At 39.7% G+C, this 115,343-nt stretch carries 95 protein-coding genes and 2 tRNA genes (2 of these 97 cut by a window edge); 68 read left to right on the top strand and 29 right to left on the bottom strand.

The features are described from left to right. Positions 1-540, bottom strand: the start of a protein-coding gene (locus tag B3139_RS20115; protein WP_293885271.1) for a toxin-antitoxin system YwqK family antitoxin. The gene continues 591 nt to the left of window position 1, outside the view; the window shows 540 of its 1,131 coding nt (coding positions 1-540); its start codon is at positions 538-540; its stop codon lies beyond the left edge, outside the window. A gap of 4 nt (positions 541-544) precedes the next feature. Then, positions 545-3,346: a DNA polymerase I gene (gene polA, locus B3139_RS20110; protein WP_293885270.1), complete on the bottom strand. Its 2,802-nt coding sequence runs from the start codon at positions 3,344-3,346 to the stop codon at positions 545-547. Between the two features lie 107 nt (positions 3,347-3,453). On the opposite strand from polA, the gene rsgA reads away from it, so the two are divergent. Then, complete coding sequence (gene rsgA / locus B3139_RS20105) at positions 3,454-4,374, top strand: ribosome small subunit-dependent GTPase A (RefSeq protein WP_293885269.1); 921 nt, start codon at positions 3,454-3,456, stop codon at positions 4,372-4,374. A gap of 140 nt (positions 4,375-4,514) precedes the next feature. Here rsgA and B3139_RS20100 read toward each other — a convergent pair whose 3' ends face one another. Both B3139_RS20100 and B3139_RS20095 read right to left on the bottom strand, forming a co-directional pair. Further along, positions 4,515-6,944, bottom strand: a complete 2,430-nt coding sequence (locus B3139_RS20100; RefSeq protein WP_293885268.1) for a hypothetical protein — start codon at positions 6,942-6,944, stop codon at positions 4,515-4,517. Next, positions 6,910-7,947, bottom strand: coding sequence for a hypothetical protein (locus tag B3139_RS20095; RefSeq protein ID WP_293885267.1), 1,038 nt, complete (start codon positions 7,945-7,947; stop codon positions 6,910-6,912). Before B3139_RS20095 ends, B3139_RS20100 begins: the two co-directional genes overlap by 35 nt. Positions 7,948-8,042: 95 nt before the next feature. Here B3139_RS20095 and B3139_RS20090 point away from each other — a divergent pair, with 95 nt between their 5' ends. The 5 genes from B3139_RS20090 (at position 8,043) to B3139_RS20070 (ending at position 15,786) form a co-directional block, all read left to right on the top strand. Continuing rightward, positions 8,043-9,938: a hypothetical protein gene (locus B3139_RS20090; RefSeq protein WP_293885266.1), complete on the top strand. Its 1,896-nt coding sequence runs from the start codon at positions 8,043-8,045 to the stop codon at positions 9,936-9,938. Between the two features lie 118 nt (positions 9,939-10,056). Beyond that, entirely contained in the window at positions 10,057-11,847 is a 1,791-nt protein-coding gene (locus B3139_RS20085; RefSeq protein WP_293885264.1) for a TrkH family potassium uptake protein, read from the top strand. Between the two features lie 126 nt (positions 11,848-11,973). Next, a complete protein-coding gene (locus B3139_RS20080; protein ID WP_293885263.1) occupies positions 11,974-12,660 on the top strand; it encodes a potassium channel family protein in 687 nt (228 codons plus the stop codon). A gap of 2 nt (positions 12,661-12,662) precedes the next feature. Beyond that, complete coding sequence (locus B3139_RS20075) at positions 12,663-12,983, top strand: YbjQ family protein (RefSeq protein ID WP_209582059.1); 321 nt, start codon at positions 12,663-12,665, stop codon at positions 12,981-12,983. 322 nt (positions 12,984-13,305) lie between these two features. Next, positions 13,306-15,786, top strand: a complete 2,481-nt coding sequence (locus B3139_RS20070) for a YfhO family protein (RefSeq protein ID WP_293885261.1) — start codon at positions 13,306-13,308, stop codon at positions 15,784-15,786. A gap of 30 nt (positions 15,787-15,816) precedes the next feature. Here the strand turns inward: B3139_RS20070 and B3139_RS20065 are convergent, their stop codons facing one another. Continuing rightward, positions 15,817-16,413, bottom strand: coding sequence for a ribonuclease HII (locus tag B3139_RS20065; RefSeq protein ID WP_209582056.1), 597 nt, complete (start codon positions 16,411-16,413; stop codon positions 15,817-15,819). Positions 16,414-16,674: 261 nt separating this feature from the next. On the opposite strand from B3139_RS20065, the gene B3139_RS20060 reads away from it, so the two are divergent. The 3 genes from B3139_RS20060 (at position 16,675) to fabD (ending at position 22,045) form a co-directional block, all read left to right on the top strand. Next, positions 16,675-19,515 (top strand): outer membrane beta-barrel protein, encoded by a 2,841-nt coding sequence (locus tag B3139_RS20060; protein WP_293885259.1) that lies wholly within the window; start codon positions 16,675-16,677, stop codon positions 19,513-19,515. 191 nt (positions 19,516-19,706) lie between these two features. Further along, the gene (locus B3139_RS20055) at positions 19,707-20,936 is read left to right on the top strand and encodes a M16 family metallopeptidase (RefSeq protein ID WP_293885257.1); all 1,230 of its coding nucleotides are present in this window, start codon (positions 19,707-19,709) and stop codon (positions 20,934-20,936) included. 218 nt (positions 20,937-21,154) lie between these two features. After that, positions 21,155-22,045: an ACP S-malonyltransferase gene (gene fabD / locus B3139_RS20050; protein ID WP_293885256.1), complete on the top strand. Its 891-nt coding sequence runs from the start codon at positions 21,155-21,157 to the stop codon at positions 22,043-22,045. Between the two features lie 283 nt (positions 22,046-22,328). Here fabD and B3139_RS20045 read toward each other — a convergent pair whose 3' ends face one another. After that, positions 22,329-23,060, bottom strand: a complete 732-nt coding sequence (locus B3139_RS20045; protein WP_209578279.1) for an RDD family protein — start codon at positions 23,058-23,060, stop codon at positions 22,329-22,331. 116 nt (positions 23,061-23,176) lie between these two features. On the opposite strand from B3139_RS20045, the gene B3139_RS20040 reads away from it, so the two are divergent. From B3139_RS20040 to B3139_RS20015, 6 genes are read left to right on the top strand one after another with little or no spacing between them, the layout of a single operon-like run. Next, a complete protein-coding gene (locus B3139_RS20040; RefSeq protein WP_209578280.1) occupies positions 23,177-24,139 on the top strand; it encodes a stage II sporulation protein M in 963 nt (320 codons plus the stop codon). Next, positions 24,130-25,041, top strand: coding sequence for an ABC transporter permease (locus tag B3139_RS20035; RefSeq protein WP_293885254.1), 912 nt, complete (start codon positions 24,130-24,132; stop codon positions 25,039-25,041). The genes B3139_RS20040 and B3139_RS20035 overlap by 10 nt, the downstream gene beginning before the upstream one ends. A gap of 34 nt (positions 25,042-25,075) precedes the next feature. Then, positions 25,076-25,912 carry a DUF4129 domain-containing protein gene (locus B3139_RS20030; protein WP_293885253.1) on the top strand — a complete coding sequence of 279 codons (837 nt, stop codon included), beginning with the start codon at positions 25,076-25,078 and terminating at the stop codon, positions 25,910-25,912. Next, positions 25,909-27,102, top strand: coding sequence for a DUF4350 domain-containing protein (locus B3139_RS20025; RefSeq protein WP_293885252.1), 1,194 nt, complete (start codon positions 25,909-25,911; stop codon positions 27,100-27,102). Before B3139_RS20030 ends, B3139_RS20025 begins: the two co-directional genes overlap by 4 nt. After that, positions 27,099-28,088 carry an AAA family ATPase gene (locus B3139_RS20020; RefSeq protein WP_293885250.1) on the top strand — a complete coding sequence of 330 codons (990 nt, stop codon included), beginning with the start codon at positions 27,099-27,101 and terminating at the stop codon, positions 28,086-28,088. Before B3139_RS20025 ends, B3139_RS20020 begins: the two co-directional genes overlap by 4 nt. Beyond that, complete coding sequence (locus B3139_RS20015) at positions 28,088-29,416, top strand: DUF58 domain-containing protein (RefSeq protein WP_293885248.1); 1,329 nt, start codon at positions 28,088-28,090, stop codon at positions 29,414-29,416. The genes B3139_RS20020 and B3139_RS20015 overlap by 1 nt, the downstream gene beginning before the upstream one ends. On the opposite strand, the gene B3139_RS20010 is transcribed toward B3139_RS20015, so the two are convergent. Both B3139_RS20010 and metK read right to left on the bottom strand, forming a co-directional pair. Continuing rightward, the gene (locus B3139_RS20010) at positions 29,409-29,813 is read right to left on the bottom strand and encodes a Dabb family protein (protein WP_293885246.1); all 405 of its coding nucleotides are present in this window, start codon (positions 29,811-29,813) and stop codon (positions 29,409-29,411) included. The genes B3139_RS20015 and B3139_RS20010 overlap by 8 nt on opposite strands. A gap of 159 nt (positions 29,814-29,972) precedes the next feature. Continuing rightward, a complete protein-coding gene (gene metK, locus B3139_RS20005) occupies positions 29,973-31,226 on the bottom strand; it encodes a methionine adenosyltransferase (protein WP_209578287.1) in 1,254 nt (417 codons plus the stop codon). A 304-nt stretch (positions 31,227-31,530) separates the two neighbouring features. On the opposite strand from metK, the gene B3139_RS20000 reads away from it, so the two are divergent. From B3139_RS20000 to B3139_RS19875, 26 genes are all read left to right on the top strand, one after another. Further along, complete coding sequence (locus B3139_RS20000) at positions 31,531-32,409, top strand: diacylglycerol/lipid kinase family protein (protein WP_293885244.1); 879 nt, start codon at positions 31,531-31,533, stop codon at positions 32,407-32,409. Positions 32,410-32,413: 4 nt separating this feature from the next. After that, positions 32,414-32,764, top strand: coding sequence for a translation initiation factor (locus B3139_RS19995; RefSeq protein ID WP_293885243.1), 351 nt, complete (start codon positions 32,414-32,416; stop codon positions 32,762-32,764). A gap of 431 nt (positions 32,765-33,195) precedes the next feature. Continuing rightward, on the top strand, positions 33,196-34,020 hold the full coding sequence (locus tag B3139_RS19990) for a MotA/TolQ/ExbB proton channel family protein (RefSeq protein ID WP_209578290.1): 825 nt from the start codon (positions 33,196-33,198) through the stop codon (positions 34,018-34,020). 110 nt (positions 34,021-34,130) lie between these two features. Next, entirely contained in the window at positions 34,131-34,793 is a 663-nt protein-coding gene (locus B3139_RS19985) for an ExbD/TolR family protein (protein WP_209578291.1), read from the top strand. Between the two features lie 24 nt (positions 34,794-34,817). After that, positions 34,818-35,375, top strand: coding sequence for an ExbD/TolR family protein (locus B3139_RS19980; RefSeq protein WP_209578292.1), 558 nt, complete (start codon positions 34,818-34,820; stop codon positions 35,373-35,375). 31 nt (positions 35,376-35,406) lie between these two features. Further along, on the top strand, positions 35,407-36,294 hold the full coding sequence (locus tag B3139_RS19975) for an energy transducer TonB (RefSeq protein ID WP_209578293.1): 888 nt from the start codon (positions 35,407-35,409) through the stop codon (positions 36,292-36,294). Positions 36,295-36,622: 328 nt separating this feature from the next. Further along, on the top strand, positions 36,623-37,549 hold the full coding sequence (locus tag B3139_RS19970; protein WP_293885241.1) for a PstS family phosphate ABC transporter substrate-binding protein: 927 nt from the start codon (positions 36,623-36,625) through the stop codon (positions 37,547-37,549). A gap of 25 nt (positions 37,550-37,574) precedes the next feature. Then, complete coding sequence (locus tag B3139_RS19965) at positions 37,575-39,374, top strand: tetratricopeptide repeat protein (protein WP_293885239.1); 1,800 nt, start codon at positions 37,575-37,577, stop codon at positions 39,372-39,374. 119 nt (positions 39,375-39,493) lie between these two features. Beyond that, on the top strand, positions 39,494-39,868 hold the full coding sequence (locus B3139_RS19960; RefSeq protein WP_209578296.1) for an NADH-quinone oxidoreductase subunit A: 375 nt from the start codon (positions 39,494-39,496) through the stop codon (positions 39,866-39,868). A gap of 58 nt (positions 39,869-39,926) precedes the next feature. Beyond that, positions 39,927-40,478 (top strand): NADH-quinone oxidoreductase subunit B, encoded by a 552-nt coding sequence (locus B3139_RS19955; protein WP_293885237.1) that lies wholly within the window; start codon positions 39,927-39,929, stop codon positions 40,476-40,478. Between the two features lie 3 nt (positions 40,479-40,481). Continuing rightward, positions 40,482-40,976, top strand: a complete 495-nt coding sequence (locus B3139_RS19950; protein ID WP_293885235.1) for an NADH-quinone oxidoreductase subunit C — start codon at positions 40,482-40,484, stop codon at positions 40,974-40,976. Between the two features lie 10 nt (positions 40,977-40,986). Next, positions 40,987-42,222 (top strand): NADH-quinone oxidoreductase subunit D, encoded by a 1,236-nt coding sequence (locus tag B3139_RS19945; protein WP_293885233.1) that lies wholly within the window; start codon positions 40,987-40,989, stop codon positions 42,220-42,222. After that, the gene (nuoE, locus tag B3139_RS19940; RefSeq protein WP_293885232.1) at positions 42,215-42,736 is read left to right on the top strand and encodes a complex I 24 kDa subunit family protein; all 522 of its coding nucleotides are present in this window, start codon (positions 42,215-42,217) and stop codon (positions 42,734-42,736) included. The genes B3139_RS19945 and nuoE overlap by 8 nt, the downstream gene beginning before the upstream one ends. A gap of 1 nt (position 42,737) precedes the next feature. After that, the gene (gene nuoF / locus B3139_RS19935) at positions 42,738-44,093 is read left to right on the top strand and encodes an NADH-quinone oxidoreductase subunit NuoF (RefSeq protein ID WP_293885230.1); all 1,356 of its coding nucleotides are present in this window, start codon (positions 42,738-42,740) and stop codon (positions 44,091-44,093) included. Positions 44,094-44,123: 30 nt separating this feature from the next. Beyond that, positions 44,124-45,143 (top strand): 2Fe-2S iron-sulfur cluster-binding protein, encoded by a 1,020-nt coding sequence (locus tag B3139_RS19930; RefSeq protein WP_293885229.1) that lies wholly within the window; start codon positions 44,124-44,126, stop codon positions 45,141-45,143. Between the two features lie 8 nt (positions 45,144-45,151). Beyond that, a complete protein-coding gene (gene nuoH, locus B3139_RS19925; protein ID WP_293885227.1) occupies positions 45,152-46,192 on the top strand; it encodes an NADH-quinone oxidoreductase subunit NuoH in 1,041 nt (346 codons plus the stop codon). Between the two features lie 13 nt (positions 46,193-46,205). Next, positions 46,206-46,715, top strand: a complete 510-nt coding sequence (locus tag B3139_RS19920) for a NuoI/complex I 23 kDa subunit family protein (RefSeq protein ID WP_209578302.1) — start codon at positions 46,206-46,208, stop codon at positions 46,713-46,715. A gap of 11 nt (positions 46,716-46,726) precedes the next feature. Then, entirely contained in the window at positions 46,727-47,224 is a 498-nt protein-coding gene (locus B3139_RS19915) for an NADH-quinone oxidoreductase subunit J (RefSeq protein WP_209578303.1), read from the top strand. After that, complete coding sequence (gene nuoK, locus B3139_RS19910; protein WP_293885225.1) at positions 47,224-47,553, top strand: NADH-quinone oxidoreductase subunit NuoK; 330 nt, start codon at positions 47,224-47,226, stop codon at positions 47,551-47,553. The genes B3139_RS19915 and nuoK overlap by 1 nt, the downstream gene beginning before the upstream one ends. Before the next feature lie 19 nt (positions 47,554-47,572). After that, complete coding sequence (gene nuoL / locus B3139_RS19905; RefSeq protein ID WP_293885224.1) at positions 47,573-49,495, top strand: NADH-quinone oxidoreductase subunit L; 1,923 nt, start codon at positions 47,573-47,575, stop codon at positions 49,493-49,495. A gap of 14 nt (positions 49,496-49,509) precedes the next feature. Next, on the top strand, positions 49,510-50,952 hold the full coding sequence (locus B3139_RS19900; protein ID WP_293885222.1) for a complex I subunit 4 family protein: 1,443 nt from the start codon (positions 49,510-49,512) through the stop codon (positions 50,950-50,952). A 17-nt stretch (positions 50,953-50,969) separates the two neighbouring features. Continuing rightward, on the top strand, positions 50,970-52,346 hold the full coding sequence (locus B3139_RS19895; RefSeq protein WP_293885221.1) for an NADH-quinone oxidoreductase subunit N: 1,377 nt from the start codon (positions 50,970-50,972) through the stop codon (positions 52,344-52,346). Positions 52,347-52,552: 206 nt separating this feature from the next. Beyond that, positions 52,553-55,093 carry a DUF5686 family protein gene (locus B3139_RS19890; RefSeq protein ID WP_293885220.1) on the top strand — a complete coding sequence of 847 codons (2,541 nt, stop codon included), beginning with the start codon at positions 52,553-52,555 and terminating at the stop codon, positions 55,091-55,093. Positions 55,094-55,097: 4 nt separating this feature from the next. Continuing rightward, positions 55,098-55,877: an enoyl-CoA hydratase/isomerase family protein gene (locus tag B3139_RS19885; protein ID WP_293885218.1), complete on the top strand. Its 780-nt coding sequence runs from the start codon at positions 55,098-55,100 to the stop codon at positions 55,875-55,877. Between the two features lie 150 nt (positions 55,878-56,027). Beyond that, the gene (locus tag B3139_RS19880; protein ID WP_293885217.1) at positions 56,028-57,224 is read left to right on the top strand and encodes an ankyrin repeat domain-containing protein; all 1,197 of its coding nucleotides are present in this window, start codon (positions 56,028-56,030) and stop codon (positions 57,222-57,224) included. Positions 57,225-57,243: 19 nt separating this feature from the next. Continuing rightward, the gene (locus B3139_RS19875; RefSeq protein ID WP_209578316.1) at positions 57,244-58,590 is read left to right on the top strand and encodes an ankyrin repeat domain-containing protein; all 1,347 of its coding nucleotides are present in this window, start codon (positions 57,244-57,246) and stop codon (positions 58,588-58,590) included. A gap of 319 nt (positions 58,591-58,909) precedes the next feature. Here B3139_RS19875 and B3139_RS19870 read toward each other — a convergent pair. Both B3139_RS19870 and B3139_RS19865 read right to left on the bottom strand, forming a co-directional pair. Next, a tRNA-Glu gene (locus B3139_RS19870) sits at positions 58,910-58,981 on the bottom strand. A gap of 101 nt (positions 58,982-59,082) precedes the next feature. Further along, positions 59,083-59,733, bottom strand: coding sequence for a 4'-phosphopantetheinyl transferase family protein (locus tag B3139_RS19865; RefSeq protein WP_293885215.1), 651 nt, complete (start codon positions 59,731-59,733; stop codon positions 59,083-59,085). Between the two features lie 118 nt (positions 59,734-59,851). Between B3139_RS19865 and dcd the strand changes: the two genes are divergently transcribed. Then, positions 59,852-60,388 (top strand): dCTP deaminase, encoded by a 537-nt coding sequence (gene dcd / locus B3139_RS19860; RefSeq protein ID WP_209578319.1) that lies wholly within the window; start codon positions 59,852-59,854, stop codon positions 60,386-60,388. After that, the gene (locus B3139_RS19855) at positions 60,388-61,497 is read left to right on the top strand and encodes an MBL fold metallo-hydrolase (protein ID WP_293885214.1); all 1,110 of its coding nucleotides are present in this window, start codon (positions 60,388-60,390) and stop codon (positions 61,495-61,497) included. Before dcd ends, B3139_RS19855 begins: the two co-directional genes overlap by 1 nt. A gap of 4 nt (positions 61,498-61,501) precedes the next feature. Here the strand turns inward: B3139_RS19855 and B3139_RS19850 are convergent, their stop codons facing one another. Next, positions 61,502-62,737, bottom strand: a complete 1,236-nt coding sequence (locus tag B3139_RS19850) for a glycosyltransferase (protein ID WP_293885213.1) — start codon at positions 62,735-62,737, stop codon at positions 61,502-61,504. Between the two features lie 123 nt (positions 62,738-62,860). Here B3139_RS19850 and B3139_RS19845 point away from each other — a divergent pair, with 123 nt between their 5' ends. The 6 genes from B3139_RS19845 to B3139_RS19820 all read left to right on the top strand — a co-directional run bounded on the left by B3139_RS19845 (position 62,861) and on the right by B3139_RS19820 (position 69,925). After that, complete coding sequence (locus tag B3139_RS19845) at positions 62,861-65,455, top strand: phosphatidylglycerol lysyltransferase domain-containing protein (RefSeq protein WP_293885212.1); 2,595 nt, start codon at positions 62,861-62,863, stop codon at positions 65,453-65,455. Positions 65,456-65,476: 21 nt separating this feature from the next. Further along, on the top strand, positions 65,477-66,145 hold the full coding sequence (locus B3139_RS19840) for an AcvB/VirJ family lysyl-phosphatidylglycerol hydrolase (protein ID WP_293885210.1): 669 nt from the start codon (positions 65,477-65,479) through the stop codon (positions 66,143-66,145). Positions 66,146-66,318: 173 nt separating this feature from the next. Then, positions 66,319-67,359, top strand: coding sequence for an Atu2307/SP_0267 family LLM class monooxygenase (locus B3139_RS19835; protein WP_293885209.1), 1,041 nt, complete (start codon positions 66,319-66,321; stop codon positions 67,357-67,359). A 69-nt stretch (positions 67,360-67,428) separates the two neighbouring features. Then, positions 67,429-68,010, top strand: coding sequence for a tRNA-(ms[2]io[6]A)-hydroxylase (locus B3139_RS19830; RefSeq protein WP_209578331.1), 582 nt, complete (start codon positions 67,429-67,431; stop codon positions 68,008-68,010). A gap of 74 nt (positions 68,011-68,084) precedes the next feature. Next, positions 68,085-69,185 carry a 23S rRNA (adenine(2503)-C(2))-methyltransferase RlmN gene (gene rlmN, locus B3139_RS19825; RefSeq protein ID WP_409050319.1) on the top strand — a complete coding sequence of 367 codons (1,101 nt, stop codon included), beginning with the start codon at positions 68,085-68,087 and terminating at the stop codon, positions 69,183-69,185. Positions 69,186-69,226: 41 nt separating this feature from the next. After that, a complete protein-coding gene (locus tag B3139_RS19820; RefSeq protein ID WP_293885207.1) occupies positions 69,227-69,925 on the top strand; it encodes a ComF family protein in 699 nt (232 codons plus the stop codon). A 156-nt stretch (positions 69,926-70,081) separates the two neighbouring features. Here B3139_RS19820 and B3139_RS19815 read toward each other — a convergent pair whose 3' ends face one another. Further along, entirely contained in the window at positions 70,082-70,465 is a 384-nt protein-coding gene (locus B3139_RS19815; RefSeq protein ID WP_209578335.1) for a VanZ family protein, read from the bottom strand. Positions 70,466-70,619: 154 nt separating this feature from the next. Between B3139_RS19815 and B3139_RS19810 the strand changes: the two genes are divergently transcribed. The 3 genes from B3139_RS19810 (at position 70,620) to B3139_RS19800 (ending at position 75,201) form a co-directional block, all read left to right on the top strand. Continuing rightward, positions 70,620-70,991: a PadR family transcriptional regulator gene (locus B3139_RS19810; protein ID WP_046673104.1), complete on the top strand. Its 372-nt coding sequence runs from the start codon at positions 70,620-70,622 to the stop codon at positions 70,989-70,991. Further along, on the top strand, positions 70,984-72,654 hold the full coding sequence (locus tag B3139_RS19805) for a PspC domain-containing protein (RefSeq protein WP_293885204.1): 1,671 nt from the start codon (positions 70,984-70,986) through the stop codon (positions 72,652-72,654). The genes B3139_RS19810 and B3139_RS19805 overlap by 8 nt, the downstream gene beginning before the upstream one ends. A 138-nt stretch (positions 72,655-72,792) precedes the next feature. After that, positions 72,793-75,201, top strand: coding sequence for an outer membrane beta-barrel family protein (locus B3139_RS19800; RefSeq protein WP_293885202.1), 2,409 nt, complete (start codon positions 72,793-72,795; stop codon positions 75,199-75,201). An 84-nt stretch (positions 75,202-75,285) separates the two neighbouring features. On the opposite strand, the gene B3139_RS19795 is transcribed toward B3139_RS19800, so the two are convergent. After that, entirely contained in the window at positions 75,286-76,296 is a 1,011-nt protein-coding gene (locus tag B3139_RS19795) for a LacI family DNA-binding transcriptional regulator (protein WP_293885200.1), read from the bottom strand. A 218-nt stretch (positions 76,297-76,514) separates the two neighbouring features. Between B3139_RS19795 and B3139_RS19790 the strand changes: the two genes are divergently transcribed. From B3139_RS19790 to B3139_RS19775, 4 genes are all read left to right on the top strand, one after another. Further along, positions 76,515-79,709, top strand: a complete 3,195-nt coding sequence (locus tag B3139_RS19790) for a SusC/RagA family TonB-linked outer membrane protein (RefSeq protein ID WP_293885198.1) — start codon at positions 76,515-76,517, stop codon at positions 79,707-79,709. A 4-nt stretch (positions 79,710-79,713) separates the two neighbouring features. Next, the gene (locus tag B3139_RS19785) at positions 79,714-81,495 is read left to right on the top strand and encodes a RagB/SusD family nutrient uptake outer membrane protein (protein WP_293885196.1); all 1,782 of its coding nucleotides are present in this window, start codon (positions 79,714-79,716) and stop codon (positions 81,493-81,495) included. Positions 81,496-81,511: 16 nt separating this feature from the next. Continuing rightward, positions 81,512-83,071, top strand: coding sequence for a DUF4957 domain-containing protein (locus tag B3139_RS19780; RefSeq protein ID WP_293885195.1), 1,560 nt, complete (start codon positions 81,512-81,514; stop codon positions 83,069-83,071). Between the two features lie 70 nt (positions 83,072-83,141). Further along, positions 83,142-83,909 (top strand): rhamnogalacturonan acetylesterase, encoded by a 768-nt coding sequence (locus tag B3139_RS19775; RefSeq protein ID WP_293885193.1) that lies wholly within the window; start codon positions 83,142-83,144, stop codon positions 83,907-83,909. Positions 83,910-84,053: 144 nt separating this feature from the next. On the opposite strand, the gene B3139_RS19770 is transcribed toward B3139_RS19775, so the two are convergent. The 11 genes from B3139_RS19770 to B3139_RS19720 form a co-directional block, all read right to left on the bottom strand. Continuing rightward, positions 84,054-85,673, bottom strand: coding sequence for an NADP-dependent glyceraldehyde-3-phosphate dehydrogenase (locus B3139_RS19770; RefSeq protein WP_293885191.1), 1,620 nt, complete (start codon positions 85,671-85,673; stop codon positions 84,054-84,056). A gap of 71 nt (positions 85,674-85,744) precedes the next feature. Further along, a complete protein-coding gene (locus B3139_RS19765) occupies positions 85,745-87,187 on the bottom strand; it encodes an MFS transporter (protein WP_409530096.1) in 1,443 nt (480 codons plus the stop codon). A gap of 97 nt (positions 87,188-87,284) precedes the next feature. After that, positions 87,285-87,932, bottom strand: a complete 648-nt coding sequence (locus B3139_RS19760; protein ID WP_293885190.1) for a bifunctional 4-hydroxy-2-oxoglutarate aldolase/2-dehydro-3-deoxy-phosphogluconate aldolase — start codon at positions 87,930-87,932, stop codon at positions 87,285-87,287. Then, positions 87,929-88,954, bottom strand: a complete 1,026-nt coding sequence (locus B3139_RS19755) for a sugar kinase (protein WP_293885188.1) — start codon at positions 88,952-88,954, stop codon at positions 87,929-87,931. The genes B3139_RS19760 and B3139_RS19755 overlap by 4 nt, the downstream gene beginning before the upstream one ends. 5 nt (positions 88,955-88,959) lie before the next feature. Then, on the bottom strand, positions 88,960-90,360 hold the full coding sequence (gene uxaC, locus B3139_RS19750) for a glucuronate isomerase (RefSeq protein WP_293885187.1): 1,401 nt from the start codon (positions 90,358-90,360) through the stop codon (positions 88,960-88,962). Positions 90,361-90,373: 13 nt separating this feature from the next. Then, positions 90,374-92,020, bottom strand: coding sequence for a UxaA family hydrolase (locus tag B3139_RS19745; RefSeq protein ID WP_293885186.1), 1,647 nt, complete (start codon positions 92,018-92,020; stop codon positions 90,374-90,376). Between the two features lie 94 nt (positions 92,021-92,114). After that, positions 92,115-93,632 (bottom strand): tagaturonate reductase, encoded by a 1,518-nt coding sequence (locus tag B3139_RS19740; RefSeq protein ID WP_293885185.1) that lies wholly within the window; start codon positions 93,630-93,632, stop codon positions 92,115-92,117. 16 nt (positions 93,633-93,648) lie between these two features. After that, entirely contained in the window at positions 93,649-94,686 is a 1,038-nt protein-coding gene (gene pelA / locus B3139_RS19735) for a pectate lyase (RefSeq protein ID WP_293885184.1), read from the bottom strand. A gap of 5 nt (positions 94,687-94,691) precedes the next feature. Further along, the gene (locus B3139_RS19730; protein ID WP_293885183.1) at positions 94,692-96,608 is read right to left on the bottom strand and encodes a glycoside hydrolase family 88 protein; all 1,917 of its coding nucleotides are present in this window, start codon (positions 96,606-96,608) and stop codon (positions 94,692-94,694) included. Positions 96,609-96,615: 7 nt separating this feature from the next. Further along, a complete protein-coding gene (locus B3139_RS19725; protein WP_209578360.1) occupies positions 96,616-98,286 on the bottom strand; it encodes a glycoside hydrolase family 28 protein in 1,671 nt (556 codons plus the stop codon). 88 nt (positions 98,287-98,374) lie between these two features. Continuing rightward, positions 98,375-99,355, bottom strand: coding sequence for a pectinesterase family protein (locus tag B3139_RS19720; RefSeq protein ID WP_209578361.1), 981 nt, complete (start codon positions 99,353-99,355; stop codon positions 98,375-98,377). Between the two features lie 193 nt (positions 99,356-99,548). Between B3139_RS19720 and B3139_RS19715 the strand changes: the two genes are divergently transcribed. The 3 genes from B3139_RS19715 to B3139_RS19705 all read left to right on the top strand — a co-directional run bounded on the left by B3139_RS19715 (position 99,549) and on the right by B3139_RS19705 (position 103,725). Further along, positions 99,549-100,850 (top strand): UDP-N-acetylmuramoyl-tripeptide--D-alanyl-D-alanine ligase, encoded by a 1,302-nt coding sequence (locus B3139_RS19715; protein ID WP_293885182.1) that lies wholly within the window; start codon positions 99,549-99,551, stop codon positions 100,848-100,850. Between the two features lie 331 nt (positions 100,851-101,181). Beyond that, positions 101,182-101,937: a tRNA pseudouridine(38-40) synthase TruA gene (gene truA, locus B3139_RS19710; protein WP_209578365.1), complete on the top strand. Its 756-nt coding sequence runs from the start codon at positions 101,182-101,184 to the stop codon at positions 101,935-101,937. Between the two features lie 24 nt (positions 101,938-101,961). After that, entirely contained in the window at positions 101,962-103,725 is a 1,764-nt protein-coding gene (locus B3139_RS19705; RefSeq protein WP_293885181.1) for an ABC transporter ATP-binding protein, read from the top strand. Here B3139_RS19705 and B3139_RS19700 read toward each other — a convergent pair whose 3' ends face one another. Beyond that, entirely contained in the window at positions 103,726-104,247 is a 522-nt protein-coding gene (locus B3139_RS19700) for a hypothetical protein (RefSeq protein ID WP_293885180.1), read from the bottom strand. Between the two features lie 190 nt (positions 104,248-104,437). Here B3139_RS19700 and B3139_RS19695 point away from each other — a divergent pair, with 190 nt between their 5' ends. Beyond that, on the top strand, positions 104,438-104,920 hold the full coding sequence (locus tag B3139_RS19695) for a DUF4293 domain-containing protein (RefSeq protein ID WP_293885179.1): 483 nt from the start codon (positions 104,438-104,440) through the stop codon (positions 104,918-104,920). A gap of 66 nt (positions 104,921-104,986) precedes the next feature. Continuing rightward, on the top strand, positions 104,987-105,451 hold the full coding sequence (locus B3139_RS19690) for a hypothetical protein (RefSeq protein WP_293885178.1): 465 nt from the start codon (positions 104,987-104,989) through the stop codon (positions 105,449-105,451). 68 nt (positions 105,452-105,519) lie between these two features. Here B3139_RS19690 and B3139_RS19685 read toward each other — a convergent pair whose 3' ends face one another. Next, on the bottom strand, positions 105,520-106,059 hold the full coding sequence (locus B3139_RS19685; protein WP_209578373.1) for a DUF2892 domain-containing protein: 540 nt from the start codon (positions 106,057-106,059) through the stop codon (positions 105,520-105,522). A gap of 209 nt (positions 106,060-106,268) precedes the next feature. Here B3139_RS19685 and ung point away from each other — a divergent pair, with 209 nt between their 5' ends. Then, entirely contained in the window at positions 106,269-106,943 is a 675-nt protein-coding gene (ung, locus tag B3139_RS19680; RefSeq protein ID WP_209578374.1) for a uracil-DNA glycosylase, read from the top strand. A 130-nt stretch (positions 106,944-107,073) separates the two neighbouring features. On the opposite strand, the gene B3139_RS19675 is transcribed toward ung, so the two are convergent. Then, a complete protein-coding gene (locus tag B3139_RS19675; protein WP_046673117.1) occupies positions 107,074-107,544 on the bottom strand; it encodes an Lrp/AsnC family transcriptional regulator in 471 nt (156 codons plus the stop codon). A 331-nt stretch (positions 107,545-107,875) separates the two neighbouring features. Here B3139_RS19675 and sufB point away from each other — a divergent pair, with 331 nt between their 5' ends. From sufB to sufD, 3 genes are all read left to right on the top strand, one after another. Next, positions 107,876-109,327 (top strand): Fe-S cluster assembly protein SufB, encoded by a 1,452-nt coding sequence (gene sufB / locus B3139_RS19670; RefSeq protein WP_293885177.1) that lies wholly within the window; start codon positions 107,876-107,878, stop codon positions 109,325-109,327. A gap of 63 nt (positions 109,328-109,390) precedes the next feature. Then, a complete protein-coding gene (gene sufC, locus B3139_RS19665; protein WP_293885176.1) occupies positions 109,391-110,149 on the top strand; it encodes a Fe-S cluster assembly ATPase SufC in 759 nt (252 codons plus the stop codon). A gap of 59 nt (positions 110,150-110,208) precedes the next feature. Beyond that, positions 110,209-111,516: a Fe-S cluster assembly protein SufD gene (sufD, locus tag B3139_RS19660; RefSeq protein ID WP_293885175.1), complete on the top strand. Its 1,308-nt coding sequence runs from the start codon at positions 110,209-110,211 to the stop codon at positions 111,514-111,516. 580 nt (positions 111,517-112,096) lie between these two features. On the opposite strand, the gene B3139_RS19655 is transcribed toward sufD, so the two are convergent. Both B3139_RS19655 and B3139_RS19650 read right to left on the bottom strand, forming a co-directional pair. Beyond that, positions 112,097-112,169: transfer RNA gene (locus B3139_RS19655), tRNA-Gly, on the bottom strand. A gap of 59 nt (positions 112,170-112,228) precedes the next feature. Then, positions 112,229-113,773 (bottom strand): NAD(P)/FAD-dependent oxidoreductase, encoded by a 1,545-nt coding sequence (locus B3139_RS19650; RefSeq protein ID WP_293885174.1) that lies wholly within the window; start codon positions 113,771-113,773, stop codon positions 112,229-112,231. 166 nt (positions 113,774-113,939) lie between these two features. Between B3139_RS19650 and B3139_RS19645 the strand changes: the two genes are divergently transcribed. The 3 genes from B3139_RS19645 to B3139_RS19635 all read left to right on the top strand — a co-directional run. Further along, complete coding sequence (locus B3139_RS19645; RefSeq protein ID WP_293885289.1) at positions 113,940-114,518, top strand: LemA family protein; 579 nt, start codon at positions 113,940-113,942, stop codon at positions 114,516-114,518. Between the two features lie 152 nt (positions 114,519-114,670). Continuing rightward, complete coding sequence (locus tag B3139_RS19640; RefSeq protein ID WP_209578383.1) at positions 114,671-115,099, top strand: TPM domain-containing protein; 429 nt, start codon at positions 114,671-114,673, stop codon at positions 115,097-115,099. Positions 115,100-115,239: 140 nt separating this feature from the next. Then, positions 115,240-115,343: the 5' portion of a TPM domain-containing protein gene (locus B3139_RS19635; protein WP_293885173.1), read on the top strand. It continues 700 nt past the right edge of the window; the window shows 104 of its 804 coding nt (coding positions 1-104); it begins with the start codon at positions 115,240-115,242; the stop codon falls past the right edge of the window.

Genomic DNA, 115,343 nt, shown 5'->3' with positions numbered 1-115,343 from the left:
AAAATCAAATCCAAATTCGGTAAAGCCTTCAAAGGGAATGGAAAATTCATAATTACCTTCACCATCCATTACCTCTTGCTTTCCCCTATTGTCCCAGTAATCTTTAATAAAGTAGCCTTTCTCGCTATAAGTGACGGTCAATAACGGCTTTCCGTCAGGATAGTAATATTTCCAGTCACCAGTAGGGAAATTATTTCGGAAAGTTACCTCCCATTTTAATACGCCGTTTGGATGATAAGCTTGAAACAAACCTTCTTTTTTACCGTCTGTGTAAGTTCCGATGAGTATTCTATTGCCATTGGGCGCAAAATCGCGAAATTCACCTTCGAATGACTGTTTGGTGAAGTCGAATTTACTAACACGCTCAATAGATTTAAACTCGCACTCTTTCGAAACCAGATAGTAGTATTTGTCGAAATAAAAACGAATCAGCCCTTGATCTAATTTTTCGTAGAATACAGGCTTCTCATCCTGTGCGTGAAGGTTTGTAAAAATGCACACAGAAATGAATAACAATAGATGGATGAGTTTTTTAATCATAATATTAATGCGCTTCAAGCCAATTTTTGCCCTCTCCAATTTCTACAACCAATGGTACATTTGTTTTGATTGCATTGGTCATTTTATCCTGTATGATTTCCTTAAAAAGCTGTATTTCGCTTTTAGGTATGTCAAAAACCAATTCATCATGTACCTGCATAATCATTTTACCCGATAAGCCTTGCTGCTCAATTTCATTTTGAATGGCAATCATGGCAAGTTTAATTAAATCTGCGGCCGAACCCTGGATAGGTGCATTAATAGCATTTCTTTCTGCAAATCCACGAACCGTCATATTTGCCGAATTGATATCTCTAAGATAACGCCTTCGCTTTAAAATTGTTTCAACATAACCATTCTCTTTTGCAAACTCGATCGCATCACTCATATATCTTTTTATCCCTGTATATTGGTTAAAATACTCGTTGATAATATCAGACGCTTCTTTGCGTGATATGCCAAGATTTTGGGAAAGACCAAATGCCGATTGACCATATATAATACCGAAGTTAACGGCTTTAGCATTGCGGCGTTGTTCGGAAGTAACGGCATCAAAATCAGTATGGTATACTTTTGCGGCCGTTGCCCGGTGGATATCATGTCCTTGACTAAATGCCTCCATCATATTTTGATCTTTACTTAACTCGGCGATTAGGCGCAGTTCAATTTGCGAATAATCGGCTGATAGAATCACATGCTCTTCAGATCGTGGAATAAACGCTTTTCTTACCTCTCTACCTCTTTCGGTACGTATCGGGATATTTTGTAAATTCGGATTCGTCGAGCTCAGACGGCCAGTTGCAGCAACAGCTTGATTGTAAGATGTGTGAATTAATCCTGTTTCGGGGTTTATTAACTCTGGCAGCGCATCAACGTAAGTTGATTTTAGTTTTTGCATTTGCCTGAAGTTTAAAATATCTTGAACGATGTCTGATTTATGAGCTAATGCTAATAATACATCTTCTCCCGTTTTGTACTGGCCCGTTTTTGTTTTTTTCGCTTTGGGATCCAACTGGAGTTTGTCGAATAAAACTTCACCCAGTTGTTTTGGAGAAGCAATGTTGAAATTTACACCTGCTTTCTCAAAAATAGATCCCTCTAGATTTTTGATATCCTGCTCCAAAGTTTTTGAAAATTCTTCAAGTGCCGGAACGTCAATTTTTACACCATTTCGTTCAATTTCAGCGAGTATATATACTAATGGGAATTCAACATCCTGAGCGAGTTCTATGGTGTTGGTCTCGATAAGGAGAGGTTGAAATATATTTTTTAACTGTAATGTGATATCTGCGTCCTCGGCTGCATATTCCTTTATTTTTTCAATCTCCACATCGCGCATATTTCCTTGTTTCTTGCCTTTTTCCCCTATAAGTTCAGTGATGGATACTGGACTGTAATTAAGATAATTTTCTGCGAGGAGGTCCATACCATGACGGGTATCTGGATCAATCAGATAATGTGCAACCATCGTGTCAAAAAGAGGCCCTTTTACTTTTACACCGTATCGTGCCAAAAGTAAAATATCATATTTAATATTTTGTCCCACTTTTTCGATGTTCGGATTTTCAAATACTGTTTTAAAAATATCGACTACAGCTTGTGCTCCTTCACGGTCTGCTGGAGTGGGGATATAGTAAGCTCTGGCATTTTCAAAGGAGAATGATAAGCCTACGATGTCCGCGAGATTAGCGTCCAATCCTGTCGTTTCCGTATCGAAACAAAAACTATTCAAAGAAGACAGCTTTTCGGCAAGCTCTTTTTGTTTTTCTTGTGTATCGGCCAAAATATAATCATGCGCCGTATTATGGATGTTATTTATTTCAGTATTATCAACGATTGCTTGAGTAGTGACATCTGTTGTTGTCACGGTAGTTACTGTTGTAGAAAATAAATCCATTTGGCCAGTTGTGGAGGCGCTTCTGTCAAGAACGGAGAAATCTTCGCCGAAAACCCGTTTTCCAAGTGTCCTGAATTCTAGTTCCGCAAATAGTGGTTCAAGAATTTCTTTGTTTGGATCTTCCAGCTCAAGTGATTTTTCGTCCAGGTCAATTGGTACATCCAATAAAATGGTAGCTAATTTTTTGGAGATAAGTCCTTGTTCAGCAAAGTTTTCTACGTTTTCACGCATTTTTCCTTTGAGTTGATCCGCGTTAGCAATAATGCCTTCGACAGATCCGTATTCCTGCACAAGTTTTTTTGCTGTTTTCTCACCGATGCCCGGTATACCCGGTATATTGTCTACAGCGTCACCCCAAAGGCCGAGGATATCGATGACTTGACAGACATCAGAAACTTCCCATTTTTCCAAAATCTCTTTGACACCTTGTACCTCTGCTCCGTTACCCATACGGGCAGGTTTGTAGATAAAGATATTGTCCGATACGAGCTGGCCAAAATCTTTATCCGGTGTCATGCAATAGACCTTAAAATCTTGTTTTTCAGCTTTTTTTGCTAAGGTCCCGATAATATCATCTGCTTCATACCCATCCATTGTAATAATCGGGATATTGAAGCCTTCGATTAAACGGTTTATATAGGGAATAGAGGACGCAAGGTCCTCAGGCATAGACTCACGGTGCGCTTTATAAGCTTCAAATTCAATATGTCGGGCGGTAGGAGCTGCGGTGTCAAACACTACTGCTATATGAGAAGGTTGCTGATTTTTCAATACGTCCAAAAGCGTATTGGTAAATCCCATGATTGCTCCTGTATTTAACCCATTTGAGGTAATTCGGGGAGTTTTGCTCAATGCAAAATAAGCTCTATATATAAGAGCCATTCCATCTAAAAGAAATAGTTTTTTCACAAAATTGAATTTTAGTGTCTATTGCAAAGGTAAGAAATTCATTAACGGGTAAGTTTAATAAATTTTTCCGATTTTTGCAGCATGACACATTTAATGCAGCAGGAGTTATGAGAGGATTGGTAACTAAATCGACAGGTAGTTGGTATCAGGTTTTGGGCGAAGATAATCGAAGATACGATTGTCGGATCAAAGGGAAGTTTCGCACCAAAGGGATAAAAACAACGAATCCTGTTGCTGTTGGAGACTGGGTTCATTTTGAGGTGGAGCCGGATCAGGAAAGTGCCGTCATTCATGAATTAGAACCTCGCCGGAATTACATTATTCGTAAGTCTGTCAATCTCTCCAAGCAAACCCAGATTATAGGAGCAAATTTGGATCAGGCATTTCTGGTGGTGACTTTGGCCTCTCCACCGACTTCCTTGGGATTTATTGATCGTTTTTTAGTGACTACAGAAGCATATGGTATTCCGGCAGTAATAATATTCAATAAATTGGATCTATTCAGTGATGAAGGATTGGAGGTTTTGGCAGACTATAAGGCAATTTATACAGGTATCGGATATCCCTGCTTTGAAGTCTCTGCGTTAACGGGGACAAATATAGACGTGGTCAAGGAACTGCTTAAGGATAAAATAACGTTAGTGTCAGGACATTCAGGAGTTGGTAAATCAACATTAATCAATGCAATTGTTCCAGCATATGGATTAAAGACCGGTGAAATCTCCGACTGGTCCGACAAAGGAAAGCATACGACCACTTTTGCTGAAATGTTCGATCTGCCTTTCGGGGGGAAGCTGATTGACACGCCCGGCATTCGTGAATTGGGCATTGTTGACATAGAGAAACAAGAGCTATCCCATTTTTTTCCAGAGATGCGTGCCTTGATGAACCAGTGTCGATTTAATAATTGCAGACATATCAACGAACCTGGCTGTGTTATCATGGAAGCTGTGGAAAAAGAGCGGATCGAAAGTTCGCGCTACGATAGTTACCTCAGTATGTACCATAATGAAGATAGCAGAGCGTAATTAACATAAAGGGCTTCTCTTTCTTATTCATAAAAAATGCCCCAAAAAGTGGCTAACTTTTTGGGAACACTGCATCGATGGGGAGCCATTTATATTCATGTGATTAAATTCCAATACAAACGCCTAGCGGATGGATTGGGTTAATTTAAAAAGTCACGAAGATAGGTGCACTCCCTCGAAGCGATTGTAAAGAATGGTGTGTCTTTGTATTGTGCTCCCAATTCCTTGAAATATTTATTTTGCATCGAAAAACGATAGAATGGATTCTTTAAAGGCGAGTCGTAGTATTGCCAACGGGACTCATTGGTATACACAAAATCCTTCTGCTCACATTTGGCGAGCATAAAAGTGCATTTAGCTTTGAAATCCCTATCTGTACTGAGCGAACGGGCCTTGTTGTACCATTCTTTTGCTGATTTTGTTTGCAGGTAATTCCGTTGCCAGTGAAGTGTGGAAGCTGCATGATTATCTATAGACGACCAGTCATAAGACACCATCGACCATGCATTTCCATAGGTGCTCGTTTGATAGATTCCTGTTGCCATCTGGAAATAATACGCTGCTTTTTTCTGATTGTCTTTTTCCGTTTTTAGGGCATTTTCCAATCGTGCCATGCGTTCGGCATACTTTAGTTTCGTGGTGGATTCGCTCCCATATTTTTTAGGATAGTCATTTATGGTAACAATAAATGGATTGGGTTTGATGTCTTCTTGCTCTTCGCTATACCAATTCTTAATTTCCATTTTCTTATGATCTTTAGGTAGCCCTGCTAGGGTTTTAGCAGCTTTCTGAAAGTCGAGTTCCCGCAAATACGTCGTTCCTAATAATTCTGTGAGATAGTCACGATTGAAATGCTTGATATCTTTCAGCAAAAATTTGGATAAGGTCTGTTGCTGGCCGTTATCCGTGAGCAAGTTTCTGATTTTTAGTAACGTTTTGGGCGTTAGGCTATTTTCCCAGAAATGCATGGTTGACCATTGCATATTTTCCTCCAGTGAATCCTTCGCAAAACCATAGTTGTAAAAGATGTCAGCTTTCACCGCTGCCAAGCTTGCCATAGCCGTATCCTGGGTATTTAGATAATGTTTTACCACTAGGTTTTGTAAGATATTGCGGCATATCAAGCTATAGTTGCTGTGTTCAAAAGCATTATAACTCCAGCTTGGTTTTCTAGTGTCATTTTTACCGTCAAGTTTGGCCTTCTCTTCCAACCAGGTTAATGTTTGGGTCAACTTGATCTCATCCAGTTGCTTGCTATTTTGCCAGTCCGTCAGTTGGGTCAGTAAACGAGTAATTTGAAGCTGGTCAACCAATTTGGGGTTGAGGTCGGATTCGTTAATTTCTGAAAGATATTCCTTTGCCAAGGTGTTTTCCTTATTTATCCAGCTTAAGTATGCAGCGGTAATAAGTCCTAATTGCGGTTGCACATATTTTTTATCACGATAGAGCTGCAAGGCAAATGTGCGAACAGAATCCAGGTATTTTTTGGCGTCCCCTTTGTCCTCATTTCTTGAATAATAGGTATAGCTATCTCTATTGAGATAAAAAGACTCGTTCATTTCAGCTTCTATTTTGTTGACTTCGCGACCTAGTAAAACTGCATTTATGGTATTTGCTGGGTCAAGCTGATAACATTCGCTTAAATATTTCAGGGCACGACCGCTATTGCCGAAGCCTATAATGGCGTTAATATTGAATTTGTCTGCATCATTTTTGGCGTATTGAAAAATCTCGGCATCACTCGCAGGGATATAATGGAAATTGGAGTAAGCCAATATACGTCGTTCGGGACTCATGGTAAAGAGTTTAGAAAAGAGGTATGCAGCTTTTGCTCCATCACCATTTTTTCGCACAGCACCGGCATAATTCGACAGTGCCCAATTGAGAATGGCATCGTTCCCTTTTACAGGCTGCAGATACTTCTCATAGGTGGTCATACTTTTGGTATATTCTTGCCCAAATAGGTATAAACGGGCTGCCTGATAAGCGTAGCGGATATAGAGGAAACTATTTTTTGGGTATTTGGCGATCTGCTGCTCGGCAAGTTCGGCAAATTGTATAATTTCTTTAAAATTTCGTGTATCAGGATCCCAATAACTATGTTGTATATTAGTAATAGGCTCCTGTTTTTTGGTAAATATAAAATAAGCCCGCTCTGCCTCATGTTTTCCATCAATCAACGTCTTTAAGAAGGTGTTTCCACGAACAGAATCTGGTAAGTTTGACCAAGTAGATTTCTGTTGGTTGCTCGCCAAATTGGCCGTTTCAGTATTACTCTTATACATCAGTTGTTCGACATCCCCAACTTTTACTGCCGGTCCAAGATGCTTAACCCAAGCCTCCGCATTAATCAGGCTTTCTTTGACTGGCTCTTCATCACTATAGAGAAATTGGTACGGTATAAATTGAAAAGCCGAAAATCCATTGTCCTCAAGATGCGGCAAGTAATAGGTCGTTTGATTATCATAAGGGTCTATTTCTGGACCGCAGGCGATATTAGTTGCTATCTCTCCGAAGAAGAAAGCAAGTGTTGTGCTAGAAAGCAGCAATAATTTTTTGTAATTCGGCATTGCTATGGTTTGCTAGTGTAGCTTGATCTAAGTGATAAAAAATAATCCGATGTTCTTTTCCTTTTAATTCTCCCTTCAAAAATTTTGCCGTTTGTAAGAGATCTTCCTGGTTTACGGACTCAAATCGGATTATATCATCTTTTTTGAGATTGGCTTTAGGAAGATCTTTTGTTAAAATATAAAGATTGGTATTGGGGTTATGGGTGAATAAAGAAGCGTCTTTTATCTCTTCTTCACTGATATGTTTTGAAATGCCGATATAATTATTATTTCTAAAGACTACAAACCATTGAAATATGGGTAAAGCAATGTCCATCTCAATAGGGTAATTGTGTAATGTTCCGCTGAGATAGGTTTTCAGATCTTTTTGGTTTATAATGGAATTCTGAGGGCCAAATTGTCTCAGATTTCCCATGTTATAACACATCAACATTACTTTCCGGACGGGGGGTACTCCACTCGTGACTATGTTTTTGACCTGATGTAGTCTTAATGTTGAGCTTACTAGAATGTCTTTCAATGCGGGTAGCTGCTGTAAGTAGGTGAGAAGATAAAAGAATTTATCACGCGAAGTTTTTGTCCAGTCGCAATCCAATTGGAGTTCCTTGAAATTCTCCTTTCCTGCCTGTTTTATCTTGGCTACAATAAATGGTACAATTTTATTAGCCAATCCCCTAATCTGAAGGCTATCCATTTCCGTAAAAATACGCTGGTTGACAAACACGACGGGGATTACCTGCTGCTCCTTTGGTACAGGTTGGGTAAAGGTAATTGGACTAATAGGAACGGCCTGTACACCCGAAGGGTCAAAGTCAATATCCATTATTCTCACATAAATAGATTGCGCTTTAATTTCCTCTAGCGCGCGATTTTCTACAGTATCTAACTGAAATACAGTCTTCCAAAAATAAAAACCTGTGTCATGCGATGTTTTAGAACAGGATATTAAAAAAAGTAATGTGGATGGTACAAGAAATAAAAATAGTTGTGTTTTACGCAGCATATTCGCTTTATTTAGTCGTATGTCAAACAAAATGCGATTAATTTTGTTTGTTATTCAATAAAATAAAGACGAAATTACGAAGAGATCATGACTTTATGAAGCCTATTTTAAAATGGATCCTTGGTGTTATAGCATTTATCCTGTTGGTTTTGGCTGGCGGTATTTGGTATTTTAGCCACAAGTGGAAGCCACTTTTGGACACAAAACTCAAACAATTGGTGTCACAGGCAACAGACAGTCTGTATTCGATACAATACGATGATATCCATGTTAATTTAGTACTTGGAAATGTAACAATAGATAATTTACATCTCGTCCCAGATAGCACAGTTTATAGAAAACTCGTATTGGCACAAAAAGCGCCCGACAATCGCTTTGAGATCGCGGTAAATAGATTAAAAATAAAAAGCTTCGGTATCCGGAGGGTTCTGATGGACAAGGAGCTTTTCTTACATGATATTACTGTGGAAACGCCAAAGATCCATGTGATCAATGAGGTGCATAGCTACAATGATACGGTCAGCAGCGGGCCCAAAAAGCCGCTTTATGAGAAGATAAAAGACAATCTTAAAAAAATTCAAGTGGAGGCGGTTAACCTAAATAATATTGATTTTAAATATACGCAGATCCAAAAGGGAGTTCGTCAGAATTTTGAGATCAAAAAGGTAATGGTCCGAATAGATGATGTATTAATAGATTCGACTTCCGAACAAGATAGCCAACGCTTTTATCACAGTAAAATGGTGGATATTCAAGTACCTGGTTTTACGTATAAAACTCCGGATGGTTTTTATAAGGTGAACTTTGATCAGTTGAAAATCAATAGTAAAAGCCGGAATGTGCTGTTAACAAAAGTTGCCTATCAGCCAACATTGAATAAAGCTGCCTATTACAGGAAGAAAGGTGAAGGAGGAAGTTATGTGGTATTAAAAATGGATACCTTGCTCCTGACAGGCTTCAATTTTGCAGCGCTTTCCCGTGATAAGAAAGTATACACAAAGCATGCGCTTGTTAAAAATGGGACACTTTCGATTTATAGTGACAAGCATTATAAAAGCGCGCCGACCAGCCATATTGGACATGCTCCGCACATGAAGTTGATGAAAATATCAACACGAATGGGAATTGATTCATTAATCCTCGAAAATATGGGTATTTCGTATTCCGAAATGAGCGATGAATACAGTCAGATTGGTACAATTACATTCGACCATACTTATGGTACAATATCTAATGTTACGAACGACTCGACCAAATTGAAAAAGCAGAAGCTGATGCGTGCAAATCTGCACAGCAATTTTATGAATGTAGGTAGGCTAAACACCAACTTTGTATTTGATATGACGTCCAAAGTGGGCGCTTACACCTACAAAGGAACGCTTGGAAAGATGGACCTACCTGTAATAAACAAGATGATTCGCCCATTGTTGAATGTTGAAGTCAAATCTGGAAATCTAAAGCAGATCAGTTTTGATATTTTTGCCAATGATTATCGGAGCAAAGGAACATTTAAAATGGATTATGACGACCTCAAGGTAAATATACTGACTGAGGTCGGCGACGACGGGCGGCGTGAAAAGAAAGGCCTGCTTTCTTTTATGATTAATCAGGTGCTGTTTAATCCCAGTAATCCTGATTTGTATGGAAAATATACGGTCGGGCATATTAATAAGCGGCGCGACCCAAATCATCCGTTTTTTAAAGCATTATGGCAGACTTTATTGGTTGGAATCAAACAATGTGTCGGTCTTGGCCCAGAACGTGAGGCCAAATTGATGAATACCGCTGGAAAGGTTGAAAAAGTAGTGAGTGGAGTGAGCAAGGCAAAAAAGATGATTTCAAGTATATTTAAAAAACATAAAACTCCTGAAGAACTCCTGCAGGAGGAGAAGGAAGATGAGGCCAAAGCGGCTGCAAAGATTGAAGAGAAACGAAAGCGTAATCGTGAAAAGGCTGAAAAAGAACTTGAAAAAGAAGGTACAGATAATTGATCGTCCGTTTCACGTGAAAAGCTTTCGTAAGCGCTGATTGAATGGAGAATTCAGTGGCTATGGCATGCATAGAAGATAGATTTGTATTTTTTGGCAGATTTGTCTAGTTTACGGTACCATGATAGATTCGATTTTAAGTTTTATCCGATTTGTTTTCAAGTACAAAAATGGTCTTGTGGACAAAATCATGTTTTATGCAAGCATGATTTGCGCTGCAATAGTCATTTTTAATGTGGGATATGTCACTGACAAAGTGCTGGGAGAGTTGTTGGGCACAATTATCCATCATCTTTTTTTTATCCTCTTTTTTATGATCGCTCTACGCGAATCGTCCTCCATTTATGCGCTTCGAAAAATTGCCGTGGAGCATTATTCGGGAATAGTTATCCTCGCTTATTTTATATTTATTCTCATCGCGCGTTTTTCGGGTTTTGGAGCGCTCGCAGTATTTTCCAGAGAACAATGGATTTATTTGGGAATCTATTTAATTTTCATTGCCGAGCTGTCCAAAAGTACCCTTTTCTTTGATAATTTTTATTTTAATCCAACCATACTGTTTGTCATAAGTTTTCTGGTGCTAATCTTAATTGGAACAGTATTGCTGATGCTGCCAAGGACTACAGTGGAAGCTCCGTTGTCTTTCGTTGACGCATTATTTATGGCGACGAGTGCTGTATGTATTACAGGTCTTTCCGTTGCCGACATTTCAACAAATTTTAGTATGTTCGGGCAGACAGTCGTTATTATTCTAATACAGGTGGGCGGATTGGGAATTATGACCTTCACAGGCTTTTTTGGCTATTTTTTTTCCGGGGGATTTTCCTATAAGAACCAGTTGATGTTTGGTGAAATCTTAGGCGAAAATAAGGTTGCCTCAGTGATTAAGACACTACTAACAATGATATTTATAACATTATTGTTCGAGTTTCTTGGCGCAATACTCATTTTTAGTACTTTAGAACGTGCAAATTTTCCAAATTTGGGAAGTATGGTTTTCTTCTCGATCTTTCATTCCATATCTTCTTTCTGTAATGCTGGTTTTTCAATCCTATCAGGAGGAATTACCAATGATACCTATAAATTTAACTACCCTTTTCAACTGGCTTTGTCCGCCTTGTTCATTCTTGGCGGCCTGGGCTTCGGAATTGTATTAAATTTTTACACCTATATCAAAGAGTCTATTCTGCTTTATTATCATCGCTGGGTGACAAAGAAAAGCTATAAACACAAAGCCTGGAATTTTAGTTTCAATTCTAAGTTGGTCTTAGCATGTAACGCAGTTATTATTGTAGCAGCGACTTTATTCTTTTATTTTTTGGAACATGGAAACACACTTTCTCTCGAAAAGGGGCTTGAAGGCGAATGGGCGACTTCTTTTTTTATGGCTAATGCAGCACGCTCAGCGGGATACAATAGTGTCGACCTGAGTTTTGTGACTGCCCCTACTGTTTTTATCATTATGGTTCTAATGTGGGTGGGAGCTTCTCCGGGATCGACAGGAGGTGGGGTGAAAGTAACAACAGTGGCCTTGTCACTGATCAATATTATATCGTTGGCTAAGGGAAAGGAATACATCGAGATTTTCAAAAGACGGATAGCCAATGAATCTGTTCATAAAGCATTTGCAATTATCTTGCTTTCCCTATTTGTTGTCGGATGTAGCTGCTTCTCTTTAATTTTTACGGATCCAGATAAGAGTATGAAAGCATTACTGTTTGAGGCACTATCGGCCTATACTACCTGTGGGTTAAGTTTAGGAATCACGGCATCATTAAGTATGGGCGGTAAATTAATTATCGCTATAACTATGCTCATTGGACGGGTGGGAATGCTAACCTTGTTGGTCGCTTTCATTAAAAATTCAAAGCGGAGAAATATTGTATTTCCGGAAGAAAAGATCTTGTTTTAGATAGACTGAGAAGCGTTTTGACGAACTTTTGATTAACTTATCAGAGTAATTAGCCTATAGGTCGAAAGAATGCTGTACTTCAAAATATAGCTTGGAAATAACAGTAAATTTATTTTAGTTTGGGATATGAAGTATATTGTTTTAGGATTGGGGCATTTTGGACGCTCTTTGGGGGTACACCTAACTGAACTTGGCCACGAGGTGATTGGGGCCGACCGAAAGCTCAGTATCGTTGAACAGTTAAAAGACAAGATAACACACACGGTTTGTCTAGATACAACCGATCGAGAGGCGGTTTCATCATTACCGCTTAAAGATGCGCATGCTGTTATTGTAGCTATCGGGGAAGATGAAGGAGCGTCACTCATGACTGTAGCGCTCTTAAAGCAATTGAAAATAAAACGGATCATTGGGCGTATTGTTTCAGATCTTCAAAAAACTGTTCTGGAGGCAATGGAAATCAACGAGTATATTATGCCCGAAGAAGAAGCTGCCGAACGACTAGCCATGCGATTGGATAATATCGATATCGTTGATTCGTTCAAGGTTTCGGATAAATATTCTATTGTAGAAACTAAAGTGCCGGCCCGTTATGTCGGCATGACATTGCGTGAAGCAAACTTGACCAACATATACAAAGTCATTGTACTGACTACGGTCAAGATCACAGACGTGAAAAAAGATGGCGTGACAAAAGAGCAAAAAGAGGCTTCGGGAATAGCAATATCCGAAACCATGATGGAAGAAGGTGATATTTTGGTTGTTTTTGGCGAACTATCCAATATTAATAAGTTAATTCAAAAAGGAGAATAAATATGTTATTGACAACAACAAGTACTATCGAAGGGCACCAAATTGAACGTTATTTGGGAATTGTTTCTTCCGAAGTAGTTTTAGGTGCAAATGCGATAAAAGACATGATGGCCGGATTTCGTGATTTTTTTGGCGGCAGATCCAATTCCTATGAACGCGCATTTCAAGAGACCCGAGAAGCGGCGCTACGTGAGCTTGAAGACCGTGCACGCGCATTGGGCGCGGATGCTGTTGTTGGAGTTCGACTGGATTTTCAAACGGTTGGAACAGGGGGCATGATGATGGTAGGAGCGACTGGAACAGCTGTTAAAATGCGATCTTAAATACACAACGCCCTGAATAATGTTAGGGCTTTTTAATGATATTGAAGGAAGTCATATTGCGCATTCAGCGTTAATAGAGGTATAACTCGCTCTTGTTAGCAATCTACGCGATAATTATAATTGTATATAAAGCCAAATTTATCTAAGTTTGGCTTTTAAGACTTTTAAACAACCTAAGAGGATAAATGAAATCATCTGGATTTATCAGAATCACGTGTAATGCGTTCATACATACAATGGAATATGAACGACGAATGGACAGTTATATCGTAAGTTGAATAAATTAGATAGCTTCATCAACTTTAAAGACAAATTTATACGGATGAAAAATTGGTTTAAGGCAAATTCGGCTCATTTGATTGTTATAGCGATATTCATTGTGCTGGTATTTTTTTATTTTACTCCTGTTTGGCAAGGTAAAACACTCGCTCAGTCGGATGTGGTACAAGCACAAGCGGCGCAGAAGGAATTATTTGATTTTAAAGCGAAGGATGGACAAGCGCCTTTATGGACAAATTCCATGTTCGGGGGGATGCCAACCTATCAAATTTGGCAAGAAAATGAAAATAATATTGGTACCTATTTCTTAAAAGCCGTCAAGTTCGCCTTTCCCAGCCCAATGGATACGGTTCTGTTCTATTTGTTGGGAGCTTATTTTCTCTTTAGCGTGTTACGCATCAAGCCCTGGCTGGCTGCGGTTGGCGCTGTAGCCATAGCCTTTACATCCTACAATTTTATCTATATCGAGGCCGGGCACATCACTCGTGCGAATGCAATTGCATTTATTCCGCCTGTTATCGCCGCGGTCATTATGTGTTATCGCGGAAGTAAGCTGTGGGGCCCTGTATTGTTAGCCTTGTTTCTTTCCCTTGAAATTCGTGTCAATCACTTGCAAACGACCTATTATCTGTTGATGCTTCTTATGGTATATGTGATTTTTACATTCATAGATGCGCTGAAACAAAATCAACTGAAGGCGTTTTTTATTGCCTCCGGGAGGCAGGTTTTTGCAGTTGTCATCGCTTTGATGGTCAATGCATCTATTTTATTGCCTACTTGGGAGTATAGTAAATTAAGTACCCGTGGGCATGCCAATATCACAAAGGTTGATAATGCCAATACCAAAGAGAAGGGGCTTGATAAAGAGTATGCTTATGAGTGGAGCCAAGGAATTGGTGAGACGATTACCTTTTTGATTCCTAATGCCTATGGCGGTTCGACTGGCGGGCAGTTGAACGAGAAGTCACATGTGGCTAAGTTTTTAATGGAAAAGGGAGGGGTGTCGGAAGTCCAGGCGGGGCAGTTTGCAGAAGGCATGCCAACCTATTGGGGTGATAAGCGCTTTACCTCAGGGCCATGGTATTTTGGCGCTGGGATCTTTTTCCTATTTGTTTTAGGTCTTGTTATTGTCAAAGACCGGTTCAAGTGGTGGATTCTGGCAACAACCATTCTAGCATTGCTACTTTCATTTGGAAGAAATTTTACACTTGTATCGGATCTTTTCTTTGATTATTTCCCGATGTATAATAAGTTTAGGGCGGTTGAATCCATCTTGGTTTTGGTTTCTATTACGGTACCTATGATGGCAATTATGGCTGTCAACGAGCTTTTGATACGTGCGAAGGAAATCCCCAACTTAGATAAAAAAGTTCTGTATACCTTTATTGGAGTTGGTGGGTTCTGTTTGTTGATTGCTATTATGCCCGATCTATTTTTAAACTTTAGAAACGCCGGACATAGCAATCTGATAGAGATGTTAGAGCACAATATAGGCGATAAAGCCTTTGCAACAGAATTAGCAAACCAGTTAGTGCTAGACCGCAAAGATATTGCGAGCAAAGATGCCTATCGTTCTTTTTTCATTATCCTATTAACATTCGGTTTTGTATGGATATTTCTAAAGAAAAAGTTAAGCGAGGGGATATTATTAGGGGCATTATTGGTGTTGTTCCTGTTTGATTTATGGAGTATTGATAAACGTTTCTTAAATGATAAATCGTTTATGGATAAAGGAACTACTGCACAACAGGTATTCCAGCAACGTGAGGTAGATCAATTGATATTAATGGATAAAGATTTAAGTTACCGCGTACTTGATCTGACGTCTGATCCATTTTCGGATGCGCGACCCTCTTATTTCCATAAATCGCTGGGAGGATATCATGCTGCAAAATTGATGCGCTTTCAGGAAATTTTGGAAAATCAATTTAATGGGGCGCTGAATGAAGATGTTCTAGACATGTTTAACGTACGTTATTTGATTACGACAGATCCTCAGAATCAGTCCCAACGTATCGTTAGAAGAAGCACAGCTGCAGGAAATGCATGGTTTGTCGATAAGGTAAATTTTGTAAAAGGGAATGCAGAGGAAATGCAGGCAATCAGTTCTTTTGATCCCCGTAAAGAGGCTTTCGTCAATCAACAATATCAGAATGAAATTAAAGCGAAGACTTCGAGTGCTTCAACAACTGGCCAGATTAAGCTAACGTCTTACCATCCGGATAAAATGCAATATGAATATACTGCAACAAATGATGCATTTGCTGTATTTTCGGAAGTATTTTATGATAAAGGGTGGAAAGCATATGTGGATGGGAAGGAAACGCCTATCATTCGTGCAGACTATATCCTGAGAGCCTTACAGTTGCCGGCAGGTAATCATAAAGTTGAATTCATCTTTGATCCAGAGTCGCACAAAATGGGGAATCTATTGACTTTGATCTCCTCCTTCATTCTTGTTGCAGGAATAGGAGCAGCGCTTTATCTCACGTTTAAACGAAATCAAAAGGAAACAGCGGTTTAAAGCTGTTCCTTTTTTAAGCATTTTAGAGCTTTAGAATAATTTGAGCTGCGGATCGGTTATTCTAAAGCTCTTTCTATGATGCGGTGTAGAGCCGTGTGCCAATACAGCTGTTCTGTGCTTAATTGTTGGATACCCTTTGTTGTTGAGCCAGTCGTAATCTGGATATGCTAAAGCGATGTTGTTCATATACTCATCGCGATAAGTTTTGGCCAGAATTGAAGCTGCGGCGATGGATAGGTACTTGCCATCGCCCTTGACAATACAAGTATGCGGAATTTGCTGATAAGGAATAAACCTATTGCCATCGACAATGATATACTCCGCTTTTGTCTTCAAGAGATCAAGAGCTTTGTGCATTGCTAAGTAGCTCGCATTGTGAATATTTATGCGATCGATCTCTTCCGCTGAGACACTGGCAACCGCATAAGCAAGGGCTTCACGTTCAATAATCGGCCGTAGTGCCATTCTTTTTTTCTCGCTTAGTTGTTTGGAATCATTAAGCAGCTCGTGATGATAGTCTGTCGGGAAAATCACCGCGGCAGCGAAAACAGGTCCTGCCAAACAACCCCGGCCCGCTTCATCACAGCCAGCCTCTATCCACTCTTCCTGATAATATGATAATAGCATGTTCAGTCTTTAAAATAGCCGAAAGTACAAATAAATTTAGAGTTATCTATTGTAACTTCTGTGTGAAGATCGCCCATTTACATTAATTAACACTAATAATACCTTTTTTTGTAAGAATTTGGAGCACCATACTATGAATTGTAATAATTTCAATCATACAATAAAGGGTGGTTTCTTATTTTGACCCTATTGTTTCTTAAACTTGAGCAATAGTTGTCGAGTCAAAAAGTTATCAATTATAGCAATATAAAAATAAGTACTATGAGAGGCTTTATGCTTTTTTTGTTTAGTATGCTGACGGGGTGGACTGTTTATGGCCAGACGAAAAGTGTACAAGGTATGTTGAAAGACGACAAGAATCGAATTGTCGCAGGTGCAACGGTGAAGTTGACATCGAAGTTAGATTCCATGACTACAGGATCCAATATGGCGGGGATTTTTATCTTTGATAAAGTTAAAGCCGATACATTTAAAATCACGGTTTCCAACCTTGGATTCGAACGTTTTGAGCAGGAATTTACAATTCCTAAAGGTGAATCAAAGCACATTATTCCAAGTTTAACTTTACAACAGAACTCGCAGATGCTGGAGGAAGTGGTGGTTGATGGAGTACCTACTGTTGTTGTCAAAAGTGATACCTTGGAATATAGCATGAAAGATCTGAAACTCCGTGATGGGGCAGTTGCTGAGGACGCTTTGAAAAAGTTGCAAGGCGTCGAAGTCGATAAGGACGGTAATGTTACAGCACAGGGTGAATCCGTCAAACGCGTTCGTATTAACGGGAAGGACTTTTTTGGTGGGGATGTAAAGACTGCGACGCAGAATTTGCCCGCTAATATTATTCAAAAAATGCAAGTCATCGACGATTATGGCGATATGGCGAATGTGACCGGAAATAAGAACGGTGATTCAGAAAAGGTATTGAATATTCAAATTGACCCCAAATATAATACAGGTCATATGACCACTCTTCGGGCAGGTGTGGGGACAGAAGATCGTTACCAAGCTACAGGTATGTGGATGGGTATGCGTGAGGGTGAACAAATTTCGGTGTTGGGAAACTTGAACAATACCAATGCGCCCTTATTCGATTTTAGTACAGTAGGTGGTGGTGCGCGTCGGGGTCAAGGTGGTGGCGGTCGCCGCGGTGGTGGTGGTATGTTTGGCGGTTCGGACGGTTTGACGAAAATTGGCTCCATAGGACTGAATTACCGTAAAGACTTTAGTGATAAACTGACTGTTTACGGTAGCTATAGTTTTAGCCATAGCAATAATACCACGCTATCTCAACGGTTTCAGGAAAATACATTGCCAAATATTATGCAGACGGACAGTGTAACATCCAATTCGAATACCATTGGCGATAGCCATCGTTTTGAAGCTAATGTAGAATGGAAGCCAACTACAAAAGATTATATCAAAATTTCACCCCAGTTCGGATATGACAATAGCGATGTAACAACAGGTACCAATTCGCTCACTTACCGTAGTGGAGCATTTAATAATTCGCAGATTCAAGATGTTTTTGCTAATTCCAGTGCACCCAGATTCGGTATTAGTGGATTGTACAACCATAAGTTCAACGATAAGGGGCGGAATGTCTTTGTAAATATGAACTTTAACAATGCAAAAACAACGAAAGATCAAAATGCAATTTTAGACAGGCTATTGGCTGATCCCAACAATGCAAGTGCTCCTTTGGATTCAATTTATGAAAAAACGATCCTGGAAGCAAATAATAAGAGTTGGAACGGGGGAGCGTCAGTAAATTATACGGAGCCTGTTTCTGAAAAAGGAAAAATAGAATTTACCTATGACTTTAACAAAAATAAGTATGACAATTCGAACAAACAACAAGGGTTTGATCGGGATGGAAACTTAATTGCTGAGGATCCCAAATTGAATTTTGATTATAACTATGATTACTCCTTTACAACACATAAAGTTGGGGCTAACTATTTGTATAGTGGCGATAAAATAACCTATTCCATTGGCGCTGCAGCTCAGCCTTCTCAGTTGAGAGGTGATGCCATCAGTTCAGGTTTAGTGGTGCCGATTCATCGTAATAATATGAACTGGATGCCTATTGCGCGTTTTGAGTATAAATTCTCTAGGCAATCTAATATTACCGTCAATTATTCCGGAACACCGAATGAACCTTCTGTTACGCAGATTTTACCATTTGATATGAGTACAAACAGGACCAGTATCGTAATCGGTAATGCAAATTTGAATCCGGAGTTCAGTCATCAACTGAACGTGAGATTTCGTAAGAATGACTTTCAAAAAGGGAACAATTTCTTCGCTTTTGTTAATGCTGGGCTGACCAACAATAAAATTGTGAGCTTGAGCAAAAGCTATTTTGATGATTTAATCGATTATCAAACAGGTCAGACAAACTCAACCTTAGTTTCCGAGACCCGTTATCTTAATGAAACAAGCGATAAACCATTTAATGTGAATTCTTTTTACCACTACGGGAAATCCTTAAAAGAAAAAACATATAATATTATGTTGATGGGGGGAATATCCTATAACAAAAATATCGGATATGTATCTACGGAGAAAGATGATGACATCGGTCAAAAGAATGTTGCACGCAATATCGTGTTGAATCAAGGCTTGATGTTTAGATATAACCCGTCGGAAAATCTGGAAATTAATCCAGGCGTTCGTTATCAATTTAATCATACGGAAAACTCAGTGACAAACCGTAATACGAATGTTTCTTCGTGGACGCCAACCTTAATTGGTTCGGTTAATATTACAAAAAATACGATTTTCGGAGCAGATCTATCCAAACAATTCAATAATGGGTATGGTGCTGGTATCAATGCAAATCCTTTTGTCATAAATACGTACTTGGAGCAGAAATTCTTAAGTCAGCAACGAGGGACTGTACGTCTACAGGCATTTGACTTGTTGAATCAGCAAACGAATGTCTCCCGGACCTTCAGTGAATCGATGATTACTGATAGCCGTACAAACCGTTTAGGAAGATATTTTATGATTTTGTTTACCTACAAATTCCAAAAATTCGCTATGGGCAATCCTGAAGGAGAGAACAGATTGCCAGGGGGAATGAGACCTCCGCGGATGTAACCTGATTTCTATTAGATGTAAAAACGGTCATAGTGATTTCGCTATGACCGTTTTGCATTTTAAAATGCCTAGTTTTGTGACGACTTCATGCCCCATACGATTTGCAGATTGAGCAAAGTGGCAAAATATCGTAAATATGGAGCGCACAGGAAAAGATAAACTAAAAAGAAGCAATAGCAAGCTTGTACTGCATGGAATACGAAATTATTAGACTTTCAAACGGAATACGCGTAGTATTTCAATATCAAAATTTACCGGTTACTCATGTCTGCATGGTCATCAATGCTGGATCGAGGGATGAGTGCGCAGGAAAATATGGTGTGGCTCATTTCATTGAACATCTTTTATTTAAACGTACTGAGAGACGTTCTACGCAACAGATAATAAATCATTTGGAATCCGTTGGCGGAGATCTGAACGCCTATACGACGAAGGAATATACTTGTGTACATGCTTCCATGCTACAGCCTTATTTAAATCGAGCATTAGATCTTTTTGAAGATATCTTTTTTCATTCTACTTTTCCCGACATAGAAATTGATAAGGAAAAGTCGGTCATTGTTGATGAAATGGCTTCCTACCTAGACAGCCCTGAAGAGTCTATTGTAGACGATTTTGAAGATCTCGTTTTTCAGGGATCGGGATTGGGGCATAATATTTTAGGATTGGAAGATCAGCTGCTCGCACTTCAAAAAACGGATATCGTTGATTTTATGCGGGCGAATTATGATACAAATGAAATGGTCATTGGTATCACGGGGAATTATACCCTAAAGGAAGTGGAGCGATTGCTGCACAAAGTGTTCGGCACGGTTCCCTCAAATACGATAGAACGTATACGAAATGATGTAAGACCGCTCATTCAGCAGCATGTTACGGTAGGCAAACCAATCAATCAAGTGCATTATATGCTCGGTTCATTGGCCTATAGTTATCGTGATGAGCGTAAAACGGGGCTGCTGCTTTTGAATAATATGCTTGGTGGAATGGGGATGGGATCCATTCTGAATCTTTCCATACGGGAGAAACATGGAATAGCTTATACCATCGAATCTAACTATACTATTTTTTCAGATACAGGGTTATTTAGTATTTACCTCGGCACAGATGAAGAAAAGGTTGAAAAAGCGAAGAGGCTCGTCTTTAAAGAGCTCGCTAAGCTGAGCGAGCAACCGCTGTCTGAAACTGCTGTAAAAAGAGCGAAGCAGAAATTTATTGGGCAGATTGCTTTGACCGAAGAAAACCGTATGAGTATGATTATCTCTGCTGCGAAAAACGTGATGGACTATGATCGTGTGATCTTATTGGACGAGATCATTGAAAAAATTCAGGACTTGACTAGCAAAGAACTATTAGGAATTGCACAAGATGTATTTGATCCGAAGAAGATGTTGTCGCTTAGTTTTGTTCCCGAGGACTAATTGTTATCGTGGGGGATACCTCCTTTTAGAGATAGATGGTATTGAAATAGATCGGGTGGCGATCGGAGAATCGTTTGCTGAAATGAATTTATATTGCATATAAAAAGCAATTTATCTAAGTTTGCGTTTACGGGAATTCGTTCTCATCAAACATGGATTGCCGAAGGCAGATTCAATACCTCTGGTAGCAGACAAATAAACGAATAAAAATATAAGGGATGAAAACAGCATATGTATTTCCTGGTCAAGGAGCCCAATTTGTTGGAATGGGACAAGACCTGTATAATTTGAATGATGAAACGAAAGCTTTGTTCGAACAGGCAAACGATATTTTAGGGTTTCGCATCACGGATATTATGTTTTCCGGTACAGATGAGGAATTGAAACAAACGAAAGTAACGCAACCAGCTATTTTTTTGCATTCGGTCATTTTGGCGAAAGCATTAGGAGATTCTTTTCAGCCGAACATGGTTGCCGGTCATTCTTTGGGCGAGTTTTCGGCTTTGGTGGCTGCAGGTGCATTGAGTTTTGAAAACGGGTTGAAATTGGTCGCACAACGTGCCAATGCGATGCAAAAAGCATGTGAGCTTCAGCCGTCAACGATGGCTGCTATATTAGGTCTGGAAGATGTTGTGGTGGAGGATATCTGCGCTCAGGTTGATGAAGTTGTTGTGGCTGCAAATTATAACTGCCCTGGACAATTGGTTATTTCGGGATCGATCGAAGGAGTGGACAAGGCTTGTGCTTTGTTGACCGAGGCTGGTGCTAAGCGGGCATTAAAACTAAATGTAGGTGGTGCATTCCACTCCCCATTGATGGAATCAGCTAAAGTTGAATTGCAAGCAGCTATTGAAGGGGTAGAAGTGTTGTCGCCTAGCTGTCCGATTTATCAAAATATTGATGCTAAACCACAGACAGATCCAGTGGTTATCAAGCAAAATTTGATCGCACAGCTAACGGGGGCTGTTCGATGGACACAAACGGTACAAAATATGTTGGCCGATGGTGCGACAGCATTTGTTGAAGTTGGTCCTGGTAATGTATTACAAGGATTGGTCAAAAAAGTCGATCGTCAGGTACAGACTTCTGCGGCTTCAGTAACGGGCTAAGAATAGCATCGGATAAAAAAAGGGTCGTATGATCCATTCGTGGTCGGAAGATTTTTCTTCCGACTTTTTTGTGCCAATAACAAAATAAAGTAAGAATTTTTCTTGTAACAGCGAAGTATCAAGTTGACACCTCTTTCGGCCTTTCTTCGGAGCTTGTTCGGTACTTGTTCGGTACTTGGTCGGAGTTTGTTCGGTCGCAACCGAACGAGCTCCGTTGTATATACGTATGATATACGTTGAAGGATCGGGTGAAGGGCGAAGTTGGTAAGCGGGAAGTTTTAGGTTATTTATCTTTAAACATCGTATAATGATCTTTCATCACCTGTAAGACAAAATCATTGGGAGTCATTACATCAGGGTGTTTAACGTCCATGACTTTTTCCAGACGTTGAACTAAAGCCGTTAAAATTCCCACATCTCTTCTGTCAAAAGCTGTCTGATAAATCTCTTTAATCGAGTTGGCATCTTTGTCACTCAGTTTAATTACTTGAGGAAATAGAATTGGGTGATTCTCTAATGTTTCCTCATAGATGGTGTCGCCCAATTTTAAGGCAGGTTTGAGACTAATAACTGACGTTTCTCCGGCAATATCTCCAATGCGTTGCCCATTTTTTGATAATACGATTGATGTAATGGCGACTCCACCCATTGTCATCCAAATATCTACGATAGATAAACTCCATCTGGACAAGTACTGATAAAAATTAGCCCGTGAACCGTCGAGCTTAACAACTTTTATTTTCATTATTTTCTTGCCAACCGTTTGCCCGCCAAAGGCCGTTTCGGTAATCAACGTATAAAAAAAAGCCGGTAAAGTCAGTGCCATCATGATCCCATAAAAAAGATAGGGATCATTACTGGTGATATTTAAAGTGTCCAAGAGGAAGAAACAAAAGAAATAATAGCAGACTATAATAAAATAGTCTATTGCAAAGGCTATCATTCTTGAGCCAAGACTGGCAAGATTATATTCGATTTTTACATTTTGTGCTGTATTTATCTCGAGCTTATTCATCTGTAAAATGATTTGAATTTAGTGGCAATATAGAATATATAAGTCAATTTTGCAGTTATTTGTGCTTTTCAATCACGGATATTTCCTATATTTGGTTGAGCCAGTTAAAAAAATTAATGAGAGAAGCATCATTTGTAGAACGAAATAAAGAAAAATGGACGTTAATTGAAAATAATTTGTCAATTAATACAGCGGTTGATCCGGATGAGCTGGCTTCAAATTATATTGAGCTGACAAATGATCTAGCTTATGCGCAAACTTTCTATCCTGAGAGTAAAGTAAAGGCTTACTTAAATGAATTGGCGGTGAATGCGCATCAGAAAATCTATAAAGATCAAAAAGCTTCCAACAATAAGTTTAAATCTTTTTTTAATGAAGAGATACCACAAGCAATTTGGTGTATTCGTAGACCGCTTTTGTACTCCTTCTTAATTTTTGTTTTGGCTTCAATTATCGGTTTTTTGTCGTCTGTGTACGATATTGATTTTGTTCGTCTTATTTTAGGCGACTTCTATGTGGATTCAACGATAGAAAGTATAAAAGCAGGCGATCCTGCTGCGGTATACGGAAAGGGAAGCAATTTTGGTTCAGCAATTTGGATTACGATAAATAATGTGCGTGTTGCTTTTATGGCTTTTGCTGCCGGACTATTTTTTAGTGTTGGGACGGGGTATGTCTTGTTTAGCAATGGTATTATGCTAGGTGCATTTCATCATATGTTTTTCCAATATGGCGTTATGGGGAAGGCTATGTCAGCGATCTGGATTCATGGTACCATCGAGATCTCGGTAATTATTGTGGCCGGAGGATGCGGGTTAGCACTCGGCAATAGCATCTTATTTCCAAAATCTTTTACCCGTTTAACTTCTTTTGTCCGTACGGCAAAGATTGCGATGAAAGTGTTGGTCAGCACAATTCCTTTTTTTATTATTGCCGGTACATTGGAAGGCTTTGTAACAAGATATTATAATGTTTCAATTTGGTTATGTGCATTAATTATCGTTTTATCTCTACTGGCAATCCTCTATTTTTATGTTATTAATCCATATCGACTAGCAAAACGATTTCAATGGAAATAAACTTTGAATTTCAAAAAGAACGGAAGGTAGGGGACTTTGTGCAAAGTTTTATAGATCTTTTTAAATTGATCTATAGGCATTTTGTATCTACTATTTTTGGTTTATCTGCTGTTCCGCTAGCCGGAATTGCCTTGGTTTATTATTTTCTGTCAACAAAAATCACATTCTCTGCTAATAGTGATTCTTTTGAGGACATCGATGCTCTGACTTGGGCTGGTTTACTTATTGTGGCGCTGATTGCTTTGGGACTTTACGTTTACGGTATTTCTATCGAATATTTTGTACTGCTTAAGGAGCGCAAGAGTACTGCATTTTCGGGTGTGGAAGTGCTTAAGAATTTTAGATCAAACCTTGGGAAATACTTTATGTTTTTGATTGCCATGATCTTGGCATTGATTGTCGTGTTTATTCCCTTGGCCATTGTTGCTGCGATTTGTGCATTTATCCCTTTTGTCGGAAGTTTTGCTATCGGAATATTGGCGTCCATGGTTGGTATTTGGTTATTTTGCTCATTTTTATTTTATCGCGAAGGCTATTCGGATCTCGGAAGTTGTTTTACAGATGCCTATGTAATGCTAAGCAAAAAATTGATTCAGTATGGTATTGCTACCTATATCGTAAATTTTATTTTCCAAATGGCTGTCATGATGATTTCTATTGTACCATTGGTTATCATGGGGATACTGTCATTCAACTTCCTCGGAATAGATGCTGCTTTTTTTGACTCATCCTGGGGAAAACTGCTGATGACATTGGGAGGTTTATTTATCACATTATTTACGTTGTTTCTTTATATGTCCGGAGTTTTGGCCAACGGTATTATTTATGAAACAGCGAAGGATCTCAAATTCGGAGAACGGATTTATGGAATGATCGAAGAGATAGGAGGAAAAAGTGAATAAACTCTTGTCTTTTTTCTGCATTGCTGGTTTGTCAATGATGTATGCTTGTGATCCGAAACCGGAGAACGTAGATGCCGACAACAATAGTGCCGATTCGCTCCATGTGCAAATAGATTCTACCTTAGTGACAACCGATTCTGTCGCTATTGACTCGATAGTTTTAAAAGCACCAAATGGCCAACAGGAAAAAGATGAAATTGATCTGTGGGATCCAACATTATTTGACTCAATTCCAAAATATACCGAAGAGCGTTCGTTTAGAATGGACCCTTATCAGGATATCATCAAAAGGTACGAGACGGACGATTTTGTTTATTCAGAAAATATTAAAGATCGGGTAAGTGCATTACAGCGCATTCTTGCCCGGCTCGCGGATTGGATTGGGAGCATCACCCCAGATAATCCTTATAAATTTCGAGAAGAATTCGGATATGTCTTTGCTTTTTTAGCTGTTATCGCACTAGCCTTTATCCTCTATAAAATACTTTACAACAAGAACCAATATTTTATCAAACATCGTGAGGAAGATAGCGAACTGGACGTTTTAGCGTATGTAGAGCGAAATCTAATGAATAGCAACTTGGAGCCTCATATACAGGAAGCTATTAAAAATAAAAATTATGCTCTGGGAATTAGGTATTTACAGCTACTCAATATTCAGAAGTTGGCTCATGCTGATCATATCAAGTGGAAGCAAAGTAAAACAAACGCTGAATTTGGGCAGGAAATAAGGGACGAGGAAATTCGTCGGGGATTTTTGGAGTGCACACGAATATTTGATTATGTCTGGTTTGGTCAGTTTGAATTAACGGAAGCTAACTTTACCCAATATCAGCAATTGTTTACCCAATATCAAAATCAAATTAAATGAAAGGATCGGTAAAATTTGGATTGATATTATTCGCAATTGTTTTGGTGCTCATTGCGCTTATCGACGCTACAAGTAAGAAACCAATTATCTGGGATCGGACATTTGATGCAAAAGACAAAAATCCCTTTGGAGCCTATGTGTTACGTCAAGAACTTGAACATATCATCGATCAAAAGAATACAACGATTGAGCGGCCATTGTACGAGTATCTAGACAGCGCAAAGAAAACGGACGCTAACTTGTTTTTTTATACCTCTTATTTTTCAATGGGTGAAGCTGCGGAAGATAAATTACTGGATTATGTGAATCGGGGAGGCAAGGCAATGATTGTCGCTGAGGAAATTGATCGTTATTTTTTGGATTCCTTGGGGGTGGAAACGGATAGTTTCTATGGTTACAAAAAAGGGGTAAATATAAAAAACCAAGTACGCGTTCGGCTAATGAATGATAATAATAAAATTCATTACGGTAAATCGGAGCTTGGTGAAGTGTTCAAAAAACTCCCTAAAAATGCAACTATTTTAGGTGCGATTACCTATAAAGAATTTGCACTACCTAACTTCGTGGCGATTCAATTTGGTAAAGGAACAATTTACCTGCATTTGACTCCGGATTTATTTGGAAACTATTACCTGCTGAATTCGGCGTCGCAATATGCTTATGTTGCCAAATCATTATCTTATTTAGATGATAAGCCGCTCGCTTGGTATGATTTTAAAGCAAACATGGACCAATATCGTACGCCTTTGCGTGTGTTGCTTCTGAATGATGGTCTTCGGCAAGCCTGGTATGTTTTGTTGGCGGGGCTGGTTCTTTTACTGGTGTTTAGAAGTAGGCGTGAACAGCGTGCAGTGGCGGTAGTGGCTCCAGAGCCGAACCTCTCAAAGGATTTTTGTGGAACGATTGCTACTTTATATTATGAAAATGGTGTACCCGGGAATATGGTTGCCAAAAAGATAGATTACTTTCTTCACGACCTTAGGAACCGTTTTCATTTAGATACCTTGGCGTTGCGTGAAAACGACTTCAGTGAAGAACTGGCTGAACGGTCTGGAGTCTCTCTGATGGAGACCCAAGCTTTGATCAAGTTGATTGTACGCATGCAGGATGCTAAACAACATGATTTGGTCGATCTTAAATTGATTAATGACACTATAGAAGAGTTTAAACATAAAGCAAAAATGATATGAGTGACTTCGATAAATATATACCTTTTGAAAACCGAATAGATGTATCGGTTTTGTTCGATAAAATGGCTCAGGTGAAAGCAGAGGTCAAAAAAGTAATCGTTGGACAGGATCAATTGATTGATATGCTTCTGATCTCCATTTTGGCTTCTGGGCATTCCCTGATTGAAGGATTGCCAGGGGTTGCAAAAACATTATCTGCAAAATTGATTGCCAAAACCATCGATAGCGAATTCAAACGTATTCAATTCACACCAGATCTAATGCCTTCGGATGTGACGGGATCATCGATATTGGATCTGAAAAGCAATGAATTCGAGTTTCGCAAAGGCCCTATTTTCGCAAACATCGTTTTGATCGATGAAATCAACCGTGCTCCGGCAAAGACGCAGGCTGCGCTTTTTGAAAGTATGGCCGAACAGCAGGCATCGGTTGATGGAACTACTTATCGATTACCCGCTCCTTTTGTTGTTTTTGCGACGCAAAATCCAATCGAACATGAAGGAACTTACCGTCTGCCAGAAGCTCAATTAGATCGCTTCCTGTTTAAAATTAATGTGAGCTATCCAGAGTTTGAGCAGGAAATGGAAATATTAAAAGAACATCATGCCCAAAAGGAAGTCAATAAAGAAGATCAGGTTCAGGCAGTGGTTTCCGCAACAGAAATTTTAGCATTTCAAAAATTGATCAAGTCTATTTTTGTTCATGAGGAGCTGATAACATATATTGCTCAAGTTGTTATAAAAACACGAACTAATCCAAGTTTGACACTCGGAGCCTCACCTAGAGCTTCTATTGCTTTACTGGAATCAGCGAAAGCTTCAGCAGCGGTTAGCGGTAGAGATTTTATTACTCCTGAGGATATTAGAAGGGTGGCATCGGCCGTATTAGGACATCGTGTTATGTTGACGCCAGAAAGAGAAATGGAAGGCTTTACAACAGCCTATGTCATCGACCAAATCATTAATTCTGTTGAAATTCCAAGATAATGAAGAAATTAAGTCAGCTCTTTCTAACAAATCAATTTTTCTACTCGCTATTAAGCGTAGCAACACTCTTTACATTGTCTTTTTTCGTTAAGGAGTTGTTTATTGTAGCTTGGATTGTTTTTTGGATATGGCTGGCAATTTTGGTCTTTGATTTTATTCTCTTATTTTCTGGAAAGGGGAAAATAGAAATCACAAGGGTATATCCTGAAAAGCTCTCCAACGGAGATGAGAACCCAATGAGACTGATTGTGCGTTCTTTTTATCCTTTCCGAACAAAGGTGGAAGTTTTGGAGGAGTTTCCTGTTCAGCTTCAAATTCGCGATAAGGATTTTATGACCCATCTACCCAGCTTTCAGGAATCGGAAATATCATTTTCGCTGCGACCGACCCAGCGGGGGATCTATAAGTTTGGACGTTGTTTGGCACTAGTGATGCGTCTTGGATTTTTCAAAAGAAGATTTGTCACTAATCAGGAAGAAGAAATACCCTGTTACCCATCTTATATACAGTTAAGAAAGTATCAGCTTTTGGCGACAAGTAATAGACTGAATGAACTCGGGATAAAACGTATTCGACGGATTGGATCGGCCATGGAATTTGATCATGTTCGCGATTATGTTCAAGGCGATGACTACCGTCACATGAATTGGAAAGCATCTGCGAAAGTGAAAAAGTTGATGGTCAACCAATATGAAGAAGAGAAGTCGCAGCCGATCTATTCTTTTATCGATCTAGGGAGGGCAATGCGTATGCCTTTCAACGGCCTGAGCTTATTAGATTATGCTATCAATGCTTCGTTGGTTCTTTCGAATGCAACGATATTAAAGCAGGACCGCGCGGGCTTATTAACCTTTTCAAAGGATATCAATGCATTTATACCCGCTGAGAAAAGGAATAATCAGATGCTTAAAATTTCAGAGTCACTCTATAAGGTATCGACTAAATTTGAAGAATCGGAATTTGGAAAACTGTATAGTTATGCCAATGCGCATATCAATAAGCGTTCACTAATTTTTCTTTACACCAATTTTGAGACCTTAGATTCCCTTAAACGGCAGATAAATTACCTGACTATGCTGAATAGAAGTCATATAATCGTCGTCGTCGTATTTAAAAATGTGGAGGTAGAGGATCTGGCTAAAAGTGTACCGAAAAAGACGATAGATATCTATAATCAAATCATTGCTGAGAAGTTTATCTATGAGAAGCAGCTTATTGTACAGGAGCTTATCCGTCATGGATTTCAGACTATTTATACTGCGCCGGAAAATTTAACCATCAATTCCATCAATAAATACCTTGAAATTAAGGCACGAGGACTTATTTGATGATCGAGGTGTCTTTGACCATAACTTTCGTCCAAAGGTGCTGATATTTTTCAATTGCTTTTAAATGGACTGGATGTGTCTCATAGCTTGTTATATCTTTAAGATCTTTAAATGTAACAATCAACGTGTAGTCAAAACTATTGTCTACTACAGGCCTCGGGTTTGTTTGAGCAGGTACGCCGTAGTGGAGTGTCTGAATTACGTCGATTTTCCGAAGCTCCTCAAAAAACTGGGTAAAATTCATTTTGTCTTTTTCACTGATATCTTTCTTAAGCCAGAAATTAACCACGTGGACGATGGTATTGGTCTGAATATCTTGGCTGGGGTGAACTGGATGAGCCCATGTTGGGGCAGTCATAAGCACCATAGGTGCCATAAGAAAATTGCGTCTTTTCATGATTGAAACGGTTTAGAACTATGAAGATACAAAACGTTCCTGATTTCACAAGTATCAATTATAAGGAAAGCGAAAATGGGCTCTTCTGCGCATGAAAATTAGACCTGTTCATTAAAAATACAAAGGGNNCCCTTTGTATTTTTAATGAACTTGGTGGTCTTATAGACCAAATTCTGCTTTCACCTTCTCGATATAATCCAGTTTTTCCCAAGTAAATAGTTCAACTTCAACCTGCTTTTTCTCGCCTGTCGAGCTTTCAAATTCTTTTATTACTTTTTTGGGTGTTCTTCCCATGTGTCCATAAGCTGCTGTTTCTGAGTAGATTGGATTTCTCAGTCCCAAACGCGTTTCAATCCCGTATGGAGTCATGTCAAATAAATGGGCAATTTTTTCAGCAATTTGACCATCGGTTAAATTTACTTTGCTCGTTCCATACGTATTTACATAGATACCCATCGGATCTTTTACACCGATCGCATAAGAAATTTGTACGAGAATCTCATCCGCGACCCCTGCGGCCACTAAGTTTTTGGCAATATGGCGTGTCGCATATGCTGCAGACCGGTCCACTTTAGATGGATCTTTTCCTGAGAAAGCACCGCCACCATGTGCACCTCTCCCCCCGTAGGTGTCCACAATTATTTTTCGGCCCGTAAGACCTGTGTCTCCATGGGGCCCGCCGATAACGAATTTTCCAGTAGGATTGATATGAAACTTAATTTCATCGTTAAATAACACTTGAAGTTCTGGCTTTAATTGTGCTTTGACACGAGGAATTAAGATCGTTTTGATGTCGTGTGTAATTTTGTCCAACATCGCTTGCTCTGTATCAAAGTCGTCATGTTGTGTCGAGATGACAATGGCATCAATTCTTTTCGGTTTGTGATCGTCGCTATATTCCAGTGTAACTTGAGATTTCGCATCAGGTCGTAAATACTTGATTTCGTTATTTTCGCGACGCAACTCCGCCAATTCATACAGTAAGCGATGAGATAGGTCCAATGCCAAAGGCATAAAATTTTCGGTTTCGTTATTCGCATAACCAAACATAATCCCCTGGTCACCTGCACCTTGCTCTTGCCGTGTTTTACGGTCTACACCTTGGTTAATGTCCGCAGATTGCTCGTGAATCGCGGATAATACGCCACAAGAATTTGCTTCAAACATATATTCAGATTTGGTATAGCCAATCTTTTGAATTACCGAACGTGCTATCTTCTGAACATCGAGGTATATGTTTGATTTAACTTCCCCGGCGAGGACCACTTGTCCTGTTGTTACCAACGTTTCAATAGCGACACGAGAATCCTCGTCCCATGCTAAAAAATTGTCTATTAATGCATCTGAAATTTGATCCGCAATTTTGTCTGGATGCCCTTCAGAAACAGATTCCGACGTAAATAAATAAGCCATTCTTTACCTGATTTTAAATATTGGATTTGCGCTAGAATGAATTAACAGCAAAGTGATAAGCGCCGTGATAGCGAAGGGTTTTAGCACTTTTTTACTGTGGTTGCAATCTCCTTGTCGTTGCTTTTGTGATGCAACAGCACGCAAATCAGTCCACATTCTATTTTTTATGCGACAAAGCTACAATACTTTAAGGATTATTTAAAATCAAATTTATATTTTAATTTAAAAAGTATAGTCACATACTTTAAGATGCACAAAGATTACATTATTTTAAGAAATTCGTAATTTCCGCTATCTTTGGGATATGTCAGAACGTAAACAAATATTGTTTGTTATTAATCCGATTTCAGGAGGAAAGCACAAAACATCTTTTAAAAAGCAGGTGTTAGATGTGCTTGATCTACAAAAATTTGATCCTACTTTTCAACAGACAGCTAGACCGAATCATGCCTATGAAATTGGGTTGAAAGCCATTGAAGAAGGATATGATGCGGTTATAGCCGTGGGAGGCGATGGAACAATCAATGAATTGGGATCAGCTTTGGTTGGGTCTGGAATTCCATTGGGGATTATTCCTGAGGGTTCGGGCAACGGTTTGGCGCTTTACTTGGGCGTACCTATGAATGAAGCTGCAGCTATCCGCCGGATTAATCGTTTTGAATCAATCGAGGTGGACTGTGGTGTTATCAATGAAAGAAGATTTTTTAATATTGCTGGTTTGGGATTCGATGCATCCGTGAGCGAAAATTTTGCTAATGAAAATATTCGTGGACCGTTGGGATACATGAAATCAGTGTTTAATGTGCTCAGTAAATATCAACCCGCACATTACAAATTAACCATCGATGGAAAAGTGTACGAAAGACAGGCTTTTATGATCAGTGTAGCGAATTCTCCTCAATATGGAAATAACGCCTATATTGCGCCGCAGGCTTCAGTGAATGATGGTATTTTAGATGTCTGTATTGTGCACAAATTCCCACTTTATATATTGCCAAAGATGATTTTTCATCTGTTTAACAAATCGGCAGATCAATCCAGTTATGTAGAGATCATTCCTGGGAAGAATATACGGATTGAGGTGGATAAGATTTCACCAGTACACGTCGATGGGGAACCAATCGAACTGGGAGATAAACTGGATATTTCCATTATGCCAAAAGCCTTAAAAATAATTTGCTAAGATCATGAGTAAAAATAAAAAACAGTCTTATGAAGGGGTTGTCTATTCCACAGATGATAGCTTCAATTATCAATTATCTGATTTTTTTCAGGAACAGGATACTTTACCAACGAATCAGCAAAACTTGAAAGTACAGCTTGATCGCAAAATGCGGAAAGGAAAAGTTGTTACGTTGATCACAGGGTTTGTAGGAAAAACCGAAGACCTGGAAATTTTAGGTAAATTGTTGAAACAGAAGTGCGGAGTGGGCGGAACCGTAAAGGATGGCGAGATCATCATCCAGGGGGAGTTTAAACAAAAGATCTACGAGTTGTTACTTAAAGAGGGATATCGCGTAAAATTAGTGGGTGGTTAAACAAGTATTGCGAGAATATTCAGATTAAATCTAATGAATTGTTTATTAGGCAAGTATGGTTTGTGTGTAACCTGTGTGTTTGTTTGATAATATGAGTAATCACTTACTTTTTGTAATTTAAAATCTTTGATTTTCTTGCATATCAAAAAAAAAATGGCTTTCATTGTAAAATAATTATTGCGAATAAGCGATTTAGCAATGAGAAACAATGATTATATAACGGGAGCTGCTGAGAAAAATAACACACATTAACGGTGTTTCAGTTTAAAAAAACAAATTTGATTTTTTTTACATATTTAAGAGGAATATTTTAAATTTGACATTAAATATTAAATTTGCTTTGCAAATTGATTTCAAAAGCGAATAGGAGTACATATAATTTAAACAACATTATATATTTAAACAACAGTAAAAAACTAAAAATTAGAAAAATGGCAAACGCACCTAAAACTGCTGCAAAACAAGAGAGCAACAACGGAGGATCTTTCTTTGCTCAAGCTGCAATCATCATCTGTTTCATCGTGGGTTTCTGTGTATGGAAATTTGTGATGGGTAATCCAACTAACTTCGTTGATAACAATCCAGAAAATGCTCCTAACCCAGGTAACTATTTAGGAATGGTTTACCATGCTGGGGCTATCGTACCTGTTTTGCTTGGTTTATTCTTAATGGTATGGGTTTTCTCGGTAGAACGTTTTATCGTTATCAACAAAGCTTCTGGTACTGGAAACGTTGGAAACTTTGTTCGTAAAATCCAAACGTTGATTAATGGTGGAAACATCGATTCAGCTATTGCTGAGTGTGACAAACAAAAAGGTTCAGTAGCAAACGTTGTGAAAGCTGGTTTATTGAAGTACAAATCAGTATCCGTAGATCCTGAAGTGAACACTGAAAAAGCGGCTATTGCAATCCAAAAAGAAATCGAAGAAACAACTGCATTGGAAATGCCTATGTTAGAGAAAAACTTAAACGTTATCGCTACATTAGTTTCTATCGGTACATTATGTGGTCTATTGGGTACGGTAACAGGTATGATCAAAGCCTTCTCGGCATTGGCAACAGGTGGTGCTCCAGATTCAGCTAAATTGGCGAACGGTATCTCTGAGGCCTTGATCAATACAGCAACTGGTATCGCGACATCAACATTCGCTATCGTATTGTATAACATCTTTACTGCAAAAATCGATAAATTAACTTACTCTATCGACGAAGCTGGTTTCTCAATCGTACAAACATACGCTGCAAACCACAAATAAGAACTATGATGAAAATATTTGATTTTTTTAAATTTAGTTTATGGAAATCAAATATTAAAATCATCATAGGATAGAAGATTGAGTTTTTAATTTAAAAAGAAGAATTTAAAATGGGTAAAGCAAAAGTAAAAAGAGCCAGTACGTCGATCGACATGACAGCGATGTGTGACGTATCGTTCTTGCTGCTTACGTTCTTCGTCTTAACGGCGACAGCGCGCCAACCGGAAGCATTGACGGTGGATACCCCAGCATCGACTACGAAAGATAAGTTACCTGATTCAAATGTAGGTATGATCACAATAGGCGATCAAGGTAAAGTTTTCTTCGGTACGACTGATCAACAAGTTCGTGTAAAAGCACTAGAAAGAATGTCAGCAAAGTATGGCGTTGGCTTTTCGCAAGAAGATTACGATCGTTTCAAATTGATGGAAAACTTTGGTGTACCAATGTCTAAATTGAAAGGGTTATTGGCCTTAGACGGAAGTAAGCGTACAGAAAAAGGCGTGCAAACTGGTATTCCTATTGATAGTACTGAAAACACTTCAAATGAGTTGTATTATTGGGTTCAAAATACTCGCCTCGCAGCTGAAGAAGTGAATAAGGAAAAAGAAGCATCGGATAAAAATTTCGTGCATCCTGGACCTTTGAAGATGGCTATCAAAGCAGATGCGAATGAAAAATATCCTTCGGTTAATTTAGTTATTGAAACATTGCGTAATCAAAAGCAAAACAAATTTAGTTTCATAACGGGCATGCGTGCTGAGGACAAATAATTGACGATTTAATAAGAACAAACGATGGCAGAATTAAATCAGGATAGTGGTAAAAAAGGAAAAGGCGGGAAAGTAAGATCCAAAAAAAATGGGGGTAAGGTAGACCTTACAGCCATGGTGGATCTGGCCTTCTTGTTGATCACCTTCTTCATGTTGACCACGTCCTTAAATAAACCGCAGGCAATGGATGTGGCTATGCCAGACAAAAATAAAATTAAAGAAGAACAAAAAGATGAACTGCTTACGGCAGATAATCGTTCCCTTACAATTTTATTGGGTTCTGACAACAAAGTCTCTTGGGTATATGGTCAAGTAGCTAATCCGATCGAAGGGCCTACTGTTGCTGGTTATGGCGCAGATGGGATCCGTAAGGTCTTGATGGAGAAAAAGGCTTATGTACCTCGCGTTTCAGGCGGTAAAGACATGATTGTAATCATACGTCCTAGTGAAAAATGTACACAACGAAATCTGGTTGATATTCTTGACGAGATGAAAATTGTAGACGTTAAACGCTATATGATCGGAAAGATTACACCAGAAGAAGTCGAAGTGTTAAAACGTGACAATATCTATAATGATTAGTTATTAGATTGACACATAAAACTAAAATAAAATGATAGGGTCAAAATTAGATATTTTTAAGAAAGAATGGCTTGACGTCGTTTTTCAGGGCAGAAACAGGGAGTATGGAGCCTACGAGCTTCGTAAACTTGCGCCCAAAGCGACTAACAGGGGGCTTCTTGTCGTTATCGGCATTGTGGCCATAGCCAGTTTCCTTAGCGTTTTCGGAAGTAAGCTGTTCCCGAAGAAGCCTGTAGAGGCACCTCCGGCAGTCACTGAAGTTACGTTGGAAGACCTTGAAGAAATCAAGCCACCAGAACCGCCAGAAGAGGAACCGCTTCCACAAGAACCGGAAGAGAAACCTCAACAAGTGGCCATGGATGTACCGAAAGAAGATTTGGTTCGTTTCCCTGAACCTAAAGTAGCTCCTGCAAACAAAGTTGTAGAAGAAGTTGCTTCTCAGGAAGAATTGAAGGATCCAAATAAAACTCCAGCGCGTATTACCTTGAAAGGTAGTCCGACAGGTACTTCGGTTGCCCGTGGTGAATTCGGTTCAAAGAAACAAGATGGTGCGATCACTGGAGCAAAAAAAGGAGATCCGAATGGTAATGGAGATGAAATTCTTCCATTTAATGCCATTGAGGTTCAACCAATGCCTGTAGGTGGTATGCAAGCATTTATGTCGTGGGTAGGTTCGAACTACGAGTATCCTGCCGCCGCAACAGAAAATGGTGTAAATGGTGTAGTTGAGGTATCGTTCGTCGTAGAAAAAGATGGTAGCTTGACAGACATCAATATCAAACGTGATTTGAAATATGGTACTGGTGATGCAGCTGTAAGGTTGCTTAAGAAAGCGAAGAAATGGAAACCAGGAATTCAAAATGGTCGTCCAGTTCGTGTAGCGTATACTTTACCAATTCGATTGAACCTGCAAAATTAGAATGACAAATTTTAATTCAAATAGTAGTTCAAATTATAGACAGAAATCGCCTCTGAAGCGGTTTCTGTCTATTTTAGGACTTTTTATGTTTGGCTTTTATTTTGTTTTGGGCCTTTTGATTATATTCTGGGACAATTTTCCGATTGAAATTAATCCAACTTACAAAACAATTTTTGGCGTCGTATTGATTCTGTATTCATTTATGCGGTTTGTGCGGCTTTGGCAAAATAATTTTAATTAAGCGCCTCTTTCTTTTAGTTTTAACCAACTCTCTCTTCAAAAGTTAAACTATTCTTTATTTAAACTGTCTTATTTTATGATGTATCGTATGAGAAAATATAAAATGATTCTTATGATGCTAGGCGTCTGTATGGGAGTATTTGTTTCGTGCAAAAATAAAACGAAGAGTACAAAGGAAGGAGAGGATATTCTAACGGGTAAACTTCCGGTTATTGTTGATCAGACTTTGTTGCCTATCATCCAAGAATCTGCGGATGTTTTTGAAAGTTCTTATCCAAATTCAAGTTTGGAGTTGATCGCTAGGCCCGAGATTAAAGCGGTAAATGCTTTGCTTTCTGATTCGGCTTACGTTGTTGTATTGACGAGAAAATTGACAAACGAGGAAGGTAGCTACTTTCAGAAGCGCGGTATTCAGCCGAAAATCTTTCAAATAGCTTCCGATGCAGTTGTACTAGTCAATAATCGCAATAGTAAGGATACTATTATGTCACAAAAAGACGTTAAGTCTTTGTTGGAAGGTAATTTAGCAGGGCAACGGTTGATCTTTGATAATGCCAATTCGAGTACACTACGGTATTTGAAAGATTATTTCAAATTAAACAAAATTGATCCGAAAGCTGTTTCAGCAATGAAGGATAGTGAGGAAGTGATGAAATACGTCAGTGATAATGCGAATACAGTGGGTGTTATTGGCTACAATTGGTATTTGAAAGCTGTAGAAAAAAATTCGAATTTATTGGATAAAATTCGTACATTGAGCATCGGAAGTAGGGATCAAGGGGGTGAAAAGATCAATTTCTATAGACCATCTCAATCGACTATAGCTGATGGCGTATACCCTTTTGTGAGGCCTGTCTACATTATGAATTATCAGCCAAATATGGGCTTAGGTTTGGGTTTTAGTGCTTTTTTGACAGGCGATCGCGGACAGCGAATCGTTTTGAAAGCGGGATTGGTTCCTGCCACAATGCCTGGGCGTGAGATCATTATTAGAGATGAAAGTTATATTAAATAGATAATAAATAGTACAAAAATAGATTATGACAAACAGCAAATTATTATTTAGTCTTTTATTGGCCGGATCTGTGGGCACAGTAAGTGCACAAAGTTTGAAAGATGCTAGAGCAGCCATCGAGGCTGAAAATTATGGTAAAGCTAAAACTATCCTTCAACAGTTAGTGACTAAGCAACCTAAGAATGGAGATAATTATTTCTATTTGGGTCAAATTTATTTGGTAAACGACAGAGCGGATTCTGCCGCTACGATTTTCAACCAAGGTTTGGCCGCTGATCCAAAGGCTACAATCAATAATGTAGGTTTGGGTTATGTTGACTTAATGAAAAAGGATAAGGCAAGTGCGGAATCTAAATTCGCTTTGGCAACGGCAAAATTAGGTAAAAAGGATTATGAGCCATTGTTGGAGATCGGTCGTGCATATATCAATGCACCTGAACCTGATTATGCAAAAGCGTTAGAGTATCTCACACAGGCGAAGGAAAAAAACAAAAAAGATGTTGCTATTCCTATCGCGTTAGGTGATGCGTATCGCGGCTTGAAAGAAGGATCTTTGGCTTATACTAGCTATGGTGAAGCGACGGATATCGATCCGAATTCGGTTCAAGCTAAAGTTGGACAAGCGGTAATTGTACGGGGTGCACAAGCTTTTGATGAAGCCATCACGCAATTAGAAGCTATCGCGGCGGAGACGCCAACTTATGCTCCTACTTATCGTGAGTTAGCTGAGACTTACAACCAATGGTCGAGGTTGCCAGGCACTTCTGATGAGAAATATGTTGAGTTAAATAAAAAGGGTGTTGAGCAATATAAGAAATATCTTGAAGTTGCTGGCGATAACTCGTTGGAAGCAAAAATCCGCTATGCCGATTTCCTTGTTTATGCACGTCAGTACGATGATTTGAAGGTAGTTTCGGAGGAATTAGCGCAAAATCCTTCTGTAGATCCAAAAATCTACCGTTACTTAGGTTATATCGCTTTCCAAAAAGCTAAAGATTATCCAAAAGCATTGGAGTATTTGAATCAGATGTTCAGCAAAATGGAGAAAGATCGTGTAATTCCATTGGATTATATGTATTTGGGTATGTCTGAAATCGCTGCTAATAGTCCAAAACATGTAGAGGGTGGTGCAGACAGCACAGCCACAGCCGCACCGGTGTTGACGCCTGAGAATGAGGCAAATATTCAAAAAGGTATTGCTGATATTAAAAAAGCAATTGATTTAGACAAAGAGCTTTTGGGCGAAACTGCAGAGCTGGCTTTTGCTAAATATCAAGAGCAAGAATTGCAGACGGCGGCCTCTCTTTTTGAACTAGTGGCGTCTTACACAGATAATAAAACGTATTTGTTTGATGCAAATTATTATGCTGGTGAAGCTTACTATCAAATCGGTGCTAAAGAAGATGCAGGTAGTAAAAACGAGGAGCAAGTTGTGGTTAATCAGGAGCTTAGAGATAAAGCCATAGCTGATTTACAAAAAGCACAGACGTTCTTATCAGTAATTGAAACAACTGACAATAAAGAAGCGCAAGATAAATATTTGATCAATGCACTTTATTACAAAGCTTTTGCTGCTTTAACAGCAGATAACCTGGAGCAACCTAAAGGTGATTTCGTAGCTTCATTCCAAAAATTGATTGAAACAATCAATCAACGTGGTGCACAAGAGAAAAATAAGAATTATTTAATAGACGCAAATACGTATATCGGTCTTTACTATTACGTGAAACAAGATCTTCCTAAAGCGAAGGAAAGTTTCCAAAAAGTATTAGCTATAGATCCAGCGAATGAAGCTGTTAAAGGTTACTTAGAAGGTTTAAAATAAGCTTAAGTAAAATCATTCTAAATTAGGCGTAGATAGTAATATCTACGCCTTTTTTGTTTTGTTTTTTACCATGGAATCTCTATATTTAAAGATAGTTACCAATATAAATTTTAGTTGAGATGGAGCAAGCCAATAGTATGCCGATAGACTACTTGCCGATATTTATACAGCTTTTAGTAGCTGTGGGATTTGGAGTAAGTACGATAATTATTACACATCTTATCGGACCAAAGGTCCGCACAGAAAACAAGCTTGGAGCTTTTGAGTCAGGGATTGAAGTTATCGGAAATGCGAGGCAGCCGTTCTCAATCAAATATTTCTTGGTGGCCATCCTATTTGTGATATTTGATGTGGAGGTCATTTTTATGTACCCTTGGGCTGTAAACTTTCGTGATATGGGATTGCAAGGCTTGATAGAGATGTTTATTTTCATGGGACTGCTTTTATTAGGCTTTATCTATGTGATTAAGAAAAAAGCATTAAACTGGGACTAGATGTCCTCATTATGGTTGGTTTTTGGCCAACGATACTAAACCTATAAATCGACTTTTCATGAGTGATATAAAATTAGCACAAGCTCCCCCGGGAGTAGAAGGCGCAGGTTTTTTTGCGACGAGTTTAGATAAAGCCATCGGCTTGGCGCGAGCCAACTCGTTATGGCCTTTGCCGTTCGCCACATCCTGTTGCGGTATCGAGTTTATGGCTACAATGGGTTCAACCTATGATTTGGCAAGGTTTGGCGCCGAAAGACCTAGCTTTTCACCGCGGCAGGCAGATATGCTATTGGTCATGGGTACTATTGCAAAGAAGATGGCGCCTGTGCTAAGGCAGGTGTATGTGCAGATGGCTGAGCCGCGTTGGGTAATCGCTGTAGGGGCCTGTGCCTCTAGCGGTGGAATCTTCGATACTTATTCTGTGCTGCAGGGGATCGATGAAATTATACCGGTCGATGTTTATGTGCCGGGTTGTCCCCCTCGCCCCGAAGCAATTTTGGATGGAGTATTGCGTTTGCAGGACATCGTGAAGAATGAATCCTTGAACCGGAGAAATACGCCAGAATATAAGGCATTGCTTGAAAAGTACGGAATTCATACAAATAAATAAACGATGGAAAACAGTTTTTTATTGGATAAGCTCGAAGAGAATTTTCCCGCAAAGATTCAAGAAATTCCGGATGCTCACGATCTATTGACCGTCATTGTTGAAAAAGAAGACCTGATCGAAGTGCTTCGTTTCCTGAAGTCGGGTAGTGAGCTGCAGTTTATCCATCTGACCGATATTACAGCAGTACATTATCCGCATTTGGAGAAGGAATTTGCTGTCGTTTATCATATCCATAGTCTAGTTCATAATATACGGATACGGGTGAAAGTGTTTTTACAAGGTCCGAATCCTGAGATTCCAACTGCGACTGTGGTTTGGAAAGGTGCGAATTGGATGGAGCGTGAAACTTATGACTTTTTTGGTGTCAATTTTATAGGACACCCCGATCTGAGAAGAATTTTGAATGTTGATGATATGGAGGTATTTCCTATGCGTAAGGAATATCCTTTGGAAGATCCAAATCGCGTAGATAAAAAAGATTTGTATTTCGGCCGTTAAAGTATACAATATGAGCGAATTTATTAGCAAGATAACACCCAATCAACCCGTTTTTGAAGATAACGACCCACAAGATGAGTTGATTACCTTAAATATTGGGCCAACCCATCCCGCCACGCATGGTGTATTTCAAAATGTTGTTCAGATCGATGGTGAGCGTATAGTGAGTGGTGTGTCTACAATCGGTTATATTCACCGGGCGTTTGAAAAAATTGCAGAACATCGGCCGTTTTATCAAATCACTCCATTGACAGACCGTCTGAATTATTGTTCCGCACCAATCAATAACATGGGCTGGCATATGACTGTTGAGAAGCTTCTTAAGATAGAGATTCCTAAGCGTGTGCAGTATATGCGTGTCATTGTTATGGAGCTTGCGCGCATTGCAGATCATATTATTTGTAACGGAATCTTAGGTGTGGACACAGGAGCGTTTTCGGGATTTCTATATGTTATGCAAGAGCGTGAATTTATCTATGAAATCTTTGAAGAGATATGTGGCGCTCGTTTGACAACTAATATCGGTCGTATTGGAGGATTTGAACGTGATTTCAATGCTATAGCCTTTGAGAAAATACGTGAATTTTTGAAACGCTATCCTCCTGTATTGCAAGAGTTTGAAGAAATGTTTGTTCGTAACCGTATTTTTATTGAACGGACTTCAGGAGTTGCTGCTGTAACGGCAGAAGAAGCTTTGGATTACAGTTGGTCAGGTCCTATTTTGCGGGCGACAGGAGTAGATTACGATGTGCGTGTACAGAATCCTTATTGCTCCTATGACGAATTTGATTTCGATGTGCCTGTTGGCACTACAGGCGATGTCTATGATCGATTTATGGTACGGAATGCCGAAATGTGGCAATCTCTTCGGATTATAGAGCAGGCATTGGACAAAATCGAGAAAGAGCCTAAAGGGGTATTCCATGCCGAAGTGCCTGATTTCTATTTGCCTCCAAAAGAGCAAGTGTATACCAATATGGAGGCCTTAATCTATCATTTCAAAATCGTCATGGGTGAGGTCGACACACCAAAAGCTGAAGTCTATCATGCCGTCGAAGGTGCAAACGGTGAACTTGGATTTTATTTGATTCATGATGGCGGACGCTCACCTTACCGTCTTCATTTCAGAAGGCCTTCTTTTGTCAACTATCAACTATTTGCGCCAATGAGCGCAGGAATGCTGATTTCAGATGCCATAATAAATATGAGTAGTCTTAACGTTATAGCGGGAGAACTAGATGCTTAGTGTAAAACAAAATAATGAACATGTAACGTTTTCTCCTGACTTGTTGGCCAAGTTTGGAGAAGTGGTCAGTCGTTACCCTGAGGGAAAGCAGAAATCAGGCCTATTACCCATTTTACATTTGGTCCAGGCGGAGTATGGTTGGGTCAGCGCAGATGCGATGGACAAGATTGCCATGTATCTTAATATATTACCGATCGAGGTATATGAAGTCGCTACATTCTACACAATGTTCCTATTGCAGCCTAAAGGGAAATACGTGCTGGAGATTTGTCGCACAGGGCCTTGTTGTTTAGTTGGTGCAGAACGTATTATGGCGCGATTAGAACAAAAGCTAGGCGTGAAAGAAGGGGAGGTCACAAGCGATGGACTTTTTTCCTGGCGCGGCGTCGAATGCTTGGCAGCCTGCGGTTTTGGACCAGTCTTACAGATTGGCCCTGAATATACATTCTACGAAAATCTGACGGAAGATAAAGTCGACGAATTGATTGATAATTTAAAAGCTAAAACAGAATAATATGGCGCGTAAACTTTTGTTGACTCATATCGATGTTCCTGGCATCAATACCTTTGAGGTCTATCGGCAAAAAGGTGGTTATGTTGCTGTTGAGAAAGTATTAAAGAACATGTCTCCTGAAGAGGTTGTTGAGGAGGTTAAAAAGTCGGGATTACGCGGTCGTGGAGGAGCTGGTTTTCCGACAGGGATGAAGTGGTCCTTTTTGGCCAAACCCGAAGGAGTGCCCCGCTATTTGGTATGTAATGCAGACGAATCTGAGCCAGGGACATTCAAGGATCGTTATTTAATGACGCATATTCCGCATGCACTCATTGAGGGAATGATTGTATCCAGCTTCGCTTTGGGGGCTCATACGTCGTATATCTATGTGCGTGGAGAAATGATGCCGCAGATCAGAATCCTAGAGCGTGCTATTGCTGAAGCGAAGGAGAAAGGCTTTTTAGGAAAAAATATCTTAGGATCCGGTTATGATCTGGAGATCTACGTTCAGCCGGGGGGAGGAGCCTATATCTGCGGCGAGGAAACTGCTTTGTTAGAATCCTTGGAAGGAAAGCGCGGTAACCCGCGTATTAAACCTCCTTTTCCCGCGATTGCGGGCTTATATAATTGTCCTACAGTGGTAAATAATGTGGAGTCAATCGCAGCGACAGTTCCGATTATAAATTTGGGCGGCGATGAGTATGCAAAGATTGGTGTAGAACGTAGTACAGGAACAAAATTAATATCTGCGAGCGGAAATATTGTAAAACCAGGTGTCTATGAAATTGAACTTGGTCTGCCTGTGGAAGAGTTTATTTACTCGGACGAATATTGTGGCGGTATAGCCAATGGGAAGCGAATGAAAGCTGTTGTGGCAGGGGGCTCTTCGGTCCCTATTTTACCGGCCAACTTAATTTTGAAAACTGCAGCTGGAAATAGTCGATTGATGACCTATGAGTCGTTGGCAGATGGCGGCTTCCAGACCGGTACAATGCTTGGATCTGGCGGTTTTATCGTATTTGATGAAGATCAGTGCGTGGTGCGTAATACCTGGAATTTTGCACGTTTCTATCATCATGAAAGCTGTGGACAATGTTCTCCCTGTCGTGAAGGAACGGGATGGATGGAAAAAGTGTTGCATAAGATCGAGAGCGGCCACGGCTCGATGTCGGACATTGATTTGCTATGGGATGTCCAGCGAAAAATTGAAGGAAATACAATCTGTCCACTCGGTGATGCTGCAGCATGGCCGGTGGCGGCTGCAATAAGGCACTTTAGGGATGAATTTGAATGGCACATTCTTCATCCGGAAGAGTCGCAGACACGAAATTATGGATTGGCACATTATGCTGATCCTTTACAACCAATAGTATCATAATAGAAGCTGTAACGCTAAATAAATCATATCATGGCAGAAGCGGAAGATGTAAAGTTTAAGGTCACCATCGATGGTATACCTGTAGAGGTTGCTCCTGGGACAAGCATATTAAATGCTGCGAGACAGATCGGCGGTGATATTGTCCCTCCGGCAATGTGTTACTACTCCAAATTGGAGGGAAGTGGCGGTAAATGCCGTACCTGCTTGGTAAAGGTATCCAAGGGATCGGAAAAAGATCCTCGACCTATGCCAAAATTGGTTGCTTCTTGCCGTACAACGGTGATGGACGGTATGGAAGTGCAAAATATAACGTCTCCTGAAGTAATAGAAGCAAGAAAAGGGGTTGTTGAAATCTTATTGATCAATCATCCTTTGGACTGTCCAATCTGTGATCAGGCAGGTGAATGTAAATTGCAAGATCTTAGTTACGAACACGGCAGTGCACATACGCGTTACGAATTCGACCGACGTACTTTTGAACGTATCGATCTGGGTGATAAGATCCAATTGCATATGAATCGCTGTATCTTATGCTACCGTTGTGTGTATGTTGCCAATCAGTTGACCGATCAGCGTGTACATGGTATCTTAGGACGAGGTGATCATTCAGAGATCTCTACTTATATCGAAAATGTGATCGATAATGATTTTTCTGGGAATGTCATTGATGTGTGTCCTGTGGGCGCTCTGACTGATAAAACCTTCAGATTTAAAAATAGAGTATGGTTTACCAAACCGGTTGATGCACATCGCGATTGCCCCACTTGTTCAGGCAAGGTAACTTTATGGTATAAAGGGGAAGAGGTTATTCGGGTGACCGCGCGAAAGGATGAATTTGGCGAAGTGGAAGAGTTTATCTGTAATACCTGCCGCTATGATCAGAAAAAAACAAGTGATTGGATATTGGAGGAACCAACAGAAGTAGATCCACATTCGGTTATCTCGGCTAATCACTACGAGTTATTTAATCCACCTAAAGTCGTTAAAGAAAATCCTGTACTGCAGGAAAAAAATCGCGAACAGTTAGCTAGAACAGAAAAATTGAAATAATCACGAATATGGAGTGGTCTTTTGTCATAGAAAAATTAATACTGGTGTTTATTATCTTCGTAGTTACTTTGGTAATTGCGATGTATTCTACGCTAGCAGAACGTAAAATTGCCGGTTTTATGCAGGATCGTTATGGTCCGGATCGGGCCGGTATTTTCGGGATCTTACAACCCTTATGCGACGGGGGGAAATTCTTCTTTAAGGAGGAAATTATTCCTGCAGGTGCGCATAAAGTACTTTTTATAGTAGGTCCGACTATAGCCATCATAACAGCCTGTATCAGTTCCGCCGTGATCCCTTGGGGACAGGAGTTACAGATTGGAGATCGGATAATTTCCTTGCAGGTTGCCGATGTTAATGTCGGTATTCTGTATATGTTTGGTGTCATAGCATTGGGCGTATATGGTATTATGTTGGGCGGCTGGGCGTCGAATAATAAGTTTTCTTTGATGGGCGCTATTCGGGCAGCATCACAGAGCATCAGTTATGAAATTGCCATGGGGCTTTCGATAATCGCTTTATTGATGGTGACACAAAGCCTTTCCCTGAAGGAAATCGTTGCGCAGCAGTCTGGCTTTGTCAATTGGAATATCTGGGCACAGCCGTTAGGTTTTATTATTTTTATGGTGTGTGCCTTTGCTGAGTGTAACCGAGTACCTTTTGATTTACCGGAATGTGAGACTGAGCTTGTTGGTGGTTATCATACGGAGTATTCTTCGATGAAATTGGGGCTCTATATGTTCTCCGAATATATCAATATGTTTGTCTCCTCGGCGCTTATGGCTTCACTCTATTTTGGGGGATACAATTTCCCTTTTATGAATGATCTGGGATGGTCTGCCAATTTGATTACGATCGTCGGTGTGATTGTGTTCTTTGTCAAGATATTTTTGTTTATCTTTTTCTTTATGTGGGTGCGCTGGACATTACCGCGCTTCCGCTACGATCAACTGATGAATCTGGGCTGGAAAATGCTGATCCCATTGGCGATTGCCAATATCGTACTTACAGGTTTATTTACATTGATTAAAGACACGTACTTCTCATAAGAAAGGACTTTTTATGCAACTAACCAATCGTAAAAAAGTAATTGAACAAAAACCGATGACATTCGCCGAAAGAATCTACTTTCCGGCTATTATAAAAGGTTTGCGAATTACATTAAGGCATTTTTTTAAGAAAATACCAACCATTAAATATCCTGAGGAAATAAGACCTTATTCGAAAAATTTTAGAGGACAGCACTCGCTCAAACGTGATGAAGAAGGGCGCGAACGTTGTACTGCTTGTGGGTTATGTGCCTTGTCCTGTCCTGCGGAGGCGATTACCATGACTGCTGCAGAGCGAAAAAAAGGTGAAGAACATCTTTATCGTGAAGAAAAATACGCGTCGGTATATGAAATCAATATGTTGCGCTGTATTTTCTGTGGCCTATGTGAAGAGGCTTGCCCGAAAGAAGCGATCTATTTGGACGGTCCCCATGTGACTGCAGATTATCTCCGTAAGGATTTTATCTATGGAAAAGACAAATTGGTTGAACCGACTTTTGATATTACCAAATTAAAGAGCTAAACCAGGAAATTATGACAGTATTTTATTTTGTAGCCTTCTTGTCTATTTTCTTTGCGCTGATGACCATTTTTACCAAAAATCCTGTGCACAGTGTATTGTATTTGGTGATTACGTTTTTCACATTTACAATACATTATATTCTTTTGAATGCGCAGTTTTTGGCTGTGGTGAATTTCATTGTGTATATGGGTGCCATTATGGTTTTGTTTTTATTCGTGCTGATGTTGCTCAACCTGAATAAGGATACCGAACCCATGAAATCCAATTTAGTCAAATTTATGGGCGTTATCGCAGGCTGTTGCTTACTGGTGACTTTTTTCGGCGTGTACCGTGTATTCGATATTTCGAATCCACTGACCGTCGTAAATCCTGAGATCGGATTGGTCAAGAATCTGGGGAAAGTGTTGTTTAACGAATTTTTGCTCCCTTTTGAGTTATCGTCGCTATTGTTATTGACGGCAATGATCGGAGCGATATTATTAGCTAAGAAAGAACCTAAACAAATCTAATGGAAACAGTTATTCAACAGTTGCAAGGGGTGCCAATAAATCATTACTTGATTTTTTGCTCGATTATTTTTGCTATTGGTGTTATTGGTGTTCTTATTCGCCGTAACGTCATCATTATCATGATGTCTATTGAATTGATGCTTAATGCAGTGAATCTTCTTTTAGCAGCATTTTCTGTGCAGCATGGCGATTCATCCGGGCAGGTTTTTGTCTTCTTTATCATGGCATTGGCAGCTGCAGAAGTTGCCGTCGGCCTTGCAATTATTATTATGGTATATCGGAATACGAAATCTGTGGATATCGATTCCTTAAATAAACTGCGTTGGTAGAACTTAAGAAATAAATACGATGAGTGAATTAGTTTGGTTGATTCCCCTTTTGCCCTTAATCGGGTTTATAATAAATGGATTGGGTAGGAATACTTTCTCCAAAGGTATGATAGGTGCTGTTGGTAGTGCTGTAGTGCTTATTTCTTTTGTGTGTAGCTGTATTCTTTTCTCCGAAGTATATCAAGCGAGACAGGCTGGACAAGCGGGCATCATTGAGCAGCATGTATTTGATTGGATTGCCGTAGGTAACCTTAAGATAGGATTATCTTTTTTGGTAGACCCGCTTAGTGCGATTATGCTTCTGATTGTTACAGGAATCGGTTTTCTTATCCATGTATACTCCATTGGTTATATGCATCATGATATTGGATTTGGCAAGTTCTTCGCCTATTTGAATCTCTTTATCTTTTTTATGTTGTTATTGGTGTTGGGCTCCAATTACTTGGTCATGTTCATAGGCTGGGAAGGTGTAGGATTATGCTCGTACCTATTGATCGGCTTTTGGTATAAAAATACTTCTTATACAAATGCAGCAAAAAAAGCATTTGTGATGAATAGAATAGGTGATTTAGGTTTTTTACTTGCCGTATTTTTAATACTAGGCACTTTCGGCTCGTTAGAATTTTCGACGGTATTTCCAGCGGCCAAGAACTTCGCTGTCGGTGATATTACTGTGGTTAGCATTACCATTTTGTTGTTTATTGCTGCAACTGGTAAATCTGCGCAAATCCCCTTGTTTACTTGGTTGCCCGATGCCATGGCTGGACCAACACCGGTATCTGCGCTGATCCATGCGGCTACCATGGTTACGGCGGGTATTTATATGATTGCCCGTTCCAATATATTATTTATCCTTTCACCGTTCACCTTACAACTTATTACTGTCATCGCTATTTGTACAGCCCTGCTGGCTGCTGCGATTGCACTAACGCAAAATGATATAAAGAAAGTATTAGCTTATTCCACCGTTTCGCAATTGGGCTATATGTTTCTTGGCCTTGGTGTAGGTGCATTTACAGGAGCATTTTTCCACGTATTGACACATGCCTTTTTTAAAGCATTGCTTTTCCTTGGGGCGGGATCTGTCATACATGGTATGAGTGAGGAACAAGATATGCGTAAAATGGGAGGACTAAAGAGCGCTATGCCAATTACTTATTTAACGATGTTGATGGGAACAATCGCGATTTCAGGGATTCCACCATTCTCTGGTTTCTTCTCCAAAGACGAAATATTGGCTGGAGCTTTCACGTCAAGTCCAGTCCTTTGGGGTTTAGGGTTTATCGGCGCATTAATGACAGCATTCTATATGTTTAGGATGTTATTTATGACATTTTTTGGAACTTTCCGTGGTACGGAAGAGCAAAGGCATCATCTGCATGAATCTCCAAAGAGTATGACCACACCACTCATTGTGCTGTCTGTACTTTCGGTGATAGGGGGTGTGATCAATTTACCAGCGGTTTTGGGGGGTAATCATTGGCTTGAGGATTTTCTGGCACCGGTGTTTTCAGAGGGAAAGGCTATAATGCCAGCAACACATCATTTGGAACATAGTACTGAGTACCTATTAATGGCCGTTTCGGTAGTTGGTGTATTGATTATGGTTGCTTTAGCCTTTAATAAATATGTTAAAAGACAAAAGTCACCTGAAGAGGGAGAAGGTACGAGAAGTTTCTTGGCTAATCTCTCCTACAATAAGTTTTACGTAGATGAACTTTATGATAGCATCATCGTACGCCCAATCAATTGGCTTTCGGCTTTCATGGGTAACGTAGTTGATCAACGTGGTATTGATGGCCTTGTCAATGGAGCCGGTAAAGTAACTTTTGACACAGGTAAGGTATTGCGTTTGCTCCAGAATGGTAATGTTGGTTTTTATTTATTGATGATGGTAATTGGAGTGATTGCCATTTTCATCTATGGATTGTTGAGTCTTTAATTTTGGTGTAATCGATGGATAACTTGTTTTTACTTATTTTATTGCCGTTAATAAGCGCGTTGATGCTAGCTTTTTTAAAGACCAATGCTGCAAAGTCTATAGCCTTGATTTTATCATTACTATCTTTGGCGTTGACTATTCCCTTCCTTTATGCTTTTGATGCGAATGGAGGGATGCAATTTGAACAAAATTGGCTATGGATTTCTTCGTTGCATATTCACTTCCATATTGGTGTTGATGGTATCAGTCTGCCGCTGGTTTTGTTGACCAATGGGCTCATGCCTTTGATTATTGCAACAACTTTTAAGAAGGATTATAAAGGAAGCTTCTATGCACTAATGGCTTTCATGCAAGCAGGATTGTTGCTGGTATTTATGGCCTTGGATGCCTTTAGCTTTTATGTGGGTTGGGAAATCGCCTTGATCCCGATCTACTTTATCTGTGCACTTTGGGGCGAAGGAGATCGTATTCGTGTCAACTTGAAATTCTTCATCTATACTTTTTTGGGTAGTCTTTTGATGCTGATCGCGATTCTTTATCTCTATCAACAAGTACCCAACCGTGATTTTGAGTGGACCTCGTTTATCGCATTAGATTTGGGGGAAAATACACAGCGGTGGTTATTTTGGGCATTCTTTGTCGCTTTCGCTATTAAAATTCCTATTTTCCCTTTTCATACTTGGCAACCTAACACATATACCAATGCACCCGCAGCAGGTACAATGTTACTGGCTGGTATCATGCTCAAAATGGGTGTTTACGGTTTAATGCGTTGGCTACTGCCTATTGCGCCGGCTGGTGTTGCACTGTATGGTCATTTCGTGATGATCTTATGTGTGATTGGGATTGTGTATGCTTCCATCATCGCGATTAAACAAGATGACGTGAAGCGATTGATTGCCTATTCATCCATAGCCCACGTGGGTCTAATTAGTGCTGGTGTCTTTACGTGGAATACGAACGGACTGAGTGGAGCAACCATTCAAATGTTAAATCATGGTATTTCGGTGATCGGGCTTTTTTATGTGTTAGATATAATACAGCAGCGTACACGCACACGTAGTCTTTCGGAATTGGGCGGAATTGCGAGCAGAGCACCCCGGTTGGCCATTTTATTTATGATTATTTGTATGGGAGCAGTAGGACTGCCGCTAACAAATGGATTCGTTGGTGAATTTTTGCTACTGAAAGGCGTTTTTCAGTATGGATTCTGGTTTGCTGTTTTTGCGGGTCTAACCTTAATTCTTGGGGCAGTCTATATCCTTAGACTTTATCAAAAGACCATGTTAGGGGAAGCTACCGAAAGAACGAAGCAATTTGAAGATGTGAAAAGTACCGAACTTGTCGTTTTAACGATAGTCTCCGCCTTAATTCTTTACATTGGTATATTCCCTAATTTCCTATTGAACCTTTCTGCAAGTTCGGTGGAAGTTTTAAGTACATTTTTAGGCAGATAATAGATTTATTTAATTGTATGGGTGCAATAATTACACTTTCGATATTAGCATTGGTGGTCCTTTATCTTGGCTTATTCAAGGTAAAATCTATGCTACTGCCTGTTTCTATTCTTGGATTTCTTGTCGCTATCGGTTTCCTATGGGATGACTGGAATTCGACCAGCGGTCCTCTTTATAGCGGGATGGTTCATTTTGATCATTATGCTATTGTTTTTTCAATCTTATGTATTGCCGTTACCTTGTGTATCTTCGTTGTTTCAAAAGGATATTTTGACCAAGAAGGACAAGTCGCGGAGTATTATTCACTATTAATATTTTCCCTCACAGGAGCTGTTCTTGTAAATAGTTATCATAATTTTTCGATGCTCTTTTTAGGCATTGAAATTATGTCAGTAGCTCTTTATATTTTGGTCGGAATACGTAAAAGAGATAAAGCATCAAATGAAGCTGCGCTAAAGTATTTTATCATGGGTGCTTTTTCTACCGGTTTTCTTTTGTTTGGAATTGCCCTCCTATACGGAGCAACAGGATCATTTGATCTAAGTGAAGTGAAAGAATATGTTGTTAATAATCCTCAGTCGATTTCACCTTTATTTTATGGCGGGATATTATTTCTAATCGTAGGGCTGACTTTCAAAGTTGGAGCTGTTCCATTTCATTTCTGGACACCCGATGTTTACGAAGGGGCTCCGATTTTAATTACAAGTTATATGAGTACGGTGGTTAAGGTAGCATCTTTTGCTGGATTGTTGCGTTTATTCAGTTATAGCCTATTGCCTTTACAAGATTTTTGGACACCCGTATTTTTAGTGATTGCCATTCTCACTTTATTTGTTGGAAATATTTCAGCGTTAATGCAGTCTTCTTTCAAACGAATGCTTGCCTATTCGAGTGTTTCTCATGTAGGTTATATGTTGTTTGCAATTATAGCCGTGGGTGCCACGTCAGCCAATAGCATCTTTGCGTATGGTCTTGCTTATTCGCTGGCAACGATTGTTGCTTTTACGGGATTAATCCTTGTCAAAAAGACGACCGGTTCCGAGCATTTTGAAGCGTTCAATGGATTGGGTAAACGTAATCCCATGCTCGCCTTTGCAATTACAGTTGCTATGCTATCTCTTGCCGGGATACCGTTGACTGCCGGATTTATTGGTAAATTTATGATGTTTTCTTCTGTTATGGAGAACTATCATATTGTATTGCTCGTGCTAGCCGTCGTTAACGCTGCAATTGCCGTATATTACTACTTAAAGGTTGTTGTTGCGATGTACTTTAGGGATAGTGAGGAATCTTGTGTCAATGTGCAGTGGAATTATTCACTTGTACTGTTCCTTGCAGTCGTGCTTACAATTATTATTGGAGTATATCCAGATTGTCTTTTAAAATTAATATAAATTTTTTGTTAAACATATATGTTTTAAATGCGCATAGCGACTTTTAGTAATCAACATGGCGATTACGTGGATTAAAAGTGAAGATTTCTGTTAGAATACTTGTTGTTTATTAAGCATAGCGATTCGCTGTGCTTTTTTTACTTTTATTGGTATAACTCTTGCATACAAATTGTATATTGTAAAAAAGAAATCCTATCAATTTGCAGATGGTGTTTAAAGTGTGTGTTAAATCTTTTTCTATTCATTTTTTCGGTGTATTATTATTCCTCTTTATAGGAGGGCGGGTAATTGCGCAGGAATTTATTCGTGGAAAGGTAGTGGATACGCAGACAGGAAAAGGTATTGCAAGGGTCTCGATTAACTGGCTTGGGGAAGATCGTGGAGGTAGTAGTGATACTGTTGGGAATTTCAAAATTCAGGATATTAAGAAGTATCGCCAGTTAATCTTTGGAGCAGTGGGTTATGAACGCAGGACAATTGATGTTCGCCGATTGCAAGATTCTATATTGACTGTGCGTTTAATTGCCTCTAATAATACATTACAGGAAGTCGTCGTCAATAGAAAAAATAAGAAACCAAAAGATCCTGCCGTTGCGCTGATTGAGAAGGTGATCGCAAACCGTCCCCAGAACCATTATACCCGTATTCCTGAAATTCGTTTCGACGAATATGAGAAAACACAGTTTGGTTTTGTCAACCCAGAAGATAAAGCCAAGAAATTTCCAAAACCATTTCGGTTTCTTTTTGAGAATGTTGACTCTACTGCTTTCCGGGGGCTCACAATTGCGCCATTCTATCTGGAAGAAAACTATGCAAACGTCTATTCTTCCCATAATCCAGACCGAAGTAAGAAAATTATCATTAGCCACAATCAAACAGAATTAAATCCTCGCTTTTTTAACAACGATAATTGGCAGACGCGTTTTCAGACAATACTCCGTGATGTTGATCTCTATGATAATACGATTCAGATCACAAACAAAGGTGTGTTGAGCCCAATTGCTACGGGTGCAACAGCATTTTATAACTATCAGATCAAAGATACCATTCAAATCGATGGTCAGGATTATATTGCGCTCCATTTTGAAGGCAAATCTGCGATTGATTTGCTTTTCTACGGTGATCTCCTAATATCGGATGATACGAGATATGCGGTCCATCGCGCGACATTGAATATAGGACGTGCCGCAAATATCAATTGGATAAATGATGTACAGATAGAGCTGAACTATCGTGAATTTAAAAATGGTAGTATGCTCCCTGTTCATGCAGATCTGAAAATGTTATTTGGCGGTAGTAAGTCAGATGTATTATATGGACGCAGGGAAACCCAATACCTAGGACATCGTACGGATTCCATTTCGAGTGAGAATTTTGCCGGAGTACCTGTTGAAAAAAGATATCTTCTGCAATCTGCGGTGCAAGTGCCCATAGTACGGATTAGACCGAGTCCCTTAAGCCATGCTGAATTAGGGGCCTATCAAAAAGTTGATTCGGTACAAAATATGCGATCTTTTAATCAGTTGGTTGCATTAGGTTATTTACTGGCAAAGGGCTATTATAATGCTGGGAAAGTTGAATTTGGACCGCTTGAATATCTTTATAGCCGTAATAATTATGAAGGTAATCGATTCCGCTTAAGTGGTCGAACAACTCGTTTATTTTCCGAAAAAGCTTATATTGAAGGATATACTGCTTACGGAGATAAAGATAAAGAACTTAAATATTACTTGAGTACGGCCTTTACGTTGAATGGAGAACGCATTGTTCAGTTTCCTGCAAATTATTTGCGCTTTACTGTACAGCATGATGTGATGGAACCAGGGCGGGGCTTGGGCTTTTTAAAAGGCGATGGATTCTTCCGCTCTTTTGGGAAAAACAAGCCTAATAAATGGCAATTTAATGACATCTATCGACTAGATCATCTGATCGAATTTGGCAATCATGTTAGCGTTGGAACGGCATTTACGCATACCAGAAGACAGCCCCGTGGTGATTTGTTCTATATCAATAGTCTACCTTTACCTGATACAGTTCGCCGGGTAAATACAAATGATCTGCAGCTGATTTTGCGCTGGGCTCCAAATGAAGAATTTACCTATCATAATCTTGACAGGGGTACTGTGGAAAATAAGTATCCAATCTTTACCCTGCAATATAACAAAGGTTTGAAAGGCTTTTGGGGAGCAGATTATAGTTATGATGCATTGCGGTTCAATATTTTCAAACGATTATTCTTATCTCCGGCAGGTCAGGCCGATCTCGAGTTTTCAGGAGGAAGAATTTGGGGTAAGCACCTGCCGTATACTTTGCTTGAACTTCCAGAGGTCACAAAAGATAAGCAGGGACCTTTGGTAAACTTTGATCTGATGGCGACTTCGGAATTTGCTTCCGACCAGTTTTTGAAACTAACTTATTATCACAATTGGAACGGTTTCTTTTTCAATAGAATCCCCTTGTTCAGGAGGTTAAAGTGGCGTGAAGTGACAGGGTTTAAGGCTTTTTATGGAAAGCTGAGTGATGCTAATAATCCATTTGTTACTCCCGAAAACATTCAATTTGAGGCAGATAAAGATGGCATTATTCAAACAAAGGCATTCCGTAACAAACCTTATGTGGAAGGACTTGTGGGAGTGGATAATATCTTTAAATTGATTAGATTAGAGTATAAAAAGAGATTAAGCTATAGAGGTGGCGAAGGCGTACCTTCAGATACCTTTACGGCATCTTTACATTTTAATTTTTAGCAATATGGTTCAATATTCAAGTTTAAAATACGCTATTAAAGATAGTATTGGCTACATCTTTATTAATCGCGAACCGCAGCTGAACGCCTTGAATCAGCAAACACTGGATGATTTGCAAGATCTTTTCAAACATTTCAATTCCGACGATCAAGTACGAGGCATAATCCTGACTGGCGCTGGTGACAAAGCATTTGCGGCAGGAGCAGATATCAAGGAATTTTTGGATTTGTCTGTTATTCAGGCGCGATGGCTTAGTGAAAGGGGTCATATTATTTTTTCAGATCTTATTGAGGACTCTCCGAAGCCAGTTATTGCTGCTATCAATGGATATGCCTTAGGTGGAGGGCTTGAACTCGCTTTGGCCTGTCACATGCGTATAGCTTCTGAGAATGCCAAAATGGGGCTTCCAGAAGTTTCTTTGGGCTTAATTCCAGGTTATGGCGGTACACAACGTTTGCCCAAATTGATCGGAAAAGGGCGGGCCATGCAGATAATTTTAACTGGTGATATGATTGATGCTCAGCAGGCTTATGAAATAGGATTGGTAAACGAGGTGGTCGTACAGGATAAACTAATTGCCCGAGCGGAGGAAATACTTCAAAAAATATTTACGCGCTCTCGCGTAGCAGTAGCAAATGCAATAGCTGCGATTAACGCTGCAGAAGATAAACAACAAAATGGAAGCAAAGTTGAAATGGATGCCTTTGGACATTTATTCGGTACAGAAGACTTCAAAGAAGGTGTTTCTGCATTTTTAGCGAAAAGGACTCCAAATTTTGAGTAGCGGCCTAAAGCATTTTTTATTATCCTTTCAGGTTACAGTTTTATATTGATTCCGTAGTTTATATTAAATGGTATTCATACTATTTTTTTTGTTAAATCGTTTTTAATTGAACCATGTTGGTTTCGTGTTTAGATTAACACCAGTAAAAAAATGACAAATAACGAACTAAGAGCACTTGCTGAATTTTCGCGCAAAAATGAAATTGCAGAGATGGAACAGATTGTCGAAGCAGCAAACAGCAGCATTGAGTTTCATGAGTACGAATTGAATAGTTTAGTGAGCCAATTGATTCGATCTCAGCATTATGAAATCCTGGACAGGTTTTTACACAAGGGGCTCATCTCAACTGATCTATACGATTACGATCGTTTGAGCACATCTGTCATCAATACCTTATTTAAGCCTCAGATAACATCCGAAGCACAACTTGACATCCATTTAAATTGGATCAAGCGTTATTTGGCTCAGGTTGATGATATTGATGAAGAAGTAGACGGTAGTACCTTATTGGAATATGCCGTGCAGGAAAATGTGGCGATTCCTTTCTTAAAACTTATTTATGATGCAGGTGCTGACTTGCAGCGAATGGACAAATATGGACAAACATTGCTTTTTAAAGTGTGTAGTTTACGTATGCAGCCCAACGAACGTATTAGCGAGCTTGTAGATTGGCTGTTAGCGGAGGGCTTAGATCCGAATATTGCCAATGTTGAACAGAAGACAGCGTTACATATGGCTGTTGATACGTTGAAAACTGACGCTGTAGTTAAATTATTAGATGCTGGAGCAGACCCAGGCTTAAAGGATTGGCATGGGGAAAGTGCTTTTCATTATGCTGCGATTAGGCACTTTAATCCAGGTTTACTGCTGACTCTCTTCAATTATGGAAAGCCAGATTTTCATAGCGTCGATAAGCAAGGTGAAAGCTTGCTCAATGCATTCCTTCGCAGGATGCATACCGACAGTGAGACTAACCTAGCCGTTCTAGTCCTGCTTTTGGAACACGGTGCTGATCTGACGGCAGCCTCCGTTTGGTACCAGAAAGAAAAAGCAGGAGTTGATTGGCTGGCAGAAAAGTCACTTTTGGTTATACAAAAACTTGTGGACAAAGGATTTTTAGATCTAAATTATACGGATAATGAAGGTAATACGTTATTGCATAAGGTTTGTCAAGAAAATCTCAATTACGATGAAAATAAAGCACGTGAGCTGTACAAGAAGGTAAAATATTTGGTTGGCGAGGGGATTGACCCTCAATCAGAAAATAGATTGGATAAAAAGGCTGTTGATTACGCTATGGAGGATAATCTCAAGATAAAAACAGTCGAATGGTTATTAAAACAATAAATAAGTATAGAAAAGAGTTATGTCTCAATCATTTATAATTGCTTGTGAAAGTGGGAAACGTAAGATAGCGGAGATATTACTGGAGAAGCATCAAGTTGATGTATCTTACACCGATGAAATGGGGCGTACAGCATTGCATTATGCGGCGCATAGGGGGTATCTAGATTTGGTGAAAAAGTTAGTTGAGGCAGGTGCTACCTTGGACTACGAAGATCATCGGGGTGAAACCCCTTTGTATTTTGCCCTGTTACAAAAGCAAAAGCAAACGGCAGTCTATTTATTGGAAAATAATGCCAATATTTTAATCAATGATTTTTTGGGGAATAGCTTGCTTCATATCGCAGCGCGCACAGGGCAACAGGAAATGGTGGAAAAACTGATTACACATGGCTTGGATGTAAATGCTTTAAATAACAGCGCTGAATCACCCTTACTATTGGCTGTTCAGGCAAAATATCCTCCTGTAGTACAGTTGCTTGTTGGAAATGGCGCTCGTGTAGACACAACAGACAAAGAGGGCAACACGGCTTTAAATTTGGCAGTGGCTTTGGGTTCTGTTCCTATTGTGAACATGTTGTTGGATAATGGTGCGTCTGTCAATATACTCAATGACATAAGCGAGGGCCCCTTACTGCTTGCAGTAAAAAATGGGAATCGCATTCTTGCCCAAAAATTATTGGAACAGGGAAGTGATATTTTTGCTGAATCTGCTGAGGGCATTTCTCCAGTATGGTATGTATGTAATAGCAATCAAAAGGAGTTGCTTGCATTATTTTTAGAAAAAGGTCTTTCTGCCGATTACGCACGTCCCGTGGATTCATTTGATGGAAAGGACGGACAATATTTGGAGAAGTTGATTGCTAGGACAGGTGGACGTACTTTTATACTCGGATTTGAACCACATTATGCTGGGGAGACATTGTTACATACGGCCACAAAAATGGGCTACCTATCTTTGGTCAAACAGCTTTTGGATAGTGGCGCAACGATCGATAAACAGGATGCAGCAGGCAATACCGCGCTTCATTATGCTGCAGCTTATGGTAAAAAAGATGTGTTGCGGTATCTCCTGTCCAACGGAGCAGTGACAGATATAGCGAATGTTTTGGAACAGAAAGCAATAGATTATTCCAATATGCAGGGGTATAATGAAATTACTGCATTACTAATTGATTTCGGTGCGCAAACCAATGCTGTGGGGGATGGGCCGATCAGCGCCAGTAAAAAGGTAATACCTGAAATGCCTCCAGGAATGGATATGGCACAAAAAAAGCAGGCGCTATTTGATCTGAAGGATTTATTAGACGCAGGAATTATCAATCAAGAAGAATTTGATTTGGAGAAAGCTAAGATCTTGAAGAGTTAGCATTTTAAACTTGTACTGTTACATTAATTTTTTTCTCAGTCACTTTCAAATAGAACTTTTCTCCGATCGGTTATTACTGTTCATATGTACTGTTTTAATGATTATGTTGCAACTGGTTAAATTCATTTTACCTTATACCGTCGTTCAGGAAATTAGTTTATTGTTTGTTTGCGATAAGATATAGATCTAGTGACCGGCATATAATCGCAATCAACACGGATTAATGGATTTTTAAAGGGATCCCAGTTGTTTAAACAGGCATGGCATTGGACGATATGCGCATAAACTAAAAAAGCGACTCTTTGGAAGTCGCTTTTTGTAGCCCGTAGGGGAATCGAACCCCTGTTTCAAGAATGAAAATCTTGCGTCCTAACCCCTAGACGAACGGGCCATATCGTTTTCGATGATGCAAATATAGAAGCTTTTTCAAAAAGCGCAAAAAAAAAGTGCAGTTGGAATGCTAATTCATTGAAATTGAGAAAAATTATTTTTTTAAAGGCCCTGTTCCACAGCGTAAGCAAGCATATAAGCATTGAATTTCTCGTAATACACATCATAATTATGCTTCTTTTGATTGCTGTCTAGTTCAAGTTTTAATATACCTTGCGTTTGATAGTTGAATGGCTGTATGGTCATGTTGTTCAGGAAAGAGACACCCGCATTCCCTTGAAGTTTGTAAATAGCCTCTTTGGCGCACCAGCATGCATAAAGCTGCTCATATTGGTTCTCACCACGGGTGATGAAAGCGAGCTCTTCAGGCTTTAGAAACTTGTGTTGGATGCGCTCTACTTTTGTGTTGATGATTTCCATGTCGATCCCAACCTCTCCTTTTGTACTGATCATTGCAGCCGCATACTCAAATGAGTGCGAAAGTGATATTTTCTGAGGAAAATTAGCGAGATAAGGCTTGCCATTCGGATCGGAAGGACACTCAATATAGCGGGATGTATTTAATAGCGTTCGCAATAACACACGTGTTGCAAGCCAGTGGAGCCTTCTTTTTCCGATATGGAAGGAACCCAATATTGCTTTTTCACGTTCATCCAACTGAAGCTTCGACATCAAATCATCGTCAGATTCTTCAATTCGCCAAATTGCAAATTTGGTTTGGCTATCAATTTCACGTAGATATACTAGACTCATGTCCAAATTTAAAAACAAATCGCAGATTTTTGTTTTGAAAAATGAAGTAAAATTAGTTGGAGAACTGTATTTTTGAATTTGTATAGCACGGCCTGATGCCTTTGCTATTTTGATACACATGATTTTATCTGATAAAAGAATTCTCGAAGAGATTGAAAATGGCAGTATTGTCATTCAACCATTTGATCGTAAGTGTTTGGGCACAAATTCGTACGATGTACATTTGGGAAAATATTTGGCAACGTATGCAGACCGTGTACTGGATGCAAAAAAGCACAATGAAATCCAACATTTTGAAATTCCTGAAGAGGGATTCGTTTTGGAACCTAATACGCTCTATTTAGGTGTTACACAAGAATATACTGAGACGCATAAGCATGTTCCTTTTTTAGAGGGCAAATCGAGTACTGGCCGCTTAGGGATTGATATCCATGCAACCGCAGGAAAGGGCGACGTCGGCTTCTGCAATACCTGGACATTGGAAATTTCGGTAGCTCAGCCGGTCCGCGTTTATGCGGGGATGCCTATAGGGCAGCTAATCTATTTTGCGGTAGAAGGGGAGATCGAAACATTTTATAATACCAAAGGAAATGCAAAGTATAACGGTAAGACAATCCGTCCGGTCGAATCCATGATGTGGAAGAATAATTTCTAATGAGAACGATTGGGTGGATTATATTAGCGACGCTATTGATTATTCTTATCAGCGGCGTACTTTATTATTTTATTCATCCTATCTTTGGTGGAAGTTTCAAGGGAGCTCGACTTGAGCGTATGAAACAGTCTCCAAATTTTAAAAATGGTACTTTTCGTAATCTCGAAGTAACACCATCGTTGAAAAGCGATGTCAATGTGGTCGCGTTGTTTTGGGATTTTCTTTTCAACAAAAACCCCCACTTGAAACCTATCGATGTGTTGCCTGTTGTTGCTTGTGATTTAGAAAATCTCCCCCCAGACGATGTACTGATCTGGTTCGGCCACTCCTCATATCTGCTAAAATTAGATGGAAAACTAATATTGGTGGATCCTGTTTTCAGCGAAAATGCTTCCCCAATGCCAGGTAGCAACAATGCATTTAAGATGTCAGTTGACTATGCGATGATGCTTTTTCCTAAAATCGACTATTTGTTTATCACTCACGATCATTATGATCACTTGGACTATGACACTGTTGCGAAATTGAGGAATAAAATTGGTCAGGTTATTTGTGGTCTTGGTGTTGGAGCACATATTGAATCTTGGGGATATAAGGCTGATCAGATCATAGAGGGCGATTGGTACGACCACATACAACTAGGACCTGGTTTTCAGGTCACCTTTACCCCAGCAAGGCACTTCTCGGGGCGAAGAATTACACGAAATACTACCTTGTGGACATCCTTTGTGTTAAAAACCTCCAAGTATACTATTTTCTTGGGGGGCGATAGTGGCTATGGCAAGCATTTCAAAAAAATAGGTGATCAATTTGGGCCATTTGATTTAGCAATCTTGGAAAGTGGGCAGTATAATGATGCATGGCATTATATCCATTCTTTACCAGATGAATGGGCTGCTGAAACGAAGGATTTGAAGGCCCAAGCTATTTTACCCGTACATTCTTCGAAATTCGCTTTGGCTATGCACGATTGGAAAGAACCGATGGAGAAATTTTACGAAATAGCTGATAAAGAAAATATCAATCTGCTTACGCCTAAAATAGGGGAATTGGTGTATTTTAATAGCTTGGATAAAGTATATCCACCTTGGTGGCGTGAAGTCCAATAAAGATCTATTTGTTTTTTTCCTCAATCCATAATGACATATATTTTGTGCTCTGCATCGTGTGGTGTAATAAGATCTGACTAATAAAATTTTGTTGGCGATGTTTGTCAATTTGCACCTTTAATAAGGATAGATTTGTCATAAAGTCAGCCTGGTACTTTCGTTTTTCATACCGTTCGTTGATGATTCGGATGCCATTTTCTTGAGCCGTATACCAAATCTTTTTGTTTTCATATAGCTCAACAGTTTTGACACAAAATGTTTTGGGATCATCTTCGATAAAACCATTCCAGTCCAAATTGCCCTTCATGGCTTCTGCTCCAATAGTCGTCGTGACAGATGGAGTTCCGGTCTGCATGGCGTCAATAAATTTCCCTTTTACACCAGCGCCAAATTGAATTGGTGCGACTAGTACCCGGTAGTTTTCCATAGTAACACGTGCAGATTCTGCCCGCCCCTTAATCAAGAAACGCTCTTTTGGATTATTTAACTGTAGTACTTTCTGCGTTGCATACGCCCCATAAATGTGCAATTCCGCTTTAGGCAGCATGTTCCTTAACTGTGGCCATATTTGTGTTTTTAGATATTGCACGGTATGCCAGTTGGGTTCATGAATAAAATTCCCAATAAATAATAAATTCTTGCGCTCTTTGAAAGGCTTCCATTGTACCACCTCAGAAGGAGTGATCTCCTTTTCAAGGAACGGAAGATAATAAAGGATATCCGGTGAAATTCGAAATTCTTCGATAAGAATCTTCATTTCAGATTCGGAGATAATCAATGAGAGATCACTCCGCAGTATGGCGGCAAGTTCTCGTTTGGCGGTATCGGTAAATAATGCTTGAAAGGAAAAATCATCTTTATTTTTAACAGATGTCTGTCTTGCTTGGCGCAAGAAATGCAAATCTTCTGTATCAAGTACACGAAGTGCGTTGGGACATTGCTGTGCAACACGCCACCCATATTGCTCTTCCACCATAAAGCGATCAAATACAACAATGTCAGGCTGAAGCTGCGTAATAAAATCATCAAAGCTGCTGCTATTAAGCACAATTGCCTGTTCATGTATCCCAAGAGATTGCAAAAAGGCACTGTAGGGCGATTTGGCCGCGGCCGAAGCAAATGTAATCTGGTAGGAGCTCGCAAGGAATGTTTCAATCAATTGCATCATGCGAAAGCCCGCCGCAGAAGATGTTGGCTCTGGCCACACAAGTCCGATGAACAAAACCTTTTTCTCTTTCATGCCGGAAAATTACTGATTAATGTGAAAAGAATTGACGAAAAATTAACAATTAGTCCTTTTCAAACGATTAGCTTTATTCAGTGTTTATAAAATATGTAGGCTTATCCACCATTAAACAACTATATGGTCAAAACTATTGCTCAACGGATTCGACATTTTTCACCAAAAACCTATTGGAAGGAACTAATAGCTGTTTTGGTAATCTTATTAGCCTTTGTATTTTTTAGAAATGAGCGAAAAGAGCTTGCTGCAATTATTCCGCAATTGCGTGCGGCCAATTTAACCTGGGTATCCGTTGGGGTGGCAATAACCATCATCTATATTGTGCTTCAGGGATTGATGTATGTACAGAGTTTTAAAGCTATTGGTCTTTCCATTAATCTGCGCATTGCAATTGACCTTTTCTTAAAACGCAATTTACTCAGTGTGTTTTTGCCCGCAGGTGGAATCAGTTCGCTTGCCTATACGACGACTCAGTTGCGGAAAAGAAATTTAAATACCACTCAAATTCATCAGGCTGGCGCTCTTTATGGTTATGTTGGTCTATTGACGGTCTTTATAATTGGCGTACCTGTAATATTATACACAATCTGGCACAACAAAAATTTTGGGGATGCCTGGATTTCACTGGTGATTTTAGGATTGCTGTTGGGTATTGTATTTTGGATAGTCTGGTCTTTTAGAACCCACAGAGGAATCTACAGTTGGGTAGAAGCAAAGTTTCCTGCTGTTTCTTCCAATATTGACGAAATATTTTCAGGAGAAGTCAAGCTGAAGTATCTCTTGGGGACTATGCTTGCCTCCATGGTGGTGGAATGTTGCGGTATAGCACATGCATTTGTTAGTATGTATGCCCTAGGTTTGGATCATTCCTTTGAAGCTGCGGCTATTGCTTACACTGTGTCGGTTGTATTAATGATCGTTTCTCCTTTTTTGCGCGGGCTTGGGGCTGTCGAACTGACCATGTTATATATTTTTAAAGCGTATGGCTATTCCCAGGCAGAGGGTTTAGGTATCACGATCCTATATCGGGCATTCGAATTTTGGCTACCCTTAATTTTGGGACTTCTGGCTTTTGCATGGCGTGGCAAGCAATTGTTGGCGAGGATTGGACCTGCCTTGCTTATTTTCTTTTTGGGCGTGGTGAACCTCGTCTCCGTATTGACACCACCGTTGGCCGATCGTATGAAACTTGATCGATTTTATTTGCCGCTGGAAGCAATTCACGCATCTAAATTCATGGTATTAGTGTTGGGCCTGGGGTTATTGGTCACTTCGGCCTACTTGATTAAAGGTTTCCGTATTGCATTTTGGATAGCTGTAGTATTCAGCGCACTGTCACTGTTTGGGCATGTCTTTAAAGCCCTGGACTATGAAGAAGCTTCGGTGGCTTTATTGACCTTGGCTTTATTGGCAATGAGCTATAAGCAATATCGCATTAAGAGTAATATTCGATGGATGCGTATTGGGTTTATCACATTTTTTGTTGCTCTCATGGGCATATGCCTATTTGATGTGTTGAGCTTTTACTTTATTGATAAGCAACATTTCGGGGTCGACTTTACCTGGAGACAATCCATTTACCATACCGCAAGAAGCTTCTTGTTGTTTGCCGACGATGAATTGATGCCACAAACAAACTTTGGTCAAGAACTCTTGCGGATCACTCAGGTACTTGGACTTTTTTGCTGGTTCCTCTTGATCTATGCGTTAGCCCGCCCCCGTCTTCTAGCAGATGAGGACTCGAACCAATCTGAATTGGAGCGTGCGGAGCAGCTGCTGCTCGAATTTGGACAGTCTCCGATGGATTTTTTTAAACTCGGAAAAGATAAGAGCTTATTTTTTTCGGAAATTTCAGAAGGATTTACGGCTTACCGCTTGGCTAACGAATTTGCAATTGTATTGGATGAACCTGTGTGTGAACAAGGGGATAAGGAAGAACTGATTCGGGAGTTTGATGCTTATTGCTATGCAAATGGATTGAAAGCCATTTATTATCGTGTTGATGAAAATAGCTTGGTTCACTTTTCTTCCCTTCGCAAACAGAAGATTACGATTGGACAGGAAGCAGTATTAGAACTCGAGGCATTCAAGCTGGAGGGTAAGGACCGTAAGTCACTGCGTAACGGACTGAATGCAATTCATAAAAAGGGGTTTACCACGGAAGTGTTGACAGCACCGCAGAACAAGGAAATTATAGATCAATTGAAAGCGATCTCCGATGAGTGGTTGAAAGCATTTGATAAAAAGGAAATGGTTTTTTCACAGGGTATGTTCGATGGAAAAGATCTTGTCTCACAGGATATTATTGTGCTGAAAAATGAAGCAAGGCAAGTGGTCGCTTTTCTCAATATTATTCCTGACTATGCAAAAGATGAGTGTACCTATGATATGATTCGGAAGTCTTCGGAAGCTCCAGGTGGAAGTATGGATGCGTTGATCGTTGAGCTTATTGCTTATGCGAAAGACCGAAAATACGCGTATTTAAATTTGGGCATGGTACCAATGACGGGTTTAGGAGCAACGGATAGTCCTGCAGAGAAAATTATGAAATTTGCCTCAAAGCGATTAGGCAATTTCAAACATTACCATAGCCTGCGCGATTTTAAAGAAAAGTATGCGACATTTTGGGAAAATAAATACCTTATATTTGATAACGATTTTGATCTCATACAACTTCCTGCAGCACTGATAAAAGTAATGAAGCCAAATGAATAGCTTCATATAGAGCTCATACAGATGAAAAAATTAGCCACTTTATTTATAATTGGAAGCATAGCGTTTCATGCTTTTGCTCAACAACGTTTGATTGACATGAAATATTGGAATAATAAAGCTGTACTACCTTTGGTTCTCTATCTGAGTGGAGATGGCGGGTTCAATTCGTTTTCGAATAAACTCTGTGAGCTGATTGCTGGAGCAGGATATACGGTGGCTGCTATTGATTCAAAAAACTATTTCTGGAAGAAGAAAAGTCCAAATGAAATTGCTGCGGATGTGTCAAACACGCTTAAAAACTTGCTTGGAGGACGACATAATACCCGCCTTTTTGTGGTTGGTTATTCATTCGGTGCAGATGCAGTTCCTTTTATTTTGAATCGCTTGGATCCTGCCGTTAAAAAAACCTTAAAAAGTGTAGTGCTTTTGGAACCTTCGGGGTCGACTGATCTCGAGATCCATATTGCAGATATTCTGGGGCGGAGTAATGCAAAACGAAGTCTTGATGTCGTCTCGGAAATCAATCGAATGGATGGAGTGAAAACGAGTGTTATTCTTGGTGACGATGAAGCCGACTTTTCTGTAAAGAAGATAACCCTTAAAAATTTTAGTAAAGTATACCTTTCTGGCGGACATCATTTTAGTGGAAATGCAGAACAGGTAGCGAAGAATACTGTCGCCCTATTTTAATGGAGCCGCTTTAATATACGCTGACTCTCTTTTACGGTGGTTATACGCTAGCAACGGTCATTTATAGTGCTAAGATAGGTAAAAGCATCGATGTTATTCGTATTTCTTGTCCTACATCAATTTAATTAAATAATGAAGGGCGTAATTTTGATTTAGAATTTAAATAGACAATTATGGAATTAGGAATAGGAATGTTTGGTGACTCTCGGATAGATCCAGTTACGGGTCAGATCCAGGCAGCACAAGACCGAATGAAAGAAATTATTGAAGAAATCAAACTCATGGATCAAGTGGGCTTAGATTTCTTTGGAATAGGAGAACATCATCGCGCAGATTATGCAGTAGCAGCACCAGAGATAGTCTTAGCGGCGGCTTCTACAGTGACCAATAATATTAAATTGGGGAGTGCAGTTTCGGTATTGAGTTCTGCCGACCCTGTCAAATTATTTCAGGATTTCGCTGCAGTTGATTTGTTGTCAGATGGAAGGGCCGAGTTAATGGCCGGAAGAGGATCTTTCATCGAATCCTTTCCCTTATTTGGTTATGATCTCAAAGATTATTCCGAATTATTTGAAGAGAAGTTAGCGCTTTTGCTTAGATTGAATGAGCAAAATCCAATCACATGGCGTGGAAATTTTAGAGCTCCCCTAATCAATCAAGAAATTTTCCCTCGGCCTAAGAACGGATCACTGCCGATTTGGGTTGCCGTAGGGGGCACAACTTCTTCTGTTATCCGTGCAGGAAAATTGGGTTTGCCTGTCATGTTTGCTATCATTGGTGGTATGTATGAAAGTTTCGATCATCTATTTGACATGTATCGCCAAGCGTATGAGGATAATGGTCATGATATGGCTAATTTTCAAGTTGGAGTACACATGCATGCATTTTTTGGCGATAACAGCGCCCAGGTTGCAGATTATTACTATCCGATTTATTCCGCACAGATGGATCGCATAGGGTCAAGTCGAGGCTGGCCTCCATATCAACGCACGCAATATGATTTCGGAAGGTCTTCAAGGGGCCACCTGCTTGTTGGAGATGCTAATTATGCCGTAGATAAAATCTTGCAGATTCAGGAGAAATTTAAGCTGACACGTTTCTCTGCCCATATGGATGTAGGTGCCCCCGGACATAAAGAAATGTTGCAATCTATAGAGATTTATGGCGAGAAAATAGCACCAGAAATTAGAAAGGTATTACATAAAGATATTTAGAGATATTATCATTTTTTTAACGTTCAGATATTACATACCTTTGTGGAATAAATCATTTTAGAGAGTAAGATGCTTGGATTAAAGTTATTGACAGATCCGCGGTGGGCAAACATCGCAGAAGGTAATTTAGAGGAGATTTTGACAGATCATGCATGGTGTGAACAAAAAGCTGCTTCAAATGCAATATCCTTAATTACAAACAACTCAGAGTACGAGGATTTGGTACATGAATTGACCGCAATCGCTATCGAAGAAATGGAGCATTTTAAGATGGTCATTGATATCATTAAAGAACGTGGTTATACTTTAGGGCGTGAGCGAAAAGATGATTATGTTGGTCAATTGATGAAATTTTCTAAAAAGGACGGGAGCCGTAACATGGCTTTTATAGACCGTTTATTATTTGCTGCCATGATTGAAGCTCGTAGTTGTGAACGTTTTAGGGTGCTGTCGCAAAATATTCAAGATAAAGAATTGGCAAAGTTTTATTATGATTTAATGGTTTCTGAAGCAAATCATTATACCACATTTTTAAATTTTGCACGTAAATATACTATAGATGTTGATGTAGAAAAGCGTTGGAAAGAGTGGTTGGATTTTGAAGGTAAGCTTATTCAGTCATATGGAAGTAAAGAGGCCATTCATGGCTAATCGGATATCGCCCCTACCTATTTTAAAACACATACATAACAGTTGTCCCGTTCTATTTCTTAGAACGGGATTTTTTGTCACTTAATTATTCTTATCTTTGTACCGTGATTGAAAAAAGTAAAAGAATAGATATCAGGAGTTTGTCTTTGGATCAGATCAAAGACCAACTTACAGCGTTGGGGGAGCAAGGTTTTCGTGCAAAACAGATTTATGAATGGATTTGGGTTAAATCTTGTGTAGATTTTGATCAGATGAGCAATCTAAGTAAATCCCTTCGCGAGAAGCTAAAAGAGCATTTTACAATCAATGCGGTTACAATTAAAGAATCACAGATCAGCTCGGATAAAACCATTAAAAGTAGTTTTTGGCTCTACGATAATAATATCATTGAGGGCGTGTTAATACCGGCTCCCGAGCGTATGACAGCCTGTGTCAGTTCACAAGTAGGTTGTAGTCTGACCTGTAAGTTCTGTGCAACAGGCTATATGGATCGCAAAAGGAACCTCAATGCCGATGAGATCTATGATCAGGTCGTTCTAATCAGCAAGCAAGCCGAGGAGAATTATGGTCAGCCTCTGACAAATATTGTCTATATGGGAATGGGAGAGCCCTTGTTGAATTATGCCAATATGATGAAATCGGTAGAACGTATTACTGCTCCAGATGGATTGAATATGGCTGCCAAGCGGATTACAGTGTCCACGGCCGGTATTGCAAAAATGATTAAGAAATTGGGTGATGATCAAGTGCGTTTCAACTTAGCGCTTTCTTTGCATGCCGCAAATGATAAAAAGCGAAATGAGATTATGCCAATTAACGAGCAGAACTCCCTAAAGGCGCTGGCAGAAGCCCTAAAATATTTCTATGCCAAAACAAAGAGCCCGATCACATTTGAATATATTGTCTTTAATAATTTCAATGATGAATTGGACGATGCGAAAGAACTGGCCAAATTCTGTAAACATGTGCCCTGTAAAGTCAATCTAATTGAATATAATCCTATTGCATTAGCAGACTTCCTAAATGCCGAAGCAGATAAAATCGAAATTTTTGCAAATTATCTCAAAAGTCAAGGAATCATCACGAATGTCAGACGCAGCCGTGGAAAGGATATTGATGCCGCTTGTGGGCAATTAGCCATCAAGGATAAGAAAGAAGAGGAATCTGAAGCATAATCTGATGGATTGTTCCTATCTTTAATAGGAGAGTTAACCAGATGAAGTCCGAACTAAATAAGCTTTTTGGCGATTTCGTGTCTATATTTTTTCCGAGAGAATGTGGATGTTGCGGGTGTGTGCTAAAATATCAGGAAAAGTTTATCTGCATTGCATGCGATTTTCATTTGCCTTATACGAACTATCACGAATACTCAGATAATGATACCGCGAGACAGCTCTGGGGAAAAGCACCGTTGGAAGAAGCATGCTCTTTCCTGTTCATGCAAAAGGATAGCCGTGTAGAACGTCTAATCTATCAGATTAAATACAATAACCAACCTTTTCTTGCGGAATACTTTGGCTATCAATATGGCTTAAAATTAATCGAAGTAAAGGCGTACCAAGATATTGATTTTGTTATTCCTGTGCCTTTACATAGTAGTAAATTACGGAAAAGAGGGTATAATCAATCTACCTACTTTGGAAGGGGAATAGCCAGAGCAATGGAAATTCCATTGCGGGAAGATATTTTGGTTAGAAAGAAAGCAACCATCAGTCAAACGGGCAAGGGAAGGCTCGAGCGCTATGAAAACGTAAGTGATATCTTTGATTGTCACACCACTGTTTTAATGGATAATGTGCACATACTATTGGTGGACGATGTGTTGACAACAGGTGCAACAGTTATTTCAGCAGCGTTAATGCTTTTCGCGTCTTTTGACTGTCGGATTTCTGTCGCCACTTTGGCTAGGGCCTAGTTCATTCGCCAAGCCTAGCTTATTGGGGGCAAACTATCAGAACTAAAATCTACACCTACCTCTTCAACTGCGATTCGGGTAATTTAGGCTGTAAATCGTCCGATCTTCTCATATTTCAAAAATGAGTAAGTCATCGAGATAAATCCAACAACATATCTATGACCTTCGGTTGACATAATTCAGAAGATAAGCAAACCCTGCCATACCTATTCCGATAGTGTCAGCAAATAAATCCCACCAATCGCCACTGCGATAAGTAAAAATGTAAAGCTGAAGTAATTCGGTCAGCCCTGCAAATAAGAATCCGAGTATAGATACAATAAAGAAAGGAACCCAACGTGTCGGTTTGCCGCTGAATTGTTGGATCACCCCATTATATAGCAGCGTGCAGAAAACAAAGAACATACCGCAATGGACTAATTTATCCATACCGGGATAAGAAGGAACTGCGTCGAAATTGTTGCCCGGGAGTGTGCATAAAACGATAACTATGATGGCCCAAATAAAACACCATTTATAGTCTAGCAAGATTTTAATCATGGCAATAAATATCCAAAAATTTCCTGATAGAAATTAAATTATTATTTATTTAAAAATTATTTGACTGTAAATCAGGTTTTTATGTAATTAATGTTGTTTTGTATGGTACTATGTATTGCATGGTACCATAAAATACATATATCTTTGTATTGTTATGATAGCTGAAAATACACAAATACAAATGAGGAAGGGGATACTAGAATACTGTATCCTATCCATAATTTCTCGAGGAGAAATTTATGCCTCCGATATTATCAGCGAACTGAAGAAAGCTCAATTATTGGTTGTAGAAGGCACCTTATATCCGCTTTTGACCCGTCTAAAAAACAATGGGCTGTTAAGCTATATATGGAAAGAGTCAACTTCAGGTCCGCCTAGAAAATATTATGAAATCACACAGGAAGGATTGGAAGTCCTTTCTAGATTAGATGTTACCTGGAATGAGTTGGTGTTTGCTGTAAACACTTCATTGGTAGGTAGAAACAATGATTCAACTAAACCAGTTAAAGATAATAACGATGAATAAGACAATAATTATCAATATAAATAGTATCGTCTTTCATATCGAAGAGGATGCTTATGAGGTGCTTCGCTCCTACATGATTGATATAAAGAAGCACTTTGGACAATCAGAAGATAGCCGCGAAATTTTAGAAGATATCGAGAACCGTATTGCTGAAATGTTTACCGAGAAGATTCAGGCAGGTAGCAAGGAAGTGCTTAATATGGATGACGTTAATGCAGTGATCGAGCAAATGGGAAGCGTCAGCGATTTTGAATCCGAAGATCAGGAGGGTTATTCGTCTTTCCAGCAACAGTCGAATGCAGACGGGTTTAAAGTGGGGAAAAAATTGATGCGCGACCCTGATGACAAAGTTTTTAGTGGAGTATGTAGCGGGCTTGGGCACTTTTTTGGCATTGAGGCTAAATGGGTACGGTTACTTTTTGCTTTATTTGTTGTGATCGGTGGATCAGGCGTATTGGTCTATGTCATACTGTGGATTGTAATGCCGTTGGCTATCACGCGTGCAGATAAAATGGAGATGCGTGGTGAGGCCCCAAATATTCATAATTTTAAACGTTCGTTCGACGAAGAAATGAGTGGAGTACGTGACTCATTTTCAAGAGGTATGGATCGGACAGGCGATAGTGTTGCTAAATTATTGCAGATTATTGTAAAAGTCATTGGCGTATTCTTCGTTATAATCGTTGGGTTGACCCTCATTGGTTTGATCATTGGACTTATTTTCTTTGCATTAGCTATTCTAAACGTCATTCCAGACGTTATGGATAACTCTGGACCTTTTTATTTAATGGATCCGAGCGATGTACCTTTTGCGTTGATAGCAGGTTTCTTGGCCATTTTTATCCCGTTTGCTGGATTGTTCTATTTACTTCTCCGTGTTCTTTTCGAGAAAAAGCCAATGAGCAATTATTTGACTACAACATTATTTTTGGTGTGGTTGGCTTCGATAGGTGCTATTATTTACTATTCTACATCCGTAGCGAAAGAATTCAAAGAGTCAAGTACAATTGTTGAAGAGAAGCCGCTGCAAAAGCAAGCTGTTTATTACTTAAATGAAAATGATATTCGGGTGATCCGCTTAAAGAACGGTGTAAAAAGCGGTCTGGGCATAAAAAGCGAAAACCTGTCTACCTATTTAAGACGTAATATTCGCATCCGCATTGAACGTATCGACTCCTTACAAGAACCTTACGTGCGTTATGAATATTCGGCTAAAGGAAACTCCTATAAAGTTGCAACGGATAGAGCAAGTAACATTCATTATACGTTGAGGCAAGATAGTACATCTCTAGTATTTGACAATGCTTTTCAATTAAATGAAGGCGAACTCTATCGGGACCAAGAAGTCAATATAACTTTGTTTCTTCCAGTCGGAACCAAACTGATCATTAACGATAAACTGGAAGATAAATTAAGAGATATTTCATTTTATGAATGCCGTGACCGGTACAGTGAGGATTTAAGTGACGTAAAGGATGTCGAATTTATGGTCACTTCACTCGGGTTGAAATGCGCCCTGCCACCGAAAAAATCTGATGACAACGACGAAGTAGATGCGGAAGACAGTGAAGTAGCCGCAAATGATACGTCTATCGTCATCCGTCGTGATACCATTATCAAGGTGAAAAAAGATGGTGTCACAGTAGAAACAAAAAAGAAATAACCGATACTTTGTCTTCTGCCTGCGGGCGGAAGACAAGGTATGGTAGCTTTAGCCAATCGAAAGTCAGTACGCAACCTCGTGTGATAAGCCTATTGAATACCCTCAACGTAACTGCTTTTGCATCTATTTTATAAACGAATGAAAAGATATTTTTACCTCTTACTCTTAAATTTATTGATTGCTTCCTTTGCCTGTGCGCAAGTTAAAGTCACAGGGAAAGTACAGCTGGAAAACAACGCGCCTTTGGCTTCTGCAACGGTTTACCTCATGAGCGCCAAGATGGACGTTATGTTGAAAACAGGCGTTACAGATGAAAATGGAAAATACCAGTTTTCAGATATAAAACCTGGACGTTATTATGTCCACATCAAGATGATCGGGTATATAAGCAATAAAAGTAATGTTTTTGATATTGCTACGTCAGATTACAATGCGCCCATAATTCTGTTGAAAACCGATACACGAAAACTGCAGGAAGTTGCTGTTGAAGGTAAGCGGCCGATGGTTGAAAGCAAGCCCGGTAAATTGGTGCTAAATGTGGAAAATTCTCCCTTAGCAGCAGGGAATAATGCCCTAAATATTGTACAACGAGCTCCGGGAGTAAGCTTGGATAACAACAATAATTTACAGTTGATGGGGCAATCTGGTGTCTCCGTTACTATCGATGGACGGCAGACCTATATGTCCGGTGAGCAGTTGGTGAATTTCTTGAAGAGTACAGATGGCAATCAGATTAAGTCAGTCGAAGTGATAACCACTCGCGCAGCTAAGGATGATGCTGAGGGGGCAGTGGGAACTATAAATATCGTTCTAAAAAAGAATCGGATGGAAGGATTTAACGGCACCTTTAACATGACGGCAGGGAGGGGTGAAAAATTCAGAGGGAATAGCTCCTTGTCGTTAAACTATAAAAAGAACAATACAACGCTATTCGGATCGTATGCCTATTCTGATGAAAAAAGCTACCGCAAGCTTCTGCTCGACCGTATCATACAGAATGAAGGAGTAAAGACTTATTTCAATCAAAAATCACTATTACATGAAAAGGAAAGAAACCATTCTTATCGTTTTGGGATAGAGCAAAAGACATCAGCTAGAAACACAGTCACGGTACAGTTTAATGGATCAAATAATGTCGAATACAATGATAACGATAGTAAGACCAATGTAGGAAAGTCTTTTACAACATTGGATTCCCTTTTGATTTCGACGTCTGCATTCAAAGAATTATTTGATCGTTACTCTGCTAATTTGAACAACGAGTTTCGAATTGATTCTAATGGCAGAAAACTCACTTTCGATCTGGATTGGAGTAAATTCAATAGCAGTAAACGTGTCAGCTACAATAATCAATATTTTGATGGTCAGATGGACGCCATTACGCCTGAGGAGATCCAACGAAGTAGAATGCCCATCGGAATCGATATTTATGTCGCCAAACTGGATTATGAACAACCGCTCTCTAAGGTTTCCAAGCTTGAAATGGGAGCTAAATACTCCAATGTTACGTCGGATAATGATTTAACGTTTGAAGACTTTTTGAACAACTCTTGGATTAGCAATGAAAAGCGTACAAATCATTTTGTGTATAAAGAGCAGATTGCCGCGACATATATAGACTATAACAATACGATTGGAAAATGGGGAATGAAGGTAGGAGCAAGAGGGGAATATACGTTTTCCGACGGAAATTCATTAACATTAAATAAGCAGGTGAAACGGAATTACTTTAAGCTTTTTCCGAATGCAAACCTAACGTATACCCTCCATGCAAACCATATTTTTTCATTGGGTTATGCAAGGAAAATCACCCGCCCCAATTACCGTCAGCTCAATCCTTTTGATTATTTCATTGATAAACTAACCTTTGAGCGTGGTAATCCGTATCTAAATCCGCAATATTCCAATGAATTTACCTTCAATTATACGTTGATGCAGCGTTATAATGTGACATTGGGTATTAACGATGTAAGGGATGCTATTGTAGAAAGCATGGGACAAGATTCGGTACTGAAACAAACTTGGGTTATACGTGAAAATTTAGGTAAGAACTTAACGGCTTATCTGAATCTGAACATTCCGGTTACAGTATCCAATATTTGGAGCATGAATAACAATGTTACTGGTATCTATTTTGACTTTAATGGCATGGTGAGCGGCCACCCACTAAAAAGAAAATCTTTTCTTTTGCAAGCTACATCCATGCACAATCTTAAGCTGGCGAAAAGCCTGTCGGCGAATGTCAACTTAAGATATTTCTCTCCCTTCAAATACAACGTATACGATATGAGAGGCCGTTGGGATATGGAGGTTGGAGCGACAAAAACGTTTAAAGATCAACGTAATTCTTTAAAGTTGGCCGTGAGCGACCTATTTAATACAGGAAATCAGAACCTGAAAACTAATTTCGGAGACTTTGATTCCAGTATTAGACAATACCAAGATCGTCGTGTGGTCCGATTAACCTATTCGTATAAATTTGGAAATTTAAAAAATAATTATCGTAAGAAAGATACGAGTAACGAAGAAAAGGAAAGGGCGCAATAGGACATGAATGTCTTATTATCTCAACCGTAAGAGTATCATTTCTTACGGTTTTTTTGTTTGATGTGAATTCAGTACCCCATCGATTTAATCATTGTTGATCAATTCAGTAGGTAATACACGAGTTTCAAACTCAGCGATTGGATATTTGGTTTCTATCAACTTAATAAGCAATTCTGTCGCGATTTTCCCCATTTCGAAAGCAGGCTGTCTAATAGAAGTTACTTTGGAAGAAAATAAATCTACAACATTTGAGTTTGTAAATCCAGCAATAGCGATATCTTGTTGTGCTGCTAAAGGCCTTTTTTTTATTACATGAAGATATCCTGTGGTTAATTTGTCTCCCGAAATGAAAATAGCATCAAAACCAATGCGGATAAGTTCCTCGACAGCTTGCTCAATTTCCGCTGAGTGTAGCCCGCCATGTTGACAATACTTGACCAAATTTGGATCAAAATCGATATGATTCGCCATGAGCGCCTTTTTATAGCCAATTAATCGATCCTTCGTTATAGACAATGATTTGGAGTTTGTCAGATGGGCAATTTTTTTCTTTCCGAGTTTTATAAGGTGCTGTGTGGCATCATAGGCTCCTTGTTGATTGTTTACAACGACTTTGTAGGTGTCAAACTGCTGCGGCACGCGATCAAAAAAGACAATGGGAAATCCCCGCTCCTTCAGCTGCTGCAAATAGGATATATCTTCGGTTTCCGAAGATAATGCAATCAATAGTCCGTCGATGGATCTGGAAGTTAAATATTCAACATTTAGTCGTTCGCGTACAGACGATTCATGCGTTTGCGATATTATAATTTGAAAGTTCTTATCATAAGCAACAGATTCTACACCATTGATGACCTGTGAGAAAAAATTATTGGCTATTTCGCTAACAATAACACCGATCGAATGACTTCGACGCTCTTTCAAACTTCTAGCGATAGGGTTGGCGCGATAGTTTATCTTTTCGGCATATTCCAATACAATCTTTTTTGTTTCGGGGCTTATTTCATAACTATCTCTTAAGGCTCTCGAGATCGTGGAAGTGGATAAATTAAGCGCTTTAGCAATATCTTTAATTGTATAGTTTTCGAATCTCATAATCGGCAAAATAAACTATAATATTAATCAAAAAAAATTACAAAACCTAATTTATCAGGATATGCAAACGTTGCCGGCAACGTTTGCATAACTTTTTAATGATACTTGCATGAACAAGTGAAATATACTTTGTAAACTTGATTGTATGATAACCAATTAAATTTTGATGCAGTTCCTGCAACAGCAATTTAATCATTAAAATTTTAAACCCTAAAAATATGAGTAAAGCCTTAGTAATCTCTACTGCTATCTGTGCTTCGTTATTCACATTAAATGCGCACGCTCAAACCCGAAAAGTCCAAGGCACAGTCGTTGGTACAGATCAAAAAGCGTTGGCGGGTGTGAGTGTGACCGTGTATGGGACAAAAATTGTTGCTGTGACCGACCAACGTGGAAAGTTCAGCATCGAGATACCTGGTAACAATAACGAACTTCAATTTACCTATGTCGGATTTCAGACTAAAAAAGTTACAATTCCTACGAATCAGAAGATGCTTAGTATTGTTCTAGAGGAAAAGTCTAATGCGCTCGAGGAAGTAACCGTTAATATCGGATATGGAACCGTTAAGAAAAAAGATCTGACGGGGGCTGTAACCTCCGTAGGTGCAGAAACGATCTCCAAAGCGCCAGTATCATCTGCTCTTGAAGCGATTGCAGGAAGAATGGCGGGCATACAGATTTCTTCAACAGAAGGTTCCCCTGATGCCGAGATGAAGGTTCGTGTGCGTGGCGGTGGGTCCGTTACGGGAGATAACGCCCCTTTATATATCGTGGATGGATTTCCGATGTCTTCGATATCAGATATCGCACCTGCTGATATTGAATCGATTGATGTATTAAAAGATGCATCTTCTGCAGCTATATATGGCTCCCGGGGTGCAAATGGGGTTGTCATCGTAACCACTAAAAGTGCCAAATCTGGAAAAACATCAATTAGTTATAGTGCGTTTGGAGGAATTCGAAATTTGGCAAAAAAACTTGATGTATTGTCTCCATACGATTATGTAACATGGCAATACGAACAGGCCTTATTGGAAAATAACCTGGATAACTATGTCAAATACTTCGGTAACTTTCAGGATATAGATCTCTATAAAGACGTCAAACCAAACGATTGGCAGGAACTTGTATTCGGAAGAACAGGAAATACTTTCAATCAGAATTTCAACCTGTCCGGAGGCACTGATAAAACGAAATATTCTATTTCACATTCCTTTGTAAAAGATAAGGCAATTATGGAAATGTCAGGCTTTCAGAGACAAAACATTAATTTCAAGCTGAACCATAAGCCATCTAAAAGCACTTCAATAGATCTAGGAGCACGATTTTCTGACGTTCGCATTTCAGGTGGAGGCATGAATGAACAGAATGAAGCCTCATCAGCAGACTCTCGATTAAAATTTGCAATGATTTATCCTCCCTTTCCGGTGGGAGGTTTGACAAATAGTGATGAAACCGATGATGAATTCAATTTATATAATCCACTAGAGTCCTTGGTCGATAATGATCAGTTGCAGCGAAGAAGAACGTATAACCTAAATGCGGCATTTAGCTGGGATATTGTTAAAAACTTACGGTTTAGGACAGAATTTGGCTTTGATGATTACCGCAATTATAACGATCGATTTTACGGCACAACCACTTATTATGTACGAAATGTTCCCGCTGCGTTAGAACAAAATAAGCCCGCTCTTATCTCATTGAATACTTCTACCCAGGGAATACGTTCAACAAACACACTGAACTATAACTTTCAAGATTTTCTCCCGAAAGGACATAGTTTAAGTGTGTTAGTTGGCCAGGAATATTTGTTTACACAAAAAACATTAAATACGAATACAACACACGGTTTTCCGAAAAGCTTTAAACTGGATGATACCAGCAGATTAACGCCACAAGGCGCCTCCAGTACGATAAACAATTATATGTTTGCTGACGAAAAATTACTATCATTTTTTGGCCGGGTAAATTATGATCTAGATTCGAAGTATTTATTTAATGCAACTTTTCGGGCAGATGGTTCGTCGAAGTTTTCTGCAGATAATTATTGGGGATATTTCCCATCCATGGCAGCAGCTTGGCGGATTTCATCAGAACGATTTATGAACAATACGCAATCTTGGCTGGATGACCTGAAGCTTAGGGCAAGTTTGGGTACATCCGGAAATAATAATATTCCATTAGAGCAGATCTATCCCATATTTCCGGTTAAGAATACGGAATGGGTTAATGGGTATAAAAATTATTGGGCGACGTCAAAAACAATGTCTAATCCAGATTTAAAATGGGAAACGACCATTTCAAAGAATATAGGGCTGGACTTTACCCTGTTCAAGAAGAAGCTATCGGGAACGATTGATGTCTATAAAAACAAAACGAAAGACCTTCTGATCCTTTTCCCAATTGCCGGATCAGGCTATGATGATCAATACCGCAACTTGGGGGAGACCCAAAATAAAGGTATTGAGCTTACGCTAAACTGGTCTGCAATAAATAAGAAAAACTTTGATCTTAATTTTAGCGGTAATATTAGTTTCAATCAAACGAAAGTCAATTCTTTGGGGACTCTGGCTTCGATTCCAATGGCTTCGGGGTGGGCTTCAACAGAAATTGGAACGGATTACATTGTGGAGACTGGCGGGCGAGTGGGTAAAATGTATGGTTATATGAGCGACGGACGTTACGAAGTCGGTGATTTTAAAGCCTATGATGCTACCGCAAACAAATGGATTTTAAAGGATGGTGTAGCCGATGCCTCTGCGGTTGTGGGTACCATAAGACCAGGAACGATGAAATTAAAAAATTTAGCCGGTGATGATAACAAGATAAACGCCAGTGATCAAACGATTATTGGCGATGCAAACCCTTTGCACACTGGTGGATTTTCAATCAATACACGCATCTATAACTTTGATATGACGGCATTATTTAACTGGAGCTATGGAAATGATATTTACAATGCAAATAAGATTGAATATACATCCACGAGCAAATATAATAACCGAAACATGCTTAATGTGATGGAAGAAGGACAACGTTGGACCAATTTACTGCCCGATGGAACAATCAGTAACGATGCTAACCAATTGGAGGATATGAATAAAAATACAAGTCTCTGGTCTCCTCTTACCAATAAATTTGTATTCAGCGACTGGGCTGTGGAGGATGGTTCGTTTTTGCGCTTGGGAACTGTTACAATAGGATATACGCTCCCTAAGGCATTTACAGAAAAGTTGAAAATCCGGAACTTCAGAGTATATGTGTCTGGATATAATCTTGCCGTTTGGACAAATTATAGTGGTTTTGATCCTGAAGTCTCTACACGAAGGAGGACAAACCTTACTCCGGGGGTGGATTATTCGGCTTATCCAAAAAGCAGAACTTTCGTAGCAGGTCTTAATTTAAACTTCTAGTCTTATGAAAAAAACACTTTTGCATATAACAATGGCTTTAATATTTGCTGGATCCGTATCTTCTTGCAATAAAATATTGGAAGCACCGTCTAAATCTGCATTGGATGAGTCGGTTATCTTTTCCAATCAAGATCTTGCGGAGGGAGCAGTTGCAGGAATTATTCAATCTTTTGGTGAAACAAACTCTTATCGGGGGAGGTACCTCGTATTTTATGGCATCAATACAGACACAGAAGTCAATAATAGCTTAAAGAATACTGGCGATGAAAAATCACGATTGTCAAACTATAACACAAACGTGAATAACACCCAGATGAATACCGATAATAATGCCTGGGCGAAGTTCTATGAAGGAATAGAACGAGCGAATTTGGCGATTAGAGGGTTGCGTAAGTACGGCGACATAGAACAACGTCCAGAAATGGCCTATATTCTAGGGGAGATACTAACTTTAAGAGCTGTTGTGTACAACGATCTCATCAAGGCATGGGGAGATGTACCAGCCCGTTTTGAACCGCTTAGTACAGCAACCATCTATATCGAGCGTAGTGACCGAGACATAATTTACAAGCAATTACTTGCCGATTTGGAGGAAGCACAAAAATATTTGCCTTGGCCAAATCAAAGTACTAAAACGGCCAATGTTGAGCATGTCAATAAAGCGTTCGCTAAGGGGCTGCGTGCTCGTTTGGCTTTGGCCGCCGGAGGTTATTCGCAACGTGCAGATGGAATTCGAAAAAGTAATGATCCAGAACTGGATTCAAAAAAGATGTATGCGATAGCAAAACAAGAATGCTTGGATATTATTACTAGTGGCACTGCAAAACTTCTGGGTTTTGAAGAAGTTTTTAAAACATTGTGTCAAGAAAAAGGTCAGGCTGGCTTAGAATCATTATGGGAAATTCCGTTTAGTGAAGGCCGTGGCCGCGTTATATTTGACCTTGGCGTTAAACATACCACAACAGATAAGTATACCGGACAAAATAAAGGTGGGACAAATGGACCTAATCCAATCATGTTCTATGAGTATGAGAAAGAAGATGTGCGCCGGGATGTGAGTTGTGTTCCTTATGAATGGACGAGCGGGGTGCAGGTGCCAACAAATCTTGTTAAATGGTATTTTGGAAAGTACCGCTATGAGTGGATGTCTAGATTTGTTACTTCTACAAATGACGATGGATTAAATTGGATGTATATGCGGTATGCCGATGTACTTCTCATGGCGGCAGAGTCTATTAATGAATTGGATGGTCCGAGTGCTGCTGCCCCTTACTTTAAAATGATCCGTGATCGAGCATATCCAAACAATCCAGAGAAAGTGACAGCCTACATGCAGCAGATTACCGCAGGTAAGGATGTTTTCTTTAATGCAATTGTCAATGAACGTGCACTGGAATTTACGGGAGAAATGTTGCGTAAAGGGGATTTGATTCGATGGAATCTGCTGGGGCCCAAATTGGCTGAAGCTAAACAAAAACTACAGCAGCTGGAAAATAGGCAGGGTAAATATGCGACATTGCCGGCCAATATTTACTACAAGACAGCCGCTGATGGGGAAAAAGTGGAAATATATGGCTTAAACTATGGCGATACAGATGCAGCAGGTGCCGTAGCAGGATACCCTTCATCGAAAAAATGGACAATGGTTGCGAGTAGCGACCTAGCAGCCTTTTGGGATGCTTTGTATCTACGTGATCCCAATACACAGCAATTTTGGCCTATTTGGCAATATTTTCTGGATAACAGCAACGGTAAGTTGACAAACAATGGTTTTAGTTTTCAATAGAAAAATAAGCATACGCATGAAAAGAATCAATATATTGCTATATCTCGGCCTCGGGCTCATAGTGACAGGCATAAGCTGTTCCGATGATCGCGTAAAAGAATTAACGGAATTAACGACAGACCGTTATTTTTCTCCTACGGGAATGAGTGCCCAAATAGTCAATCAAACAGGAGTCCGATTGACCTGGAAGAAGAATTCAGCAGCCGAGAGTTATACCTTAGAACTATTTGCGAATGGTGAACTCAATTTTGAAGGTAGCCCGGTCAAAAAAATTGAAGGGATTACCAATGACCAGATTCCCTATACTATTGTTGGACTGGATGGGGCAACAAATTATTCTGTCCGCATCAAGGCTATCGGAACGGCGATTGCAGACTCCAAATGGAGTACCATTACTTTTAAGACAAACGAAGAACAGATTATGAAAGCTGTCAGCCCAGAGGGTATACAGGCCACTTCAGTTCGTCTTAATTGGACCCCAGGGGAAGAGGCTACGACAATAAGTGTTAACCCCGGGAATATCATCCATACCGTCACTCCGCAAGAGATTGCAGCAGGGGAGGCAACCGTCACAGGGCTAACCGCAGAAACAAGCTATACAGCGACATTGTTGAAAGGAAACAAAATCCGCGGGTCCGTCACATTTATGACATTGCTTGACTTGGGTGATGCAGTTGTTGTGCAGCCTACAGATAATTTAACGGCTGTGATCGGTACAGCCAAAGCGGGGGATGTGCTCGCTCTAATGCCGGGGGTCTATTCGCTAGCGGCGGATGTACTAATCGACAAGGCGATATCCATCAAAGGGGCAAAACCCACCGATCGTCCAATGGTAAAATCTGCTTATTTTAATTTGGATAAGGGCGCTTCATTGGCATTAAAAGATCTGATACTTGATGGAGAAAATAAGGCGGGGGGAAACTCTTTCATTAACTTGCAGACAGGTGCATTCGGAAATATCCGCCTGGAAGATAGTAAATTGATAAATTATCCGAAAGGAATCATTTCTGGTAGCGTCAATGCTGTGATTGAGAGCGTAAGCATAAATAATACTATTTTTGATAATATCGCCGGTAATGGAAATGATTTCATTGATTTTAGAAACGCGATTACCAAAACACTTGAATTTACAAATAATACCGTTTCTAATGCTCTTTTGTCAGGGCGTGATTTTATTCGCATGGATGCAGGTGGATCTACAGCTTACCCGGCTATTACGAGTATCCTTAAAGTAAACAATAATACTTTTTATAACGTCATACAAGATGCTTCTAAACGCTTTTTATATGTCCGTTTAGCAAAGAATGAAATTACATTCTCCAAAAATTTAATGGTGAAGTCGCTGGCAATGACTGCTAATCAGTCTGCTACTAATCTGGTCGAGCGCAAAAGCAATAATTACTTTGATGCGGTAAACTTCTACAACAGTTCTGCCTCTGGAGTGAAAAACGATGCAGTAGCCAACGGCTATACACTCTTGGACCCTGGATTTAAGGACGCTGCCAAGGGAGATTTCACAGTAACAAACCAGACCTTAAAAGAGAATGGTATTGGCGACCCGAGGTGGGTAAAATAAAGGATTTGAGTAAAATTTAGGACAACTCGCCTTCGATAATAAGAAGGCGAGTGTTTTTTTGACCGATGTAATGAAAAAACAATTTTTACTATTTTCTGGAGGGCTTATTTTCATTTTTCTATTTGCTTTCCAGCGCGAAAAACCAGTTACAATCTATATCATTGGCGATTCTACGGCTGCCAACAAAGACAGTAGTACCTTTCCTGAAACTGGATGGGGAATGGCCTTTGCAAAGCTGTTCAATCAACAGGTTAAAGTCGATAACCGAGCTCTAAATGGACGTAGTACAAAATCCTTTAAACGGGATGTGGGCAAAGATGGAAGCTTTGTGAATCATTGGAAACCTATCTTTGAGCATCTCCGAAGCGGAGATTATGTATTCATCCAGTTTGGGCATAATGACGAAAAGATCGATAAGCCTAACGTGGGAACATCGCTGGATGAGTTCGAACAAAATCTTATTTTTTATATCGATCAAACGCGCGAGAAAGGAGGCGTCCCAATTCTATTAACACCAATCGCAAGACGTAAGTTTGAAAATGGCACGCTCATGAATACCCATGGACAATATCCTGCCATTGTACGTAAGGTAGCCGATCATACGCACACCGCATGGATTGATATGGAAAGTAAAACAACGAAACTTTTAACGCAATATGGAGAGGAAGGGAGCCGGCAATTGTTTTTATATGTAAATAGCGGCGATAGAAATTACCCCCACGGCAAGAAAGATGATACGCATCTAAACACTTTTGGAGCAGACGAAGTGGCGAAGCTCGTGGTCGACGGAATTCGGGAATTAGCACTGCCTATCCAAAAAAATCTGATTCTGAAGTAACCTAAGGGTGTTACAAGAGCAGAAAAAACGTAGACGCAAATCAATTGGATAGATAGGGAGAGGATTTTCATAAAAAAAAGCGACATCGATAGCTGACTAATGCCAGGCAGATCGATGTCGCTTTTTCAACGAAGTCGTAAGAGACTAGAAAATGTATTTAGTACTTAAGAAATTGGATTCATTTTCACTAACGATATCGTTCAGCAACTTTTTGTTTTCCTCAGTAAACTTTGTTGCCACTAGCGAACGAATAGAGAACGAACGCAATGCGTCGACTACCGATAATGTTCCTTCAGCACTATCTTTTCTGCCGGTGAAAGGAAAAGTATCTGGACCACGCTGACATTGGCAGTTGATGTTAACACGGCTTACTTGATTGACTAATGGATCAATCAATGAAGATACAACAGCAGCATTGTTACTGAAAATACTCACCTGTTGGCCGTGAGAGGAACCAATTAAATATTCAATAGGTTCTTCAAGGTCATCGAAAGGAACAACAGGGATCACTGGCCCAAATTGTTCTTCTCTGTAAAGTTTCATCTGTGAGTTAACAGGGTATACAATTGCCGGGTAGAAGAATGATTCTGCAACCTCCCCCCCGTGCTCATTAATCACTTTTGCACCATAGGCTTTTGCATCTTCGATGCATTCCGTTAAATAAGCAGGTTTATTGACTTCTGGAAGAGGAGTAAGCGACACACCCTTTTCCCAAGGCATCCCATATTTTAATTTTGCCACTTCTGCCGAAAGGCGTTTTAAAAATTCCTGTGCTAAGCTTCGGTGCACGTAGATAATTTTAAGTGCTGTACAGCGTTGACCATTGAAAGAAAGAGAGCCTAGAACGGTTTCCGAAACCGCTAAATTCAAATCCGCATCTTTCGTAATGATAGCTGCATTTTTTGCATCCAGCCCAAGGATAGCACGAAGACGGTTAACTTTCGGGTGCAATTTTTTAAGTTCATCAGCAACACGGCTCGAACCGATCAAAGTCAATACGTTAATCTTACCAGATTGCATTAAACTAGGAACAATCTTATTCCCACGGCCATAAATTGTATTGACAACGCCTTTCGGGAAGCTTGTTCTGAAAGCCTCTAATAGAGGATAATGTAATAACGTACCATGTTTAGGTGGTTTGAATAACATGGTGTTTCCCATGATTAATGCTGGGATCAATGTGGTGAAGGTCTCATTCAACGGATAATTGAATGGGCCCATACAGAGTACTACTCCTAAAGGAGATCTCCTGATTTGCGCAACGATACCTTGTTCGATTTGGAAACGTGAAGAGTCGCGGTCTATATCTTTCAATGCGTCGATCGTTGCGTAAATATATTCTACAGTACGATCAAACTCTTTTACCGAGTCTGCATAGGATTTGCCAATTTCCCACATAATAAGCTTGACAACAATGTCTTTCTTGGCAATCATCTTTTGTGTGAAATTTTCAACACAGGTAATACGATCGGCAACGCTCATTGTCGGCCATTCTCCACGGCCGTTGTCGTATGCTTTTACAGCAGCTTCCAAGGCTTCCATGGACTCTTTTTCTGTACAAACAGGAAAACTACCGATGCGCTTACGTTTCAAGCCATCCTTAGTCTTTACACAGATTGGTGAAAAAACCTCGTTTACCTGACCCGTCCAAGAAATCATTTCTCCATTGGAAAGGAACTCTCTTTGATCGACCTGTTCGTCTAGCGTAAATTCTGCGGGAATGTTATTCTCCTCGTAGAAGATACCTTCTAAGTTTAAGCTCATTGTTTTTAAAAATGGTTTAGATTGATATTTATAAAGATATTGCTAATATAATATAAATTTTGCAATATATGTTAATTTTTTATTAAAATTAGTTTAGGTACTAGTGTTTTCATTACAACCCATGCAATTAGATATGCTATAGCGCAAAAAGAAAAGATAATGAAGTATCCTGCTTCCTCGCCTTTAAAGCCCATAAAAATGAGCTGCGTTTCATTGGCATAATCGAATAGCCAGCCTGATGTTTTGTTAATTATAAATGCGCCTATGCCCCCAGCAAGGCCTCCGATGCCTGTAACAGTCGCAATAGCACGTTTGGGAAAAGAATCGCCTATGGTTGAGAAAATGTTGGCAGACCAAGATTGGTGTGCTGCTCCTGCGAAACCGATTAGAATGACAGGTATCCAATAAGATATGTGACCCAGAGGTTGAGCAAAAAGTACAACTAAAGGGACAAAGGCAAACAATAACATAGCTTTCATACGTCCTTCATAAGCATTCATACCCTTTTTGTCAACAAAATAGGTGGGTAACCAGCCCCCATATATAGATAACATGGTGATGGCATAAAGCACAAAAATGGCGAGCTGACCTTCAGTATCTGATGATTTTATATCGTATACTGCCGAAAGATAGGCTGGCATCCAAAATAAGAAGAACCACCAGACACCATCCGTCATAAATTTACCAAAGACAAAAGCCCAGGTTTGCTTGTATTTTAGACATTCAGATATCGTAGTTCGTGGTTGCTTTGTTAGACCAGTCTGCTCCGACGCATGTTCATGATCATCCTGGTGAATGTAAGCCAGTTCGGCAGCGTTTACTTTCGGGTTTTCATGTGGTTTTTTATAAAGAAAGATCCAAAAACCCATCCATATAAATCCCAATGCACCGATGATGATAAAGGACATTTCCCAGCCCCAATGGGCTGCGATAATCGGGATGGTCAATGGAGCAGCTAATGCCCCAATGGTTGCTCCTGAATTGAAAATACTGGTGGATAGAGCCCGATCTTTTTTAGGAAAATACTCTGCCGTAGCTTTAATCGCCGCCGGAAAGTTACCAGCTTCACCCACAGCAAGAACAAACCGGGCGAAGATAAATAGATTGACACTGACGCTCAATACCAAACCCACGTTGTTCACATGAGATATAGCCTCTTTTGCCCCTTCAAAACCAACAAACCATTCTCCAGCCACGATGCCTGAAGTAGCGATACCACAAAATGCATGTAATATCGCGCCAATGGACCAGATCCCGATCGCCCATAAAAATCCCTTTTTTGTATCCATCCAATCTACAAATCGACCTGCAAAAAGCATACTGACTGCATAAAAAATCGAAAATAATGCGGTAATATTGCCATAGTCGGTATTTGTCCAATGAAATTCAGGACTGATAAAATCCTTCCACGTTAAGGAAAGCACCTGACGATCCAGGTAGTTGATGGTAGTGGCAAAAAATAGTAGCGAGCATATTACCCAACGGTAATTACCCTTTTTCTCCGTGTTAATCATAATGGGTTTAATAGTTTATTTTTAATGTACGAGTCTGTTTGCCCCTGCCAGTATACGCGATTAGTACGCCCGCTTTTTAAGGGTAACACCCGAGTTTTTATTGTCTTGCTTCTGCAACGAATTCAAGCGCTTTTTGTGTATTTTCGACTAAATTACTGGTGTCTTTAGGGTCAATTAACTTGCTCCCCATGCCCACAGCACAAACGCCTGATTTGAACCATGCCTTTAAGTTATCCATTTCGATTTCTACACCCCCCGTCGGCATAAATTTCTGACCTTTAAATAGGTCCCGGATTGATGACATGAATGCTGGGCCTAAAATATTTGCAGGAAACAATTTGATAAGTGCTGCCTCTTGTTCTTGAGCCGTATAGATTTCTGTCGGTGTCATACATCCGGGAATCCATAGCTTACGCTGCTCGTGCACTAACGATCCAACCAGCGGATTGACCAGTGGTGAAACGATAAAATCCGCACCAATTTGTAGAAATTGTTGTGCTTCGTTAACGGATTTAATCGTCCCAATACCTAAATAAAGATCTGGCATCTCCAGGTCTCTTGTGGCAACTAAGCGCTCGAAAACAGCCAAAGCTTCGGGACCTCGATTTGTAAATTCAAAAACACGTATTCCTGCTTGGTATAATGTGCGTAGAATCGCGATGCTTTCTGCTTTATCGTGATGGAAGAACAGGGGAAGCATCCCTTGTTCAATGATTTTATCTAATACAATCTCTTTTAAATTCATGCTGTCATTCTATTTTTTATATCGTCTACAGAACTCGTTGTTGCATCGCTTGCAATAAATAGTTTATCAAATGCGGCAAGCGTGGCAAACTCTAATGTCGCTTTTGGAGAAAGATTGGAGTATAGCCCATAAATCAGACCTGCCATAAAGCAGTCGCCGCTGCCTACTTTATCCAAAATCTCGTCCGCAATATATGTTGTTGATTTAATGAGGCTGTCTTTGTCAAACAGTGTTGTATAATACTTTATTCCTTTATTTTGATGGTCAAAACGAAAAGTATTGGCCACATATTGACATATCGGATTAGTGACAATGATTTCTCTGCTTGTACGATCCGCTTGCGCCAATAACTCTTCTTCTAAATAATCCGAAGAAGAATTAAGAAACCTTTCATCTAGTGGGGTACCAAGCATTTGATGTGCTGCCCAGATATTTCCCATGATTAAATTGCAATACTTGGCAATGGCAGGCATAATCTCCTTCGGAGATTTTCCGTATTTCCAAAGCTTTGCACGATAATTCAGGTCTAGTGACACAAAAATACCCTTCTCTTGTGCTTTTGCTACAGCTTCTAAACACAGGTCGGCAATATCTTGGTTGATTGCAGGGCATATCGCAGAAAAATGAAACCATTTGACGTCAACAAAGACCTCATCCCAATTGATACTGCCTACTTTGAGATTGGAAAACGATGAATTTGCGCGATCATAAATTACTCCTGCATTTTTTAAATCCTTCCCTTTGGGAAGATAGTAGATGCCCAATCGTTCTCCACCCCATAGCATTGCTGATGTGTCGATATTTCTACGTTTTAGGTAGTTGTCAATACCCTCGCAGATGGCATTTTGGGGCACAGCAGAAAGATAGGCTGATGGCACATCCCACAATGCCAAAGCTGTGGCTACATTCAACTCTGCACCGCCCACATAGAACGGCAACTGATGTTGTTCGATCCAATCCTGTTCGATATCGGGGCAGATCCTTAGCAGCAATTCCCCAAAGCTTAAAACTTTACCCTGCATGTTCATTAAAATTCAAAATATTCTTTCGCATTATTATAGCTGATATCCTGTATGATTTTCCCTACCCATTGGATATCATTTGGTATTTCTCCCTTTTCGATGTCTTCCCCAAATATGTCACAGACTAATCTCCTGAAATATTCATGCCTAGGGAATGAAAGGAAACTTCTGGAATCGGTCAGCATACCCACAAGTCGGCTTAGTAGCCCCATATTTGATAGCGTATTGAGTTGTTTTGTCATGCCATCTTTTTGGTCCAAAAACCACCAAGCTGAGCCAAATTGAATCTTCCCTTTGATAGAACCGTCATTGAAATTACCGATCATGGTGGCAATAAGTTCGTTGTCTGCAGGATTAAGATTGTACAAGATGGTTTTGGTTAGCTTATCTTGATTGTCTAATTTATTCAAAAATTTTGACAATGCACGTGCCTGACTAAAATCTCCAATAGAATCCCATCCGGTATCTGGGCCTATCAGACGATGCATGCGCGCATTGTTATTGCGTAGTGCGCCCAGATGGTATTGCTGAACCCATCCTTTTTCATGATCCCATTCGGCAAAATAAATCAGCATCGCAGATTTAAATTTTAAGCTTTCTGAGATAGAAATTTCCTTTTTTGTCCGAATCTTATCAAAGATCGCTACGATTTCTGTCTCGGTATAGTCTTCCGCGTAGATTTGTTCCAAACCATGGTCCGACACTTTACATCCATGGTCCGCAAAGAAATCATGTCTTGATTTTAATGCTTCTAAGTATGTTCCTAGGCTATTGATTTGAATGTCACTTACCTCTTCAAGTTTATCAATGTATTGATTTAAAGCGATAATATCGTCCGAGTTCATTGCTTTGTCGGGGCGAAATGCAGGTAGCATCTTGAACGATTCGTGTTCTTTTGCAAACTGTTGATGAAATGCTAAGCTATCGATCGGGTCGTCTGTTGTGCAGACAACTTCTACGTTCATCATTTTAAGCAGACCACGTACAGAATAGCTGTCTTGGCTCAATTTGGAAGCAGTATCTGCATATATTTTAGAAGCGGTTTTTGGCGATAAGATATCCGTAATTCCAAAATATCGCTGTAATTCAAGATGTGTCCAATGATAGAGTGGATTACGCAAAGTATAAGGTACTGTCTCTGCCCATTTCGCAAATTTTTCTTCATCTGGGGCATCGCCAGTGATAAAACGCTCATCGACCCCATTTGCGCGCATGGCCCGCCATTTATAATGATCACCATTTAACCAAACCTGGCTGATATTTTCAAATTTAACATCGTTTGCGATCTGCTCCGGAATCAAGTGATTATGGTAATCAATGATGGGCAGCTGTTTTGAATAATTGTGATACAGCTCAACCGCTGTATTCGTTTTCAATAAAAAATTGTCGTCTAAAAAAGTTTTCATGCTATATGCTGATTTATAAGCTTACACCTCTTTTCCAAGGTATAAAGTCATCCTGATTTAATAACACAGCTTTAGGAGTTACTTCCCCGCTGGCTGCCTTGATACAATATTCTAATATGTCTTCTCCCATCGTTTGGATCGATTTATCTCCATCTATAATAGGACCGGTATTGATATCGATAATGTCAGCCATTTTAGTTGCCAGGACATTATTTGTCGCCACTTTGATGACGGGACATATCGGGTTACCAGTAGGAGTGCCCAAGCCTGTAGTAAACAGAATAAGTGTTGCACCTGCGGCAGCTTTTCCTGTAGTAGCTTCCACATCATTCCCTGGAGTGCAAACTAGATTAAGACCTGGCTTCGTCGCCTCTTCTGTATAGTCCAGAACATCAACCACGGGAGATGTCCCGCCCTTTTTTGCAGCACCATTGCTTTTGATCGCATCGGTAATAAGACCGTCACGAATATTTCCTGGAGAGGGATTCATGTAAAATCCAGAACCAACAGCTTCGGCTGCATGGCTATAGGCCGTCATCAGATCAATGAATTTATTCGCTGCTTTGGGGTCGATAGTACGGTCTATTAAATTCTGCTCGGCTCCGCATAACTCCGGAAATTCAGCTAAGAGAACTTTGCCGCCCAGCGTAACCAGAAGATCGGCTGTGTAACCAACGGCAGGGTTGGCAGAGATACCGCTAAATCCGTCACTGCCGCCGCATTTTACCCCTAGGGTCAATTTACTCAATGGAACAGGCTGTCTCGAGAATTTATTGATTTCCGTCAGTCCAACGAAAGTCTGCAAGATCGCTTCTTTAATGAGCAGTTCTTCGCTTTTGGATTGTTGTTGTTCAAATACAAAGAGGGGTTTATCGAAGGCAGGATTGCGTAATTTGATATCCTTAACAAGGTCATTGAGTTGAAGGTTCTGACAACCCAAGCTCAAGATTGTCACACCGGCCACATTTGGATGATCTGCATAGGCAGCCAATAATTTGCTCAATATGGCTGCATCTTGGCGTATTCCACCACAACCACCTTGATGATTTAGGAATTTTATACCATCAACGTTTTTAAAAATGCGATCACTTTGATCTGTTGTACTATTTAGCCGCTCCAGAGAGGCGACAGATAACTCTTCCCCTTTTTCGTAGGCTGTTAATAACTGGTGAGTGAAGTTTTTATATTTTCCAGTCACAGAATACCCAAGTTCATTATACAGTGCTTCTTTGATCACATCAAGATTTCTATTTTCGCAGAAGACAGTCGGAATGAATAACCAGTAATTTGCAGTTCCGGCACGACCATCTGAACGTAAGTAGCCCTGGAAAGTTCGACCCTCGAACTTGGAAACATCGGGCTTTTCCCAATGATAATTTGAAGGTCTGAAATGATAGGGCTCCGCAGCATGTTTGGTATTGTCCGTATTCATGATACTTCCCTGCGGGATATCAAATTGCGCTTTCCCTACCAGTAAACCATACATGTAGATTTCATCACCAAAGTGCATGTCTTGCATAAAAAATTTATGCTTGGCAGGAATATCCTCCTGCAAAATATAATGATTTCCCTCAAACGAGATCGTATCACCCTTTTTAAGATCTTGTAAGGCAACTAAGACGTTGTCTTTGGGGTGTATTTGTAATACTTTATTTTTCATTAAAGCTTCTTTTTGTTAAGTCCCCTTTGAAATACACGGTTGTTTTGAATAGCGTATTGGATTTTCAAGCGAGCGTATTTCATGTGGTAACTTGTTATACTTTCTTATTATCAAAGGCTAATGAAAGCTCAATTGCTTTTAAAGCTCCGTTTTCAGCGATCAGTTGTAATTTTTCTTTAACTGTTTCTTCAAAACGTGCAAATTCCGTTAAATCTTCACCCCATAGGTCTATTGCAGAAAGTAGGGTATGCACAATCTGATCTTGATTCGCCCATGCGGCGTATATTTTTGGAGCCAACTCATCTTGAAGCTCGATGGTATGCCCATTGATTACACGGATATAATGATCATCTTTCTGCTCGGATTTTAAAAAATAAAGATAGGCTGCAAAACCAAGCGCAAAAAGCTGCGGTGCTTCATGATGCTTCGCATACCATTTTTTTAATAAAGGGATATTCCGCATGGCCATTTTTGAACTGTAATTCAAAGCAATGGATTCCCATTTGTGTTCAAGATGTGGATTAGCGAAGCGATCAATCACTTTGGATGAAAAATCGTTAATATCTGAAACGGAGATAGTTTCGCTTACGATAGCTGGACCGATTTCATCGCGCATTAAGGAACTGACAAATTGGTGGAAAGCGTAATTTTTCATCGCTTCTTTTACCGTATTGAAGCCTGAAAGAAGCGCAAGAGCACAACTCAATGTATGTGTCCCATTGAGCAGTCTAAGCTTGATTTCCTTGTATTTTTCAATCGACGGAACCAATAATACATTGGAGTCTGCTAAAGCGAAAGAAAGTCGTTGATTCACACGCTCAGACAATGATTCGATTGCCCACAAGCGAAAGGGTTCTGCCATAATCATCAATTGATCCTCATAACCTAATAGCTCGCAGGTTTTTGCATATTCTGTTGAGGGGAGCGCTCCAGGAACGATACGGTCGACTAAGGTGTTGCAGAAATCGTTGGCGGTGTCAAGCCAATCCATAAATGAATCGGGTAACTCGTTAAGTTTCGCCAGCTCCGTGATAATAGATTTTAGTTTACTCCCGTTTTCGGTAATCAATTCGGTAGGAACTATAGTTAAACCCTTGTTTGTGTCGCCATTAAAATAGACAAATCTCCGGTATAGAACGGCGAGAAGTTTACCTGGAAAAGAGGCCGGCGGCATGGCATTGACGTTGTCGTCGCTCATGGTAATACCAACCTCCGTTGTGTTGGAAAAGACAATTTCAAGATCTGGATTTTCTGCGCTTTTCAATATTTCTTCCCAATGCTGATTTGCAGATAGCACACGAGAAATAGCATTGTTGATTTCGTAATGAGCAACTTCCATCCCGTCTTCTATACCTTTGATACATAATGTATATAAACTATTCTGCTGTTCGAAGGCATCGGCGCCAGCGGATGCGGTCGACTTCACAACCAACACTCTTCCTTGGAACAAGTTCTGCTGATTGGCCTTATGAACAACATAGTCAGGTAGACCCCTGAGCAATACACCCGTACCAAATTGGAGGATCTTTTCCGGATAGGAGAAAGAAATTGCTGTGGGCTTGTGCACCAGATCAGCATTAATCGTTTGTATAGTATGTTGCGTTAGTAACATGTGATGCTATTTTTATTTATTGAATGTGATGTTGTTTTTTCCACTTTGGATAATCTTTTTGTATAAGTTTTTCGGGCCAATTTCCAAACCATGCATATCCATTTCTCCGTTCTTCGGATACTTCATCGAAACGGTATTTGACCGTATTATCTCGATCACCAAAAAGGGGACGGTTGTCCTTTAGATGATAAAATCTGGCCCATATCGTGGACGAACTATCAGCGATAAGTTTACGTTCACTCTTGCCTGTCAACGTGTTTTTAACGTGATCAAAACGGTAACCTTCGATATCATTTCGTTGAAACCAATTTATTGCCTGTTCAATGGCCTGTTGAATCTCGGGCGTTACAGGCTGCAGCATTAAAAAACGGACGATAGCAACCGATTCACTGGTACTCAATGAAGGGGGTTCGAATTTTCGGGCTTGGGCAGGTATTAATGTTTGCTCATCGTATTGGGCAGCCCATATACTCCGCTCTCCGTCTTGGATGACCTGAGTTTTTAGGATACATGCTATGCCCTTCGCTATGGCGTGTTGAGCTTTGGATATAAAGGTAGGATTAACAGCGTCAAAACCAAGCTGCTTATTGGCCACATGGTGTAGAACCATCAATGCATTGATCATCGCATTATCATTATAGGTGATCTCAGCTCTATAAAGCGATTTATTGGGATAATACTGTGGGAACCCACCGTTGTCATATTGAGCTGATAGGAGATAGGAAATGCCTTTTTCGGCAGCCTTCAGGTAAACGTCGTTCTTTGTCTCCTTAAAAGCGTTTATTAACCCATTTATTTCCCGGGTTGTCGCACCATTGTCAAGCGTGGCATGATCAATATCCGTTTTTTTGATCTTTCGAAGCAGCTCTTTTGTAAGTGGAAGCTTATAGTCGACGACGCTTTTGTCGACCAACTGCTTAGGCCAGGCACCATTTGTTAGCTGATATACAAGCATCTTCTCTGCAAGTGAATCTTTGGCAGCCAGGCCTTGTGCAACGCATGGGCTACCCAATAAGAAAGCCGCGATGGAACTAACAATAGCGATTCTTTTCATAGTCCTTATTTATTGACCTGTTTAAATAACCACTGTACTAAGTCATTGGCCGCAGTAAAATTTTCGTATTCTTTCGGTAACTTTCGCCCGTCTGTATACTCGTTATACAACCAGGGATCTCCGATTGCAAATACCGTTCCTTTTCCATATTTTGCTGTAGCAATGATCGTGTCACCATGGTCTTGAATCAATGTCTGAGCGGGAGATTTTACCTGTAATGTTGAAATCTCCTTGATATATATTTTGGATGTATTTGGAAATACGATATCACCTTTCGGGATAGGTATTGCGCCTGTTTGAAATTCATTTCCTTTTACGCTATTACGGCTATCTTCATTGAATGTAATGCCGAACTTTTGCGCAAGCATATTGAATTTCTTAATCTCACAATTACCGCTATCATTTAAGAAAAGAACAAGTACGCCCCCCCTGTCCACCCATTGAGCAATCTGCTGTGCATGGGTTTCGTTCATAAAATGCGGCTTTTCGGTTTCTTTCTCTGTGTCAGGATCCACAATAATGTAAATATTGGATTTCAAGAGATTATTTAATGTAGGTGCTGTCTTTAAAGTATTTAACTTCCCTCCATTTTTTTCAAATATCCTGCCCAATAAGGAAAAACCGTTGTTGTCATCACCATCCCAAAGGTAGTGATAGGGTTTAAGCTCACCTGATGCCGTCTTTTTATACTCATTGTTGAAATAATTATCCAGTGTGACGACATGTTGTTTTTTGCCTTTTTTTCCCTGCGCAAATTCAACTTCTGATGCGGCAAGGATAAAGGCACCAATACCTTTTGGATCGTTAGTAACAACGGGTTCACTCATGTAATATGCAAAACTACCGTCGCGATATTTTTTTCCGCCTAAACCAGAAACCTGCACCGTTTTGTTGAGGTCTACACGGTTATCTCCAGCAACGCTAATAAATTCCTTTACGATCCCTTGATAGCCCCGATCCAAATACTTCTGAAACGATGTTCGAATATACCCCTTACGTAATGATTTCGCTAATCCAAATACGAACATACTGGAAGCTGAAGACTCTAAATAATTTCCCTTTCTCGTTCCCAAATCCACAATATCGTACCAAACACCAGTTTTGGTGTCCTGGTATTTAACAACGGCTGATAGGGTTCGATCTAAGATTGCGATCAGTTCCTGTCTGCGCGGGTGATCTTCCGGAAAATAATCCAATACGTCTACCAGAGCCATTACATACCAGCCCATACCGCGGGCCCAAAAATGTGGTGATAGACCTGTTTTTGGATCGGACCAGCGTTCCTTCTTTGATTCGTCCCAACCATGATACAAAAGCCCAGTTTTTGGATCACGGGCATTTTTTTCCATGTAAACAAATTGGTTTGCGATATCATCAAAAGCGGATGGAATATTCATAAGGCTAGCGTATTCAGCATAGAAGGGCTGGGCCATGTAAAGGCCATCTAACCACATCTGATAAGGATAAATCTTCTTATGCCAAAAACCGCCCTCGTGAGTACGTGGATGTTTTTGAAGTTGTGCATATAACCGATGGCATGCCTGAAGATATTTTTCTTTGCCTGTTACTTTATATAGCATTAATAGGGTTGTGCCGTTTTTGATATTGTCAATATTGAAGTCTTTGACATCATAATTTTTAATAGAATCAGGTATACTCAGGTAAGCATCCATGCGGGATTGCATATAGTTAAAATAATCTGCATTTCCTGTATTGCGCCATACCGCTGTTAAGCCTTCAAAAATAACCCCCATATCGTACGACCATTTTGGAAACTTGTCCGTCTTATTAAATAAAGAATCTGGATAGAGTTTTTCAAGTACTGTGTTGGCCATTTGTTCAGAAAGAGGTTTCTGTTGTCCAAATCCTGCGAATGGAATAAACATCGGCAGGACTAAAAAAAATAAAAATAACTTTCTCATCACATTCCTAATTTTTAATTGTTAAGGACTTTTCTGTACTTCCTGCAATAAATTGACTGACAACTTTAGCCGAGGAAGTATTGGATTTTGTTAGTCGTATATTGTCACTTTTATCGCCAGATACTTGGACATACAGCTCAGGAGCATCCAGTGCTTGGATATTGTCCAAATGTATGCCGCTGCTGTTTTCAATAATAATGAGAGGATTACTTTGCTGTGTTTTTAATACAATGTTTTTAAGATTGATTTGCGAAGCTTCAATGATTTCAATTCCTTTATTTGCCTGCAGTGTTGCATGCTCAATCCAGATATTCTGAATGTGCATTTCAGGAAGACCTCGGAAGAAAATACCTTTTGAAGCTCCCTTAGCTACAATATTTTTGATATAGAAATTCTTGAATTGTGGTGTCTCTTCTGTGACTGGAATGTTGACTGATTTTATCGCCGGTCTCTTTTCTCCAGCAAGCGGTACCGGATCTACAGCAGCATAATACATATCGAATAAAATCGCTTCACCAGGGATATCAACCATATTGATATTATTGATAAATATATTTTCAACAATTCCACCTCTGCCCCTTGTTGTTTTGAAACGAAGTCCAATGTCAGTACCAATAAATGAACAGTCTTCAACCCATATATTGCGAGCTCCGCCACTCATCTCACTGCCAATCACAAAGCCCCCATGAGCGTGATAAACAACACTGTTGCGGATAATGACATTTTCTGTTGGTTTACCCCGTTCTCGCCCCGCCTTATCGCGGCCGGACTTAATACAAATGCCGTCATCACCAACATCGAAAGTGCAATCTTCAATGAGGACGTTCTTACAAGATTCAACATCTACACCATCCCCATTCTGGCCATACCAAGGGTTGCGGACAGATACTTTACGTAAGGTAAGGTCTTCACATAAAAGGGGATGTATATTCCAGGCTGGGGAGTTTTGGATTGTAACCCCTTCTATTAATACTTTTTTACAATTTGTAAATACCAAAAGATTGGGACGTAAAAAATCTTTAACATCTTTGAAGTCTTCGGCGGTCGTACCCGGACGGATTACGCCCGCCTTCTTTTGTTTTGAACCTCTAAGAGAACTTTCCGAGGGGTACCATATTGCTGCATCGCTATCGACTGTCCCGCCAGATGCTACAAGGTTTTTCCATTGAGAGCTTGTGAGTTTGCTTTTTTTGACCATCCGCCAAGCATCGCCGCTTCCATCAATAATACCATCACCTGTAATAGCAATATTGCTTAGATTTTTACCCGATATTGGGTTTTGATTCCGCCATGCTGGCTCTCCTTCCCAATTTGATTCAACAAGTTTGTACTGATCAAAATCCTTTGTAAATAGCAAGACTGCATCTCGTTTAAGGTGTAGATTTACATTACTCTGCATCTCAATAGGGCCTGTTAGCCAAATCCCTGCAGGGATCAATACCACGCCCCCACCACGCTCACTACACGTGCGTATGGCTTGGTTAATAGTCGCCGTATTCAGAAATTGACCATTTCCTTTGGCTCCATAATTACTAATATTTAAAGTGTCTTTTTTAAATTCGACCTGCTGTATAATTGGACGAGCCGGTTCTTGTGACATGCCAATCTGTGGCAGCATAAGAAGCAAACCGAGTGCGAATTGTAATGTACGGGAATAGTACCTTTTAAACGGAGTCATTTTTTTACATTTTGGTTTAAAAACGGTTATTTGCAAAAGCAATTGTACATTCTTTGTTCGTAACTTAGATGAAAAACTTATGCAATCGTTACCGGCCATCACTTACGCTATCGAATGAGAGATTTGGCGTCCAATCCTTGAAAATATGCTGAATAGTAAAGTTTTTTACTTCTCCATCAGTTAGGATATGACTCCATTTGACACGACTTTGTGACATGGAACCTGCTCCTTTACTGTTATATTCTGCAAAATAGGCTGTCTTTTCGTTCGATTCCTTTCCCCAGTTGTGCCACCCTTTGCTTTCTATAAATTCTGGTAGGTTACAATTCATGAAGATTACTTTGGCATAAGGCCGCCAAGGCCGACCTAAGTAGAAACTCTTTGTGTCTTTATTTCCAGTTACCTTGCAGTTGTTAAAAATATAGCCAAAGTCTGCTTGCTCTGGAGTTGCGGCGGCGGTAATATATCCGCTGTTTTTGCAATGTAGTTCGCAGTCCTCGAACCAAGCTGTGGACGCGCCAAATATAAAATCCACCGTTCCTTCGATATAGCATTGAAAATAAAACTGCCTCGCACCTTTCCCATAGGTATACAAGGTGTCTTGAAAACCCAAGAAGCGACAATGGAGAAACAGGTTGCAATCGCCTGCTATCCAGGCTGCAACAGCCTGCCCCACCGGGCCAGATACGTTCTCAAAAGAAAGGTTTATAGCTGTAAAGTCATCGCCATAACAATAGAATGTTGCAGAGCCAGAGGTACCCATTTCTTCGCCAAAACGATTTTTCTTTTGTGCGTAATCATCATGACTGATAACCGTTCGAAATTTATCTTCACCAATCAAGGTGACAAACTGCTTACTTCCCGGCACAATGATTTTTTCGCGATAGGTTCCATTTTTGATAAATATTTTAGTCTCCTTTTTTCGAAAATCAGGGACAGCATTGATGGCGTCTTGAACCGTGGTGAAATCTCCAGTACCATCCGCGGCCACGGTAAAGTCATAACTCTTTACGTCCACAGCAAAAAGAAAAAAAGGGATAAAAAAAAGAGAAAGTATAGTTGCTCGCATTCCAGATTGTTTAATTGGTCAATGAAATTACCAATATTAAAGCCTTCGTTAAAGAAAATCCCTCAAAATAAATGCGCAAACGTTATCGGTCACGTTTGCGGAAAGGTGTTAGATGCTAAATTGTTTAGACGAAAGATAATTGTATTGCATATAAAAAGCAATTTCTCTAAGTTTGTTCAACAAATTGCTCAACATGGATATCCAATCACTCTATCAGATTTATAAACAGTATCCGAATATTACAACAGATACACGTAAAATTGGAAAAGATAGTATCTTTTTCGCTTTAAAAGGGGCTAATTTCAATGGCAATACTTTCGCAGAAAACGCGATTGAAATGGGCGCCAAATATGTTGTTATTGACGAAGATATTTACCAAAAAGATGAAAGTTATATTCTTGTTGATGATGTTCTTAGTACATTGCAGCAGCTTGCGAATTATCACCGGCATCAATTGCATATTCCCATTATTGGCGTGACTGGTACGAATGGAAAAACTACAACCAAAGAGCTGTTATATGCGGTGGTTTCACAAAAGTTCAAGGCATATGCAACGAAAGGAAATTTAAATAACCACATTGGAGTTCCGTTAACTTTATTAGCAATAGACGATTCGATCGAACTGGCAATTATAGAAATGGGAGCAAATCATTTGAAAGAAATTGCTTTTTTATGTGGAATTGCCGAACCGACACATGGTTTGATTTCTAACGTTGGTAAAGCACATCTCGAGGGTTTTGGATCTTTTGAAGGTGTAAAGACAACCAAAGGCGAACTGTACGACTGGTTGCAGGACCATCAAGGTGTATTATTTTTGCAGGCGGATAATCCACATCTCAAGGAAATGGCTGCCGCCCGCCAGATAACCGATATTGTTACTTATGGTTTTTCGGAAAATAATCAGGTCATAGGGAAGCTTCTTAAAGCAAATCCTCTGTTGCAAATTGAATGGCAAAAGAAGGGTACGACCGACTCTTATGTAGTAAATACCCAATTAACAGGATCTTATAATACCGAAAATTTTCTAGCTGCTATTGCTGTAGGGTTGCATTTTGACATTTCTGCTGCTGCCATCAATCGGGGGATTGAAGGGTACACCCCAACGAACAATCGTTCTCAGGTGATGAAAACTGCACACAATACACTGATCTGCGATTATTATAATGCAAATGCAACGAGCATGTCCGCTGCACTAGATAATATCCGTATTATTGATGCGGATAAGAAAGCAATTGTATTGGGAGATATGTTCGAATTGGGAGAAGAATCTTTTGAAGAGCATAAAAAAATTGTCGAAAACGTAAGATCTATCCCAGCTGATCGTAAGATCTTTGTTGGAAAAGAGTTTTTTGTGCATCAATACAAGGGGGGAGAGTTTTATGAAACTACTGCCGAAGCAAAACAAGCCATCCGTGACACGCCAGTAATGAACAGCACGGTTTTACTGAAAGCCTCAAGGGGCATGGCGTTTGAAAATTTAGTCGAATTACTATAGTCTTTTTAGCTTTGTGTTATGCACAACTAGGGGATAAGTTTGGCGTGCGACCATATTGCGACCATGGTGCTCCCGCATTGAATGTACTTTAAAAGGTGGACTCAACGTGGACTCACGGTGGACTTACCGTGGTCGCATGGCGAAGATAGTAGGTGTTTACTGTGGCTTTGGTGCCGCTGAATACCAAATTACCCATCAGGCAAATTTGAGTAAAAAGGAAGTGCAAAACAAACAGTTTTGTCATGTAAGAATTAAATAATGAGTAAAATGAGCAAATTCGTTCTACGGAGAAATGATGCTCATTTGGAAAAACGTACCTTTGTTACATATAATGGATAAAAGACGTTTTTTTTTAGAAATAGCCTATTTTGGGCAGGCTTATCATGGTTGGCAGATTCAGAATAATGCAATTTCCGTGCAAGAAGTACTGAATAATGCGCTTGAAATCCTATTGCGGGAACCCATCGAAACAACTGGTGCTGGCCGCACAGATACCGGTGTTCATGCGAAACAATTGTATGCACATTTTGATGCTGTTCCTGTAGGCATTTTGCAAAAAGCAGATCGATTTATTCATTCACTTAACGCCTTATTGCCTTTTGATGTGGCAGTAAAGCGCTTGATTGAAGTGGGGCCTGAAGCGCATGCACGCTTTGATGCGACACAAAGATCATATGAGTACCATCTTCATTTTCATAAAGATCCTTTCCTATATCCCTATTCATGTTTTATGCGCGATCGCCCGGATGTAGAAAAGATGAATGAAGCGGCACAATTCTTACTGGGTAAGCAAGATTTCGAATGCTTTAGTAAGTCTCATACGCAGGTGTTTACAAATATTTGCGATATTCGTAGAGCAGAGTGGGTATGGCATAGTGAGCAACAATTGGTTTTTCACATTGCAGCAGATCGTTTTTTGCGTAATATGGTACGTGCTATTGTGGGCACATCGTTGGAAATTGGAATAAAAGGCAAGCCAATTTCGTTTATGCAGGAGGTAATTCATAGCAAGAACCGAGGGAAAGCTGGCGTTTCCGTGCCGGCACATGGCTTGTATTTAACAGAAGTAGCATATCCTTATTTATAGTATTTAATAGATATAGAATTTAACGTGAGTCAAGATAAAATAACTGGTAAAACCTACGATATCAATTTGGTAAAGCGCATGAGTCGCTATATGCGGCCGTATCATGTCACATTTTGGATATCGGTCGTTCTAACGATATTGTTAGCCGCTGTGGCGCCCGCTTTGCCCATGCTAATTCAGCACACACTGGATAACTATATCTTAAACTTCGATACAAGCGGATTATCTTTTATGTTGATAGCGATGTTGGCCCTGGTCATCCTACAGACTTTGATCCGTTATTATCATACCCTAATGACGAATACCCTTGGGCAGTCCGTAATTCGCGATATTCGAATTCAGGTATTTAATCACATCGTACAACTCAGGCTGAAATATTTTGATCGTACGGCATTGGGAAAATTGATTACACGTACCATCTCTGATCTGGAAACCCTTTCAAATATTTTTTCTGAAGGGTTGATCCAGATTATTGGTGATTTATTGCAGCTGGTTGTTATTCTGGTTGTCATGTTTTACTCCGACTGGAAACTGACATTGATTGTTTTAATTCCAATGCCTTTGATGGTGGGCGCGACTTATGTGTTTAAAGAGGCGATGAAGTCTGCTTTTATTGATGTGAGAAAATGGGTTTCCAACTTAAATACTTTTCTACAAGAACACATTACGGGAGTCGGTATTATCCAGTATTTTGCGCGCGAAAACCAAGAAATGGATAAGTTTAAGGAGATTAATGCACAACATCGAAATGCACATATCCGGACGAATTGGTACTTCTCCATCTTTTTTCCTGTTTTGGAAATTATCATGGCCATTGCCTTGGGGTTATTGGTCTGGTTCGGTTCCAAGCAGATTATGGGGGATGTGATCTCTCCTGGTGTCGTGGTCGCTTTTATCATGTATATCAATATGATCTTTAGACCCATTCGGGAGCTTATAGATAAGTTTAATACCCTTCAAATGGGGATGGTGAGCGCTGAGCGCATCTTTGAAGTCCTGGACACTGACGAAAAGACACCAAATTTAGGCACCTTGAAACCCCGTCATATCAACGGAGAAATTGTTTTTAAGCACGTTTGGTTTGCCTATAATGAAGAAAACTGGGTGCTGAAAGATGTGAACTTCAATGTCAATCCAGGGGAGACTTTGGCTTTAGTGGGAGCTACTGGTGCCGGAAAGTCTTCGACGATCAACATTCTGAGCCGGTTTTATGAAATAAATAAAGGTGAAATTCTGTTGGACGGCCGTAATATCCGCGATTATGACCTTGATTATTTGAGAAATACAATAGCAACGGTATTGCAGGATGTATTCCTTTTTTCGGATAGTGTGCTCAACAATATTACGCTCGGTGATCCAACGATTTCTAGGGAGCAGGTAATCGCAGCCGCGAAGGAAGTAGGAGCGCATAATTTTATTATGCGGCTGCCCGGGGGCTATGATTATGATGTGAAAGAACGGGGTGCAACTTTGTCTGCTGGACAGGCACAGTTGATTTCTTTTATACGGGCGCTGGTGCACGATCCCCGGATTCTTATCTTGGATGAAGCGACCTCTTCGGTGGATACCGAAACGGAAGAGCTAATCCAGCATGCAATTGACAATTTAATGAAGGGAAGAACATCAATTGTCATTGCTCACCGCTTGTCCACCATTCAGAAGGCGGACAAGATTATTGTGTTGGATAAAGGCGAAATAAAAGAAATCGGAACACATCAGGAATTGTTATCTTTTGATGGTTACTATAAGAAACTATACGACTTGCAATTTCATTCCGCAGGAATTTAATTAAGCAATAATACTCTCTTTAGGAATAGTTTCTTCATCTTCAATACGTGTATTTGCTTTAATTTCGGAACCCCGTCCTACAAGAACATTTGATCCAATTGAAACATTTGGTCCGATATTAACGAAATCTTCAATAATGGTATTACTTTCGATAACAGCAGAGCCCGAGATAATGCAGTGGTCACCTATCTGCACATCAGGGGCGACAGAAGCGCCAGGTAGGATAATGGTACCTTCTCCAATTTCTGCCCTCTTCGATACGAAAGCTTTCGGATGGATGAGCGTCTTGTAGTTCCATCCAGCATTTTCCGATACAATCCGTTGGCGAAGACCCGGATTTTTGACTGCAATAAAGAACTCTTCTTCCGTATCTTTAACTTGATGATGAAGTTGAACCTCATAATCGAATACATCTTCAATGAGCAGCGATTTGTCGATAAGGCCACCAATATCAATCGCGAGGTCTTCTGCTACATCGACTGCAGTTTTTGCGTGGGCAGTTGCACCGTATATATATAACATGTTTTTTTTTCGCAAAGATAAAGCTTTCTAAAAAAGATGCCCTTTGGTATCCGGTAAAAAATTGCAACAAAATGTTGGTTTGATTGTTTTTCTACTTAAAGAGCTATAAAGTTGATTGTTTTTTCGGAAGCAATTATATTGCATATAAAGATCAATTTATCTAAGTTTGTTGCTGTACAAAAATTAAACTATGATTCAACGTATCCAAACTGTTTATTTGCTGATAGCAGGATTAGTCATATTCGGCTTGTTTCTATTTCCCTATGTTAATTATAGCGATTTAGTGGGGTTAGGGAAAAATGTAAAAGTAACTGGCGTGTATGGTGTGGCTGCAGGCCAGGCTGTACATGAAGGGGGATTTGGGTATATCCTTCAGACTGTAGCAACCGTTTTATTAGGAGGGCTTCCGATATTTACGATATTTAAGTTTAAAAAACGTAAAGTTCAACTTTTGCTTATCTGGGTAGAGATCGTGGCGATTATATTATTTGCAATATGGTTATATTCATCTGCAAGTACCCATTTAGCTACAGTAAGCCAATTTTTGGGTGCTGGAAATATCGGAGTAGGATTCTTTTTATTGCCAATTTCGATTATTTTCTGTGCGTTAGCCATGGGAGGCGTGCGAAAAGATGAAAAGTTAATCCGATCTGCGGATCGCTTACGGGCATAATTTTAAAATAATAATACAATAATAGTCAAAGCTACGGTTTTCGTGGCTTTTTTAAGTATATATGATATGAATGTTTTTGTTCGATATATGTCCATCTTTATACTTTTCCTTGGTGGCACAATAGTACATGCGCAATCTGCAGATTCGTTGCTGGTTGTTGACGATATTCAGTTTGATGTCAAGGGATATTATGTAGATGAATCTAAGAAAGAATTGGTGGTTAATCTATTTGCTATATCGTACAGTACTGATCCGAGGGAATATAAAATGAATACCTTTTCCACGCAAGTGTTGGATCAGAAAAAACAGTCCCATTTTTTTTCAAGCATCCAAATGGGCAATGTTTTAGTTAAGTTCGAGGATAAACAGAATTATCTGCATTATTTATTAGAAGAAGATAAGCCTGTGGATATACAGGTGGTTGTTAAGGATTGGAAGAAAACGGATAAGCCGCTTATGATCAAGCTGGTGTTCGAGAGCAGTACAGAAGAAGGCGAGTTTTTGGATGTTCCTATTCCATTAAAGAATTAGTTGATTGAGGTATCGTTTAAAAAAAAGCTTCGAAGTTATAACTTTGAAGCTTTTTTATTTGGTCAATATTATCGATTATATCGGATCTGCTGCCTGTCCATCATGCCCATCTGATCTTTCATCATTTTGATCTGGTCCGCCAATAATTTGTTTTTATCTGCTTTTTTCGCTTCTTGAAGAAGTTTTTCTGCTTCACGCTTATTGCGTTTTGCCATTGCTACCCCGGCCAGGCTTAATTTTGCTAAAGCAATATTATGGTCCATATGCAAACCCAGAGCCAATGCTTTCTTAAAATATTTTTCAGATTGCATGGGTGCACGTTGTGATTCGATCAGCCCAATCAGCATATTGTAGTAACCGTGCTGTTGTGGAATCAATTGCTTTTCGTAGTTGGTGATTTTTCCTAGCCATTTTTCTGCTGCGACCATATTTTGTTTACGCATATGCCATTGCGCAATCAGCATATATTCATGGAAAAATACAGTAACGAAGCCTAAAATCGTGACGAAAATACCTAATATTCCCCAGCCCCAGTTCCCAGTCCAGAATAAGGCGACTGTTCCGATAAGCAATGCACTGCAAATAATGATTCTAACGAGATTTGACATAAATCTTTGTTTAAAATATTTTTATTCAATTTAATCTTGCAAATATCCGTTAATTTCACCGTTTAAGCAACTTGTTCAGGTGGTTATTTTGTAAAAATGTATTTTTATAGAAGTCAGCTGCCCTTAAACTAGTTTTGCATATCGAAAGAGAAAGGAGGGGGGGGGCGGATAAATTTGCCTTTGTATTGAACTTTATCTATGTTTGAATTATGGAAAAGCAATATGATGATTCTTGGGCGCCTGTGTTAAAGCCGTTGTTCGCCCAACCCTATATGAAACAGTTGTCTACTTTTGTACAAGGGGAGCGTCGACAAAAGAAAGTGTTTCCACCGGCAGGTCTTGTGATGAATGCTTTTAAACTCACACCACTCGATCAAGTGAAAGTTGTCATTTTAGGGCAGGATCCTTACCATAATGATGGACAGGCGCATGGTCTATCTTTTTCTGTTCCGGAAGGAATTGCGGTGCCGCCGTCCTTAAAAAATATTTTCAAGGAATTGCAAGATGACATACCTGGTTTTGTTGAGCCACAATCTGGCAATTTGACTTCTTGGGCCAAACAAGGAGTGCTGCTATTGAATGCGACATTGACCGTAGAAGCACATCGCGCAGCATCCCATCAAAAGAAAGGTTGGGAGATTTTTACAGACAGCATTATTCACGCCATTTCGGAGCATTGCGATCACGTAGTATTTCTATTATGGGGAAGTTATGCCCAAAAGAAAAATGTGCTTATTGATGCGAAAAAACACCTTATCCTAACGGCGGTACATCCCTCACCCTTATCTGTTTATCGCGGTTTTTTTGGCAGCAAACACTTTTCGAAAGCAAACCAATACTTGGTTGCGCAGGGTAAAACTCCAATTGATTGGCGCCTGGTTTAAATTTTGCGAGAAGTTTATTATACCATCGCCGGCGTTCGCCGGGAAGAGTAAATGTTCTCTAAAGGTAAGCTGCCGGTAAAGATGTTTTTGATAGAGACTAGGTGTCTTTGCCTAATAATTCATATACCACTTAATATTCCAATGGAATAATAGGCTCTTTTTTGCTTGTAGACATAATCATCATGGTTTGGAATGTCTTTACAAAAGGTATTTTGGATATTTTTTCCATAATAACACCTTCGTAAGCTTTGATATCTTTCACGTAAACTTTGAGAATGAAATCGCAATTTCCTGTAACGTGGTGGCACTCGGTTACTTCAGGTATCATTTTTACTGCGGCAACAAACTCCGGTATCGCATTGTGTGTATGGAAGTCGAGTGAAATTTGGATGAACGATTTGATTCCAAGACCTAGCTTCTCTTCGTCTACAAATGCATGATAACTTTTGATGAAGCCTGAATTTTCCAGCTTTCGCACACGTTCTAATGTTGGAGCGGGAGAAAGTCCAATGCTGGAAGCGAGCTGCAAATTAGTTATACGACCATTCTCTTGTAATAGTTTAAGAATTTTTAAATCTGTTTTGTCCGGTGCAAAGGGCATATCTTAAGTCTTAATAATCAATACTATTTGTAAATATACAAAATTAAATTTGGAAATTTAAAAATATACGAAATTATTGATGATTAATAGATTTTAGCTATATCATTGATGCGTATTTATAGCTTTAATTGATGAAAAATCATTTGACTGTCATAATCGTTTGAAATGTGTTCATTTTAATTAAATAGAGTGACAAATATCATTTTTTATTAAAAATACCAGCGTATAGCCGTATAAAATGCTGTTTTATTGGCTTTGAAATTGTAACTTTGCAGTTCGATAGGTGGGGAGGTGAAGCCCTCCCAAATTAGTTAAACCGTGAGAGCGCAATATGAGTACTAAAGACGACGATTTGTTAAAAGAGCTAGAGCTCGAAGAATATAAATATGGGTTCACGACAGATATCGAAATGGAAATTGCAGCCAAAGGCCTTAGTGAGGATACGGTGCGTTTTATTTCGGCAAAAAAGAATGAGCCTGAATGGTTATTGGAGTGGCGATTAAAAGCTTTCCGTCATTTTTTGACGTTGAAAATGCCTACTTGGCAGAATTTTAAAGCTCCTGAAATTGATTTTCAAGAGATTTCTTACTACGCGGCTCCTAAAGCAAAACCACAGCTGAATTCAATAGATGAAGTTGATCCTGAGTTGATTGCTACTTTTGAAAAATTAGGGATTCCTTTGGACGAACAGAAAATATTAGCTGGTGTTGTTGCCGTAGATGCTGTCTTTGACTCCGTTTCCGTCAAAACAACATTTCGTGAGAAGTTAAAAGAACAAGGAGTCATCTTTTGTTCGTTTGGTGAAGCTGTGCAAGAGTATCCAGAGTTGGTGAAAAAATATTTAGGCACAGTTGTCCCGCAGACCGATAATATCTATGCAGCCTTGAATTCTGCTGTTTTCTCCGATGGTTCATTTGTTTATGTCCCAAAAGGAGTGAGATGTCCGATGGAATTATCGACCTATTTCCGTATCAATGCACAAAATACGGGACAATTTGAGCGTACGTTGATCGTTGCAGATGAAGGAGCTTATGTGTCTTATTTGGAGGGATGTACAGCGCCTATGCGTGATGAAAATCAACTGCATGCTGCGGTCGTTGAACTGATTGCAGAACGCGATGCCGAGATTAAATATTCAACAGTACAGAACTGGTATCCTGGTGATAAAGATGGAAAAGGCGGGATTTATAATTTTGTGACTAAACGTGGAATCTGTAAAGGAGACAACAGTAAAATTTCCTGGACTCAGGTGGAAACTGGTTCTGCCATTACATGGAAATATCCGGGGGTGATTTTAAAAGGTAATAATTCGATTGGCGAATTTTACTCTGTGGCCATGACGCGCAATTATCAGGTGGCCGATACAGGTACGAAAATGATTCATTTGGGTAAGAACACAAAATCTAAAATTGTCTCTAAAGGTATCTCTGCCGGTAAGAGCCACAACAGTTATAGAGGTTTGGTAAAGATTGGGCCGAATGCAGACAACTCGCGTAATTTTACACAATGTGATTCCTTATTGATTGGTGATAAATGTGGAGCGCATACGTTCCCTTATATCGAAAATAGAAATAAGACGGCTAAGTTAGAGCATGAAGCGACTACTTCTAAAATTGGTGAAGACCAAGTATTCTATTTGAATCAGCGTGGTATAGATTCAGAAAAAGCTGTTGGTCTAATTGTCAATGGTTATGCGAAGGAAGTATTAAATCAGTTGCCGATGGAGTTTGCGGTAGAGGCTCAGAAATTATTGGCAATTTCATTAGAAGGTTCAGTAGGATAGATAAAAAATCATTGGAAATGTAGTTTTATAACACTGCATTGCACCATACTCAATACGAATAAAATGTTAAGCATTAAAAATTTACATGCGTCTGTAGAAGACAAACAAATATTAAAAGGGTTAAACCTAGAAGTAAAAGCGGGAGAAATTCACGCGATTATGGGGCCTAATGGTGCTGGTAAAAGTACTTTGGGCAATGTATTGGCGGGACGTGAATCGTATGAAGTAAGTGAAGGTTCGGCACTATTGGATGGTATAGATTTATTGGATCTTTCGCCCGAGGATCGTGCACGTGAAGGGCTGTTCTTGGCTTTTCAATACCCTATTGAAATTCCGGGTGTATCGAATATCAATTTCTTGAAAACAGCTGTAAATGATATACGCGAATACAAAGGGCTTCCTCCTATGGAAGCAAAGGAATTTTTACAGATGGTTAAAGACAAGCAAAAATTAGTAGAGTTTTCAGCTAATTTAGCTAACCGTTCTTTAAACGAAGGGTTTTCCGGCGGTGAGAAAAAGCGTAACGAGATTTTTCAATTGGCCATGTTAAATCCAAAATTGTCTATTTTGGACGAGACCGATTCTGGTTTGGATATCGATGCACTTCGTATCGTTGCAAATGGGGTGAATCAATTGCGCTCCAAAGACAATGCTTTCATTGTTATTACACACTACCAACGTTTGTTGGATTATATCGTTCCAGATTTTGTTCACGTACTCTATAATGGACGCATTGTGAAATCAGGACCTAAAGAATTGGCTTTGGAGCTTGAAGAAAAAGGATACGATTGGTTAAAAGAATATGATGCACAAAACGCCTAATCTTTTACCTGAGTTATTAGGATTGGAAGAGAATTTTGGCGATTTGATTAAAATATAACATGAGTACATTAGTTTCAGAATCATTACTTCAACAAGTGTTGGGAGCATACAAGGAGCAAGGCGTTTCGGACGAACCTTCGTTTTTTGTACAAGCCCGTCAACTTGCATTCGAACGTTTCGAAGCAGCAGGCTTTCCCACCGTTAAGAATGAAGAATGGAAATATACAAACATCCACAGTATTATCAATAAGACCTATGCGCTTGATGTTGATGTGGATATCGAAGGCTTAGATTTTGGTGCTGGTGAGATCCCTAAGCTGGATGCCTATCGCATTATCTTGGTAAATGGCCAATATGTATTGGCAGTAAGCGAACTAGAAAGTGTGAAAGGACTTTCGGTTGTTCCTATGGATGAAGCCGTGTCGGACCCTGCTTTTGAAGCGCATTTTGCCAAATATGCCGATAAGTCAGACAATATTATGGTTGCGTTAAATACCGCTGCTTTCACGAATGGTGTTTTTATCCATGTAAAGAAAGGAGCCGTAATTGATAAACCAATTCAGATTATTCATGTCGCAACAGGCAAGGAGGATTTCTTTGCACAAACACGTAATTTGATTGTTGTCGAACCAAATGCAGAGCTAGAGTTGATCGAAAGCTTCATCACTGCAGAAGGTACTGCAAATAACGTTCAAAACAAGGTTTCTGAGATTATTGTCAAAGAGAATGCAAAGATGCAGCATTATTATTTGCAACTCGCTGGATCTGTAAGCCGGTACTTTAATCATACAGAAGTACACCAAGAAAAATATAGCCTTTATAATAATTACAATTGTAATTTCCCCGGAGCACCATTTATTCGTAACAATATCAATGTACGTTTGGATGCAGAAAATGTGGAAAGCCATTTATATGGCATTAACTTAACTGCTGGAGATCAATTGGTCGATAATCATACCGTTGTAGATCATCTTAAGCCGCACTGCGAGTCTTACGAATGGTATAAGAATATTACGCAGGATAAATCTGTAGCGGTTTTCAATGGGAAAATTTTCGTTCGCGAAGATGCTCAAAAAACCAATGCTTTTCAACAGAACAATAACATGTTGATGTCAGATAATTCCACTGTGTACACTAAGCCTCAATTGGAGATCTTTGCAGATGACGTAAAATGTTCGCATGGATGTACGATTGGTCAGTTTGACAACGAAGCGCTGTTTTATCTAAGAGCAAGAGGGATTGGTGAAGAATCTGCGCGTATCCTGTTGGTTCATGCCTTTGCATTTGATGTAACCACACGTTTCTCTAACGAAGTTGTTCGGAAATATGTTGAAGAGCTTGTAGAGGAAAGTCTGAGAACAAGTTAAATCCATATTGGATTATATCGCTTTTAAAATATGGCGTTTACTAATGAAGTAGACGCCATATTTTTTTTATGCGACCGATGGAATCGTAGTCATTATATCAATTGACATTTTTCTTTTTGTTGTTTTTAGTTAGATGGAAGATTTTCTAATTGTATTGAGAAGAAATGCCCAAAAGATGTTGTACATCGCGGGGTATATATGGTATGATCCATAGGAACCAAATTCGCCCTTCTCACGGTGTTACAACGGATCTTAGTCGGAGTTTTAACGTTACTCGTTCGCTTGTAACCGAAGAAGCACCGAGCAAGTACCGAGCAAGTACCGAAGAAGCACCGAGCAAGTGCCGAAGAAGTGTAGAATCTGATCCCCTTTAGGTCTTTCTTTCTTCCCTAAATAGAATCACAATTGAAATTTATACTTTCTTTGGTATCTAGTCGAAGTTGTGCTAATACTTCTTTCGTAAATTTTAAACTCAAATTTGGCACGGAGAGAAACGATAAAGCTTTACTGGATGTAAATAGAAGGGAAAGGAGACTATTATTAAACGCAAAAAGCTTCCAAATTTTGGAAGCTTTTTTAGAGCGAAAGACGAGATTCGAACTCGCGACCCCAACCTTGGCAAGGTTGTGCTCTACCAACTGAGCTACTTTCGCGTTGATGCTACAAAAATAACGCATTCATTCGTATTCTGCAAGAGAAAAAGCAAAAAATGTTAACTTAAATCGATCGCATCAACGCAATTAATTCCATCTATTGCAGCGGAAATGATACCTCCGGCATAACCAGCACCCTCACCACACGGATAAAGTCCCTTGACCTGAGGATGTTGTAAATCTTCTTTATTTCTAGGAATACGGATCGGTGAAGACGTACGGGATTCGACTCCAACTAAAATAGCTTCATTGGTGTAATAACCTTTCATCTTTTTGCCAAAGATAGGCAAGGCACCTTGTAATGCTTTGTGAACAAAAGACGGCAATACTTCGGTCAGGTCTGCAGAGGCTGTTCCGGGTTTGTAAGAATTCTCTGGTAGGTCGAAAGACACTCGTCCTTCGACGAAATCAACCATGCGTTGTGCTGGAGCGACCAGATTGCCACCGCCTATCACAAAAGCTTTTCGTTCAATCTCCTTCTGAAAATTGAGTAATGCAAACGGATCCGTTTGTGCGTTGGCAACATCCGCGAGGTTTATCTGGATAACAGTGCCTGAATTAGCGTGCGGGTTATTTCGTTTAGATGGTGACCACCCATTGACAACAATTTCGTTTAAATCGGTCGCACAGGGAGCAATGACCCCTCCAGGGCACATGCAGAAAGAAAATACACCACGGTCATTAACCTGTTCCACCAAGCTGTAATAGGCAGGCGGCAAATGCTCGCTTCTAACCTGACAGTGATACTGTGCCTGATCAATAATTGTCTGTGGATGCTCGATGCGCACTCCTAAAGCAAATGGTTTGGCTTCAATCAGCCAATTATTACGGTGGAAAAGCTCGAAAATATCGCGAGCAGAGTGCCCTGTCGCTACGATAACGTGATTGGCTTTGATGTGTTCGCCACTGGCTAACTTGACGCCACGAACTTGCCCAAAAGATTCTAAAATGTCGTCCACGCGCTGGTCAAAGTGAAATTCACCACCAAACTCAAGGATACTGTCGCGCATGGCTTCAATAATATGCGGTAGTTTGTTTGTGCCAATGTGTGGTCGGGCATTGACCAGAATATCTGTGGTGGCACCATGAGAGACGAAAAGCTTGAGCACTTTTTCTACATCCCCCCTTTTATTGGAACGTGTATATAGTTTTCCATCCGAGTATGTCCCTGCGCCACCTTCACCAAAGCAGTAATTCGATTCGGGATTCACAATGCCTTCACGGTTCAGCTTCGCAAGATCACGTCTACGGTCCTGTACTTTCTTACCACGCTCAATGACAATTGGTTTGAGGCCACGTTCGATGCAACGGATCGCAGCAAATATACCAGCAGGCCCTGCGCCTACGATGATAACCGATTTTCCATCTTTGGCCGACTTGAAATTATTTTCGTAGATTTCAGGAATAGGCAGTTCATCGATGTAGTAAATAATGCGGGTGCGGTAGACTACCTGCCTACTGCGGGCATCAATTGAACGTTTTCTGATTTTGTATCCTTTGATTTGCTGGGGTTGAACGCGTAGGGTTTTTATACCTTGTTGTAGAATATAGTGTTCATCCTCCATTTTTTCAGGTGGTATCGCAATTTCGATTTCTTTTTGCATAGTATAAGGGGCTGGGTTTTTATCCCAAAACCGATACAAAGTTAATGAATATTGACTATTTGAAGATTTGGAAATAAAAATATTCTTATCTTAGTAAGAGCTTGGTATATGCTTTGATAGTGTAACCGTATAATTTGAATAGTATTTAATTCTTTGAACAATGAAAATTAAAAGATTTTTGGTCGCCCTATGTGGTTTATTTGCATTAGTATCCTTAAACTCCTGCGGCTATAATACAATGGTCTCGCAGGATGAGAATGTTAAAGGAAAATGGGCGCAAGTTGAAAATGCGTATCAACGTCGTGCGGATCTTGTTCCGAATTTGGTCAATACCGTAAAAGGGGCAGCAAAGCATGAAGAAAGTACCTTGACCGCAGTTGTCGAGGCAAGAGCTAAAGCAACCTCTGTAACGATTAATGCTGATGATCTGTCTGAAGAAAATATCGCTAAATTTCAAAAAGTTCAAGACGAGTTCAGTGGCTCATTGAGTCGCCTTTTGGCTTCTGTAGAAGCTTATCCTGACTTAAAGGCGAACCAAAACTTTTTGGAACTTCAAGCGCAATTAGAAGGTACTGAAAATCGTATTTCGATAGAACGTAGAGCCTATAATGAAGCTGTACAGCAATATAATACAACAGTACGTAGCTTTCCCAACAATTTAATGGCCGGCATGTTTGGATTTAAGGCAAAAGGTACATTTACTGCTGCCCCAGGTTCGGATAAAGCACCAACGGTATCATTCTAAGCAAATTGACAGCAATGAATGGGATGATGGATGATGCGGCTTTCGTAGAAGCTCATCATCCATTTTTTTTCGTTTTTTAATTAAGAAATATTTTTTGGACATCGATCAACCCTTTGGTGACTCGTCAAAGAATACACATGTATATATAGATTATGGCTTTAAATTCTGAAGAACAAGACAAAATCGTCCACGCCATTAATGTGGCCGAAAATGAGACTTCCGGTGAAATTCGTGTGGTAGTAGAAAATCATTGCCCCGATGAGGTACATGATCGCGCAACTTATTATTTTTCCAAATTAGGCATGCATAAAACAGTATTGAAAAACGGTGTCCTTATTTATATCGCGTTGGAAGATCACAAGTTTTCCATTATTGGAGATAAAGGAATCCACCAGCGCGTGGAAAGTGATTTTTGGAACAGTACCAAAGATCTGATGGTGGCTGAGTTTAGGGAGGATCGTATTGTTGAGGGCTTGGTTAGAGGGATCGAACATGCGGGCAAACAGTTGGCAAAATTCTTTCCCCGAGAGCATGATGATATCAATGAACTGCCCAATGATGTGGTGTTTGGGGATCGTTAATCGTCAATTAGCAGGCAACAGCAACGCAGCTACTGCTTGTGGCATAAATGAATAAATATAAATAGCCGCGAAACTTCGAGGTTTACCGATTGCCTATAGAAGCAGGAAGAATTGCTTAAGGCGGACAAAAAAATAATAGGATGAAATTTGTATTGAAATTATTTTCCCTGATTCGAATACCTGCTATGGCAATATTGCTTTGCACGTTGTCGATAGCCTCAGTATTGGGCCAAGATTTCCCAGA

Source organism: Sphingobacterium sp. UBA1498, from assembly GCF_002325125.1.
Classification (GTDB): Bacteria; Bacteroidota; Bacteroidia; order Sphingobacteriales; family Sphingobacteriaceae; genus Sphingobacterium.
Note: the sequence above shows the minus strand (reverse complement) of the source record. Positions and strands in the feature narration are given on the sequence as shown.

What these genes read in the sequence shown, in the direction of transcription:
- rsgA (WP_293885269.1), top strand. Translation starts at nt 3,454, where the DNA reads ATGAGAGGATTGGTAACTAAATCGACAGGTAGTTGGTATCAGGTTTTG.
- B3139_RS20100 (WP_293885268.1), bottom strand. Translation starts at nt 6,944, where the DNA reads ATGCCGAATTACAAAAAATTATTGCTGCTTTCTAGCACAACACTTGCT.
- B3139_RS20095 (WP_293885267.1), bottom strand. Translation starts at nt 7,947, where the DNA reads ATGCTGCGTAAAACACAACTATTTTTATTTCTTGTACCATCCACATTA.
- B3139_RS20090 (WP_293885266.1), top strand. Translation starts at nt 8,043, where the DNA reads ATGAAGCCTATTTTAAAATGGATCCTTGGTGTTATAGCATTTATCCTG.
- B3139_RS20085 (WP_293885264.1), top strand. Translation starts at nt 10,057, where the DNA reads ATGATAGATTCGATTTTAAGTTTTATCCGATTTGTTTTCAAGTACAAA.
- B3139_RS20080 (WP_293885263.1), top strand. Translation starts at nt 11,974, where the DNA reads ATGAAGTATATTGTTTTAGGATTGGGGCATTTTGGACGCTCTTTGGGG.
- B3139_RS20075 (WP_209582059.1), top strand. Translation starts at nt 12,663, where the DNA reads ATGTTATTGACAACAACAAGTACTATCGAAGGGCACCAAATTGAACGT.
- B3139_RS20070 (WP_293885261.1), top strand. Translation starts at nt 13,306, where the DNA reads ATGAAAAATTGGTTTAAGGCAAATTCGGCTCATTTGATTGTTATAGCG.
- B3139_RS20065 (WP_209582056.1), bottom strand. Translation starts at nt 16,413, where the DNA reads ATGCTATTATCATATTATCAGGAAGAGTGGATAGAGGCTGGCTGTGAT.
- B3139_RS20060 (WP_293885259.1), top strand. Translation starts at nt 16,675, where the DNA reads ATGAGAGGCTTTATGCTTTTTTTGTTTAGTATGCTGACGGGGTGGACT.
- B3139_RS20055 (WP_293885257.1), top strand. Translation starts at nt 19,707, where the DNA reads ATGGAATACGAAATTATTAGACTTTCAAACGGAATACGCGTAGTATTT.
- fabD (WP_293885256.1), top strand. Translation starts at nt 21,155, where the DNA reads ATGAAAACAGCATATGTATTTCCTGGTCAAGGAGCCCAATTTGTTGGA.
- B3139_RS20045 (WP_209578279.1), bottom strand. Translation starts at nt 23,060, where the DNA reads ATGAATAAGCTCGAGATAAATACAGCACAAAATGTAAAAATCGAATAT.
- B3139_RS20040 (WP_209578280.1), top strand. Translation starts at nt 23,177, where the DNA reads ATGAGAGAAGCATCATTTGTAGAACGAAATAAAGAAAAATGGACGTTA.
- B3139_RS20035 (WP_293885254.1), top strand. Translation starts at nt 24,130, where the DNA reads ATGGAAATAAACTTTGAATTTCAAAAAGAACGGAAGGTAGGGGACTTT.
- B3139_RS20030 (WP_293885253.1), top strand. Translation starts at nt 25,076, where the DNA reads ATGATGTATGCTTGTGATCCGAAACCGGAGAACGTAGATGCCGACAAC.
- B3139_RS20025 (WP_293885252.1), top strand. Translation starts at nt 25,909, where the DNA reads ATGAAAGGATCGGTAAAATTTGGATTGATATTATTCGCAATTGTTTTG.
- B3139_RS20020 (WP_293885250.1), top strand. Translation starts at nt 27,099, where the DNA reads ATGAGTGACTTCGATAAATATATACCTTTTGAAAACCGAATAGATGTA.
- B3139_RS20015 (WP_293885248.1), top strand. Translation starts at nt 28,088, where the DNA reads ATGAAGAAATTAAGTCAGCTCTTTCTAACAAATCAATTTTTCTACTCG.
- B3139_RS20010 (WP_293885246.1), bottom strand. Translation starts at nt 29,813, where the DNA reads ATGAAAAGACGCAATTTTCTTATGGCACCTATGGTGCTTATGACTGCC.
- metK (WP_209578287.1), bottom strand. Translation starts at nt 31,226, where the DNA reads ATGGCTTATTTATTTACGTCGGAATCTGTTTCTGAAGGGCATCCAGAC.
- B3139_RS20000 (WP_293885244.1), top strand. Translation starts at nt 31,531, where the DNA reads ATGTCAGAACGTAAACAAATATTGTTTGTTATTAATCCGATTTCAGGA.
- B3139_RS19995 (WP_293885243.1), top strand. Translation starts at nt 32,414, where the DNA reads ATGAGTAAAAATAAAAAACAGTCTTATGAAGGGGTTGTCTATTCCACA.
- B3139_RS19990 (WP_209578290.1), top strand. Translation starts at nt 33,196, where the DNA reads ATGGCAAACGCACCTAAAACTGCTGCAAAACAAGAGAGCAACAACGGA.
- B3139_RS19985 (WP_209578291.1), top strand. Translation starts at nt 34,131, where the DNA reads ATGGGTAAAGCAAAAGTAAAAAGAGCCAGTACGTCGATCGACATGACA.
- B3139_RS19980 (WP_209578292.1), top strand. Translation starts at nt 34,818, where the DNA reads ATGGCAGAATTAAATCAGGATAGTGGTAAAAAAGGAAAAGGCGGGAAA.
- B3139_RS19975 (WP_209578293.1), top strand. Translation starts at nt 35,407, where the DNA reads ATGATAGGGTCAAAATTAGATATTTTTAAGAAAGAATGGCTTGACGTC.
- B3139_RS19970 (WP_293885241.1), top strand. Translation starts at nt 36,623, where the DNA reads ATGAGAAAATATAAAATGATTCTTATGATGCTAGGCGTCTGTATGGGA.
- B3139_RS19965 (WP_293885239.1), top strand. Translation starts at nt 37,575, where the DNA reads ATGACAAACAGCAAATTATTATTTAGTCTTTTATTGGCCGGATCTGTG.
- B3139_RS19960 (WP_209578296.1), top strand. Translation starts at nt 39,494, where the DNA reads ATGGAGCAAGCCAATAGTATGCCGATAGACTACTTGCCGATATTTATA.
- B3139_RS19955 (WP_293885237.1), top strand. Translation starts at nt 39,927, where the DNA reads ATGAGTGATATAAAATTAGCACAAGCTCCCCCGGGAGTAGAAGGCGCA.
- B3139_RS19950 (WP_293885235.1), top strand. Translation starts at nt 40,482, where the DNA reads ATGGAAAACAGTTTTTTATTGGATAAGCTCGAAGAGAATTTTCCCGCA.
- B3139_RS19945 (WP_293885233.1), top strand. Translation starts at nt 40,987, where the DNA reads ATGAGCGAATTTATTAGCAAGATAACACCCAATCAACCCGTTTTTGAA.
- nuoE (WP_293885232.1), top strand. Translation starts at nt 42,215, where the DNA reads ATGCTTAGTGTAAAACAAAATAATGAACATGTAACGTTTTCTCCTGAC.
- nuoF (WP_293885230.1), top strand. Translation starts at nt 42,738, where the DNA reads ATGGCGCGTAAACTTTTGTTGACTCATATCGATGTTCCTGGCATCAAT.
- B3139_RS19930 (WP_293885229.1), top strand. Translation starts at nt 44,124, where the DNA reads ATGGCAGAAGCGGAAGATGTAAAGTTTAAGGTCACCATCGATGGTATA.
- nuoH (WP_293885227.1), top strand. Translation starts at nt 45,152, where the DNA reads ATGGAGTGGTCTTTTGTCATAGAAAAATTAATACTGGTGTTTATTATC.
- B3139_RS19920 (WP_209578302.1), top strand. Translation starts at nt 46,206, where the DNA reads ATGCAACTAACCAATCGTAAAAAAGTAATTGAACAAAAACCGATGACA.
- B3139_RS19915 (WP_209578303.1), top strand. Translation starts at nt 46,727, where the DNA reads ATGACAGTATTTTATTTTGTAGCCTTCTTGTCTATTTTCTTTGCGCTG.
- nuoK (WP_293885225.1), top strand. Translation starts at nt 47,224, where the DNA reads ATGGAAACAGTTATTCAACAGTTGCAAGGGGTGCCAATAAATCATTAC.
- nuoL (WP_293885224.1), top strand. Translation starts at nt 47,573, where the DNA reads ATGAGTGAATTAGTTTGGTTGATTCCCCTTTTGCCCTTAATCGGGTTT.
- B3139_RS19900 (WP_293885222.1), top strand. Translation starts at nt 49,510, where the DNA reads ATGGATAACTTGTTTTTACTTATTTTATTGCCGTTAATAAGCGCGTTG.
- B3139_RS19895 (WP_293885221.1), top strand. Translation starts at nt 50,970, where the DNA reads ATGGGTGCAATAATTACACTTTCGATATTAGCATTGGTGGTCCTTTAT.
- B3139_RS19890 (WP_293885220.1), top strand. Translation starts at nt 52,553, where the DNA reads ATGGTGTTTAAAGTGTGTGTTAAATCTTTTTCTATTCATTTTTTCGGT.
- B3139_RS19885 (WP_293885218.1), top strand. Translation starts at nt 55,098, where the DNA reads ATGGTTCAATATTCAAGTTTAAAATACGCTATTAAAGATAGTATTGGC.
- B3139_RS19880 (WP_293885217.1), top strand. Translation starts at nt 56,028, where the DNA reads ATGACAAATAACGAACTAAGAGCACTTGCTGAATTTTCGCGCAAAAAT.
- B3139_RS19875 (WP_209578316.1), top strand. Translation starts at nt 57,244, where the DNA reads ATGTCTCAATCATTTATAATTGCTTGTGAAAGTGGGAAACGTAAGATA.
- B3139_RS19865 (WP_293885215.1), bottom strand. Translation starts at nt 59,733, where the DNA reads ATGAGTCTAGTATATCTACGTGAAATTGATAGCCAAACCAAATTTGCA.
- dcd (WP_209578319.1), top strand. Translation starts at nt 59,852, where the DNA reads ATGATTTTATCTGATAAAAGAATTCTCGAAGAGATTGAAAATGGCAGT.
- B3139_RS19855 (WP_293885214.1), top strand. Translation starts at nt 60,388, where the DNA reads ATGAGAACGATTGGGTGGATTATATTAGCGACGCTATTGATTATTCTT.
- B3139_RS19850 (WP_293885213.1), bottom strand. Translation starts at nt 62,737, where the DNA reads ATGAAAGAGAAAAAGGTTTTGTTCATCGGACTTGTGTGGCCAGAGCCA.
- B3139_RS19845 (WP_293885212.1), top strand. Translation starts at nt 62,861, where the DNA reads ATGGTCAAAACTATTGCTCAACGGATTCGACATTTTTCACCAAAAACC.
- B3139_RS19840 (WP_293885210.1), top strand. Translation starts at nt 65,477, where the DNA reads ATGAAAAAATTAGCCACTTTATTTATAATTGGAAGCATAGCGTTTCAT.
- B3139_RS19835 (WP_293885209.1), top strand. Translation starts at nt 66,319, where the DNA reads ATGGAATTAGGAATAGGAATGTTTGGTGACTCTCGGATAGATCCAGTT.
- B3139_RS19830 (WP_209578331.1), top strand. Translation starts at nt 67,429, where the DNA reads ATGCTTGGATTAAAGTTATTGACAGATCCGCGGTGGGCAAACATCGCA.
- B3139_RS19820 (WP_293885207.1), top strand. Translation starts at nt 69,227, where the DNA reads ATGAAGTCCGAACTAAATAAGCTTTTTGGCGATTTCGTGTCTATATTT.
- B3139_RS19815 (WP_209578335.1), bottom strand. Translation starts at nt 70,465, where the DNA reads ATGATTAAAATCTTGCTAGACTATAAATGGTGTTTTATTTGGGCCATC.
- B3139_RS19810 (WP_046673104.1), top strand. Translation starts at nt 70,620, where the DNA reads ATGATAGCTGAAAATACACAAATACAAATGAGGAAGGGGATACTAGAA.
- B3139_RS19805 (WP_293885204.1), top strand. Translation starts at nt 70,984, where the DNA reads ATGAATAAGACAATAATTATCAATATAAATAGTATCGTCTTTCATATC.
- B3139_RS19800 (WP_293885202.1), top strand. Translation starts at nt 72,793, where the DNA reads ATGAAAAGATATTTTTACCTCTTACTCTTAAATTTATTGATTGCTTCC.
- B3139_RS19795 (WP_293885200.1), bottom strand. Translation starts at nt 76,296, where the DNA reads ATGAGATTCGAAAACTATACAATTAAAGATATTGCTAAAGCGCTTAAT.
- B3139_RS19790 (WP_293885198.1), top strand. Translation starts at nt 76,515, where the DNA reads ATGAGTAAAGCCTTAGTAATCTCTACTGCTATCTGTGCTTCGTTATTC.
- B3139_RS19785 (WP_293885196.1), top strand. Translation starts at nt 79,714, where the DNA reads ATGAAAAAAACACTTTTGCATATAACAATGGCTTTAATATTTGCTGGA.
- B3139_RS19780 (WP_293885195.1), top strand. Translation starts at nt 81,512, where the DNA reads ATGAAAAGAATCAATATATTGCTATATCTCGGCCTCGGGCTCATAGTG.
- B3139_RS19775 (WP_293885193.1), top strand. Translation starts at nt 83,142, where the DNA reads ATGAAAAAACAATTTTTACTATTTTCTGGAGGGCTTATTTTCATTTTT.
- B3139_RS19770 (WP_293885191.1), bottom strand. Translation starts at nt 85,673, where the DNA reads ATGAGCTTAAACTTAGAAGGTATCTTCTACGAGGAGAATAACATTCCC.
- B3139_RS19765 (WP_409530096.1), bottom strand. Translation starts at nt 87,187, where the DNA reads ATGATTAACACGGAGAAAAAGGGTAATTACCGTTGGGTAATATGCTCG.
- B3139_RS19760 (WP_293885190.1), bottom strand. Translation starts at nt 87,932, where the DNA reads ATGAATTTAAAAGAGATTGTATTAGATAAAATCATTGAACAAGGGATG.
- B3139_RS19755 (WP_293885188.1), bottom strand. Translation starts at nt 88,954, where the DNA reads ATGCAGGGTAAAGTTTTAAGCTTTGGGGAATTGCTGCTAAGGATCTGC.
- uxaC (WP_293885187.1), bottom strand. Translation starts at nt 90,360, where the DNA reads ATGAAAACTTTTTTAGACGACAATTTTTTATTGAAAACGAATACAGCG.
- B3139_RS19745 (WP_293885186.1), bottom strand. Translation starts at nt 92,020, where the DNA reads ATGAAAAATAAAGTATTACAAATACACCCCAAAGACAACGTCTTAGTT.
- B3139_RS19740 (WP_293885185.1), bottom strand. Translation starts at nt 93,632, where the DNA reads ATGTTACTAACGCAACATACTATACAAACGATTAATGCTGATCTGGTG.
- pelA (WP_293885184.1), bottom strand. Translation starts at nt 94,686, where the DNA reads ATGAAAAGAATCGCTATTGTTAGTTCCATCGCGGCTTTCTTATTGGGT.
- B3139_RS19730 (WP_293885183.1), bottom strand. Translation starts at nt 96,608, where the DNA reads ATGAGAAAGTTATTTTTATTTTTTTTAGTCCTGCCGATGTTTATTCCA.
- B3139_RS19725 (WP_209578360.1), bottom strand. Translation starts at nt 98,286, where the DNA reads ATGACTCCGTTTAAAAGGTACTATTCCCGTACATTACAATTCGCACTC.
- B3139_RS19720 (WP_209578361.1), bottom strand. Translation starts at nt 99,355, where the DNA reads ATGCGAGCAACTATACTTTCTCTTTTTTTTATCCCTTTTTTTCTTTTT.
- B3139_RS19715 (WP_293885182.1), top strand. Translation starts at nt 99,549, where the DNA reads ATGGATATCCAATCACTCTATCAGATTTATAAACAGTATCCGAATATT.
- truA (WP_209578365.1), top strand. Translation starts at nt 101,182, where the DNA reads ATGGATAAAAGACGTTTTTTTTTAGAAATAGCCTATTTTGGGCAGGCT.
- B3139_RS19700 (WP_293885180.1), bottom strand. Translation starts at nt 104,247, where the DNA reads ATGTTATATATATACGGTGCAACTGCCCACGCAAAAACTGCAGTCGAT.
- B3139_RS19695 (WP_293885179.1), top strand. Translation starts at nt 104,438, where the DNA reads ATGATTCAACGTATCCAAACTGTTTATTTGCTGATAGCAGGATTAGTC.
- B3139_RS19690 (WP_293885178.1), top strand. Translation starts at nt 104,987, where the DNA reads ATGAATGTTTTTGTTCGATATATGTCCATCTTTATACTTTTCCTTGGT.
- B3139_RS19685 (WP_209578373.1), bottom strand. Translation starts at nt 106,059, where the DNA reads ATGTCAAATCTCGTTAGAATCATTATTTGCAGTGCATTGCTTATCGGA.
- ung (WP_209578374.1), top strand. Translation starts at nt 106,269, where the DNA reads ATGGAAAAGCAATATGATGATTCTTGGGCGCCTGTGTTAAAGCCGTTG.
- B3139_RS19675 (WP_046673117.1), bottom strand. Translation starts at nt 107,544, where the DNA reads ATGCCCTTTGCACCGGACAAAACAGATTTAAAAATTCTTAAACTATTA.
- sufB (WP_293885177.1), top strand. Translation starts at nt 107,876, where the DNA reads ATGAGTACTAAAGACGACGATTTGTTAAAAGAGCTAGAGCTCGAAGAA.
- sufC (WP_293885176.1), top strand. Translation starts at nt 109,391, where the DNA reads ATGTTAAGCATTAAAAATTTACATGCGTCTGTAGAAGACAAACAAATA.
- sufD (WP_293885175.1), top strand. Translation starts at nt 110,209, where the DNA reads ATGAGTACATTAGTTTCAGAATCATTACTTCAACAAGTGTTGGGAGCA.
- B3139_RS19650 (WP_293885174.1), bottom strand. Translation starts at nt 113,773, where the DNA reads ATGCAAAAAGAAATCGAAATTGCGATACCACCTGAAAAAATGGAGGAT.
- B3139_RS19640 (WP_209578383.1), top strand. Translation starts at nt 114,671, where the DNA reads ATGGCTTTAAATTCTGAAGAACAAGACAAAATCGTCCACGCCATTAAT.